Annotated in this window: 105 protein-coding genes, 1 tRNA gene and 1 pseudogene (2 of these 107 running past the window's edge); 52 read left to right on the top strand and 55 right to left on the bottom strand. The window is 64.1% G+C overall.

Features of this window, described 5'->3' with window-relative positions; translation table 11 throughout:
• Nucleotides 1–676, bottom strand: partial view of an alpha/beta hydrolase gene (locus ABMA59_RS20655; RefSeq protein WP_349007268.1) — the 5' portion only. It extends 98 nt beyond the left edge of the window; the window shows 676 of its 774 coding nt (coding positions 1–676); it begins with the start codon at nt 674–676; its stop codon lies off the left edge, out of view.
• Nucleotides 677–1,078: 402 nt separating this feature from the next.
• Between ABMA59_RS20655 and ABMA59_RS20650 the strand changes: the two genes are divergently transcribed.
• The 3 genes from ABMA59_RS20650 to ABMA59_RS20640 all read left to right on the top strand — a co-directional run bounded on the left by ABMA59_RS20650 (nt 1,079) and on the right by ABMA59_RS20640 (nt 5,686).
• Complete coding sequence (locus tag ABMA59_RS20650; RefSeq protein ID WP_349007267.1) at nt 1,079–3,499, top strand: glucan 1,4-alpha-glucosidase; 2,421 nt, start codon at nt 1,079–1,081, stop codon at nt 3,497–3,499.
• 86 nt (nt 3,500–3,585) lie between these two features.
• Nucleotides 3,586–4,962: a glucose-6-phosphate dehydrogenase gene (gene zwf / locus ABMA59_RS20645; protein WP_349007266.1), complete on the top strand. Its 1,377-nt coding sequence runs from the start codon at nt 3,586–3,588 to the stop codon at nt 4,960–4,962.
• A gap of 19 nt (nt 4,963–4,981) precedes the next feature.
• Nucleotides 4,982–5,686 (top strand): ROK family protein, encoded by a 705-nt coding sequence (locus ABMA59_RS20640; protein WP_349007265.1) that lies wholly within the window; start codon nt 4,982–4,984, stop codon nt 5,684–5,686.
• Nucleotides 5,687–5,893: 207 nt separating this feature from the next.
• Here ABMA59_RS20640 and ABMA59_RS20635 read toward each other — a convergent pair whose 3' ends face one another.
• From ABMA59_RS20635 to ABMA59_RS20615, 5 genes are all read right to left on the bottom strand, one after another.
• Nucleotides 5,894–6,322, bottom strand: coding sequence for a DoxX family protein (locus ABMA59_RS20635; protein WP_349007264.1), 429 nt, complete (start codon nt 6,320–6,322; stop codon nt 5,894–5,896).
• Nucleotides 6,323–6,377: 55 nt separating this feature from the next.
• Nucleotides 6,378–6,836, bottom strand: a complete 459-nt coding sequence (locus ABMA59_RS20630; RefSeq protein ID WP_349007263.1) for a tetratricopeptide repeat protein — start codon at nt 6,834–6,836, stop codon at nt 6,378–6,380.
• 32 nt (nt 6,837–6,868) lie between these two features.
• A complete protein-coding gene (locus tag ABMA59_RS20625; RefSeq protein WP_349007262.1) occupies nt 6,869–7,843 on the bottom strand; it encodes an MBL fold metallo-hydrolase in 975 nt (324 codons plus the stop codon).
• Between the two features lie 279 nt (nt 7,844–8,122).
• Nucleotides 8,123–8,986, bottom strand: coding sequence for an anti-sigma factor family protein (locus ABMA59_RS20620; RefSeq protein ID WP_349007261.1), 864 nt, complete (start codon nt 8,984–8,986; stop codon nt 8,123–8,125).
• Nucleotides 8,983–9,525: a sigma-70 family RNA polymerase sigma factor gene (locus ABMA59_RS20615; RefSeq protein ID WP_349007260.1), complete on the bottom strand. Its 543-nt coding sequence runs from the start codon at nt 9,523–9,525 to the stop codon at nt 8,983–8,985. The genes ABMA59_RS20620 and ABMA59_RS20615 overlap by 4 nt, the downstream gene beginning before the upstream one ends.
• 687 nt (nt 9,526–10,212) lie before the next feature.
• Between ABMA59_RS20615 and ABMA59_RS20610 the strand changes: the two genes are divergently transcribed.
• The 6 genes from ABMA59_RS20610 to ABMA59_RS20585 all read left to right on the top strand — a co-directional run bounded on the left by ABMA59_RS20610 (nt 10,213) and on the right by ABMA59_RS20585 (nt 16,024).
• Complete coding sequence (locus ABMA59_RS20610) at nt 10,213–11,352, top strand: FAD-dependent oxidoreductase (RefSeq protein WP_349007259.1); 1,140 nt, start codon at nt 10,213–10,215, stop codon at nt 11,350–11,352.
• A gap of 82 nt (nt 11,353–11,434) precedes the next feature.
• Nucleotides 11,435–12,319 (top strand): ABC transporter permease, encoded by an 885-nt coding sequence (locus ABMA59_RS20605; RefSeq protein WP_349007258.1) that lies wholly within the window; start codon nt 11,435–11,437, stop codon nt 12,317–12,319.
• Complete coding sequence (locus tag ABMA59_RS20600; RefSeq protein WP_349007257.1) at nt 12,316–13,149, top strand: ABC transporter permease; 834 nt, start codon at nt 12,316–12,318, stop codon at nt 13,147–13,149. The genes ABMA59_RS20605 and ABMA59_RS20600 overlap by 4 nt, the downstream gene beginning before the upstream one ends.
• 1 nt (nt 13,150) lies before the next feature.
• Complete coding sequence (locus ABMA59_RS20595; protein WP_349007256.1) at nt 13,151–14,293, top strand: extracellular solute-binding protein; 1,143 nt, start codon at nt 13,151–13,153, stop codon at nt 14,291–14,293.
• 77 nt (nt 14,294–14,370) lie between these two features.
• Nucleotides 14,371–15,465: an ABC transporter ATP-binding protein gene (locus tag ABMA59_RS20590; protein ID WP_349007255.1), complete on the top strand. Its 1,095-nt coding sequence runs from the start codon at nt 14,371–14,373 to the stop codon at nt 15,463–15,465.
• Nucleotides 15,466–15,880: 415 nt separating this feature from the next.
• Nucleotides 15,881–16,024 (top strand): hypothetical protein, encoded by a 144-nt coding sequence (locus tag ABMA59_RS20585; protein ID WP_349007254.1) that lies wholly within the window; start codon nt 15,881–15,883, stop codon nt 16,022–16,024.
• Nucleotides 16,025–16,485: 461 nt separating this feature from the next.
• Here ABMA59_RS20585 and msrA (ABMA59_RS20580) read toward each other — a convergent pair whose 3' ends face one another.
• The 5 genes from msrA (ABMA59_RS20580) to ABMA59_RS20560 form a co-directional block, all read right to left on the bottom strand.
• On the bottom strand, nt 16,486–17,004 hold the full coding sequence (gene msrA, locus ABMA59_RS20580; protein WP_349007253.1) for a peptide-methionine (S)-S-oxide reductase MsrA: 519 nt from the start codon (nt 17,002–17,004) through the stop codon (nt 16,486–16,488).
• 199 nt (nt 17,005–17,203) lie between these two features.
• Nucleotides 17,204–19,294: a 3-hydroxyacyl-CoA dehydrogenase NAD-binding domain-containing protein gene (locus ABMA59_RS20575; RefSeq protein ID WP_349007252.1), complete on the bottom strand. Its 2,091-nt coding sequence runs from the start codon at nt 19,292–19,294 to the stop codon at nt 17,204–17,206.
• A gap of 171 nt (nt 19,295–19,465) precedes the next feature.
• Nucleotides 19,466–20,272 (bottom strand): ABC transporter permease, encoded by an 807-nt coding sequence (locus ABMA59_RS20570; RefSeq protein WP_349007251.1) that lies wholly within the window; start codon nt 20,270–20,272, stop codon nt 19,466–19,468.
• The gene (locus ABMA59_RS20565; RefSeq protein WP_349007250.1) at nt 20,269–21,489 is read right to left on the bottom strand and encodes an ABC transporter permease; all 1,221 of its coding nucleotides are present in this window, start codon (nt 21,487–21,489) and stop codon (nt 20,269–20,271) included. The genes ABMA59_RS20570 and ABMA59_RS20565 overlap by 4 nt, the downstream gene beginning before the upstream one ends.
• Before the next feature lie 20 nt (nt 21,490–21,509).
• A complete protein-coding gene (locus ABMA59_RS20560) occupies nt 21,510–22,565 on the bottom strand; it encodes an ABC transporter substrate-binding protein (RefSeq protein WP_349007249.1) in 1,056 nt (351 codons plus the stop codon).
• A gap of 122 nt (nt 22,566–22,687) precedes the next feature.
• On the opposite strand from ABMA59_RS20560, the gene ABMA59_RS20555 reads away from it, so the two are divergent.
• The 11 genes from ABMA59_RS20555 (at nt 22,688) to ABMA59_RS20505 (ending at nt 35,604) form a co-directional block, all read left to right on the top strand.
• Nucleotides 22,688–24,022, top strand: coding sequence for an aspartate aminotransferase family protein (locus ABMA59_RS20555; protein WP_349007248.1), 1,335 nt, complete (start codon nt 22,688–22,690; stop codon nt 24,020–24,022).
• The gene (locus ABMA59_RS20550) at nt 24,022–24,756 is read left to right on the top strand and encodes a GntR family transcriptional regulator (RefSeq protein ID WP_349007247.1); all 735 of its coding nucleotides are present in this window, start codon (nt 24,022–24,024) and stop codon (nt 24,754–24,756) included. The genes ABMA59_RS20555 and ABMA59_RS20550 overlap by 1 nt, the downstream gene beginning before the upstream one ends.
• Nucleotides 24,753–25,862, top strand: a complete 1,110-nt coding sequence (locus ABMA59_RS20545) for an ABC transporter ATP-binding protein (RefSeq protein ID WP_349007246.1) — start codon at nt 24,753–24,755, stop codon at nt 25,860–25,862. Before ABMA59_RS20550 ends, ABMA59_RS20545 begins: the two co-directional genes overlap by 4 nt.
• A 28-nt stretch (nt 25,863–25,890) precedes the next feature.
• Nucleotides 25,891–26,826 (top strand): 3,5-dioxohexanoate:acetyl-CoA acetone transferase, encoded by a 936-nt coding sequence (gene kce, locus ABMA59_RS20540; protein WP_349007245.1) that lies wholly within the window; start codon nt 25,891–25,893, stop codon nt 26,824–26,826.
• Nucleotides 26,823–27,236, top strand: a complete 414-nt coding sequence (locus ABMA59_RS20535) for an acyl-CoA thioesterase (protein WP_349007244.1) — start codon at nt 26,823–26,825, stop codon at nt 27,234–27,236. The genes kce and ABMA59_RS20535 overlap by 4 nt, the downstream gene beginning before the upstream one ends.
• A 114-nt stretch (nt 27,237–27,350) precedes the next feature.
• A complete protein-coding gene (locus ABMA59_RS20530; protein ID WP_349007243.1) occupies nt 27,351–28,292 on the top strand; it encodes an alpha/beta hydrolase in 942 nt (313 codons plus the stop codon).
• 103 nt (nt 28,293–28,395) lie between these two features.
• Nucleotides 28,396–30,399 (top strand): CocE/NonD family hydrolase, encoded by a 2,004-nt coding sequence (locus ABMA59_RS20525; protein WP_349007242.1) that lies wholly within the window; start codon nt 28,396–28,398, stop codon nt 30,397–30,399.
• Between the two features lie 149 nt (nt 30,400–30,548).
• On the top strand, nt 30,549–32,132 hold the full coding sequence (locus ABMA59_RS20520) for an ABC transporter substrate-binding protein (protein ID WP_349007241.1): 1,584 nt from the start codon (nt 30,549–30,551) through the stop codon (nt 32,130–32,132).
• Nucleotides 32,133–32,148: 16 nt separating this feature from the next.
• Nucleotides 32,149–33,108, top strand: coding sequence for an ABC transporter permease (locus ABMA59_RS20515; protein ID WP_349007240.1), 960 nt, complete (start codon nt 32,149–32,151; stop codon nt 33,106–33,108).
• A gap of 7 nt (nt 33,109–33,115) precedes the next feature.
• Nucleotides 33,116–33,934 (top strand): ABC transporter permease, encoded by an 819-nt coding sequence (locus tag ABMA59_RS20510; protein WP_349007239.1) that lies wholly within the window; start codon nt 33,116–33,118, stop codon nt 33,932–33,934.
• On the top strand, nt 33,934–35,604 hold the full coding sequence (locus ABMA59_RS20505; RefSeq protein WP_349007238.1) for an ABC transporter ATP-binding protein: 1,671 nt from the start codon (nt 33,934–33,936) through the stop codon (nt 35,602–35,604). The genes ABMA59_RS20510 and ABMA59_RS20505 overlap by 1 nt, the downstream gene beginning before the upstream one ends.
• Before the next feature lie 16 nt (nt 35,605–35,620).
• On the opposite strand, the gene ABMA59_RS20500 is transcribed toward ABMA59_RS20505, so the two are convergent.
• Together ABMA59_RS20500 and ABMA59_RS20495 are read right to left on the bottom strand one after the other, a co-directional pair.
• Nucleotides 35,621–38,344: a DEAD/DEAH box helicase gene (locus ABMA59_RS20500; protein ID WP_349007237.1), complete on the bottom strand. Its 2,724-nt coding sequence runs from the start codon at nt 38,342–38,344 to the stop codon at nt 35,621–35,623.
• 135 nt (nt 38,345–38,479) lie between these two features.
• Nucleotides 38,480–40,078, bottom strand: coding sequence for a site-specific DNA-methyltransferase (locus ABMA59_RS20495; protein ID WP_349007236.1), 1,599 nt, complete (start codon nt 40,076–40,078; stop codon nt 38,480–38,482).
• A 171-nt stretch (nt 40,079–40,249) separates the two neighbouring features.
• Here ABMA59_RS20495 and ABMA59_RS20490 point away from each other — a divergent pair, with 171 nt between their 5' ends.
• Entirely contained in the window at nt 40,250–40,852 is a 603-nt protein-coding gene (locus ABMA59_RS20490) for a HupE/UreJ family protein (RefSeq protein WP_349007235.1), read from the top strand.
• Nucleotides 40,853–40,920: 68 nt separating this feature from the next.
• On the opposite strand, the gene larB is transcribed toward ABMA59_RS20490, so the two are convergent.
• From larB to denD, 6 genes are all read right to left on the bottom strand, one after another.
• Nucleotides 40,921–41,592 carry a nickel pincer cofactor biosynthesis protein LarB gene (larB, locus tag ABMA59_RS20485; RefSeq protein WP_349007234.1) on the bottom strand — a complete coding sequence of 224 codons (672 nt, stop codon included), beginning with the start codon at nt 41,590–41,592 and terminating at the stop codon, nt 40,921–40,923.
• On the bottom strand, nt 41,589–42,371 hold the full coding sequence (gene larE, locus ABMA59_RS20480; RefSeq protein WP_349007233.1) for an ATP-dependent sacrificial sulfur transferase LarE: 783 nt from the start codon (nt 42,369–42,371) through the stop codon (nt 41,589–41,591). The genes larB and larE overlap by 4 nt, the downstream gene beginning before the upstream one ends.
• Nucleotides 42,364–43,779, bottom strand: a complete 1,416-nt coding sequence (gene larC, locus ABMA59_RS20475; protein ID WP_349007232.1) for a nickel pincer cofactor biosynthesis protein LarC — start codon at nt 43,777–43,779, stop codon at nt 42,364–42,366. The genes larE and larC overlap by 8 nt, the downstream gene beginning before the upstream one ends.
• A complete protein-coding gene (locus ABMA59_RS20470) occupies nt 43,776–45,077 on the bottom strand; it encodes a nickel-dependent lactate racemase family protein (protein ID WP_349007231.1) in 1,302 nt (433 codons plus the stop codon). Before ABMA59_RS20470 ends, larC begins: the two co-directional genes overlap by 4 nt.
• Before the next feature lie 22 nt (nt 45,078–45,099).
• Nucleotides 45,100–45,942, bottom strand: coding sequence for a fumarylacetoacetate hydrolase family protein (locus tag ABMA59_RS20465; protein ID WP_349007230.1), 843 nt, complete (start codon nt 45,940–45,942; stop codon nt 45,100–45,102).
• A 306-nt stretch (nt 45,943–46,248) separates the two neighbouring features.
• Nucleotides 46,249–47,229 (bottom strand): D-erythronate dehydrogenase, encoded by a 981-nt coding sequence (gene denD, locus ABMA59_RS20460; RefSeq protein ID WP_349007229.1) that lies wholly within the window; start codon nt 47,227–47,229, stop codon nt 46,249–46,251.
• 238 nt (nt 47,230–47,467) lie between these two features.
• Here denD and ABMA59_RS20455 point away from each other — a divergent pair, with 238 nt between their 5' ends.
• From ABMA59_RS20455 to ABMA59_RS20440, 4 genes are all read left to right on the top strand, one after another.
• Nucleotides 47,468–48,811, top strand: a complete 1,344-nt coding sequence (locus ABMA59_RS20455) for a nucleotide sugar dehydrogenase (protein WP_425475957.1) — start codon at nt 47,468–47,470, stop codon at nt 48,809–48,811.
• Between the two features lie 180 nt (nt 48,812–48,991).
• Nucleotides 48,992–50,128 (top strand): DegT/DnrJ/EryC1/StrS family aminotransferase, encoded by a 1,137-nt coding sequence (locus ABMA59_RS20450; protein ID WP_349007228.1) that lies wholly within the window; start codon nt 48,992–48,994, stop codon nt 50,126–50,128.
• Nucleotides 50,129–50,242: 114 nt separating this feature from the next.
• Complete coding sequence (locus ABMA59_RS20445) at nt 50,243–50,455, top strand: type II toxin-antitoxin system ParD family antitoxin (protein WP_349007227.1); 213 nt, start codon at nt 50,243–50,245, stop codon at nt 50,453–50,455.
• Nucleotides 50,452–50,805 (top strand): type II toxin-antitoxin system RelE/ParE family toxin, encoded by a 354-nt coding sequence (locus ABMA59_RS20440; RefSeq protein WP_349007226.1) that lies wholly within the window; start codon nt 50,452–50,454, stop codon nt 50,803–50,805. Before ABMA59_RS20445 ends, ABMA59_RS20440 begins: the two co-directional genes overlap by 4 nt.
• Here the strand turns inward: ABMA59_RS20440 and typA are convergent.
• From typA to ABMA59_RS20395, 9 genes are all read right to left on the bottom strand, one after another.
• Nucleotides 50,789–52,615 (bottom strand): translational GTPase TypA, encoded by a 1,827-nt coding sequence (gene typA / locus ABMA59_RS20435; protein ID WP_349007225.1) that lies wholly within the window; start codon nt 52,613–52,615, stop codon nt 50,789–50,791. The genes ABMA59_RS20440 and typA overlap by 17 nt on opposite strands.
• 300 nt (nt 52,616–52,915) lie before the next feature.
• The gene (locus ABMA59_RS20430) at nt 52,916–53,893 is read right to left on the bottom strand and encodes a hypothetical protein (protein WP_349007289.1); all 978 of its coding nucleotides are present in this window, start codon (nt 53,891–53,893) and stop codon (nt 52,916–52,918) included.
• A gap of 579 nt (nt 53,894–54,472) precedes the next feature.
• A complete protein-coding gene (locus tag ABMA59_RS20425) occupies nt 54,473–55,252 on the bottom strand; it encodes an ABC transporter ATP-binding protein (RefSeq protein ID WP_425475956.1) in 780 nt (259 codons plus the stop codon).
• Complete coding sequence (locus ABMA59_RS20420) at nt 55,240–56,070, bottom strand: ABC transporter ATP-binding protein (protein ID WP_349007224.1); 831 nt, start codon at nt 56,068–56,070, stop codon at nt 55,240–55,242. Before ABMA59_RS20420 ends, ABMA59_RS20425 begins: the two co-directional genes overlap by 13 nt.
• Nucleotides 56,067–56,981, bottom strand: coding sequence for a nickel transporter permease (gene nikC, locus ABMA59_RS20415; RefSeq protein WP_349007223.1), 915 nt, complete (start codon nt 56,979–56,981; stop codon nt 56,067–56,069). Before nikC ends, ABMA59_RS20420 begins: the two co-directional genes overlap by 4 nt.
• Nucleotides 56,978–57,985, bottom strand: coding sequence for an ABC transporter permease (locus tag ABMA59_RS20410; RefSeq protein ID WP_425475955.1), 1,008 nt, complete (start codon nt 57,983–57,985; stop codon nt 56,978–56,980). The genes nikC and ABMA59_RS20410 overlap by 4 nt, the downstream gene beginning before the upstream one ends.
• A 78-nt stretch (nt 57,986–58,063) precedes the next feature.
• Entirely contained in the window at nt 58,064–59,707 is a 1,644-nt protein-coding gene (locus ABMA59_RS20405; protein WP_349007222.1) for an ABC transporter substrate-binding protein, read from the bottom strand.
• A gap of 37 nt (nt 59,708–59,744) precedes the next feature.
• On the bottom strand, nt 59,745–60,800 hold the full coding sequence (locus ABMA59_RS20400) for a dipeptidase (RefSeq protein ID WP_349007221.1): 1,056 nt from the start codon (nt 60,798–60,800) through the stop codon (nt 59,745–59,747).
• A gap of 127 nt (nt 60,801–60,927) precedes the next feature.
• Nucleotides 60,928–61,176: a hypothetical protein gene (locus tag ABMA59_RS20395; protein WP_349007220.1), complete on the bottom strand. Its 249-nt coding sequence runs from the start codon at nt 61,174–61,176 to the stop codon at nt 60,928–60,930.
• 208 nt (nt 61,177–61,384) lie between these two features.
• Here ABMA59_RS20395 and ABMA59_RS20390 point away from each other — a divergent pair, with 208 nt between their 5' ends.
• From ABMA59_RS20390 to msrA (ABMA59_RS20370), 5 genes are all read left to right on the top strand, one after another.
• Entirely contained in the window at nt 61,385–65,947 is a 4,563-nt protein-coding gene (locus ABMA59_RS20390; RefSeq protein WP_425475954.1) for a PAS domain-containing protein, read from the top strand.
• Between the two features lie 447 nt (nt 65,948–66,394).
• Nucleotides 66,395–68,497, top strand: coding sequence for a mechanosensitive ion channel domain-containing protein (locus tag ABMA59_RS20385; RefSeq protein ID WP_349007218.1), 2,103 nt, complete (start codon nt 66,395–66,397; stop codon nt 68,495–68,497).
• A 263-nt stretch (nt 68,498–68,760) separates the two neighbouring features.
• Nucleotides 68,761–69,243 (top strand): peptide-methionine (R)-S-oxide reductase MsrB, encoded by a 483-nt coding sequence (gene msrB, locus ABMA59_RS20380; protein ID WP_349007217.1) that lies wholly within the window; start codon nt 68,761–68,763, stop codon nt 69,241–69,243.
• Nucleotides 69,244–69,259: 16 nt separating this feature from the next.
• Entirely contained in the window at nt 69,260–71,293 is a 2,034-nt protein-coding gene (locus tag ABMA59_RS20375) for a cytochrome c biogenesis protein DipZ (RefSeq protein ID WP_349007216.1), read from the top strand.
• A 23-nt stretch (nt 71,294–71,316) separates the two neighbouring features.
• Complete coding sequence (msrA, locus tag ABMA59_RS20370; protein WP_349007215.1) at nt 71,317–72,048, top strand: peptide-methionine (S)-S-oxide reductase MsrA; 732 nt, start codon at nt 71,317–71,319, stop codon at nt 72,046–72,048.
• A gap of 43 nt (nt 72,049–72,091) precedes the next feature.
• On the opposite strand, the gene ABMA59_RS20365 is transcribed toward msrA (ABMA59_RS20370), so the two are convergent.
• The 8 genes from ABMA59_RS20365 to ABMA59_RS20330 form a co-directional block, all read right to left on the bottom strand.
• Nucleotides 72,092–72,331, bottom strand: coding sequence for a sulfurtransferase TusA family protein (locus ABMA59_RS20365; protein ID WP_349007214.1), 240 nt, complete (start codon nt 72,329–72,331; stop codon nt 72,092–72,094).
• Nucleotides 72,332–72,356: 25 nt separating this feature from the next.
• Nucleotides 72,357–73,676: a L,D-transpeptidase family protein gene (locus ABMA59_RS20360; RefSeq protein WP_349007213.1), complete on the bottom strand. Its 1,320-nt coding sequence runs from the start codon at nt 73,674–73,676 to the stop codon at nt 72,357–72,359.
• Between the two features lie 193 nt (nt 73,677–73,869).
• Nucleotides 73,870–74,820 carry an acetyl-CoA carboxylase carboxyltransferase subunit alpha gene (locus tag ABMA59_RS20355; RefSeq protein ID WP_349007212.1) on the bottom strand — a complete coding sequence of 317 codons (951 nt, stop codon included), beginning with the start codon at nt 74,818–74,820 and terminating at the stop codon, nt 73,870–73,872.
• An 87-nt stretch (nt 74,821–74,907) separates the two neighbouring features.
• Nucleotides 74,908–75,819, bottom strand: a complete 912-nt coding sequence (locus ABMA59_RS20350) for a site-specific tyrosine recombinase XerD (RefSeq protein WP_349007211.1) — start codon at nt 75,817–75,819, stop codon at nt 74,908–74,910.
• Nucleotides 75,816–75,965 (bottom strand): histidine kinase, encoded by a 150-nt coding sequence (locus ABMA59_RS20345; RefSeq protein ID WP_349007210.1) that lies wholly within the window; start codon nt 75,963–75,965, stop codon nt 75,816–75,818. The genes ABMA59_RS20350 and ABMA59_RS20345 overlap by 4 nt, the downstream gene beginning before the upstream one ends.
• Nucleotides 75,966–76,064: 99 nt before the next feature.
• Nucleotides 76,065–76,475 carry a GFA family protein gene (locus ABMA59_RS20340; protein WP_349007209.1) on the bottom strand — a complete coding sequence of 137 codons (411 nt, stop codon included), beginning with the start codon at nt 76,473–76,475 and terminating at the stop codon, nt 76,065–76,067.
• Between the two features lie 74 nt (nt 76,476–76,549).
• On the bottom strand, nt 76,550–77,707 hold the full coding sequence (locus ABMA59_RS20335) for a CobW family GTP-binding protein (RefSeq protein ID WP_349007208.1): 1,158 nt from the start codon (nt 77,705–77,707) through the stop codon (nt 76,550–76,552).
• A 51-nt stretch (nt 77,708–77,758) separates the two neighbouring features.
• A complete protein-coding gene (locus ABMA59_RS20330; protein WP_349007207.1) occupies nt 77,759–78,913 on the bottom strand; it encodes a D-alanyl-D-alanine carboxypeptidase family protein in 1,155 nt (384 codons plus the stop codon).
• 178 nt (nt 78,914–79,091) lie between these two features.
• Here ABMA59_RS20330 and ABMA59_RS20325 point away from each other — a divergent pair, with 178 nt between their 5' ends.
• A complete protein-coding gene (locus ABMA59_RS20325) occupies nt 79,092–80,255 on the top strand; it encodes a M20 aminoacylase family protein (RefSeq protein ID WP_349007206.1) in 1,164 nt (387 codons plus the stop codon).
• Nucleotides 80,256–80,271: 16 nt separating this feature from the next.
• On the opposite strand, the gene ligD is transcribed toward ABMA59_RS20325, so the two are convergent.
• Genes ligD through ABMA59_RS20310 form a run of 3 tightly spaced genes read right to left on the bottom strand, consistent with a single transcriptional unit; the run spans nt 80,272 to nt 83,937 of the window.
• A complete protein-coding gene (gene ligD / locus ABMA59_RS20320; RefSeq protein WP_349007205.1) occupies nt 80,272–82,806 on the bottom strand; it encodes a DNA ligase D in 2,535 nt (844 codons plus the stop codon).
• Between the two features lie 2 nt (nt 82,807–82,808).
• Nucleotides 82,809–83,699 carry a non-homologous end joining protein Ku gene (gene ku, locus ABMA59_RS20315; RefSeq protein WP_349007204.1) on the bottom strand — a complete coding sequence of 297 codons (891 nt, stop codon included), beginning with the start codon at nt 83,697–83,699 and terminating at the stop codon, nt 82,809–82,811.
• Nucleotide 83,700: 1 nt separating this feature from the next.
• Nucleotides 83,701–83,937 carry a hypothetical protein gene (locus tag ABMA59_RS20310; RefSeq protein ID WP_349007203.1) on the bottom strand — a complete coding sequence of 79 codons (237 nt, stop codon included), beginning with the start codon at nt 83,935–83,937 and terminating at the stop codon, nt 83,701–83,703.
• Between the two features lie 178 nt (nt 83,938–84,115).
• Here ABMA59_RS20310 and ABMA59_RS20305 point away from each other — a divergent pair, with 178 nt between their 5' ends.
• Both ABMA59_RS20305 and ABMA59_RS20300 read left to right on the top strand, forming a co-directional pair.
• Nucleotides 84,116–84,592 (top strand): GNAT family N-acetyltransferase, encoded by a 477-nt coding sequence (locus ABMA59_RS20305; RefSeq protein WP_349007202.1) that lies wholly within the window; start codon nt 84,116–84,118, stop codon nt 84,590–84,592.
• Between the two features lie 105 nt (nt 84,593–84,697).
• A complete protein-coding gene (locus ABMA59_RS20300; protein ID WP_349007201.1) occupies nt 84,698–85,027 on the top strand; it encodes a hypothetical protein in 330 nt (109 codons plus the stop codon).
• Nucleotides 85,028–85,030: 3 nt separating this feature from the next.
• Here the strand turns inward: ABMA59_RS20300 and ABMA59_RS20295 are convergent, their stop codons facing one another.
• Nucleotides 85,031–87,085: a M3 family metallopeptidase gene (locus ABMA59_RS20295; RefSeq protein WP_349007200.1), complete on the bottom strand. Its 2,055-nt coding sequence runs from the start codon at nt 87,083–87,085 to the stop codon at nt 85,031–85,033.
• 123 nt (nt 87,086–87,208) lie between these two features.
• Here ABMA59_RS20295 and ABMA59_RS20290 point away from each other — a divergent pair, with 123 nt between their 5' ends.
• Entirely contained in the window at nt 87,209–87,682 is a 474-nt protein-coding gene (locus ABMA59_RS20290; protein ID WP_349007199.1) for a MarR family winged helix-turn-helix transcriptional regulator, read from the top strand.
• Nucleotides 87,679–88,932 (top strand): multidrug effflux MFS transporter, encoded by a 1,254-nt coding sequence (locus ABMA59_RS20285; RefSeq protein WP_349007198.1) that lies wholly within the window; start codon nt 87,679–87,681, stop codon nt 88,930–88,932. The genes ABMA59_RS20290 and ABMA59_RS20285 overlap by 4 nt, the downstream gene beginning before the upstream one ends.
• Here the strand turns inward: ABMA59_RS20285 and ABMA59_RS20280 are convergent.
• The 5 genes from ABMA59_RS20280 to ABMA59_RS20260 form a co-directional block, all read right to left on the bottom strand.
• Nucleotides 88,926–89,357 (bottom strand): nuclear transport factor 2 family protein, encoded by a 432-nt coding sequence (locus ABMA59_RS20280; RefSeq protein ID WP_349007197.1) that lies wholly within the window; start codon nt 89,355–89,357, stop codon nt 88,926–88,928. The two genes, ABMA59_RS20285 and ABMA59_RS20280, sit on opposite strands and share 7 nt — an antisense overlap.
• Nucleotides 89,357–90,001, bottom strand: coding sequence for a carbonic anhydrase (locus tag ABMA59_RS20275; RefSeq protein WP_349007196.1), 645 nt, complete (start codon nt 89,999–90,001; stop codon nt 89,357–89,359). Before ABMA59_RS20275 ends, ABMA59_RS20280 begins: the two co-directional genes overlap by 1 nt.
• A gap of 73 nt (nt 90,002–90,074) precedes the next feature.
• Entirely contained in the window at nt 90,075–90,851 is a 777-nt protein-coding gene (locus ABMA59_RS20270; RefSeq protein WP_349007195.1) for a DUF429 domain-containing protein, read from the bottom strand.
• 24 nt (nt 90,852–90,875) lie between these two features.
• Nucleotides 90,876–91,760: a pyridoxal kinase PdxY gene (pdxY, locus tag ABMA59_RS20265; protein ID WP_349007194.1), complete on the bottom strand. Its 885-nt coding sequence runs from the start codon at nt 91,758–91,760 to the stop codon at nt 90,876–90,878.
• Between the two features lie 6 nt (nt 91,761–91,766).
• Nucleotides 91,767–91,988, bottom strand: a complete 222-nt coding sequence (locus tag ABMA59_RS20260) for a hypothetical protein (RefSeq protein ID WP_349007193.1) — start codon at nt 91,986–91,988, stop codon at nt 91,767–91,769.
• A gap of 139 nt (nt 91,989–92,127) precedes the next feature.
• Between ABMA59_RS20260 and ABMA59_RS20255 the strand changes: the two genes are divergently transcribed.
• From ABMA59_RS20255 to ABMA59_RS20240, 4 genes are all read left to right on the top strand, one after another.
• The gene (locus ABMA59_RS20255; RefSeq protein WP_349007192.1) at nt 92,128–92,760 is read left to right on the top strand and encodes a LemA family protein; all 633 of its coding nucleotides are present in this window, start codon (nt 92,128–92,130) and stop codon (nt 92,758–92,760) included.
• Between the two features lie 218 nt (nt 92,761–92,978).
• A complete protein-coding gene (locus ABMA59_RS20250; protein WP_349007191.1) occupies nt 92,979–93,767 on the top strand; it encodes a TPM domain-containing protein in 789 nt (262 codons plus the stop codon).
• 1 nt (nt 93,768) lies between these two features.
• Entirely contained in the window at nt 93,769–94,404 is a 636-nt protein-coding gene (locus tag ABMA59_RS20245; RefSeq protein ID WP_349007190.1) for a TPM domain-containing protein, read from the top strand.
• A gap of 78 nt (nt 94,405–94,482) precedes the next feature.
• Nucleotides 94,483–94,989, top strand: coding sequence for a GNAT family N-acetyltransferase (locus ABMA59_RS20240; RefSeq protein ID WP_349007189.1), 507 nt, complete (start codon nt 94,483–94,485; stop codon nt 94,987–94,989).
• A gap of 58 nt (nt 94,990–95,047) precedes the next feature.
• Here the strand turns inward: ABMA59_RS20240 and ABMA59_RS20235 are convergent, their stop codons facing one another.
• Together ABMA59_RS20235 and ABMA59_RS20230 are read right to left on the bottom strand one after the other, a co-directional pair.
• The gene (locus tag ABMA59_RS20235) at nt 95,048–95,764 is read right to left on the bottom strand and encodes a nitroreductase (protein ID WP_349007188.1); all 717 of its coding nucleotides are present in this window, start codon (nt 95,762–95,764) and stop codon (nt 95,048–95,050) included.
• A gap of 146 nt (nt 95,765–95,910) precedes the next feature.
• Entirely contained in the window at nt 95,911–97,002 is a 1,092-nt protein-coding gene (locus ABMA59_RS20230) for a helix-turn-helix domain-containing protein (protein ID WP_349007187.1), read from the bottom strand.
• Nucleotides 97,003–97,186: 184 nt separating this feature from the next.
• Between ABMA59_RS20230 and ABMA59_RS20225 the strand changes: the two genes are divergently transcribed.
• Both ABMA59_RS20225 and ppa read left to right on the top strand, forming a co-directional pair.
• The gene (locus tag ABMA59_RS20225) at nt 97,187–98,215 is read left to right on the top strand and encodes an alpha/beta hydrolase family protein (RefSeq protein ID WP_349007286.1); all 1,029 of its coding nucleotides are present in this window, start codon (nt 97,187–97,189) and stop codon (nt 98,213–98,215) included.
• A 137-nt stretch (nt 98,216–98,352) separates the two neighbouring features.
• Nucleotides 98,353–98,883 carry an inorganic diphosphatase gene (gene ppa / locus ABMA59_RS20220; RefSeq protein ID WP_349007186.1) on the top strand — a complete coding sequence of 177 codons (531 nt, stop codon included), beginning with the start codon at nt 98,353–98,355 and terminating at the stop codon, nt 98,881–98,883.
• Between the two features lie 12 nt (nt 98,884–98,895).
• On the opposite strand, the gene ABMA59_RS20215 is transcribed toward ppa, so the two are convergent.
• From ABMA59_RS20215 to ABMA59_RS20205, 3 genes are all read right to left on the bottom strand, one after another.
• Complete coding sequence (locus ABMA59_RS20215) at nt 98,896–99,495, bottom strand: hypothetical protein (RefSeq protein ID WP_349007185.1); 600 nt, start codon at nt 99,493–99,495, stop codon at nt 98,896–98,898.
• Between the two features lie 313 nt (nt 99,496–99,808).
• On the bottom strand, nt 99,809–100,129 hold the full coding sequence (locus ABMA59_RS20210) for a DUF167 family protein (RefSeq protein WP_349007184.1): 321 nt from the start codon (nt 100,127–100,129) through the stop codon (nt 99,809–99,811).
• Nucleotides 100,130–100,138: 9 nt separating this feature from the next.
• The gene (locus tag ABMA59_RS20205) at nt 100,139–100,429 is read right to left on the bottom strand and encodes a YggT family protein (protein ID WP_349007183.1); all 291 of its coding nucleotides are present in this window, start codon (nt 100,427–100,429) and stop codon (nt 100,139–100,141) included.
• 174 nt (nt 100,430–100,603) lie between these two features.
• Here ABMA59_RS20205 and ABMA59_RS20200 point away from each other — a divergent pair.
• From ABMA59_RS20200 to ABMA59_RS20185, 4 genes are all read left to right on the top strand, one after another.
• Nucleotides 100,604–100,679, top strand: a tRNA-Ala gene (locus ABMA59_RS20200).
• 210 nt (nt 100,680–100,889) lie between these two features.
• Complete coding sequence (locus ABMA59_RS20195; RefSeq protein WP_349007182.1) at nt 100,890–101,486, top strand: shikimate kinase; 597 nt, start codon at nt 100,890–100,892, stop codon at nt 101,484–101,486.
• On the top strand, nt 101,476–102,597 hold the full coding sequence (gene aroB, locus ABMA59_RS20190; RefSeq protein WP_349007181.1) for a 3-dehydroquinate synthase: 1,122 nt from the start codon (nt 101,476–101,478) through the stop codon (nt 102,595–102,597). Before ABMA59_RS20195 ends, aroB begins: the two co-directional genes overlap by 11 nt.
• On the top strand, nt 102,594–103,505 hold the full coding sequence (locus tag ABMA59_RS20185; protein WP_349007180.1) for a transporter associated domain-containing protein: 912 nt from the start codon (nt 102,594–102,596) through the stop codon (nt 103,503–103,505). The genes aroB and ABMA59_RS20185 overlap by 4 nt, the downstream gene beginning before the upstream one ends.
• A 24-nt stretch (nt 103,506–103,529) precedes the next feature.
• Here ABMA59_RS20185 and ABMA59_RS20180 read toward each other — a convergent pair whose 3' ends face one another.
• On the bottom strand, nt 103,530–104,627 hold the full coding sequence (locus ABMA59_RS20180; protein WP_349007179.1) for a calcium-binding protein: 1,098 nt from the start codon (nt 104,625–104,627) through the stop codon (nt 103,530–103,532).
• Nucleotides 104,628–104,891: 264 nt separating this feature from the next.
• Between ABMA59_RS20180 and ABMA59_RS20175 the strand changes: the two genes are divergently transcribed.
• On the top strand, nt 104,892–105,914 hold the full coding sequence (locus ABMA59_RS20175) for a calcium-binding protein (RefSeq protein WP_349007178.1): 1,023 nt from the start codon (nt 104,892–104,894) through the stop codon (nt 105,912–105,914).
• A gap of 149 nt (nt 105,915–106,063) precedes the next feature.
• Entirely contained in the window at nt 106,064–106,792 is a 729-nt protein-coding gene (locus tag ABMA59_RS20170) for a class I SAM-dependent methyltransferase (protein ID WP_349007177.1), read from the top strand.
• Between the two features lie 50 nt (nt 106,793–106,842).
• On the opposite strand, the gene ABMA59_RS20165 is transcribed toward ABMA59_RS20170, so the two are convergent.
• Nucleotides 106,843–107,235, bottom strand: coding sequence for a hypothetical protein (locus tag ABMA59_RS20165; RefSeq protein WP_349007176.1), 393 nt, complete (start codon nt 107,233–107,235; stop codon nt 106,843–106,845).
• A gap of 221 nt (nt 107,236–107,456) precedes the next feature.
• Here ABMA59_RS20165 and aroE point away from each other — a divergent pair, with 221 nt between their 5' ends.
• A complete protein-coding gene (gene aroE, locus ABMA59_RS20160; RefSeq protein WP_349007175.1) occupies nt 107,457–108,302 on the top strand; it encodes a shikimate dehydrogenase in 846 nt (281 codons plus the stop codon).
• 13 nt (nt 108,303–108,315) lie between these two features.
• Here the strand turns inward: aroE and ABMA59_RS20155 are convergent, their stop codons facing one another.
• Nucleotides 108,316–109,203, bottom strand: a complete 888-nt coding sequence (locus ABMA59_RS20155; protein WP_349007174.1) for a DMT family transporter — start codon at nt 109,201–109,203, stop codon at nt 108,316–108,318.
• Nucleotides 109,204–109,360: 157 nt separating this feature from the next.
• On the opposite strand from ABMA59_RS20155, the gene ABMA59_RS20150 reads away from it, so the two are divergent.
• Entirely contained in the window at nt 109,361–109,795 is a 435-nt protein-coding gene (locus tag ABMA59_RS20150; protein WP_349007173.1) for a sugar dehydrogenase complex small subunit, read from the top strand.
• A gap of 13 nt (nt 109,796–109,808) precedes the next feature.
• Entirely contained in the window at nt 109,809–111,425 is a 1,617-nt protein-coding gene (locus ABMA59_RS20145) for a GMC family oxidoreductase (RefSeq protein ID WP_349007172.1), read from the top strand.
• Nucleotides 111,426–111,428: 3 nt separating this feature from the next.
• On the opposite strand, the pseudogene ABMA59_RS20140 reads toward ABMA59_RS20145, so the two are convergent.
• Both ABMA59_RS20140 and ABMA59_RS20135 read right to left on the bottom strand, forming a co-directional pair.
• Nucleotides 111,429–112,192: pseudogene (locus ABMA59_RS20140) on the bottom strand (bestrophin-like domain).
• Nucleotides 112,193–112,272: 80 nt separating this feature from the next.
• Nucleotides 112,273–112,575 (bottom strand): BolA family protein, encoded by a 303-nt coding sequence (locus tag ABMA59_RS20135; RefSeq protein ID WP_349007171.1) that lies wholly within the window; start codon nt 112,573–112,575, stop codon nt 112,273–112,275.
• Between the two features lie 138 nt (nt 112,576–112,713).
• Here ABMA59_RS20135 and ABMA59_RS20130 point away from each other — a divergent pair, with 138 nt between their 5' ends.
• Both ABMA59_RS20130 and cobS read left to right on the top strand, forming a co-directional pair.
• Complete coding sequence (locus ABMA59_RS20130) at nt 112,714–113,331, top strand: J domain-containing protein (protein WP_349007170.1); 618 nt, start codon at nt 112,714–112,716, stop codon at nt 113,329–113,331.
• A 295-nt stretch (nt 113,332–113,626) separates the two neighbouring features.
• Nucleotides 113,627–113,790 carry the 5' portion of a cobaltochelatase subunit CobS gene (gene cobS / locus ABMA59_RS20125; RefSeq protein WP_349007169.1) on the top strand. 823 nt of this gene lie beyond the right edge of the window, so the window shows 164 of its 987 coding nt (coding positions 1–164); its start codon is at nt 113,627–113,629; its stop codon lies beyond the right edge, outside the window.

Raw genomic sequence — 113,790 nt, 5'->3', positions numbered from 1 at the left:
TGTGGCTCTTCGCCCGGGCGTAGTACCAGCGTTCGAGATCGGGATTGATGATCTGGTCGTTCCCGGCGACGATTCCCCAGCTCGGCTTCGTCTTCCACGCCGCCGCGGTCAGCGGTGTGGTGAAGACGCTCGCCGCCGCCAGAACCTGGGAGCGCGCCACGAACTCCGCCCGGTCTCGCGGCAGATCAGGCGCGAAGAGTTTCGGAAATTCCGCAGGGTCGAGATAGGTGTATCCGTCCGGCGTTTTCTCGATGGCCCCTTCTGTTTTTGTGAGCACGCTCGGCGTCTTCTTGCCCAGCGCACCCTCGTCTTCGCCGACATCGGGGGCGTGCGCGGCCACATAGACGAGGCCGGCGACGTTCGGATGAACCCCGGCCTCGGTGATGATCGAGCCGCCATAGCTATGGCCGACGAGAAGCGTGGGGCCGTCCTGCATGTCGAGGACGCGCTTGGCGGCCGCAACGTCATCCTGAAACGAAGTTTCGGGCTCCTGCACTATGCTAACATGAAAGCCCTCTCTGACGAGAATCTCATAGACCGGCTTCCAGCCCGAGGCGTCGACCCAGGCGCCATGGACCAGCACGATGTTCTTGAGCGGCTCGGCACGTGCCGGGATGGTTGTCGAGGCGAGGGAGAGCGCGGCCGCGATGGCCAGGCCGGCTTTGAAAAACGTCATGGCGAGTGCTCCTTGGTTGCTGGTCGAACCTTATATGCTGTAGCCAATCGAAGTATTCTTTCGAACTAAACTGTTTTCGACTTCGCACGCTTCCGAACCGGGATAGCCGCGAGCAGATGCTTCTCTTGACCTCCGGTCATGCCGCTTCGATCGCTTGGGCCGGCAAGGTGTGGGACACCTTTCTCCGGCAGCGGCGCGCCCGGTCCACAGGGGGCCGCCATGCGAGGTCAAAACCGGATCATAGGCACGCAACGGATCGGCGGGCGGGCACCCGGCCATACACGCCAATCGGAACGTACTGATAGCTGTTCATCAAGGCGCTGGATTTTGGGCAGCGGCGCTGTGGAATTCACAATTGAAGATATAGTGGTGTGCGATTCGGAGCGGCATGGTGACGTTCGGATGAAAACAACGCAGTCCGTCGCGCGGGGCGCGCCCGGCATCGCCGCGCGCTGGACTTCGAGCGCCAAGAGCGGCGTCGGTACTGCGCTTTCACCAGCCTGCCGGGTATGGTTCACGCTCAGCCACGGCATTCTCAACGAAGTTTATTACCCACATGTCGATCATGCCTGCACTCGTGACCTGGGGCTGATCGTCTGTGGTGCGGCAGGCTATTTCTCGGAAGAGAAGCGGCACGCCGAGCATGCCGTTGATATGTTCGAGGATGGCGTACCGGCTTATCTCCTCACCAACACGGCGATCGACGGCGCCTATAGGATCGAGAAACGAATTCTCGTCGATCCGGCGCGGCCGACCGTGCTGCAGGAAATCAGCTTCAACGTCCTGAAGGGACAGGTCAGCGACTACCGGGTCTATGCCTTGCTGGCGCCCCACCTGGTTAATTCAGGCGCCGGCAACACGGCCTGGATCGGAGACTACAAGGGGCAACAGATGTTGTTTGCAACGGGGACGGGGGGCGTGTCGCTGGCGCTCGCCTCATCCGTGCCGTGGGTATCCAGTTCCGTGGGCTATGTCGGGTTTTCCGACGGCTGGCAGCAACTCAAATCGGCGGGGCGTCTCGACCCAGACTGTCAGCGTGCCGAAGACGGCAATGTCGCTCTCACCGGCGAGATCGGTTTTTCGGCGGACGAAACGCGTGCCGTTCTGGCGCTCGCCTTCGGTCCGAGCCCGCAGGAGGCCGCCTATAATGCGCGAGCCAGCCTGATGGCTGGCTTCGACCCGGCCGCCAAATGGTACGTCGCCGGGTGGCGCGACTGGCAGCAGACCTTGCTCGGGCTCGACCGCAAGGGAGCGTCCGGGCTGAACGGCTACCGCATCAGCACGGCGGTCCTGGCGACGCACCGTCCGCTTGGATTTCCGGGTCCAGCCGTGGCGAGCCTTTCGATCCCCTGGGGTTTCAGCAAGGGCGACGAGGATCTTGGCGGCTATCATCTGGTGTGGCCGCGGGATCTCGTCGAAACGGCTGGTGGTTTTCTAGCCTCCGGCGCCGGCGCCGATGCGCTGCAAATACTCGCTTATCTCCGCACGATCCAGGAGGCGGATGGTCACTGGCCGCAAAACGCGTGGCTGGATGGCACGGCCTATTGGGACGGCATCCAGATGGACGAATGCGCCTTTCCCATCCTGCTGGCGGATGCGCTTATTCGCGAGCGCCAACTGCCGCTTGAGAGGATGCAAACTTTCACGCCGATGATCGAGCGTGCAGCGTCGTTCCTGGTACGCAAGGGCCCGGTTACCGGGGAGGACAGGTGGGAGGAGGACGCAGGCTACAGCCCGTTCACGCTTGCCGTCGAGATTGCCGCGCTGCTTGCTTCGGCGGATATACTCGACACATGCGGCATGACCGACGCTGCGTGCTACCTGCGTGAGACCGCCGATTCCTGGAACGAGCAGATCGAGCGCTGGACCTATGTGAGCGGCACCGACGCATGCGGACGGCATGGCGTGAACGGCTATTATGTCCGCATAGCACCGCCGGATGTTGCCGATGCGGCTTCACCCAAGGACGGATTTGTGCCGATCAAGAACCGGTCGCCCGATGAGACCGATCAGCCGGCGCGGGCGATCATCAGCCCAGATGCATTGGCCCTTGTCCGGTTCGGTCTGAGAGCCGCCGATGATCCGCGCATTGTGGATACAGTCACGGTCATCGACGCCGAACTGCGCTGCGACCTGCCGCAAGGTCCGGTCTGGTATCGGTATACTGGGGACGGCTATGGCGAGCACGCCGATGGCGCACCTTTCGACGGTGTAGGCCAAGGCAGGCCGTGGCCGCTGCTCGTCGGCGAGCGCGCGCATTACGAACTGGCCGCTGGGCGGATCGACAAGGCGCGGGCCTTACTGGCGACATTGGAGGGCAGCGCAGGCGCCGGCGGCCTGCTTCCCGAACAGGTTTGGGACGGCGAGGACATGGCCGATCGTGAGCTGTTTCGCGGCGGCCCGACTGGCAGCGCCATGCCGCTGGTTTGGGCTCATTCAGAGCACATCAAGCTGTTGCGCTCGCTCCGCGACGGCAAGGTTTTCGACATGCCGCTTCAAGGCGTCGAACGCTACATCAAGGGCAAGACCGGCTCGTCCATCAGGTCATGGCGGTTCAACAACAAGATCCGCTCTATTCCATCCGGCAAGACCTTGCGGGTGGAAGTGCTGGCCGCCGCGCTCGTGCACTGGAGCATAGATGACGGGAAAACCTATCAGGACCGCGAGACCAGCCAGAACGCGTTCGGCGTTCATGTCGCCGATCTTCCCGTCGACGGCATGAAGCCGGGCGGAAGCATTGTCTTCACATTCTTCTGGCATGAGGCAGAACGCTGGGAGAATGCCGAATTCACCATTGAAATCGTGGCGAGAGACATTGGCTAAGCCGGCCTGCCTTCGGCTATGCTTGCCGCTATCTCAGCAAGCCAACGGTGGGCAAGGGCGGGAATATACCAAGGGATATGTCGATCATGATGGACGGGCGATGCGATGCGCTGGTGCTGTTCGGGGCGACGGGCGACCTTGCGCACAAAAAGATATTCCCGGCGCTGTATTCAATGGTCGCCCGGGGCACGTTGAGCGAACCGGTCGTCGGCGTGGCGCTGGACGCCTGGGACGTCGCGCAGCTCCAGGCGCGCGCCAAGGATGGCATCGCCAAGGCAATCGGTAACGTCGACGAAGCCGTGTTCGCCAAACTTGCGGCGCTGTTGCGCTATGTCAGCGGCGACTATCGCAACCAAGCCACTTTTGACCGGCTTAAAGACACCCTCGGCTCGTGCCGGCATCCGCTTTACTATCTCGCCATTCCGCCGAGCATGTTCGAGCCGGTCGTCCAAGGACTGGAACAATCCGGCGGCTCAGACGGCGGCCGGCTGATGGTCGAAAAACCGTTCGGGCGCGATCTTCAGTCGGCGCGGTGGCTGAACCGGGTGCTGCAGATCGCCTTCGAGGAGAAATCGATCTTCCGCATTGATCACTATCTCGGCAAGGAAGCCATCCAGAACCTGCTCTATTTCCGCTTCGCAAACTCGTTCCTCGAGCCGATCTGGAACCGGAACTATGTGGAGAGCGTCCAGATCACCATGGCCGAGGATTTCGGCGTCCAGGGGCGCGGGCGCTTCTATGACGAAGTCGGCTGCATCCGTGACGTGATCGAAAACCATCTCCTCAACATTCTGCTTCTGTTGGCGATGGAGCCTCCGGCCGGCCGCTCCGCCGACGATCTGATCGACGAGAAGGTGCAGGTGCTGAAGGCGATCCGGACGCTGACGCCCGCGGACGTGGTGCGCGGCCAGTTTGCCGGCTACCTGCAGGAGCCCGGCGTCGCGCCAGCGTCCACCGTCGAGACATTCGCCGCTGTGCGCTTTTTCGTGGACACGTGGCGTTGGCGCGACGTGCCGTTCTTCATCAGGGCAGGGAAGTGCCTGCCCGTCCACGTCACCGAGGTGGTGGTTCGGCTGAAGCGGCCGCCGATCAACGTGTTCGATGAGATCAAGGACGGCCATTCGAACTATGTCCGCTTCCGCATCGCCCCCGAAATGCTGATCGGCATCGGCGCGCGACGCAAAGCGGCGGGCGACGAGATGCTGGGCGAGCAGGTGGAACTCGCGGCGGTCGACGACGATGTCGGGGACATGGAGCCATATGAGCGGCTGATCGGCGACGCCATGAACGGCAACGCCCAGCTCTTCACGCGGCGGGACGCCAGCGAGATCGCGTGGCGCATCGTCGGTCCCGTGCTCGACAACAAGTCGCCGCCAGCCATCTATGAACCCGGGACCTGGGGGCCGGCTGGCGCCTCGGACGCGCTGACGCCGCCGAACGGTTGGATCGATCCCGAACAATAAGGTGAGTGGAGACAAGCAGGTGAGCACGCCTTCGAAGGCTGAAGATAGCCATGCTGAACAGGTTATTCTGGCCGTCGACATCGGCGGCTCACACGTAAAGACCTTACTGAGTTCGGGTGGAGAGGAACGGAAGTCGAAGTCCGGGCCGGACATGAGCGCGCAACGGATGACCGAGAAGGTCAGGGCGCTGGCGGACGGTCTTCACTTCGATGTCGTTTCGATCGGTTATCCGGGCCCCGTCCACCACAACAAGCCTCTCATAGAGCCGGCCAATCTCGGGAGGGGCTGGGTCGGTTTCGATTTCGCCGCGAGCTTTGGCAAGCCGTCAAAGGTCGTCAACGATGCGCTGATGCAGGCTATCGGCAGCTACCAAGGCGGACGCATGCTGTTCCTGGGGCTCGGTACGGGTCTCGGCGCGGCAATGATCGTCGATGATGTCGCCCAGCCAATGGAGCTTGCGCACCTTCCCTACAAAAAGGGCCGTAGTTTCGAGGACTATGTGGGCGAGCGCGGTCTGGAAAAACACGGTCCGGACAAATGGAAGAAATATGTCTTCGACGTCGTAAGCAAGCTGCGCGCCGCGATGGAGCCGGACTACGTTGTCATCGGCGGCGGCAATGTCGAGAAACTTGATCAGTTGCCTGCCGAATGCCGGCGCGGCGACAATCGAAATGCGTTCGAGGGCGGTTTTCGGCTCTGGAAGAACAAATCGCTCAGGTTCTGAACGTTTCATGACGGCAAAGAATATCGTTTTGCATGATTTGCTTAAGCCCGTCAGCCTGTCCAGCAGGCCGAATTCCCAACAGTGCGTGGAAGAGGCTTGCGCCGGCTCCTGATTAACGGGTGGCGTCCGAGGCGTTTGCGCCGGCTTCGCCCTGCGGCCATGCAGTTGGTAGTCGGCCGCAGGCTTGTTGTTGGACGGGTTGCCACTTCAGCGACGGTTGAAATGGGCATCGAACGAAAGGGCACCGGCACCGGCAATGGCCAGCACAAACATGCCCCCGGCTATGGCGAGATCCTTTTCGAAGTGCAGCAACTCGTTCTGGTTGGCGAAGTTCGTGTGGAACATCGTTGCCGTTGCCAGGCAAAACAGCCCCAGCGCGATCGCGCCGAAGCGCGTCAGGAGTCCCAAGCCGATCGAAAGCCCCGCCCCGATCTGCAGGGCGATAACGGCAATGACAAGCGGAAGGCTGATGCCCAACTGGGCCATCGTCTGCACGACACGGCCAAAGTGGAGGGTGAGCGCGAAACCTTCATGGACGAAGATCAGCGCAAGCAGAAATCGGCCTGCCAGCAAGCCGATATCGGCGAGGCGCACTCTCGAAATCCTGAGGGTGCTCGAAAAATTTTGAACTGTCATGATCTACCCCAGATCTGTGGAGGATGGGCAGGCGCCAAAGCGCCTGCCCATGGTCTCACTTGGTCGCGTTGGCGTTGATCGCTTTTTGCAGGTCTTCGAGTTCGTCGCAGCCGCCGGGACAAAGCTGTTGCAGTGACGCCAACTGCATCTGGGCATTTTTCATGTCGCCGGTTTCGACATAAAGTTCACCCAGATACTCGTGCGCCGCCTTGAAGTCCGGCCTGAGTTCGAGGGCCTTCTGATAGTAGGTGAGCGACGTCTGGTAGTCGCCGGTCTGTCGCAACGTGAAGCCCAGCAGATTGTAGACGTCGGGCTGCTGGACATCCTGCGCTAGGTCGCGAAGCTCGGTCAGGGCCCCTTGATAGTCCTTGGCGTCGATCTTCGCCCTGACCGAGGTCAGGTCGGGCGCATCGGACGATTCCAGGTCGTCCACCGCGTAGGCGGGCAGGGGAGCCACCGCCGAGGCGGCCGCTAGAAGCGCTACGGCGCTGAGAAGTCCGAAAAGCTTTGTCATGATCTTTCTCACTGTCGATTTTGAGAAGGAGCTTAGCTCTGGACGACCGGCGTAAAGCCGTAGGCGTTGCCGTCCTTCACGAAGGTCCCCGTTCCCGGGAACGGGAAGTGCGATCCGCAGATCCTGATGTTGTCGGCTATCACCCTATCGATCAGCTTGTGGCGGGTCTCGACGGCGGTGGGGCCGTCCTGGTCGTAGCTGCCCTGCCATTCGGGATGCGGCGCGAGCAGCGCCGGCACGTACATCGTGTCGGCGGACACCATGATCTGCTCGCTGCCCGATGTAGCGAGAAAAACGGAATGTCCGGGTGTATGGCCGGGCGCGGCGATGATCCGGATACCCGGGCCGACTTCATCGCCGTCTTGGACCAGCTTCCAGTTTTTCCATTTAGGGAAGTTCTCGGCGATGCGTTTTCCCGCCGGCTTGCGTCCCGCGGGAAGCTGATCGACGCGGCTGGGGTCGGTCCACCATTTGTATTCCATGGAATTGACGACCAGCTCCGCATTCGGGAACACAGGATCGTTGGTCCCTTTCTCCATCAGGCCCCAGACGTGGTCGGGATGGAAATGCGAGATCATGATTGTGTCGATGGCCTTATAGTCGATGCCTGCCGCGGCCATGTTTGCCGGCAAATGCGTGGCATTGGCTTGCCATTGGCCGACGCCCGATCCGGCATCCATCATGATCAGCCGGTCGTTGACCTTCAGGACCACGACGGTCAGCGGTATCGGCATGAAGTCGGTCGGAAGGTCGGCTTTGGCCAGCGCGGCCTTTGTGTTGTCGACCGAGGCGTTGGAAATGAAGGTCGGATCGTGCGGCTTCCGCCAGATGCCGTCATAGATGGCGGTGATGTCGATCGATCCCACCTTGTAGCGATAGAAGCCCACGGCGGGCTCGACGGGTGCGGCCGCGAAAGCCGACGGAACGAACTCGAGCCTGCCGACAAGACCAAAGACAGCAGCAGCGGCCGCGCTCCCGAGCAGGGAGCGGCGTGTCATATTGAACATGGCGATCTCTTTTCTGTGAACTATTGCCTTGCGAGCAGCGGCGAAGGTTACGTCATTGCCGACACTCGCCGACTAGACCGGAGGCTGTGTCGTTTTATTCCCCGCAGGCAGATTTTATTTTTCTTTTTCTTGAAGCGGCATTTTTCATCGAGAGATCGGCCGCACGACCGATGGTTCCGCATGTGACGGGTTCGATGCGATACCAGGCAAAGCCCTCGCTCCACATCGAACCTTCCGTCAATTCTATCCACACGGCGTGCGAGACCACTCCGAGCCAAATCAGGGTGCGGCGGTTGCAGCCCGGAAGCGGCTGACGAAGTTGTCGAGCATCGGCCGCTCGACATCGGAAATCGCCCAATAGGAGAACGCCCCGTCGCTCCACTCAACCATGGAAAAACCGCCGGTCGAAGAGTTTCGGAGTTCCGCCGTTTTTCCGTCGTTCCGGGGTTGCGCGACGACGGTGATCAGATGTTCGTTGTAGCGGTAGACCAACGCCGGCACGGCACGGTCGGCGATCACCTCCACCCTGCCGCCAATCAGCGAGAAGCCGTCCTTTGCAAGGTCGGGTGTGGGCGGTGACAGGCCGAGCCGCGCATCCAGCCAGGGCTTGACGGTATGGCGATCCGAAGAGACGACATCCACCGGGCTCGCGGCCAACAGGCTGCGGCGATGGCCACTGGCGACCGCCATGGCGAACTCATCGGATGCGCCATTCACCATCACCCATTGCGTCGCGCCGCTGGCGAGCACGGCGGTGACGACGATCGACGCGGCTATGGCGCGCCAATCGAAAGAGTTAAGGTTTCGAAACGACCAGGCGCGAGGCGCGTGCCGGGCCTGTGACCGGGAGATCGGTGAGATGCGGGAGTAGCTCGCCGTAGGCGAGGTCTGCGCAGCGTCGGTCGTGGCAATAGCCGCGATCTTAGCCATGAAGGCGTCGTCGACCGGCGGCCTCGGCAGCTTCGAAACGGCCTTGCGGACCGCGGAGACACGGCTGTGCTCGGCGGCCAGTGCGGGATCGGCCGCGATCCGCCGCTCGACGGCCAGTGCCGTGGCGGCGTCGAGTTCACCATCGACCAAGGCGTGGATCATCAGGGTCATGCCTGCGTCATCCTGCGGCAATCCATCGTCGCGGGTGCTCATCGCGCACTCCCAAGCTCGGTTACAAGCTGGCCACGAGCGCGCGCCAGGCGCGACATCACCGTGCCGAGCGGAACATCGAGCATGTCGGCGATCTCTCGATAGCTGAGGCCATTGATATCGCGCAGCACGAGGGTCTCGCGGAAGGGTTCCGGCAAAGCCGCGATCGCTGCTTCGAGCGCGGCCGCGTCAGCCTTGGCGATCAGGTCGGTCTCCTGGTTCTCGGCGAGGAGACTGCTTACTCCTTGGGCCGTGCCCATGTCGTCGAGGTCGTTCAGGTCGCCGACGGAGACGATGCCGCGCGGACGGTTACGCGCCAGCCAAGTGTAGCAGGCGTTGCGCACGATGGTCAGAAGCCACGCGCGGGCATTACCGCCCGCGTAGCCGGCAATGCCAGCATAAGCCTTGATGCAGGCATCCTGGACGACGTCCTCCGCATCCGTAGCATTGCCTGTGAGCCAGCGCGCCAATGCGAGGGCATCGCCGAGATGCGGCAGGACCACCTGGTTGAAGCGCTCGACATCGGCTTTTCCGTTAGGCATCGCAATGTCCTGCACCTTGCCCGGAGGCTGGATATGATTTTGCGGCGGCAGGGCGTGCGCGTCGAGACAGACAAATTCCGTTGAGGATGGGATGGCCGTCTGCTTCAGCGAGCGTGGGGGCATAAGGCTCCCCGTGTCAAGCGGGCCGGTGACGGTGTGATGGATGCCATCGCAGAACAAAATGGACTGACTTTCCACGGCGCAAGCTCGGATATTGATGCTTGTGGCACAAGAATGTTCGAGACCTCGACTTTGAAAACTCTGCAAAGGCAACTGTGCGCGATTGCACGACATTCCACGAAGGATGAACGAGCGGTTCGATTGACGTACTCTTGACCGGATGAGTCGGTCATTTATTCCCGACGTATGAAAAGATATGACCTGTGGCGACGTAACCCGAACAAGGGCGCTCCTCGGAGCCGTCGCTTCGGTGGCACTGCCGGGCCACAAGGCGTTCCCGGGGCATTCGGGCCAAAGTTGCCGAGGGCGGGCCAGTCTTTGTTAGAAGCCAACGGGCTACGAGGCTCATGCGTTGCCGCTCGTCAGCCGGATTGGGCAACCGGGATTGGAAGCTCATGAGATACACAGCAGGGTAGGTCCGGACAATGCCACCGTCTTTCAACACCAGCGGCTTGCAGGAGAGCCTCGAAACAAGCTACCCGCTAGAAATCGGAAAATGGTGCAATCGTGCGCAATAGTTTTGACGTCGTCGTCATTGGCGCCGGTGTGTTCGGCCTTGCGGCCGCCCTGGAGCTTCGCAGGCGCGGGCGCAGCGTGGCGGTCGTCGACCGCTTCGGCAGCGGCCATCCGCTGACTTCGTCCACTGGCCGGTCTCGGGGCATCCGCATCGCCTATGACCATCCATTCTACGTGGACCTCGCCAGCGACGCGATCCGCCGCTGGCGCGGACTGGAAGCCGCCACCGGACGAAAAATCCTGCATCTGACGGGGCAGATCGATTTTGGCCTGCCGGAAAAACTCGCCGGCATCGTCTCGGCGGTCCGCGGCGCAGGCGGCGCGATCGAGGAACTCGGCGCGGCGGGATTGTACGCGCGGCTGCCCTATCTGCGGCTGGACGAGCCGAAGGTCGGATTGTTCCACCCCGACGCCGGCACGGTGCTGTCGGACGAGGCGATGGCGGCCATGAAGGCCGGGGCGCTCGCATCCGGCGTATTGCTCTACGAACCGGAACGCGTCGTCGCGGTGGAAACGGGCGGCGCAACGCGCGTGGTCACGGAGAAGCGGACGCTCGAGGCCGAGACGGTGGTCGTGGCGGCAGGCCCTTGGTCAGGTCCGCTCCTGCGCGACCTCGGCATCGAGGTTCCGCTCGCGCCCGCCGTGGCACAGGTGACGTTCATCGCCGCGCCAGCGCTGGTCGATCTTCCTGGCATCGGCGAATGGGGCGGCGACGAGGACGGTCTGGGCGGCGTCTATGGGCATCCGGTACCGGGCATCGGCTATAAGCTGGCCTTCAGTTCGGGCCAGCAGGGGTGGGAGCCGGAAGCCGCGGAATGGAAGCCCGATCTGCAGGAGCAGACGCGGCTGCTTGGCTGGGTCGACCGGCGCATGCCGGATTTTCCGCGCACCGTGCAGCTGACGCAGAGACATCCCTGGACCATGACGCCGGACGGCGATTTCGTCGTCGACCGCGTCGGCTCCATCGTGCTCGCCTGCGGCTGTTCGGGGCATGCCTTCAAGTTCGGGCCCGCGCTTGGGCCGCTGGTGGCCGATGTGGTCGAGGGCCAGCCGGCCAACGCCCTGTTCCGACTTGACCGGCCGTCGGTCCGGAACCGCACCGTGACGGCGAGTGACCCAATCCTCCGCTGAGGCTGGCATAGTCGCCGAATCCACGCCACGCATTGCCTTAGCAGACCGCATACCCCAAGATGGCAGCGGAACGGGGGAGTGCATGGCCGCAGCGAAAGGCTGGAGCATCAACGACCGGCGCCTGGCATGGGCGCTCGCCGCTCCCACCGTCATCCTGATCGTCGTGCTGATGATCCTGCCGATCGCGGTGATGGCGGTCTATACGTTCTTCACCTTCGTCACCGCGGGCATCGAAGAGGCGACGCTGACGTTCGCGAACTGGCAGGAATTCCTGTCCGACAGCTATTATCACGGCTTCCTGTTCAAGACGGTGCGCGTCGGCATCGTCACGGCCATCATCTGCGCGCTGCTCGGCTATTTTCCAGCCTATTTCATATGGGCCACGGCCTTCCGCCACAAGTGGCTGCTGCTCCTGCTGCTCATCGTGCCGTTCTGGATCAGCTTCACCATCCGCACCTTCTCCTGGATCCATATCCTCGGCGGACAGGGGCTGATCAACGCGACGCTGCTGCATCTCGGCCTGATCAGCGAGCCCCTGCGCCTGCTCTACACCGAAGGCGCCGTCATCATGGGGCTGGTGCATTTCCTGCTGCCCTACATGATCCTCAACGTTTATGTCAGCCTTGAGGGCATCGACCGCAGCTTGATCCTGGCCGCGCGCTCGATGGGCTGCACCAGCGCGCAGGCGTTTCGCGAGGTGACCTTGCCGCTGTCGCTGCCCGGCCTCGCGGCGGGGCTCCTGCTCTGCTTCGTGCTGGCGGCGGGCAGCTATGTCACGCCGCAACTGCTCGGGGGGCCGCGCGACGCGCTGTTCGGCAATCTGATCTACGACACGATCATGGGGCAGTTGAACTGGCCGCTCGGCGCGACGCTGTCGATCGTGCTGTTCGTGTTGCTCGGCCTCGTGGCGGTCGCCTACAGCCGCTACATGGGCCTGTCGCAGATCATGAAGGGCATGAGCGCATGAACGCGCCGAGCGACGGGTCGGGGCGCTGGGGCTGGTGGCTCACCTGCGCGATGACGCTTCTCGTCTACATCTTCATGTTCGCGCCGATCGTCGCCACGGTGGTGCTGTCCTTCAACGCCTCGATGTTCGGCGGCTTTCCGATCACCGGCTTCAGCCTGCACTGGTACGAGGTGCTGATGCAGAACGAGAACGTGCTGACGGCGTTCCGGACGTCGATGTGGATCGCCCTCGTCACCGCCGCGGTCACCACACTCATCGGCATCGGCGCGTCGCTGGCGCTGGTCCGCTTCGAGTTCCCGGGAAAGTCAGCTGTCAATACGCTGGCGATCCTCCCCGCTCTGGTGCCCGAAACCATCCTCGGCGTCGGCCTCTTGGTGATGATCAAGGCGATCGACCAGCCGCGCAGCTATCTCATCCTGCTTCTCGGCCACATCCTGCTCGCCCTGCCTTTCGTCGTGCTGGTCATCCAGGCGCGGCTGATCGGCATAAGGCGGGTTTATGAGGAGGCATCGCTGTCGCTCGGCGCGCCGCGCGGCTCGACTTTTCGAGAGATCACGCTGCCGCTGCTGATGCCGGCAGTGTTCGCCAGCGTGCTGCTGGCCTTCACCATCTCTTTCGACAACACCACCGCCAGCCTGTTCTGGCGGCCCGCCGGCGTCGAGACGATGCCGACGCAGATATTGTCGATGCTGAAAGTCTCGATCAGCCCGGAGGTCAACGCGCTGGGCACGTTGATGATCGTGATCACCGTCGGCATACCGCTGCTGGGCGGCCTGGCCGCCAAGCTGCTTTCCGGGTTGAAATCACAAAAGCAACAAATGGGAGACTGACATGAAGCTTACACAGACCAGAAGACTCGAGAGGCTGACCGAGCGATACGGGAATGGCGACCTGTCGCGCCGTCATTTCCTCGGCCTGACCGCCGCCGCGGCCGCTGCTGCCGGCGTTCAGATGCCATGGATCACGCGGGCCATCGCCGCCGCCACCGAAGTGCGTTTCGACGGCTGGGGCGGCGTCGTCCAAGAGGCGATCGACAAGTTTGCCTTCCAGCCCTACACGGCGAAATCCGGCGTCAAGGTGGTGCAGGGGACGTTCGGCGACGAGAACGAGATCATCACCAAGATGAAGACCTCGAAGGAGGGCGACTACCAGATCATCCACTCCTCGGGCGTCAACTACTACATCAAATACGTCCAGGCGGGTTGGAACTCGGAGATCAACGAGGCCAACATCCCGAACATGGCCAACGTGCTGACGGCCATGATCGAGCCGTTCCGCAAGATCACGCCGAAACTCTCGGCCGTACCCTACGATTACGGAACCACCGGCCTTGCCTACAACACGACGGTGATCTCGCCGGAGGAGGCGAAGGAGAAGGGCGCAAAACTGCTCACCGATCCCAAATATGCCGGCAAGGTCGGCGGCTATGCCGACATGACGACGCGCGTCTGGTACGCCGCGCTGGCGACCGGCCAGGACCCCAACAAGATCACCGACATGGACGCGATCTGGGCCAAGGTGCGGGAGACGCGCGACCTCGCCAAGAAGTTCTGGAGTTCCGGCGCCGAGCTGATGGACCTGCTCACCAAGGGCGAGATCGTGGTGACTGACGCCTGGTCGGGCCGCGTCGCCGCCCTGCAGCAGCAAAACCAGCCGATCGGCTATCTCGATCCTGCGGGCTCCTATGCCTGGATGGAGGACATGCTGGTGCTGAAAGGCTCGCCGATGGCCGAATGCGAGGAACTGATCAACTTCATGCTCGATCCGGCGACTTCCATCGCGGTGGCGGAAGGCCAGAACTATCCGCCGTCGCTCGACCCGACCAAGGTGAAGCTCACCGAAAAGATCGCAGCGCTTCCGGCCTTCGACCCGACCGGCCAGATGAAGGCGCTGACCTTCGCCGATCCGGTCTACTGGGCCGAGAACGAGGATGCCTGGACCAAGCAGTGGGACAGGATTTCCAAGGGCGCGTAATTACGCAACCACATGGATCGGCGGGAACCGGGTCGTGAAGGCCCGGTTCCCTTCCTCGCGGACTTTGAGGGGATTGGATGGACAGTCCGGCAGTCGAATTCCAGGGCGTCGACATCGACTACGGCAAATTCAGCGCGGTGAAGAACTTCTCGCTTTCGATCGGCAAGGGGCGCTTCGTCACGCTGCTCGGCCCGTCGGGCTGCGGCAAGACGACGGTGCTGCGTGCCATCGCCGGCCTGGTCGCGATTTCCGGAGGAAGGATTTCGATCGGCGGCAAGCGTGTCGACCAGGTGCCGATCTACAAACGCAACACCGGCCTGGTGTTCCAGAACTACGCGCTCTTCCCGCACAAGACGGTGTTCGACAATGTCGCGTTCGGGCTCAAATACCGCGACGTGCCAAAGGCCGATATTGTCCGAAAAGTCGCAGCCGCGCTGGAGATGATCCGGCTTCCCGGCAGCGAGAAGAAACTTCCGCACCAGCTTTCCGGCGGGCAGCAGCAGCGCATCGCGCTCGCCCGCGCCATCGTCTTCGAGCCCGAAGTGCTGCTAATGGACGAGCCGCTTTCGGCGCTCGACGCCAACATGCGCGAGGAGATGCGCGGCGAGATCAAGAAGATCCAGCGCGAGACCGGCATCACGGCCATCTTCGTCACACACGATCAGGAGGAGGCGCTGGCGATGTCGGACCAGATCGTGGTGATGAACGCCGGGCGGATCGAGCAGATCGGCACGCCGAGCCAGGTCTACGAGCAGCCGGACACCAAGTTCGTCGCCAGTTTCCTCGGCAAAGCCAACATCGTCGCCGGCACGGTCAGTTCTGTCTATGGAGAGAGCGCCGAAATCTCGATCGCGGGAGATCACGTGGTCACCGTCGCGGCGCCCGGCGGGCTAAAGACGGGAAACGCCGTCGACCTCGTCATCCGCCCGCAGCGGCTGCGGATCGCCGACGGCAGGGACGGCGGCGTCAACACATTTCCCGGGCGCGTGATCTCGGCCGCCTATCTCGGCGGCAACGTGGCCTACGAGATCGACGCAGGCGGGCCGTCGGTTCTCCGCGCCGTCAACCCTATCGCGGGACACCTCTGGTCGGAAGGCGCACAGGTGTCGGTAACCTTTAACCCGCAGGGTTGCGTCCTGCTCGATCCGGCGCGTGGACGCAGATTGTCATAGACGCGGCATTACGATTTTCCCCGCTTGGTTCACGGATCCGCCATTTGGGTCGCGGCTGAGAAATTCGTGAACTCAGCCGCCATGGAAGAACGAAGCAGAAGCGCCTCAATGTATCGACATTATCCCTGACCTTCCACCTAGGAAGGCTGGTGGACAAGGAACTCGCTGCCGGGATAGCTCCAATTCATGAGCCTGGTAGTTCTAGGCGCGATCAATAATTCGTGACACGTTGTGTTGCGGCATCCCACCCACCCAACACCTTTGCCGCCTTGGCCGGCGCTTCGATGCGCGCCGGCCAAGTAATCGCGGTTCACGCGGCGGTCTTCAACTATTCCCGCCCTGAATATTGGGACTCGATGGCCCGCATCTTGCCTGTTGCCGTCTTGTCCACGCCGGCCACGGGGGAAAAGGGAACTTGGGTACCGAAATCGATCATCGCGCGCAGGATAAGTCTCGTTTTGAAACATCTCCGTTTGTTGCCGACTGCCATGAAGCAGGCAAAGCAAGAATTGAGGGGGTGCTTGATTTACGAATGAGATTTATTGGCTTGGCCCGATGAAACATACTTTCGAGACGGTCATCAGGGAGAGCGATAGCAAAGTGCTCTATCGCGTCCAATGGACTGTACCGAGTGGTAACGGCTCGATTTCTTTCTACAGAGGTATCGAGACGATTCGTACCGAAGACGGAAAGAGGCTCAGGACCATCGAGTTCGGAAGTTTCGAGAAGGCGCTGAAGTGGTTTTCAGACAAGATATAATATATTACATGATGATCTAGATCGAATTCGCGACATGATTTTCTGAAGTAGTACTGATATTTCTATAATGTAGCCTTCCCGGGAAGACAGTCAACGTGCAGGTTCGCCGCCCTAAGTCGAGCACGAGGTAGGGGCTCGACTTGGCAAGCACCATTGATGATGAGACATCAGTTGTCGGCGCGGGCAGCTATGCCCGTGCCGATTTTTGTGGGAATGCACTGCCGTCGGAGCGGAAGGCCGGCTAGGGTTGGCAGTTACCGCTTATCCGGCGCGGCGAATTTCCGTGCGTTTCGGAAGCCTCCAGTTCGGCCGCGGGAAATGGCAGGTATAGCCGTTGGGGTAGCGCTCAAGATAATCCTGGTGTTCCGGTTCGGCCTGCCAGAAATCGCCGGCCGGCGTCACCTCGGTGACGACTTTCCCTGGCCAGATACCCGAGGCGTCGACGTCGGCTATGGTGTCTTCGGCAACGCGCTTCTGCTCATCGTCGGCATAGAAGATCGCCGAGCGATAGCTTGCGCCGACATCGTTGCCCTGGCGATTGCGCGTCGTCGGATCATGAATCTGGAAGAAGAATTCCAGCAGGTCGCGGAAGCTGATCTTCGCCGGATCGAAGAGGATCTCGATCGCTTCTGCATGGCTACCGTGGTTGCGGTAGGTAGCATTTGGCACGTCACCGCCCGAATAGCCGACTCGCGTGGAAATCACGCCGGGATAGCGTCGGATCAGATCCTGCATGCCCCAGAAGCACCCGCCGGCAAGCACTGCGCGTTCGGTTGTCATGGTCCCTGGACCTCCTTGGGTTTGGATTTGTCTCAATATAGGCATTGCCTGTTTGAATTGTCAGGGCGCAAATCCAGTGCGTCTTGGCTTCCCGATAGTCCGGTATCTGCGCGCAGTCACACCGCAGCGGCGGCTTGCGGCGGCGCGGTGATAAAGGAACCGGTCGAGGTGGCGGCGTATCGAGATCGGCCGCCGCGGCTCAGTTGGGGACGCCTGCCATCAGCGACCCCACATCGCCTCGCTTGAACCCGAATCCGGTCGCCTGCCCCGCGGCTTCCACCATTGCCTCGATTTCAGCCGGTGCCTTGCGCGAGGCTTGGAAGACCGGGCCGCCGCGAAATTTCGAGAAACCGAAACCGTTGACCAGCACGAGGTCGATCTCGGCCGCCGAACGCGCGATGCCTTCGCCGAGCAGAAGTGCTGCCTCGTTGACGATCGCGCCGAGCACGCGGCCCTGCATCTCCGCCCTGGCGAGGATTTTCTGCGGCCGCCCCTGTTTCAGGGCTTCGGCGCGGACGAGTTCGGTGACGACCGGGTCGACCGCGCCCCGGCCGGAGCCGACCGAATAATCGTACCAGCCGGCGCCGGTCTTGCGGCCGAGCCGGCCCATCTCGCAAATGCGGTCGGCTATGCCGACATAACGCTCGCGCGGATCGCGGCCGGCGGCTTTCCGCTTGCGCGTCGCCCAGGCGATGTCAAGGCCGGACAGATCGGACACCCCGAATGGACCCATGGCGAAGCCGAGGTCTTCCATTGCCGCGTCGAGTTCCTGTGGGAGCGCGCCTTCTTCCAGCATGTATTCGCATTGCGCGCGGTATCTCGTGTAGATGCGGTTTCCGATGAAGCCTTCGCAGACGCCGGCGATAATCGGCAGCTTGCCGATCGTCTTCGCCAGCCAGACGCCGCTCGCCAGCGCCGTCGGATCGCTTTTTGCGCCGCGCACCACTTCGAGCAGGCGCATGCGGTGCACCGGTGCGAAGAAATGCAGGCCGATGACGTCGGCCGGCCGGTGCGTCGCTTCGGCCAGTTGGTCGAGGTCGAGATAGGAGGTGTTGGTGGCGATGACGGCGTCGGCGCGAACTGTCGCCGCAAGACGCTGCAACACGTCGGTCTTGACTTGCAGATCCTCGAACACGGCCTCGATGACCAGATCGACGCCGGCAAGCGCTGCGATATTGTCGGCGTAAGTGACGTGAGCGGCAGCCGCTTCGGCCGATGCGGCTTTCAGCTTTCCGACGCGATGCAGGTCGATCAGGGCCGTCGACACGCGGCCCTTCCCGGCTTCTAGCGCGCCTGTATTGGCGTCGACCAGGATGACGCCGAGGCCGGCGGCTGCACAGACGGAGGCGATTCCCGCACCCATCGTGCCGGCGCCGACGACGCCGACGGAGTTGATAGGCCGCGCCCTGGCGTGGCCGTCGAGTTTTCCTGCCTGCCGCTCGGCGAAGAAGTTGTAGCGCAGCGCCGCCGCTTCCTCGCTGTCGCGCAGGCGCAGAAAGGCGGCGCGTTCCTGCGCCAGCGCTTCGCGCACTGGCAGCACGGCGGCATTCTTCACGGCCTTAACCGCTTCAGCGACAGCTTCGCGTCCGCGCCCCGATTTCAGCGCTCTCTGCTCGGCCTGCGCTATGGCCTCATCGGTCTCCGGCGGAACGCCGAGGTCGGCGACGATCCGCTTGCCGGGGAGCGCGCGGACAAACGCCGCCGCGCCGTCGCGCAGCGATTTTCCTTCGACCACACGGTCGATGATGCCGAGTTTTGCGGCTTCGCGGACGCCGATGCGACGGCCAGAGGTGACGAGGTCCAGCGCCGTGGCGATGCCGGTCAGGCGGGGCAGCCGTTGCGTGCCGCCGGCGCCGGGGATGATGCCGAGCGTCACTTCCGGCAGACCGACGATGGCGTCGGCAAGCGCGACGCGGGCGTCGCAGGCGAGCGCGAGTTCCAGGCCGCCGCCTAGGGCTGCCCCGTGGATGGCGGCGGCAATCGGCTTGGGGCAAGCTTCGATCGCGGCAAGAACCGTGGGCAGTTCCGGCGGCGAGGGCGGCCGGCCGAATTCCTTGATGTCGGCGCCGGCGACAAAAGTGCTGCCCGCCCCGATGATGATGCCCGCCTTGATGCCGGCATCGCCCGAAAGGCGTTCGATCGCATCCAGCAGGCCGGACCGGACGGCGACAGAACTCGCATTGACCGGCGGGTTGTCGATGACGATGAAGGCAATATCGCCGTCGGGTTCGAGGTGGACCGCGGGGGCTTCGCCGTTCGGTTCCTGATGCTGGGAAAGGCTGTCGGTCATGGTCAAGCTTGCGGTCGGGTTGATGGGGAGAACCACGGGGGGTTGGCCGGACGATCCGGATGCTATCGGCTGCTGGTGTAATCGACCTTGAGCATCCCGACAAATGCCGGCTGCTGTTTTCGCTGGTTTTCGGCTGCAACCGCAGCTTGGACCGGGCCGAGGATGCGACTCCTATGTCGCTCGCATCCGCAGGCGCTGGGCACGGATTTGCAGCCAGGCGATGAATGCGAGCAGGATCGCCGAGAAAATGATCAGCAGCACCGCGACCGCCGCGATGGCCGGGCTGATCGATTCACGCACGCCCGAAAAGATCATGCGCGGCAGCGTGCGCTCGGCGCCGGTCGACAAAAAGCTCGCCACCACCACCTCGTCGAAAGAGATGATGAAGGCGATGATCGCGCCGGTGACAACGCCGGGCGCCACCAGTGGCAGGATGATTTTGAAGAAGGTGCGCAGCGTGCCGGCGCCGAGCGACTGGGCGGCGCGCACCAGTGTGCGGTCGAAGGTGGACAGGCTCGCCGTCACCGTGGTCAGCATGACCGGCACAGCCATGGCGGTGTGCGTGAGCACGATGGGCAGCTTGCCGCCGACCAGGCCAAGGGCGGCGAAGAACGAGAACGCGGCGACGCCGACGATGACCACCGGCACCACCAGCGGGGCGGCGATGATGGCGTAGATCAGCTTCCTGCCGGGGAAGTTACCCCAGGCCAGCCCGATCGCCGCCGGAATGCCGAGAATGGAGGACAGCAGCGTCGTCGACAGGCCGATGACCAACGAATTCCACAGCGCGTTCGGCCAGCGCCGGTCGATCCACAGTTCCTGATACCATCGCAGCGAATAGCCGGGTGTCGGGAAGGCCAGCGCGTTGGAACTGGTCAGCGACATCGGCACGACGATCAGCAGCGGCAGGATGATGAAGGCAAGCAGCAGCGCCGCGTAGCCGTACATCAGCCATTTTCGCGCGGCTTCGGCGCTCATGCCGCGGCCCTCCGGCGTAGCAGTGCGCTCGCGGTCCAGTAGAGGAAGGCAAACAGCGCCAGGATGAGCAGCAGTTGCAGCGACAAGGCCGCGCCAAGGCCCCAGTTCAGAGTGTTGTTGGTATAGAAGGCGATGTAGCTCGACACCATCTGGTCGGTCGGGCCGCCGATCAGCGTCGGCGTGATGTAGTAGCCGAGCGCAAAGACGAAGACGATCGCCGCGCCTGAAAGGATTCCTGGCATGATCAGCGGCAATTGCACGCGCCGCCAGGCAGTGAACCAGGGAGCGCCCAGCGAAAGTGCGGCCCGCATATAGGTCGCCGGCACGCGACGCATGATGGAAACGACCGACAGCACCATCATCGGCAGCAGCACCTGCACCATGGCGACGTAGAGCGAAAAGCGCGTGTAGACGAGGTTCAAAGGCTCGCCGACGAGGCCGAGGCCGAGCAGGGCGGAATTCACCGGGCCGTTCTTCTGCAGCACGATGATCCAGATGACGGTGCGCACCAGCAGCGATGTCCACAGCGGGAACAGGATCAGCGCGAACATCAGCCGCGACCACGCCGGCGGCGCGCTGACGATCGCCTGCGCCAGCGGCAAAGCGAGCAGCGCACAGATCACCGTCACGACCGCTGATATCCAGATGGTGCGCAATAGCACATCGAGGAAGACAGCGCGTTCCGCCGGAACGCGGACGATGCCGCCGTCGGCGCCGCGCATCAGGTCGACGCTGTTCAGCAGGTAATAGTCGGTGAAGGCGCTCTTCTGGCGCGAAATCTCCCGCCACAGCGCGGGACTGTCCCAGCCGGGATATTTTTGCAGCAGGCTTTCGCTGATCGGGCGCATGTCGAGCTTGCCCTCGGCCGCGTCCTTGGCGGTCTTGATGACGAGGAAGCGGGTGCCGACGATGCGCTGGTTGACGAGTTGCGCGAGCACGCCGTCGCGCCCGGCCCGCTTCGCCTCGGCAAGGTCCTCCACCAGCGCCGCGAATACAGGCTCGTCCGGCAAACCGCTTTCCGGTGTCCAACCCGACAGCGCGGCGATGGTGCGGGGCAGGTTGCCGGAGATGTCCGAATTGTCGACCGACAGGGCCAGGAAACGCGCGGCCGGCCACAGGAACACGACGACGACAAAAAGGACGAGCGGCAGCACCAGCAGCGCGAGGATCCCGCTCTGCCGATGCTGCCGCCCGGTGGGTCCGGCCGTTGCCGCCATACGCCTGTTTCGCCAGCCGGCTATTTCGCCTGCCAGGCCTTGAAGCGCTCCTCCAGCGCTTCCTTGTTCTCCGTCCAGAAATCATTGTCGTAGGCCGCGCCAAACTGGATATGGTCAGGCGAGGTCGGGAGGTTCTGCAACCAGTCGGCAGGGATCAGCGCCGCTGCTTCCTTGCGGCCGGTGCCGTAGGCGTAGAGTTTCGAGAAACCGGCCTGGTTTTCGGGGATCGAGAACCACTTCAGCAATTCTACGGCCTCCTTCTCATGCGGCGCGCCCTTCACGACCGCCCAATAGTCGGTGCCGTAGAAGAAACCGGCGTCCCAGACGATGGCGTAGGGTTTCTTCTCGTTCACAACTTCGTTGGTGATGCGGGCGTTGAACTGGTCGCTGATCACCACTTCGCCGCTGTCCAGGTTCTGGATGCCCTGTGTGGTCGTCGACCACCAGACCACATGCGGCTTGATCTTGTCGAGCATGGCGAAAGCCCGGTCGACGCCTTCCGGCGTGCGCAGCACCTTGTACATGTCCTCGCGCTTCACGCCGTCGGCCATCAGCGCGTTTTCCAGCGTGAACTGCGCTTGCGCATAGACGCCGCGCTTGCCGGGGAATTTTTCGACGTCCCAGAAATCGGCCCAGCTTTTCGGACCGCTGTCGCCTTTGAACACGTCGGTGTTGTAGGTGAGGATCGTCGCCCATGTGTCGGAGGCGACGCCGCATTCATGCAGCGTGCCGGGCAGGTAGTTGGCTGGATCGCCGGTGATCTCGGGCGTCAGTGGCACGAAAAGGCCTTCGGCGCAGCCGATCTCCATGCCCGGCGCCTCGGTGGAGACGACGTCGTAGGTGACGTTGCCGGCCTGCACCTGCGCGCGCACCTTGGCGACCTCGCCGCCCCATTCCTCCTGGACGATCGGCGTGCCGGTCTGTTCAGTGTATTTGTCCCAGACGCCGTCCTTGTAGGCCTTGTCCCACGTCCCGCCCCAGCCGACGACCGTGATGGGGTCGGCGGCAGATGCGGTGAGCGTCGTCGCTGCCAGGCACAGCGCGACGGCGGAAACAGTTCGCAGATATGTCATCATTGCAGTTCCCCTTGTTTTGACGCGACATATTTGATCAAATTTTTTGCGCGAAACGGATTGATACGCAAGACTTATTTGAGATAACCTGAAAAAAAGTGGCCAAGCCGTGGAGATTTGATCGAATGCTGCAAGGCAGTGCGGAAGTGCGCCGGAACATCAGCCTGGATTCCGTCCTGGCCGAAGCGCGGCAGCGTTTTACCGACGAAAATCCCCTCAGCCTGGAGCGCCACAGGCGGGCCTCGGCCTCGCTGCCCGGCGGCAACACCCGAGCCGTGCTCTGGTATCGGCCGTTCCCGGTCTCCTTCGTTTCCGGCGAGGGATGCCGGGTCACCGATCTCGACGGCCACACCTATGTCGACCTCGTTTCGGAATATTCAGCCGGCTTCTACGGCCATTCCGACAAGACGATCGCAGCCGCGCTGGTCGAGGTCATCCAGGGCGGCATCATGCTGGGCGCGCCGAACCGCTACGAGGCGCGGCTTGCCGAAGCGGTGGTCGACCGTTTCCCGGCCATCGAGCGCGTTCGCTTCTGCAATTCCGGCACCGAAGCCAACATCATGGCGATATCGGCGGCTCGCGCCATCACTGGCCGTTCGAATGTGCTGGCCTTCCGGGAGGGCTACCACGGCGGTGTGCTGACCTTCGCGCATGGTGGCTCGCCGCTCAACCTGCCGTTTCCTTTCATATTCGGCGACTACAACGACATCGATGGCACGGTGGCGCTGATCCGCGAGCATGCGGACGACCTCGCGGCGGTGATCATTGAGCCGATGATGGGCGGTGGCGGATGCATTCCGGCCGACCGCGATTTTCTGCAGGCGCTGCGTGACGCGACGCGCGAGGTCGGCGCGCTGCTGATCTTCGACGAGGTGATGACCTCGCGTCTCGATTATCGCGGACTGCATGGCGCGCACGGCATCCATCCTGACTTCGTGACGCTTGGCAAATATATCGGCGGCGGCGCGAGCTTCGGCGGCTTCGGCGGACGCGCCGACCTGATCGACCGTTTTGACCCTGCCTCGCCCGGCGCCTTCTCGCATGGAGGCACGTTCAACAACAACATTTTGAGCATGGCGGCGGGTTTTACCGGCCTGACCAAGGTGCTGACGGAGGAGGCCAGCCGCGCCGTCAACCGGCGCGGCGACAGGCTGCGCGAGGCGATGAACGCGGCGCTCGAGAAACACGGCGTGGAAGGCATCGTGCTCGGCCGCGGCTCGCTGATGAACCTGCATTTCGTCAAGGGACCGGTCGACACGCCGGCGCCATTGGACGCGGCCGACCCGTCGCTGATCGCGCTCTGGCATGTCGAGATGATGCTGCGCGGCTACTATGTGACGCCGCGCGGCATGCTGGCGCTGTCGCTGCCCTTCGGCGACGCGGAACTTGTCGGTTTCGTCGAAGCCTTCGACGACTTCCTGGCGAGCAACCGGCAGGTGTTGCCGTCGCGGGCCGCTTGATGCTGGATCACAGGGAAGGGGCGTCGGGCGGAGGCTCCCAGGAGACCGCGCATGCGCGCGTCCATGCGGGGCTGAAGGAGGCGCTGATGAATGGCGATTTCCTGCCAGGCCAGCGGCTGGTCGTACGGCAGATCGCCGAACGATTTCGCACCAGCGCCATGCCCGTGCGCGAGGCGTTCCGGCAACTGGTCAGCGACGAGGCGCTGTTCGACCATCCCAATCGCGGGGTCATCGTGCCTGAGGCGACGGTGGCGCGGATTTCCGAACTCGTGCGCGTACGCTGCAGCGTCGAGGGCACGGCGGCCGAATGGGCTACCTCGACCATCTCGCCGGAGGAGATCGAAGAACTGGCCGACATCAACGAACGCCTGCACCGATGCGTCAACGGCCATGCCCTGGCCGATTACCTCACGCTCAACCGGCGCTTCCATTTCATGCTCTACGGCGCGGCGCGCTCGCCGATGCTCCAGCAGATCATCGAAAAGCTGTGGCTGCGCGCCGGCCCCTTGCTGAACATCGTGCGCACAGACGCGGCCTATGTCTTTGGTCTCATCCATCATGACGAGATGATCGACGGCCTTCGCCGCGGCGACAGCCAGGCGGTACGCCGCGCACTGGTCGCCGATCTCAGCGAGGCGGCCGACATTATCCTGCGCGCTGCAGCCGCACCGGTTCCGCTTCAGCCGCGCCCTGCTTCGCCGCGCCGCCGCGCGCCGAGAGGGGCGGGGAAATGAGCGCTCCCGTCTCGCCGACCGCCCATGTGGAATTCCGGGGCGTCAGCAAATCCTATGGCGAGACGGTGCAGGCGGTTCGCGACCTCGATCTGGAAATCCGCCGCGGCGAGTTCCTGACGCTGCTCGGCCCCTCCGGCTCCGGCAAGACCACGGCGCTGATGATGCTCGCCGGCTTCGAGGACCCGACGAGGGGCGAGATTTTGGTCGACGGCCTGCGTATCGACCGTGTGCCGGCTAACAGGCGCGGCATCGGCATGGTTTTCCAGAACTACGCGCTGTTCCCGCATATGACGGTCGCGGAAAACCTCGCCTTTCCGCTGGAGGTGCGCAGGCTGGGCAAGGACGAGATAGAACGGCGCGTGAAAAGCGTGCTCGACATGGTGCAACTGCCGGGCCTCGGCGGGCGCCGGCCCGACCAGCTTTCTGGCGGCCAGCAGCAGCGCATCGCCGTGGCACGCGCCCTGATCTTCGAGCCGAAGCTGGTGCTGATGGACGAGCCTCTTGGCGCGCTCGACAAGCAGTTGCGCGAGCAGATGCAGTTCGAGATCAAGGACATCCACGCAAGGCTCGGCGTCACCTTCGTCTATGTCACGCATGACCAGACGGAAGCGCTGACCATGTCGGACCGCATCGCGGTCTTCAATGCCGGCCGCGTCCAGCAGCTTTCGACACCGAACGAACTCTACGAGCGGCCCCAGACGAGTTTCGTCGCGAGTTTCATCGGCGAGAACAACCGCATGCCGGGCGTGGTGGTGGCAGTGACCGGGAATGGCGAACTCTCGGTGGCGCTCGCCGATGGCGGTGGCACGCTACAGGCGGTCGCGCCGCAGGACCGGTTCCCGGTGGGTGCCGCGGTGATGCTGTCGGTTCGCCCGGAACGCATCGCGCTGGTCCCGGATGGCGCGGCCGCGCCCGCAAACGAACTGCCGGCGACGATCGTTCAGTCCGTCTATGTCGGCGATCACATCAGGCTGGTCGCCCGCGCGGCCCGCGGCCGGCCGTTCATCGTCAAGCTCGCCAACACGCCGTCGCTGCCCGCGCTGCCGCCGGGAACGGCGATCCGGCTCGGCTGGCGCAGTCAGGATTGCCTCGCGCTCGATCCCTGATGCGCGGATGGGGCCAATGGGAGGAAACATGGAAGCGTCTCGGAAAGTCATCATCACCTGCGCCGTCACCGGCTCGGTGCATACGCCGACGATGAGCCCCTATCTGCCGATCACGCCGAGCGAGATCGTCGACGGGGCGGTGGGGGCGGCGGAAGCCGGCGCGTCGGTCATCCACCTGCACGCGCGCGATCGGGAGACCGGAAAACCGTCGCCCGATCCCAAGCTGTTCATGGACTTCCTGCCGCGCATCAAGCAGCAGACCGACGCGGTCATGAACATCACAACCGGTGGCGGCCTTGGCATGACGCTGGAGGAACGGCTGGCAGCCGCCCATGTGGCAAAACCCGAACTCTGCTCGCTCAATATGGGATCGATGAATTTCGTGCTCTCCCAGGCTGCGTCCAAGTTTCCGACCTGGAAATACGACTGGGAAAAGCCGTATCTGGAGAACACGACCAAGAGCATCGTGTCCAACACTTTTGACCAGATCGAGCGCATCATCGTCGAGGTGGGACAGGCCTATGGCACAAAATTCGAGTTCGAGTGCTACGACGTCAGCCATCTCTACGCGCTGGCGCATTTCCTCGACCGGAAACTGTTGACCCCGCCGCTGTTCGTACAGACTATCTTCGGAATCCTTGGCGGCATCGGAGCCGATCCGGAGGACATGATGCATATGCGGCGCACCGCCGACCGGCTGTTCGGCAAGGACTACCTCTGGTCGATCCTCGCCGCCGGCAGGCACCAGATGGGGCTTTGCACCATGGGCGCTATCATGGGCGGCAATGTGCGGGTCGGGCTGGAAGACAGCCTCTATGCCGGCAAGGGCGCGCTGGCGAAAAGCAATGCCGAGCAGGTGGCGAAGATCAGGCGCATCCTGGCCGAACTGTCGCTCGACGTTGCAACGCCGGCGGAAGCGCGCGACCTGCTGAAACTGAAGGGCGGAAACGAGGTCGGGTTTTGAGCGAGCAGGGCGTCGTCACCTATGCCGGCGTCGTGCATCCCTGGATGTGCGATGCGATGGGCCATCTGAACGTCCGCCACTATGTGGCGATGTTCGACGACGCCAGTTTTCAATTGCTCGGCCGCGTCACCGGCAAGGAGGATCCGGAGGCCGGGCTCGGCTGGGCGGATGTGCGCATGGAGATCGACTACAAGCACGAGACGCCCGTCGGCACGCTGGTCACCATCCGCAGCCGGGTGGAGAAGGTCGGCACCTCGTCGCTGACCTACGCGCATGAGATGTCCGGGACGCTCGACGGCGCGGTGCACGCGCTGATGCGCACGGTGACGGTGCGCTTCGACCTACGCCGGCGCGGCAAGGTGGTACTCGATGCGGCGACAAGGGAAAGGGCGTTGGCGCTCGTGGTCTGAACGGGTGCACGACCCGGGCGCGGATGCGGGGCGGGCCGATGCGCACATCCGAAAGCGGGTTGCGCAGCGGCGGGCGCTGTTCCTATGATGCGGCTTGCGCATTCCAAGGCTTGCATGACCGACTATTCCAAGATCATCGACGCCGAGACGTGGGCGTTCATCGAACGCACCAATTCCTTCTATCCGCCGGATACGATCGATTTCACGATCCAGCAGCAACGTGCGATTTACGACCGCATGTGCCGGGAGTTCTTCGCCGGTTATCCGGAGGGCGTGACGGCCGAGACCACCAGCATTGCCCTGATCGACCGGGAGATTCCCATCCGCATCTACCGCACCGCCGCCCCCGAGGCGGCGGCAATGGTACTTTATTTCCACGGCGGCGGCTTTGTCGTTGGCGGGCTGGACAGCCATGACGATGTCTGCGCCGAACTTTGCGCGCGGACGGGATATGAGGTCGTCTCGGTGGATTACCGGCTGGCGCCCGAGCATCGTCACCCGGCTGCCTTCGACGACGCGCTGGCCGCGTTCGAATGGGGGGCGGCGGCTTATGTCAAGCCGATCGTGCTTTGCGGCGATTCGGCGGGCGGCAATCTGGTCGCCGCTGTCAGTCACGCCACGCGCGGCCATGCGCGCGCAACGGTCGGGCAGGTGCTGATCTATCCCGGCCTCGACGGCGAGGGCAGGGGCCGTTCGCATGTGGAGCATGCCGATGCGCCGATGCTGACGGCGCGAGATCTCGCATTCTATCGCGACATCCGCACCGGAGGTGTGACGCCGGCCGACGTGACGACGCTCTATCCTCTTGCCGACAATGACTTTTCCGGTCTTCCGCCAACGGTCGTCATCACCGCGCAATGCGATCCGCTGTCGTCGGATGGAGACCTCTACAGCCGGCAGATTGTCGAGGCCGGCGGTAAGGCCTGGTGGCTGGAGGAACCCGGCCTTGTCCACGGCTATCTTCGCGCCAGGCACACGGTTGGCCGCGCCCGCGAGAGTTTTGGCCGTATCGTCGATGCCGTTTCCGCGCTCGGCAAAGGGGAATGGCCTTACTGAGTTGGCCGAGTCTTGCCGGCACGACATCGCAAAGCGCGATCTGGCCTTTCGCGGCCCGCCATTTTGGTTAGGCTGGGGCATCGAGCATACCGGAGCGGAAGCCATGAAGACCGTCACCCAGTTTCCGCGAAAGATCGTCGAGAACCCGGATGTCGGCATCGAGATGCCGGACGGCTGCGTGCTATCGGCGCGTATCTGGCTGCCGGCCGATGCGGAAAACGATCCGGTGCCGGCCATCCTCGAACACCTGCCCTATCGCAAGCGCGACGGCACGACGGCGCGCGATTCGCTCACCCATCCGTATTTCGCCGGCCACGGTTACGCCTCCATCCGTGTCGACATGCGCGGCAACGGCGATTCCGAAGGGCTGATGGAGGACGAATATAGCGAGCAGGAACTGGAGGACGCCGTCGCCGTCATCGAATGGGCCGCAAAGCAGCCCTGGTGCAACGGCAAGGTCGGCATGATGGGCATTTCCTGGGGCGGGTTCAATTCGCTGCAGGTGGCGGCAAAACAGCCGGAGGCGCTGAGGGCGATCATCACGCTGTGTTCCACCGACGACCGCTATGCCGACGATATCCACTACAAGGGCGGGCTGCTGCTCAACGAGAATCTCGGCTGGGGCTCGACCATGCTCTCCTACTCGTCGCGCTCGCCCGATCCGGCGATCGTCGGCGATAGCTGGAAGGAGATGTGGCTGGAGCGGCTGGAGAACGAACCGTTCCTGCCGGCGGTCTGGCTGCGGCACCAGCGGCGTGACGATTACTGGAAGCGCGGTTCGGTCTGCGAGGATTTTTCGAAAATCAAGGCGGCGACGCTGGCCGTCGGCGGCTGGGGCGACGGCTACAAGAACGCGGTGGCGCGCCTCGTCGAGGGCATAGGCGGGCCTACCAAGGGCATTATCGGGCCGTGGATCCACAAATATCCGCATTTCGCCGTGCCGAAGCCGGCGATCGGCTTTCTGCAGGAGGCTCTGCGCTGGTGGGATTGCTGGCTGAAGGGAAAAGAAACCGGCGTCGAGAACGATCCGGCAATGCGGCTCTATCTCATGGACTCCGTGCCGCCGCGCGACTGGTACGAGGAGCGGCCGGGCCGCTGGATCGCCGAGCACCAATGGCCGTCGCCGGGCATCGTGACCCGGACGTTCAGCCTCGCCGCCGGCGGAAAACTCTCGGAGGGGCCGGCGAAGGTGGTCAACGCGAAAATCAAATCGCCGCAGGATTGCGGCATGGAGGGCGGCGAATATTGTGCGATCTGGCTTGGCCCGGAAATGCCCGGCGACCAGCGCGCGGACGATGCCAAGTCGGCCTGTTTCGACCTGGCGCTGAGCTCGTCCATCGACATCGTCGGTGCGCCGGTCGTGAAGCTCACGCTTTTTGCGGACAGGCCGGCCGCGATGGTCGCGGTGCGCCTGTGCGACGTTCATCCGGACGGGTCGTCGACCAGGATCACCTACGGGGTTTTCAATCTCTGTCATCGCGAGGGACACGAGACGCCGAAGGCGATCAAGCCAACTTTGCCGATGAACATCACCTTCAAGCTCGATGACATCGCCTACCAGGTTCCGGCGGGGCACATCTTGCGGGTCGCGGTCTCGTCGGCCTACTGGCCGCTGGTCTGGCCTTCGCCGGAGCCGGTGACGCTGAACATTCTTACCGGCAGCATCGATCTGCCGGAACGTGCGGGCGGCCAGGGGGACGAGGTGTCGTTCGAGGAGCCGGAAGCCGCGCGGCCGTGGAACACGCAGACGATCCGGCCGGCGAGCAACAGCCGCAAGGTCGAGCGCGACGACAGAACCGGCGTGGTGACGCTCGCCATCGTCGACGATTTCGGCGAGACCCGCGATGCCGACCACGGGCTGATCAATGGCGGCGTCGCCCGCGAGCGCTGGACGATTCATCCGAATGATCCGTTGTCGGCGCGCGGCGTGACGCACTGGACCGCCATTCACAAGCGCGACGGCTGGTCGCTGCGCACCGAAACTTTTTCCGCCATGCGCTCCGATGCCACGACCTTCCATCTGACCGGCCGCATTGAAGCGTATGAGGATGACGTGCTGGTGTATGAGAAGGATTTTCGCGAGGAGGTGCCGCGTGATCACATCTGAACCGATTTGCGCGTTGGGCCAGCGGCGCATGGCAATTTACGCCACGTCATGTCGCAAATCGCCTTGTCCCTTTCCGTCGCATGCGGTCATATCCTGACAACGAAAAATATAAAAACCACGGTCGAACCAACCGAGTGAGGAACCCTAAAATGTCGAACGAACTGGACTTCCTGAGCCGCACAGTCATTGTCGGCAAGCTTAGCCGCCGCGACTTCCTAGGGCGCGCCGCGGCGCTCGGCGTCACCGCCACCTTCGCCAATTCGCTGCTTTCTTCCGCCGCCAAGGCGCAGGCGCCGGTCAAGGGCGGCGTGTTGAAGGCCGGCATGCAGGGTGGCGCCGCCACCGACAGCCTCGATCCGGCGACCTGGTCGAGCCAGGTGCCGTATTTCTTCGGCCGCCAGTGGGGCGAGCAGCTCGTGCAGATCGACGCCACCGGCGTGCTGCAGCCGGCGCTCGCCGAGGAATGGGGCGCTTCCGACGACGCGAAAGTGTGGACCTTCAAGATCCGCAAGGGCGTGCAGTTCCACAACGGCAAGGAAATGACGCCGGCCGATGTGGTGGCCACCATGGAGCGGCACTCGGACGCCAACTCCAAGTCGGGCGCGCTGGGTATCATGGGCGGCATCGCGGGCGTCAAGGCCGATGGCGACACGGTGGTGTTCACGCTGAAGGAGGCGAATGCCGATCTGCCGTTCCTGATGGACGACTATCACCTGATGATCCAGCCCAATGGCGGCAAGGACAATCCGACCGAAGGCATCGGCACCGGCCCGTATAAGGTTTCGACCAACGAGCCCGGCGTGCGGCTCGGCGGCGAGAAGTTCGCCGGCTACTGGCGCGACGACCGTGGCTTCGCCGACCAGATCGAGATCATCGTCATCAACGATCCGACGGCCCGCACTGCCGCGTTGCAGGGCGGCCAGGTCAACATGATCAACCGCGTCGAACCGAAGATCGTCGAACTGATCAAGCGCGTGCCCGGCGTCACCATCCAGAACGTGGCGGGCAAGGGCCATTACGTCTTCATCGCCCATTGTAACACCGCGCCGTTCGACAACAACGACCTCAGGCTGGCGCTGAAATTCGCGCTCGACCGCGAGGAACTGGTGCAGAAAATCCTGTTCGGCTACGGCTCGGTCGGCAACGACACGCCGATCAACAAGGCCTATCCGCTCTACACCGAGATGGAACAGCGCAAGTTCGACCCGGAAAAGGCGGCCGAGCACTACAAGAAGTCGGGCCACAGCGGCTCGGTGCTGCTGCGCACTTCGGACGTGGCCTTCCCCGGCGCGGTGGACGCCGCGCAGCTCTACCAGCAGAGCGCCGCCAAATGCGGCATCACGCTGGAGATCAAGCGCGAGCCAGGCGACGGCTACTGGTCGGAGGTGTGGAACAAGCAGCCGTTCTCCGCTTCCTACTGGGGCGGGCGGCCGACGCAGGACCAGATGTATTCCACCGCCTATTATTCGAAGGCCGATTGGAACGATACGCGGTTCATGCGCGAGGACTTCGACAAGATGCTGTTTGCAGCGCGCGCCGAACTGGACACCGAGAAGCGCAAGAAAATCTATGCCGACATGGGCACGATGGTGAACATGGAAGGCGGCGTGATCACGCCGATGTTCAACGACTTCATCGACGCCACCGGCCCGAATGTCGGCGGCTGGATGCCCGATGGAAACCAGGAGATGATGGGCGGCTACGCGCTGTCCAAGTGCTGGCTGAACGCTTGAGTCCGGCCTTGCGGAGATGTCCTCACCCATCGTGAAGCTTATTGCCCAGCGCGTCGCGCTGGGCATCCTTCTGCTTTTGGCCGTTTCGGTCCTGATCTTCGTCGGTACGCAGATCCTGCCCGGCGATGTCGCGCAATCCATCCTTGGCCAGTCGGCAACGCCGCAGGCGCTGGAGAACTTGCGGCAATCGCTCGGTCTCAACGACCCGGCCTATATCAGATATTTCCGCTGGCTGGGCGGTGTGCTGACCGGCGACCTGGGTACGGCGCTGTCCTCCGGGCAGGACATCGGCAGCTCGATCTGGCCCAGGTTGAAGAACACACTGTTTCTCGCCTTGTGCGCGGCTGTTGTCTCGGTGCCGCTTGCCATCATCCTTGGCCTGACGGCCGTGCGCTACCGCAACGGTTTCGTCGACAAGCTGATCTCCGGCATCGCGCTGGCGTCCACCTCCTTCCCGGAGTTCTTCATCGGCTACGTGCTGGTGTTCGTCTTCGCGGTGAAGCTGCAATGGTTTCCCGGCATCTCCACCGTCTATGACGGGATGCCGTTCTCAGACCGGCTGCAGGCCGTGGTGCTGCCAGCAGCCTCGCTGACCCTCGTGGTGCTGGCGCATATGATGCGCATGACCCGGGCGGCGATCCTCAACGTCATGCAATCGCCCTATATCGAGACGGCCGAGCTCAAGGGGCTGGGTGCGTTTGAGATCATCCGCAAACACGCGTTCCCCAATGCCATCGCGCCGGTGATCAACGTGGTCATGCTGAACCTCGCCTATCTGGTGGTCGGCGTGGTCGTCATCGAGATCATCTTCGTCTATCCCGGCATGGGCCAGTATCTGGTCGACCACGTGACCAAACGCGACGTTCCGGTCGTGCAGGCGGTCGGCCTGATCTTCGCCGCGGTCTATATCAGCCTGAACATCATTGCCGACATCGCCGGCATCCTTGCCAATCCCCGTCTGCGGCATCCGAAGTGAGGCGGCCATGTTGAGAAACATTCCCTTCACGGCGCTGCTTGGACTGGTGCTCACCGGAGCTTTCCTATTCGCGGCGGCTTTCGCGCCGTGGATTTCCCCTTATTCCAACACCGAGATCGTCGGGCAGGTGTGGGAGCCGTTCTCGGCAGCACATTGGCTCGGCACCGACAATATCGGCCGCGACTTGCTGACTCGTGTCATCTTCGGTGCGCGCACCACGATCATCATCGCCATTCTGGCCACCGCGCTGTCGTTCACGCTGGGCTCCGTGCTGGGCTTCATGGCGGCGGTGCTGGGGGGCTGGTTCGACACGATCGTCTCGCGCTTCGTCGATCTGCTGATGGCGATCCCGACCCTGATCTTCGCGCTGGTGGTGCTCTCCGTGCTGCCGCGCACGGTTGCCGTGCTCATCCTCGTCATGGGCATACTGGATGCCACCCGCGTCTATCGCCTGGCGCGTGCGGTCGCCGTCGACATCAACATCATGGACTATGTCGAGGCGGCGAGGCTGCGCGGTGAAGGAACACGGTGGATCGTGCTCAGGGAAATCTTGCCCAATGCGCTGTCGCCGCTGGTCTCCGAGCTCGGGCTGCGTTTCATCTACGCGGTGCTGTTCCTTTCGGCGCTATCGTTCCTCGGGTTGGGCGTGCAGCCGCCGGAGTCGGATTGGGGCGGCATGGTCAAGGACAACAAGGACGGAATCGTCTTCGGTATCGGCGCGGCGCTCATTCCCGCAGCCGCGATCGCCATCCTGGCCATCTCGGTCAATCTGGTTGCCGACTGGGTGCTAAACCGCACATCGAGTCTCAAGGGAGGGCGAAGCTGATGGCCTTCGCTGCAAGAAGTGTCACGGCATCGCAATCGGACACGCTGCTCGACATCCGCAATCTGCGGATCGAGGCGAAGGTGTTTCCGCCCGGCGAGCCGCCGAAGGCGATCACCCTCGTCCATGACGTCTCGCTCACCCTGCAGCGCGGAAAAGTGCTCGGGCTGATCGGCGAATCCGGCGCCGGCAAGTCGACCATCGGCCTGTCCTCGATGGGCTATGGGCGCGGCGGCGTGAAGATTACCGGCGGCGAGGTGGTGATCAACGGCCGCGACATATTGAAGGGCGGGGTAGGCGGCCTGCGTAAGCTGCGCGGCAAGGAGGTCTGCTACGTCGCGCAGTCGGCGGCGGCCTCGTTCAACCCGGCGCACCGGTTGATGGACCAGGTGGTGGAAGCCTCGCTGCTGCACGGCGTCGCGACCCGGACCGAGGCCGAGAAGCGCGCGGTGGCACTGTTCAAGAAGCTCAGCCTGCCCAATCCCGAGACTATCGGCGAGCGCTATCCGCACCAGGTGTCGGGCGGACAGTTGCAGCGCGTCATGACGGCGATGGCGCTGTGCTCGGAGCCGGACCTGATCGTCTTCGACGAGCCGACGACCGCGCTGGACGTTACCACGCAGATCGACGTACTGGCCGCGATCAAGGACGCCATCCACGACACCGGCGTGGCGGCGCTCTACATCACCCACGATCTCGCTGTCGTGGCGCAGGTATCAGACGAGATCATGGTGTTGCGCCACGGTCGGCTGGTCGAGTGGGGCGGTACGCGGCAGATCATCAAGGAGCCGCGGCAGGAATACACCAACGCGCTGGTCTCCGTGCACGAGATCGCGCATGAGGAACAGAGGCCGGGCGCGACGCCTTTCCTGTCGGTGAAGAACGTCACCGCCTCCTATGGCGGCGGCAAGGTCAAGGTTCTCAAGGACGTTTCGGTCGACATCTTTCCCGGCCAGACGCTGGCCGTCGTCGGCGAATCCGGCTCGGGAAAGTCGACGCTGGCGCGTGCCATCACCGGACTGCTCCCACCGGAACAGGGATCGGTCACCTTCGCGGGGCGCGCACTCGCCAACCGGCTGGCCGACCGGCCGAAAGAAGACCTGCGGCAATTGCAGATGATCTACCAGATGGCTGATGTGGCAATGAACCCGCGCCAGACGGTCGGCACCATCATCGGCCGGCCGCTGGAGTTCTATTTCGGCCTGCGCGGGAAGGAACGCGACGCCCGCGTCGCAGAACTGCTCGACAAGATCGAGATGGGAAAGGGTTTTGTCGACCGCTATCCCGCAGAACTGTCCGGCGGCCAGAAGCAGCGCGTCTGCATCGCCCGGTCGCTGGCGGCGAAGCCGAAGCTGATCATCTGCGACGAGGTCACTTCGGCGCTCGACCCGCTGGTGGCCAACGGCATCCTCAAGCTGCTGCTGGAACTGCAGAAGAAAGAGGAGGTCGCCTACCTCTTCATCACCCACGACCTTGCGACGGTGAAGTCCATCGCCGATTCGATCGCGGTGATGTATCGCGGCGAGGTCGTGCGCTACGGCCCGAAGAGCCAGGTGCTGACACCGCCTTTCGATGCCTATACCGACCTGCTGTTGTCCTCGGTTCCGGAGATGGAGATCGGCTGGCTGGAACAAGCCATCAAAGGCCGCCGCATGGCGAGCGCGGGAAACTAGCCACGCTCTCGTGGGCTCAGCCTCTCGGTAGTGCCGTGAAGGGTAGAGGTCTGCCCTTGACCGAGAACCGCCGCACCAGCCCCTCGATCGTCATGTTCTCCGCAATGGCGTCGTGGGGGATTAGCAGGTAGGCCCATGGCTTGCCGCCATAGCTTAACGCGTAGTCGGTCGCGTTGCGGCACCATTCGACGGCGACGTCGCGTTTGGCAAGCACATACGGATCGGTCATCCGGTCCGAGGCCTTTGGTTCCAGCATCAGGAGATGCGTGTCGGTCTCGGCGACGAAGTCAGGCTGGTATTCGAGGTCGTCGGCGCCGCTGCGATAGAAGAGCTGGAACTGGCCGCGCGCCGGCCTGAACCATTTCTGCGCTTCGCGATCGAGGATCACCGCCAGCTTGCGTTCGGCGTCGGAGTGGAATTTCTGCCGCCTGAACAGGCAGCGCGAGAAGCCGCCGAAAACGTAGCGCGCCATGTTGCTCTTATCGGCGGGCGGGGTGCGGAAATCCCGCCCGGCCTCACCCTCGTCGCGGCTATAGGCGCTGGGCAACAACTCGGAGAAGCCGCGTTTGACGACTACGGTATATCCCGTTCCGCGGTCCTGCCAGAAGTTTTGTTGCATCTGCGCATGAACCAGACGAGCTATCCCCGCTTGATGCAGGCACAGTATTTTCCGGGTATCCGCCTCGGAATGCTCCAGGCGAAAATGTCGGACGACCTGCCCGGCGAGGTCGTAGAGCAACTCGGCATTGTCTTCATAGGCCACGTCATCGAAGTCGATCAGCGCGCCGACGACATAGTCCTCAAGCCGGTGCGCGCCGCCATTGCCGGTGCCGACACCGATGCGCTCGACCTGTCCGGTGCGCAGATGTGCTGCCCACAGATTGTCGTTCGGCGCGTCGTGGCGCAGGTCCGCTAGATCGAGAACGAACGGACGGAAGCCGGATCTTACCCCGCCCCGCGGTACGACCATAATGCACGGAATGTCGATAGTCTGCCCCACCACGAGGTCGACGGTGCGCGCCACGATCGCCGTCAGGTCGGGTTGTTCGGAGATGCCATACAGTTGCAATTGCGCTGGCTTGCATCGGCTCTTTACAGCGTCGATCAGCGCCGCCTGGATTTCGGGCCGCTTGAGATGCGCAACCCCTGGCGCGAGGGAAGGCTGGCTTTCCAACTCGCGTATCGCCTCATAGGCGAATTGCGCCAGGGTCTGTTCCTGGTGAGTGAACGGCGTTTGAGTGTCGTCGGTCTCATAGTGCGGCGTGGCCGGCCCGTCGTCCGATTGCAGACCGAGCATCGAGGAGAGACGTGGGCGGGAAATTTCGGTGATCGTCCTTGGCCCACCGCCCGCCTCCGGCAGGAACACCGTGCTGAGATGGATCGGCGAGCGCGGATCGCGCGCTTCCTCGACGATTTCCTGAAAACGGTCATGCGCGACGATGTTGAGCCGGTCGACGGCGGCGACACCGGTACGCCGGCCGTAGGGCAGCCGCAGCCCGCGGCCGATCAATTGATCGATCAGCGTGCGTGCATTGGCGGCGCGCAGCGGTACGATCGTGTAGAGGTTGGTGACGTCCCAGCCTTCCTTCAGCATGTTGACGTGGATAACGATCTCGGTCGGTTCCTCGGCCTGCTCGACCCTGAGCAGGCGCTGGACCGTCTCTTCCTCCTTCACGCTGGAATCGACCTGTATGACCTTTCCCGCGTAGCGGCCGCCGAAGAAAAGGTCCGATCGAACGAACGCCATCAGTTCCGCCGCGTGCGTGGTGTCGCGGGCGACGATCAGCATGAACGGCTTTACGATGTTCGCGCCGGCCTGCCGCGCATAGGTCTCCAGTTCGGCCTTGACGCTCTCATGCAGGCGCACGCCGTCTTCCAGCTTGATTCTCTGGACGGCATCCGGCGACAGGCCGAGTGCAGTGAAATTCTCGCGGGTGACGACGGCCGGTTCCTTGACGAAGCCGTCCCGCAAGGCGCTTGCCAGCGGATAGTCGTAGACGACATTTTTGAACCGGACGGGTCCGCGCGCCGTTTCGATGAAGGGCGTCGCGGTGACTTCCAGGCCGAGTACCGGCCTCAATCCGTTGATGGCCCGGATGCCCGCCGACGCCCGATAGCGATGCGATTCATCCATGATCAGCACGAGATCGCTCAACCCCGCCAACCAGTCGAAATAGCTCTCGCCGATCTCCTCGCGAAACGAGCGGATGCGCGGGCTGCGACCGCCGCGCACTTCCGCGTTGATCTTTGAGATGTTGAAGATGTTGATCGTCGTCTCGAACAGGCTGCCGCCGCCCAAAATGTGCCGCTTGTAGTTTTCACCGGTCGCGATGACCGGCGGCGCGATCGCGAATTCGGAAATCCCTCTCAATACGTATTTCGGCGTATTGGGGGTGAAGTCGGTGATCAGCTTGTCATAGATGGTCAGGTTGGGCGCCAGCACGAAAAAGTTGTTCAGCCCATGCGCCAGATGCAGATAGGCGATGAAGGCGCCCATCAGCCGCGTCTTGCCGACGCCGGTCGCCAGCGCGAAGCAGATCGAGGGGAAGTCGCGCTCGAAATCGGTGACCGATGGAAAATCGGCGCGGATCGCCGTCAACGCGGCCTGCCCGTCGACGGATTTGTCCAGCGGGATCAGTCGGGCGATCCGGTCGAGAATTTCAAGCGAGCGCCGTTGCGGCGCCCGCAAGCTCAACCGGCTGGCTACCGCGTTGACATGACGGCTGCCCCCATCAACCATCCAACCCCCTCTCGATCTTCGAACAGGCCGGCCGCGGCCCGCCCTCCGCGCCGTCCTGTTCGCCCCCCACCCCGCTCTCCGGCGCCTCCTTCCGGATGGTTCGCCGCAGGCCCGCTCAGCCCGCGCCCGCCATGGTCACGATGCCCCGATGCCATCGCCCGATCCGTCCGTGACATTCAGCCGGTAGTCTTCTTGTCCCCAGTCGAAGTGGTCGAGAAAATGGTTCGGGATCTTGCGCACCGTCAGGTTCGGAAACGCCGCCAGGTTGCCGCGAAAAGCCCGGCACATCACCAGCAGGCTGCGGCCCGCCCCGACCTCCTCGCTCAGCCGCGCTAGTTCCTCACCGGTCATGAAATGCGGTGCGACGTAGATGAAATCGCGCTCGGTCGAATGGCCATGCTGCCAGAAAACGGTTTCGCTGGGCCCATGGGCGAAGCCTTGGAGATTGCAGATCGCGGCCACCAGCCAGTCATGGTCATACGCCTTGCTGATCACGCCGCGCCCATGCGCGTCGGTCTCGATCAGTGAAGGCGCGAGCTCGAAATAACGATAGCCGCCGCCACCGCGCCAACCGGCCGCCTCGGTGACCCCGCCGCCGTCAGCGCCGTCGATTACCTTTTTCAGGCGCGGGATGATGTGGGTATGGGCATGGCCGCCGATCTCGACCATGATCCAGCGACGGCCCATTTTGTGCGCGACCGCCCCGGTGGTACCGGAGCCCGCGAAACTGTCCAGCACCAGGTCGCCCGGCCTGGTCGCGATGTCGAGCACGCGCTTGATCAGCCGTTCGGGTTTCGGCGTGGCGAAGGCGTTGTCGGCGCCGAAGAGTGCTATGCTCTCCTTCTTGGCCTCTTGATTGTGGCCGGCCTCGCCATTGTCCCACCAGCTCCAGGCCGAAACGCCCCCGCGTTCCGACAGGAAATTCTTGATGCGCGGGCGAGCCGTCCCGTCGGTCCCGAACCAGATGCGTTCCTCAGCGAGCAGCAGGCGGAACGCGCTTTCGACATTTGCCCAGCAGCGGCCCGGCGGGGGATCGAATGCCACGCCCGCGGGCGAGACGATCCGGTACATCTGGTTCGGACGCCAGCCCTGGGCGGTAAAGTCCGTCGACGTCCAGGGGCCGCGCGCGTCGCTATCCGGATTGCGGTAGGATTTCGCCTGTATCCCCGACAAGGGGAGTGTGTTCAGGGCAAGACGATCCGCATTCCTGGCAAAGACCAGGATATGGTCGTGCGCGCCGCCGAGCCGCAAACGTGCATCGGGCGAGGTGCGTTTCTGCCAGACGACATTCGCCACGAAGTTGCGCCGTCCGAAAATCTCGTCACAGAGCACCTTGAGATAATGCGCCTCGTTGTCGTCGATGGAGATCCACAGCGAGCCGTCCTCGGACAGCAGCCGGCGGATGATCTCCAGCCGGTCGCGCATCAGGCCAAGCCAGATGGAGTGCTCCAGCCCGTCATCGTAATGCGCGAAGGCGCTGCCGGTATTGTAGGGCGGGTCGATGAAGACGCATTTCACCTTGCCGGTGAACTCCGCTTCCAGCGCCTTTAGCGCCAGCAAATTGTCGCCGTGGATGAGACGGTTTTCCGTGACATAGGAGTCGATGGCAAGCGCAGGGTTTTCGATCAGGATTCGCGGTTCCGGCCGCCGCCGCTTCTCCTTGCCGACCCATACAAGCTCCAGACGGCGTGACTGCGGCCTCGGATCGTTCTGGATTGCTCTCGCTGCTTGCATCCTAGGATTATGCAACTAAGAATTTTATCCTGTAAAGAGCCATTCGCGCAATGCGTGCATTTTGTCTTCGATGCTCCCGTTCCACGATGCGGCATCCGCCGATTTTCTGTTTCCTCCCGTGCCTGAAAATGCCACCAATGATCCGGGGGGATTTGAAATGGGGACTGCTGCATGAAACTCGGCATCACGGTAATGCGCGGCCTCGCCGCGACGCTCATTTTCCTCCCGTCGGCTGCGTTGGCGCATACCGGCGTCGGTGACACGAGCGGCTTCCTGCACGGCTTCAGCCATCCGCTTTCCGGCCCGGACCATATTCTGGCGATGACCATGGTCGGCCTGTTCGCCTGGCAACTCGGAAGGCGGGCGCTATGGCTGGTGCCGGCGAGCTTCGTTGCCGTCATGGCGCTAGGCGGCCTGCTCGGCGGGACCGGCGTCGAGGTGCCCTATGTCGAGACCGGCATTGCGCTTTCGGTGGTCGTGCTCGGCGCCGTCGTGGCGCTCGGTGTCAAAGCTCCGGTCGCGGCGGCTATGGGGCTCGTCGGCCTGTTCGCGATGTTCCATGGCCACGCGCATGGCGCGGAAATGCCGGAGGACGCCGCTGGTGTTGCTTATGCCGCCGGCTTCATGATCGCCACGGTGCTGCTGCATGTCATTGGCATCGGTATCGGGCTGCTGATCGGGAAAGGCAGCGAACGTTATGGCCAAGTCGTCGTCCGCTCGGCCGGCGGCCTTGCGGCGGTAACCGGCGTCGGCCTGCTGGCCGGAGTGTTGTAATCAACTTACCGCTTTTCGGCCGGAAGCAGGGAACACCAGGCTGGGCAAGGCGCCCGGCCTGTAGCGGCTTACAGCGAAGCTGGTGCTCTTTCGCGCATTCCCAGCATCTTGATCGCTGCTGCTGCTGCGCCGAACCCATTGTCGATGTTGACGGTGACGATGCCCGGCGAGCAACTGGCGAGTGCCGCATCCAGCGCGACGCGGCCGCCGGCGGCGACGCCGTAGCCGACCGAGGCCGGCACGGCGATGACCGGGGCCGCGGCCAGTCCAGCCAGCACGCTGAACAATGCCCCCTCCATGCCCGCTACCGCGATGACGACGCGGAAGCGGCGGATTTCCTCCAGCCGCGAGGTTAGCCGCCACAGGCCGGCCACGCCGACATCGGCGATGATCGGCGACTCGTGACCGCAAAAGGCAAGCGCGCGTGCGGCCTCGCGCGCCACAGGCAGGTCGGAGGTGCCGGCGGCGACGATGCCGACGCCGGTGGCGGCCAGCGGCACGCCTCCGCCCAGGACCGCCGTGCGCGACAGAGGATCGTAGTCGAGCAGTTTGCCGGTCTCCCCGCCGAGGGCAGCGAAGCCCGCCTCGTCGAGACGTGTGAGCAGCAGGCGCTTTCCGCCGGCATGCGCCATGGCAACGATCGCTTCGATCTGCGCCATGCTCTTGTGGCCGCATAGAACCGCTTCCGGCACGCCGGTCCGCGCGTCGCGCTGCCAGTCCATCTCGAAATCGTCGCTCATGGCCGGACGAACATCGAACCGCGGCTGTAAGCGCGCGTGCCGGCAAAACGTCGTCCGCTTTCCGCGCACAGCGCCGTGACGATTTTCTCCAGTTCCGCCCGCCTCGGTAGCGCGTCGTCCCCGAGTTCGAGCGCCACACCGTCATGGGTAATGCGGCAACGCAGCGTCGCACCTCTGTCAGCCGACGCCGCGAGCCTGCGTTCGGTGCTTTCGACGAACGCCAAGTCGGCGGCATCGATGGCGATGCCGGTCTCGACGCGGCTGGCGAGGCAGGGTTGCGCGGCAAGCTCGGCGATGTCGGCCAGACCGAGCCGCCGCGCCAGCGAGCGCACGTCCGCCTTGGTCATTTCCGCTTCGACGAACGGATGCACGACGTCCCGCTCCGCCGCCGCCAGCAAGCCAGGCCGGTAGTCGCCGAGATCGTCGAGGTTGGCGCCGGAGGCGATGACATGCGGGGTGAGGTCGCGGATGCGGTCATAAAGATTGGTCTTGCAGAAATAGCAGCGGTTGGCCGGATTGTCGCGATAGCGCGGGTCGTCGAATTCGCCGGCCCCGGTGACGACGGACTGCCAGCCTTCGGCAGTCGCAAGCGCGCGCACGCGCTCGGTCGCCTCTTGCGGCACCGCCGGGGAGACGGCGTGAATGACCATGACCGAAGGCCGGCCAAGCCGGTGGGCGAAAGTCGCCAGCGTCATGGAATCGACGCCGCCGCTGACCGCGACGGCGAGCGCATCGAAGCGGCCCAGCCTTTCCGCCAAGCGGTCGGGAGCCTCAACCATCGCCGGCCTCCGCCTGACGCTTCTGCGCGCGCCGCTCAGCAAGGCTGTCGCCCATCAAAGCATCGCTTTCGGCCTTGGCTGTTCGGCCGCCGGGGCGTGCGACGGTTTTGATCGACACGCCGGCGACCATCATGCTCTCGCGCGGCAACACGAGGCGCGGCTCTTCACGCAGGCGCAAGCCAATGGTCGAGGTCTCGGCGAAACAGCGCTCGGCCACTGAGTCCGAAACGTCCGGCCGTGCCAGCAGATGAAACGCGCTCATCGGCCGGCCTTTCTTGCCGTAACGCTGGCTGATCGATACGTCGAGCACGCCGGCGATACCGCGCAGGCGGTCGGTGGCGACGCCGATCTCCTCGCCGGTCATGTCGTCGACTTCGAATTCGATCACCGCGACTCTGTCGGAACAGAGGCGTTCCGCGTGCTCGAAGACGAGCGCGCGCAAAACGTTCGGCATGCCCGGCAGTTTTTTCGTGCCCGCTCCTGTGCCTAAAGCAGCCAGCCGGCCGGCGGCCTGCGGTTTCCCGGGATCAACCAGATGTTTGAGGATCGCCGCGCCGGTCGGCGTGACACGCTCGCCGGCGATGCCGTCGTCGCGCCAGTCGAAACCTTTCAGAATCGCCGCGGTCGCCGGAGCCGGCACCGGAAGCAGGCCGTGTGCCGTCCGCACCAGCCCGCCGCCGCGAGGCAGGTCGGAAACGCTCCAGGTCGAGCCTTCGAGGGCCGCGGCGATGCTGCCGGCGCAGGTCACATCGAGCAGAGAATCCCAATCGGCGAGCTCGTGGAAATGCACGTTCGCGAGCGGCACCTTGTGGATGGCCGCTTCGGCCTCGGCGATGATGGTCAGGATGGCGATTGCATGCGTGGCGGTACCTGGGTGCAGCGGTGCCGCCTCGATGCGCGCCACCATGTCGCGAAAACCGCCGTCTCCCACGTGGTGGTCGTGCGCATGCGGGTGATGGTCGTGCGAATGATCGTGGTCGGTGTGCGCATGATCATGGTGGGCATGTTTGTGGGCATGCGCGGCACCCCCACCCCTAGCCCCTTCCCACAAGGGGGAGGGGGACCCTGCGGCCGCGATGTCGAGCAAAGCCGTGGACGATTGGCTGTCAGCGGAAGCATCGCCGGATTCCCCTCCCCCTTGTGGGGAGGGGTTAGGGGTGGGGGTAACTCCGTGCGCGATTGTCTCATGCGCTTGAGCAGTCGGACTCTCCGCAGTCAGGCCAAACCGCAGCACTGCGATACCGCCGCTCTCGCCTTCAGCAAGCCGGATATTTCCCGCCTCAGGCGGCAGCACCGCCGCCCCGTCGGCCAGAACGCGCTCTTTCAACTCCGGAAAGGCATCGAGCATTGCCGCCACGAACATGTCGCCGGCGATCCCGCCGACGGCATCGAGGTGGATGGTTTTCACGCCGCCTGTCCGTGCACCGGGATGACGTAGGGGCCTTCCGGAATGACCGCCACCGCGCCGTCGCCATGGCGGGCGACACTCTCGGCGATGGCCGCGTCGAGCGACGGCACCAGTTCGACGCCGGTGATGCGACGTTCCTCTTTGTCGAGGCCGGTGGTGTAGAGCTGGATCTTGCCGACGCGCATCGTCTTCAACTGCATTTCCGTCTGCCACTCGTCGATGTCGGCCAGGGTCTTGGCCGACAGCGTTGCCAGGAAACGCTCGGGGCCGAGCTCGACCAACCGTTCCTGCGCCCGCCGGAATTCGTGGCTGCCAAAACCTTCGGAGCACTCAGAGGCGATGATCAGCGTGCCGCCAGGCTCAAGGATGTCGATCGGCGTCACCATCCCCTTGATCGTCTGGTAATAAGTCTTGTCCAGCGGATAGCCGGCCGAGGAGGTGACCACGGTCTTGAAGCGGCGCGGCACTTTTACGCAGGTTGCGTCCGAGACGAAATCGACGGCCGCGAGGTGGCTGGCGATGATCTCGCCGAAGGTGACGCAGACGAGGTCGCGTTCCTCGTCCAACACGGTGTTCAGCGCATAGATCTCGCCGACCATGCGGACGATCTGAAGCTGCTCCTCGTGCAGCGGGTTGCCGACCAGGTTGCACTGCACGGCAAGCGGGTCTTCCATGAAGCGGGCCGAATGAAACGTGCGGATCGTCTCTTGGCCGGCGACGCCGGGCGCCACGACCTTTCGGCCGCCGGACCAGCCGGCCATGAAATGCGGCTCGACCAGCCCGGTGGCGATGCGCAGATCCGCGTCGACGAACAGCCGGTTGATGCGAACCGGCGTACCGCGCGTCGCCGTCTTGCCGAGGTCGACATGGTCATGCTCGTCGCGGGCGAAATGGTTGGTGACCCGCACGGTCTCCAGCACCCAGGGATCGCCGACCAGTTCCGCCAGTTCCGCGCCCTCGTTGGGGCGGTGCAGACCGGTGGCAACCAGCACGTCGATGCGCTCGGCGGGAATGCCGCCGGCAATCATCGTCTCGATCATCGGCCGCAGGAACAGCCGGTTGGGTACCGGCCGGGTGATGTCGCAGATCAGGATGCAGGCGCTCTTGCGGCCCTTGACGAGTTCGGAAAGCGGCGGCGAACCGACCGGATTGTCGAAAGCACCGCGGATGGCGGCGCCATTGTCGGCGAGTTTCGGCAAGGCGGCCTTGCGCAGAACGGTCGGTTCCGCGCCGGCCGGCAGCGACAGCGCCAGGGTTCCGCGCCCGAAGGCGAGTTCGATCGAGCCGCTGTCGTGCAAGCTGTACCTCCTTGGGCTTTGGTTAGCCCTGGTAGAACTCCTGGCGCTGTTCGCCCAGGCCCTCGATGCCCAGCGTAACGACGTCGCCGGCCTTGAGGAAGATGTTCGGCTTCTGGCCGAGGCCGACGCCGGGTGGGGTGCCGGTGGAGATGATGTCGCCGGGCTGCAGGCTCATGAACTGCGACAGGTAGGAGACGAGGTAGCGCACGCCGTAGACCATGGTCTTGGTCGAGCCGTCCTGGAATTTCCTGCCGTTGACCTCGAGATGCATCTTCAAATTCTGCGGGTCGGCGACTTCGTCGGCGGTCACCAGCCACGGGCCGGTCGGGCCGAACGTGTCGCAGGACTTGCCCTTGGTCCACTGGCCCTGGCGTTCGGCCTGGAAGGCGCGCTCGGAAACGTCGTTGATGACGCAGTAGCCGGCGACATGGTCCATCGCCTCGGCCTCGGAAACGTATTTCGCCTTCTTGCCGATGACGAAGCCGAGTTCGACTTCCCAGTCGGTCTTCAGCGAGCCGCGCGGAATCTCGACCGGATCGTTCGGGCCGACGATGGCCGAGGTGGCCTTCATGAAGATGATCGGCTCCGGCGGAACGGTCGCGCCGGTCTCGGCGGCGTGGTCGGAATAGTTCAGGCCGATGCAGATGAATTTTCCCGTGCCGGCGACGCAGGCGCCGAGACGCGGATTGCCCTCGACCAGCGGCAGGCTGGAGACGTCGATGGCGCGGATGGCGTCGAGGCCTTCCGGAAGCAGCGTCGAGCCTGCGATGTCGGACACCTTGCCCGACAGGTCGCGGATGCGGCCGTCCTTGTCTAGAATTCCAGGCTTCTCCTGGCCCGCCGGGCCGTAACGCAACAACTTCATCTCAGGCTCTCTCCTCGGGAAATCGTATCGGTCTAAAGCTCCGCCATGGATAAAGCGGACACGTGCGGTCGTATAAGCCGAAAGGCCGCTGTCAGGATAGACGGCAAGTTCAGCAATTTGCCCTCAGCCGCGATGCCAACCTGAAGTCGGCCACGCCGCCATGTCGCCTATCATGATATCGGTATCAGCGGCCAGACCGGTCGCAGCCCGTCCGGTAAATTTCCAGAAGCGGCGCGGCGGGACGATCAAGCGCGAACGGTCCTGCCCTGCTCGGCCGCTTGGCGCATCAATCCGGTTCCGCGGGTGTCAAACCTGACCGCCGAGTTCGTCCTCGACATGGGCGCGGACAATCTCGTCGAAGGAGGTTTCGGCGCGGAATCCGAGCGCTTCGGCCCGTCTCGTTTCCAGCCTCTCGGCCCAGCCGGAGACGATTTTGATAATGGTTTCATCGGGTTCTCGGCGGATGAGCTTAACCGCCTTGTCACCGCCGAATCGGCGCAGCGCCTCGATCTCCTCGCCGACCGTCGCCGAAAGTCCAGGCATCGACAGGTTCCGCCTTTGGGCGAGCGGCGCGAGATCGATCGTCGCCGCATGTTCCAGAAAATTCACGGCCGCCCGTGGGCTGGCGAACCAGTGGCGCACACTTTCCGAGACCGGCAGAACGGCCTCCTGGCCGGACAGGGGTTCGCGCAAGATATTGGAAAAGAAGCCGGAAGCGGCCTTGTTCGGCTTGCCAGGCCGGATGCAGATGGTTGGCAGGCGGATGCCGATGCCGTCGAAGAAGCCGCGCCGGCTGTAGTCGGAAAGCAGAAGTTCACCGATCGCCTTTTGCGTGCCGTAGCTCGTTGCCGGCGTCGAGAAGTATTCATCGCCAATGGCTTGCGGGAAGGGTGCGCCGAACACCGCGATGGAGGACGAGAACACGACGCGCGGCTTGTAGGGCTGGCGCAGGCCTTCCTGCCGGATCGCCTCGAACAGAAAGCGCGTGCCGTCGAGGTTGATCCGGTATCCCTTGTCGAAATCGGCCTCCGCCTCGCCGGAAACGATGGCCGCGAGATGGAAGATCAGGTCCGGCCGCATGGCGACCAGCTTCTCGCTCTCGCCCGGCGTCGAGAGATCCGTCACGATCGTCCTGACTTCGGCGGCGGTCTTCGGCGCGGTGGGTTCGACCACGTCGACCAGCGTCATCCGGTCGATCGCCGATTTGCCGATGACGCCGGTCCGGGCAAGACGCTCAGCGAACTTGCGGCCGACCATGCCGGCGCCGCCAATGATCATGACATGCATTTGGTTCTCTCTCCCGCTGCGATTTGCGTCCGCCGCGACACATAGCCCGGAATGTTCTTGAATGCATGGGGGAACACAGTTCTGCAGCGGGCTGGCTCAACGTTTCTTCGGTCAAAATTCACGGCTGGACCGGCTCGTCGCCTGCGCCAGCCCGCGGTTCGCCACCGCTCGCGGACTTGCCTTGGCCCGACAAGTCGATCATTGAAGGCGCCTACCCATCGGTCGTCAGGGGCTTCGATTGACAGTGCATCCGGCAAACGCCGCCGACCTTCTCTCTGCGTTCAAGAGCCGGCAGGCAACAGTCGCCGTCATCGGGCTAGGCTATGTCGGCCTGCCCTTGGTCAAGGCTATCGTCGAGGCCGGCTTCACAGGGCTCGGCATCGACATCGATCCCGAAAAGATCAGGATGCTTCACGCGGGGATCGCATACATCAAGCAGTTCGACGCGGGCTTTTTCGTCGACAGGATCGCTGATGGGCGCTTCATGTGCACGAGCGATTTTTCGGCGCTGAGCAAGGCCGATGCCATTATCATCTGCGTGCCGACGCCGCTCACCAAGCACCGCGAGCCGGACCTCTCCTACGTCGCCGGCACTGTCCGCTCGATCGCGCCGAACCTAAGGCCAAACCAACTCGTCGTGCTGGAATCGACCACCTACCCAGGAACGACCACCGAACTCCTGGTGCCCGAACTCGAGAAGAGCGGCCTGACCTGCGGAACGAATTTCTTCGTCGCCTTCAGCCCGGAACGCGAGGATCCAGGCAATCCCGACTACGGCACGCAGTCGATCCCCAAGGTGGTGGGCGGCGTCGACAACACGTCTCTGGAGCTAGCGGTCGCGCTCTACGACCAGATCGTCGTCAAGACCGTGCCGGTTTCCTCGACGGCTACCGCCGAGGCGGTGAAGATAACGGAAAACATTTTTCGCGCCGTCAACATCGCGTTGGTCAACGAACTTAAGCTGATCTACGGCGCGATGGGCATCGACGTCTGGGAGGTGATCGAAGCTGCCAAGACAAAGCCTTTCGGCTTCATGCCGTTCTATCCCGGGCCGGGTCTCGGCGGCCACTGCATCCCGATCGATCCGTTCTATTTGACCTGGAAGGCGCGCGAGTTCGACATGCCGACCCGGCTTGTCGAACTCGCGGGAGAGATCAACACGGCGATGCCGGGTCATGTCGTTTCGGTCTGCATCGAGGAGCTCAATGCCCGCTTCGCCAAGGGGCTGAACGGCGCGAAGGTGCTGCTGGTCGGCCTCGCCTACAAGAAGAATGTCGGCGACATCCGCGAAAGCCCCGGGCTGACGCTGATCCGGCTGCTGGAGGAACGCGGCGCGGAGGTCGACTATCTCGACCCGCATGTGCCGGTGGTCACCATGACCCGCGAGCATCCGGAAGTTGCCGGCCGCAACTCGGTCGTCGGCGATGCCGAGACATTCGCACGCTACGATCTGGCGCTGATCGCCACCGACCACGATGCGATCGATTACGCAACGCTGGTCGGGAGCAGCCGGCTCGTCGTCGACGCGCGCAATGTCTGCGCACGCAAGGGCATCCGGTCGGCCAAGGTCGTGAAGGCCTAGGCAACCCATGTGCGTCTTTTCGGCGCCCTATCGCGAGCTCGCCAGCGCCGGATTTTTCTACACGCTCCGTATCGGCCTGAAAATGCGTGTGTTTTGACTTCGCCGGAGAAATAACGATACGGGATGCGCCGCGCGCCCGGCAAAGGCGTGACGGCCGATTATCTTGACACCGGGCTTCGCATGACCAGAAAACCGATCCGCTTCATCGATCTTCCCGCGCAGCAGGCGCGGATCAAGGACAAGGTCGACGCGGCGATCCAGCGGGTGCTCTCCCATGGCGCCTACATTCTCGGCCCGGAAGTGGCGGAGTTCGAAAAGGCGCTCAGCGCCTTCTGCGGCGTGAAACATTCGATCGGCTGTTCCAACGGTACCGACGCGCTGACGCTTTGCCTCATGGCCAAGGGATTGAACGCCGGCCAGGCGGTATTCTGCCCAAGCTTTACCTTCGCAGCGACGGCGGAAGTCGTCGCCATGCTTGGCGCGGTGCCCTATTTCATCGATATTCTTGAAGACACGTTCAACCTCGATCCGGCCAGCCTGAAACTTGCCATCAAGCAGGCGAGACGCGACGGGCTGCCGCTGGCGGGCGTCATCGCCGTCGACCTGTTCGGCCAGCCGGCAGACTATGAAGCCATCGAGCCGATCGTGGCGGAAGCCGGCATGTGGCTGCTCTGCGACGCCGCGCAGGGTTTTGGCGGCACCTATCGCGGGCGCAAGGTCGGTACCATCGGTGAAATGACCGCGACCAGCTTCTTCCCGGCAAAACCGCTCGGTGCCTATGGCGACGGCGGCGCCATCTTCGTCGACGACGACGAGACCAACGCCGTGATCCGCTCGCTGCTGGTGCATGGCCAGGGCACCGATAAATACGACAACGTCCGCATCGGCATGAACGGCCGTCTCGACACGCTGCAGGCGGCGATCCTGATCGAGAAGCTGGCGATCTTTGCGGATGAGATCGAGGCGCGCAACCGGATTGCAGGCACGTACAATGACGGGCTTTCGGACGTCGCCATCGTGCCGAAGGTGCTGGAGGGCTGCGTGTCGACCTGGGCGCAGTATACGGTTCGCGCGCCGGGCAGGGACCGCGACACGGTGCTCGGGCGGCTGAAGGACAAGGGCATACCGACGGCGGTCTATTATCCGAAGCCGCTGCACCGGCAGACGGCCTACAAACATTTCCCGGTGGCCGGCAACGGACTGCCGGTCAGCGACCGCGTCGCGCAGGACGTGTTCAGCCTGCCCATGCACGCCTACCTCGAAGCCGAGGACCAAGCCTACATCATCGAGAATTTGCGCGAGGCGCTGGCGGCGTAACAGCGCCTCTTGAATGCCGCAGCCGATGCACCAATAATAGTTATGGAAGTGGTGACTGTCGGGACGTGTGCGATGGCAATCAGTGCGGAACTCGGTGAAACCTTGTAAAAGGCGGTGACGGAGCTGGTTTCTTCCGGGCGCTATCATTCCAAAAGCGAAGTGCTTCGGGAAGGCGTGCGGCTCGTTCAGGAACGCGAAGCGCGGCTCCGTTCCGTGCATGAAGCCATCGAACGTGGCATTGCCTCCGCCGATGCCGGAGACATCCAGGACGCGGAAGTCTTTCTCGACCGTCTCGAGCAGAAATATCGCCTCATGGCTGGCGAATGAGACTGGTCGTCTCTGGCACCGCCAGGGAAGAAATCGCCCGGATCCCTGACTACATTGCGCAGGACAGCCCACGCGCGGCGCTGGGAATGACCGCACAATTGCGCGAACGCTTTCGCGAGATCAAAGAGCGGCCCCATGCGAACGCTCTGCTGGCCGGTTTCGAGCACCGGCAGATCCGCCGAAAGGTGCACCGGAACCATCTGATCATCTACCGGATGACAGACGATCGCATCGGGATAGTCCATGTAGTGCACGGCGCCATGGACTATCAAACGATATTGCACGAAGACGGATGGCTATCTGTGTCCCGACACCTCGGACGGGGCAGAGACCTTAAGCCGCGCCGCTGATCTTCTGCTTCTCGAAGCGCTTGCGCTCGTTGGGATCGAGATAGAGCTTGCGCAGCCGGATGGTCTTGGGCGTGACCTCAACAAGCTCGTCGTCCTCGATCCAGGCCAGCGCGCGCTCCAGCGTCATGCGCACCGGCGGGGTGAGGCGCACGGCCTCGTCCTTGCCGGCGGCGCGGATGTTGGTGAGCTTCTTGCCCTTGAGGACGTTGACCTCGAGGTCATTGTCGCGGCTGTGGATGCCGATGATCATGCCTTGATAAACCTTGACGCCAGGATCGATGACCATCGGGCCGCGATCCTCAAGATTCCAGAGCGCATAAGCGACCGACTCGCCCTGTTCGTTGGAGATCAGCACGCCGTTGGTTCGGCCCGGCAGTTCGCCCTTGTAGGGCTCATAGGCGTGGAACAGGCGGTTCATGACGGCGGTGCCGCGCGTGTCGGTGAGCAGCTCCGACTGGTAGCCGATCAGGCCGCGCGTCGGCGCGTGGAACACGAGGCGCTGGCGGTTGCCGCCGGACGGGCGAAGCTCGACCATGTCGCCCTTGCGCTCGCTCATCTTCTGCACGACGACGCCGGAATGCTCTTCGTCGACGTCGATGACGACTTCCTCGATGGGTTCGAGCAACTGGCCGCTGTCGTCCTTCTTCATGACGACGCGCGGCCGCGACACGGCGAGCTCAAAACCCTCGCGGCGCATCGTCTCGATCAGGACGGCAAGCTGAAGCTCGCCACGGCCGGAGACGTAGAAGGAATCCTTGTCGGCCGACTCCTCGATCTTCAACGCGACATTGCCTTCGGCCTCGCGCAGCAGGCGGTCGCGGATGACGCGGCTGGTGACCTTGTCGCCCTCGGTGCCGGCCAGCGGCGAATCGTTGACGAGGAAGGACATGGTGACGGTCGGCGGGTCGATCGGCTGGGCCGGAAGAGGCTCGATGACGGCCGGATCGCAGAACGTGTCGGCGACGGTGCCCTTCGACAGGCCGGCGATGGCGACGATGTCCCCGGCGCTGGCATCCTCGATCGGCTGGCGCTCGAGGCCGCGGAAGGCGAGGATTTTCGAGATGCGGCCGTTCTCCAGCAGCGCGCCGTCGTGGTGCAGCACCTTCACGGCCTGGTTCGGCTTGATCGAGCCGCTTTCGATGCGGCCGGTGATGATGCGGCCGAGAAACGGGTTGGCTTCCAAAATGGTGCCGATCATGCGGAACGGGCCGGCCCCGACCTTCGGCTCGGGAACATGCTTCAGCACAAGATCGAAGAGCGGCGCGAGACCGTCTTCCTTCGGGCCTTCGGGAGCCTCGGCCAGCCAGCCGTCGCGGCCGGAGCCGTAGAGGATCGGGAAATCGAGCTGCTCGTCGGTGGCGTCGAGCGCGGCGAACAGGTCGAACACCTCGTTGACCACCTCGACATGACGGGCGTCGGGCCGGTCGATCTTGTTGATGGCGACAATCGGACGCAGGCCGACCTTCAGCGCCTTGCCGACCACGAATTTTGTCTGCGGCATAGGGCCTTCGGCCGCGTCGACCAGCACGATGGCGCCGTCGACCATGTTCAATATGCGCTCCACCTCGCCGCCGAAATCGGCGTGGCCGGGGGTGTCGACGATGTTGATGCGGGTATCCTTCCACTCGACCGAGGTGGCCTTGGCGAGGATGGTGATGCCGCGCTCCTTTTCCAGATCGTTGGAATCGAGCGCCCTTTCGGCGACACGCTGGTTGTCGCGGACGGAACCGGACTGCTTCAGCAGGGCATCGACCAGGGTCGTCTTGCCGTGGTCAACGTGCGCGATGATCGCGATATTGCGAAGTTTCATTTAATCCTGACTCGGGAGAGCTGCGGCGCATGCACACGGCGCCACGTTTCGTTTGGCGGCCTCTTAACGGATTTTTCGCATTTGCGAAAGAGCCCCGATGCCGGCCGGCCATGCGGTGGTTAAGCAGTAGCTATGCAACGTCGCGCGAGGCGGAAGGGCAATCGACGGGTGTCAGGCAGGTTTGGCCGCCTTCGCCGAGGTTGGGCAATGGCATTTTCCGACAGCAGGGATCGTCGCCGCGCCGCGAAAAATTCGCGCCGGCCGTCGATGCCTGCGTTTGCGGCGCCGGGCAGTATGGCGTCATGACGTGTCGGCAGGCTCCAGCGCCCACATGGCAAGCCCATGGACCACGTCCAACACCTCGTGGACGTCATGGGTGGGTTTTCGGCTCCAACCGGGCGGCCGGCCGGGTTTCAACGGACTGAGGCGGATCCAATTCGCGCGGCGACCTTTGCTGTGCGAACTGGCCGCGCCACGGCTTGCGGTTTGTGTACCTGCTTTGCCTGCGTCCTTGTCTCGCGCGAGTGCCGCGTCGCGCCGTGCCTTCCAGCGGGCAAAACGTCTTGCCTGGCCCGGCAGGTCGTCCAGCGCGGCAGCCAGCGCTTCAAGTCGGAGGGCCAGACGCGCCGCGTTTATAGGATCGCGAGGCGATGGCGGTCGCGGGAAGGAAGATGGATCGGCCACGCCGGGAAACAGGATGCGCGGCACGCTGTGCGCGGGCTGATAGCGGCGCTGGACGCGGAACGGGTCTCGCAGCGGATCGAGCAGCGGCAGGCTGAGCCGTTTCGGGCGGGCGGCGCGGATTTCCGCGGCCCGCCTGGCGGCCGCGGCACGCCTGAGATCGTCGCGCGACAGGGTGACGGCGATGCCGAAGCCGCGCAGCAGCGGTTCAGGGTTTTTCGGTTTCGGTTTTCGGGGTCGCAGCGGCGGCAGGGTCACCACCAGCCCGCGCGCCGCCACGATGATCAGGCGGCGCGCCGCTGCCTCTGCCGGACGCAGCAGTCTGAGGATGGCGCGGTGGAGACGGCGGGGCAGGGTCAGTGCCGGGGACAGTTTATTTTTTTCCGCCCGCGCCCGCCTTGAAGCGGCAGCGCCCTTCTGCGGAAACAAAAAAAACTGTCCCCCAGCGCCAGGCTCGCCAGCGCCAGGCTGCCCGGCGTCATATCCGGCACCGGCGTCCACCCTGGCTCCGGCAGCCAGCCCGGCCATGGCGACGAGCATGGCGAGGATGCGCTTCAATGCCTCCCGGTTCTTCTCGATCGCCGCATTCCAGTCCATCGCCAGCACAGCCGTTTCCTTTCCCGACACAGGCTGATGGGATTATCGCGCAGGGCGGGAGGGGCGGGGAGAAATCGAGGAAAAATAATGCTGGGCGATAGGGACGGAGGTCGTCATGCGTGGCCGGTGGGATGAGATTTTCGCTGCAATTCCATTGTGCTGAGCGGGCCGCCCAACCTTGACGGCTGGCACCGCCCGTCATCTGCCCGCTGGCAACTTCTCCCCGTAAAGAGACCTATCGGATTCACAGATTTCACAGTCGGGTCGAAACCCGACTGTGAAATCTGTGAATCCGATAGCATGAAGAATGGGAGAGAGATGTCCGGCAGGGGAGTGAGGGAGGGCGGACGCTCAGCCAAAATGCGGAGGTTCGCGTCTTGGTCCACGGATCATACGGGGCCGCCGTCTGTTGGCGAAGCCGGAACCTGTTCAGGAGCCTTACAAATCCGCTCCCGGAAAAAGCCGCCTGGGGGGAAGGCGGCTTTCCGATGGTGAGCGGTTCGGGAGGGGCCGAAAAATCTCACCTGCGCCGACAATGCGCGGCGGGGAACTTGGTTGCATCGCAAAAAAGAAAATTCTTCAGGCCTCGCCGGCGGCCGCGCTAGCGTCGCGCACGAAGCCTTCGCTGGCGGTCAGCAGCCGCTGCGTATAGGGCTCGTGGGCATTGCGGGAGGCAAGGTCGCCCGCCGCGAGCGCCTCGACCGTCTTGCCGCCGCGCATCACCATCAGCCGGTCGCACATATGGGCGATGACGGCCAGGTCGTGGCTCACCATCAGGTAGGTCAGCTTGCGGTCGCGCCTGATCTGCTCGAGGAGGTTGAGCACCTCCGCCTGGACCGAGGCGTCGAGGGCGGAAGTCGGCTCGTCGAGCAGCAGGATGGACGGCTCAAGGATGAGCGCGCGGGCGATGGCGACGCGCTGCCGCTGGCCGCCGGAAAGCTGGTGCGAATAGCGGAAGCGGAAACCCGAACCCAGGCCGACCTCGTCCAGCGCACGCAGGATGCGGCGTTCGGCATCGGCAAAACCGTGGATCGCCAGGGGCTCGGCCAGCAGCCGGTCGACGGTCTGGCGCGGGTGCAGCGAGCCATAAGGGTCCTGGAAGACCATCTGGACGCGGCGATAGAATGCCTTGTCGCGGCGCCTGCCGACGGGGACGCCTTCGACGGCGATGCTTCCGCTTTCGACGGGAGCCAGTCCGGCGATGGCACGGAGCACCGTCGATTTGCCCGAGCCGGACTCGCCGACGAGGCCGAAGGATTCGCCCGGCCGAACCGTCAGGCCGACGCCGTCCAGCGCGCGGAACCCGTCATAGGTGACGACGAGGTCCGATATGTCGAGCGCGGCGGTCAAAGCAGCCATTCCGGCCGACGGTCGAGCGTCGGCAGCGGGTGCCGGTCGTGGTCGATGCGCGGCATGCAGTTCAGCAGTCCCTGCGTGTAGGGATGTTTTGCGCGGGACAGGTCGGCCGCGGCGATCTCCTCGACGATGCGGCCGGCATACATGACGATGACGCGGTCGCAGAAGGACGAGACCAGCCGAAGATCGTGCGAGATGAAGATCAGGCCCATGCCGCGATCGGCGACCAGCCGGTCGAGGATGGCGAGGATGTCGAGCTGCACCGTCACGTCGAGCGCCGATGTCGGCTCGTCGGCGATGAGCAGTTCGGGACCGGCGATCAGCATCATGGCGATCATGGCGCGCTGGCCCATGCCGCCGGAAACCTCGTGCGGATAAAGATCGAAGACGCGCGCGGGGTCGCGAATCTGCACGGCGGCCAGCATGTCCAGCGTGCGCTCGCGCGCCTCGCGCGTGCCGACGTTTTCGTGGGCGCGGAGCGCCTCGACGATCTGGCGGCCTATGCGCATCACCGGGTTCAGCGAATATTTCGGATCCTGCAGGATCATGGCGATGCGTTTTCCGCGCAGGTCGCGGCGCGTGCGCGCGGGGACGGTCAGCAGGTCGATGCCGTCGAATTCCAGGCGCTTGGCCGTGACTTCGGCATGCGGCGGGGTGAGGCCAAGGATGGCGCGGCCGGTCTGCGACTTGCCCGACCCGGATTCGCCAACGATCGCCAGCCGTTCGCGGCCCACCGAGAAGGAGATGCCGCGCACGGCCTCGATGACGCCTGTCCGGGTGGGAAAGCGGACGGAAAGGTCCTCGACGGCGAGCAGCGTCATTGGCGGCTGCCTCGCGGGTCGAGCGCGTCGCGCAGGCCGTCGCCGAGCAGGTTGAAGCCGAGGCTGACGATGAGGATCGCGGCGCCCGGCATGGCGGCCACCCACCACTGGTCGAGGATGAAGCGCCGGCCGGACGCGATCATGGCGCCCCATTCCGGCAGCGGCGGCTGCGCGCCGAGGCCGAGGAAGCCGAGGCCGGCGGCGGTGATGATGATGCCGGCCATGTCGAGCGTCACCCTGACGATCAGCGAGGAGATGCAGAGCGGCATGATGTGGCGGAGCACGATCCGCCAGGGCGAGGCGCCCATCAGGCGGACGGCGGATATGTAGTCGGAGTTGCGCACCGTCAGCGTCTCGGCGCGGGCGATGCGGGCGTAGGGCGGCCATGAGGTGATTGCGATGGCGATGACGGCATTCTCGATGCCGGGGCCAAGGGCGGCGACGAAGGCCAGCGCCAGGATCAGTTTCGGAAAGGCGAGAAAAATGTCGGTGATGCGGGTGAGAACCACATCCGTCCAGCCGCCGGCGTAACCGGCGACCGTGCCGACGATCAGGCCGACGGGCGCGGCGATGATGGCCACCAGCACGATGACGTACAGCGTCAGGCGCGAGCCGTAGACGACGCGCGAGAAGATGTCGCGGCCCTGGTCGTCGGTGCCGAACCAATGCTGGGCACTCGGCGGCAGCAGGCCCTGGCGCAAATCGCCGACGGTCGGTGGGTAGGGCGCGATCAGCTCGGCGAAAGCGGCGAGCAACAGCAGAATGACGATGATTGCCAGGCCGATCAGCGCGAGCCGATTGGCGGAAAAACGCCGCCAGGTCATGTAGGCGCGGCCGAGACGCGCCTGGAGCCGCGACTGCGGGCGCTCGCTCAGCAGCCAGTCGCGGCGGCTTATCGTATTGCCGCTCACGACAGCGTCCTCGGATCGAGCAGACGGTAGAGCAGGTCGGCGAACAGGTTCAGCCCGATGAACACGGCGCCGATGACGATGGTGCCGCCGAGCACGGCGTTCATGTCGGCGTTCTGCAGCGAGTTGGTGAGGTACATGCCGATGCCCGGCCAGGCGAAGATCGTCTCGGTCAGCACCGAGCCTTCGAGCAGCGTCGCGTAGGAGAGCGCAATCACGGTGACCAGCGGCACGGCGGCGTTGCGGAGCGCGTGGCCCCAGATGATGCGGGTTTCGCTCAAGCCCTTGGCGCGGGCGGCGGTGATGTATTCCTGCGCCAGCTCGTTCAGCATGAAGGAGCGCGTCATGCGGCTGATATAGGCCATCGAGAAATAGCCGAGCAGCGAGGCGGGCAGGACGATGTGGCTGAAGATGTCGGCGAAGGCGCCCCATTCGCCCTGGATCGCCGCGTCGAACAGGAAGAGGCCGGTGATCGGGGTAAAGGTGTATTCGTAGGCGATGTCGATGCGGCCGGGGCCGGACACCCAGTCGAGTTTTGCGTAGAAGATCAAAAGGCCCATGAGGCCGAGCCAGAAGATCGGAATGGAGTAGCCGATCAGGCCGATCACGCGCACCACCTGGTCGATCAGGCTGTCGCGCTTGACCGCCGCCAGAACGCCGAGCGGGATGCCGAAAACGAGGCCGATCAGCGTGCCCGCGGTGGCGAGTTCCAGCGTCGCCGGAAACACCCGAAGGATGTCCTGCATGACGGGGTTGCTGGACAGAACCGAGGTGCCGAAGTCGCCGGTCAGCGCCTTCTTCAGATAGAGCCCGTATTGCTGCCAGAGCGGCAGGTCGAGCCCGTATTGCTGGCGCGCGGCGGCCACCGCGCTTGCGGATGCCCGGTCGCCGACGATTGCCAGGACGGGATCGATCGGCACGACGCGGCCGATGAAGAAGGTGACCGTCAGCAGGCCGAAGAAGGTGACGATGCCGACGACAATGAAGCGGACAATGGCGGACAGCACGGCGGAGGCGCCTTTACGCCTCCGCCGCGTTTCGATCGTTGTCGCGACGTTCGCCAATAAACCGGGCTTTCCGGTTCGCTACTTGGTCACGGGCCCGACGAAATTGGTGTCGAAGGTCGGGCCGAGCTTGAAGTTCTGGATATTCTTGCGCAGGCCTGCGACTTCGGTCTCCTGCCAGAGGAACACGAACGGGCCGGTCTCGCGCACCTTCCGCTGAAGGTCGGCGTACATTTCCGCGCGCTTGGTCGCATCGCGTTCCAGCAGCGCCGCCTTGGCCTCGTCCTGGATGTCGGCCGGCACGTCCCATGCGTTGCGCCAGGCGAGCGTCTTGTTCATCGAATCGTCGGCGTTGTTCGGGTTGATGCCGAAGGTTTCCGCATTGGAGTTCGGGTCCCAGTAATCGACACCCCACTGGCCGATATAGGCTTCGTGCGTGCGGGCGCGGAATTTTGTCAGCACCTGCTTGAAGTCGCCGGGGATGATCTCGATCTTGATGCCGACCTGCGCGGCGTTCTGCTGGAGCGATTCGGCGACGCCGGTGACGGGCTGCGTGCTGCGCACGTCCATGGTGATCGAAAAACCGTCCGGCAGGCCTGCCTTGGCGAGCAGTTCCTTGGCCTTGGCGATGTCGAGCTTGTAGGGCTTGTCGTCGAGCGCCCCGAGAATGCCCTTCGGCAGGAAGTTCTGGTGCATGGAGCCGATATTGCGCAGCAACGTATCGCCGAGCGCGTCGTAGTCGACCAGGTACTTGAACGCCTCGCGCACTTCCGGCTTGGCGAGGTTCGGGTTCTTCTGGTTGAAGCTGAAGAAATAAACCGTGCTCTTCGGCGTCGCGGTGATCGCCAGGTCGGGGTTCTTGCTGACGGCGTCGATGTCGCCGGGCTGCAGGTTGCGGGCGACGTCCACGTCGCCCTTTTCCAGCATCAGGCGCTGGGTGGCGCTTTCCTTAGCGTGGCGATAGATCACGCGGGCGAGATTGCCCTTGGTGCCGTAATAATTGTCGTTGCGCTCCAGCACGACGACCTCGTTGGCGCGCCATTCGCGGGTCTTGTAGGGGCCGGAGCCGGCATAGCCGGTCTTCATCCAGCCATTGCCGAAATCATTGTCGAACTTGTACTCGTCGCTCGGCGTGACGGCGGCGACGTGCTCCTTGACGGTCTTGCTGTCGACGACGGCGCCGACGGTGGCGGTCAGGCAGTTCAGCACGAAGCTCGGCGCGTAGGCCTTATCGACGGTGAAGACGAAGGTCGATGGGTCGGCGGACTTGGCCTTTTCCGCGACGTTGTCGCCGGTGAGGCCGAACTGCTGGATGATGAAGGCCGGGCTCTTGTTCAGCTTGACGGCACGCTCGAACGACCAGGCGACGTCTTCCGCCGTGATCGGATTGCCGGAGGCGAACTTCAGGTCAGGCTTCAGCTTGAAGGTGTAGGTCAGGCCGTCGTCGGAGACGGTCCAGCTTTCGGCGATGCCACCGACCACCTTGGTGGTGTCGTTGGCGTCGAGGCGCACCAGCATGTCATAGGTATTGCCGGTGATCTCGCCGGTGGAAAGCTCGAACGCCTCGGCCGGATCGAGCGAGATCATGTCGTCGAACGCCCAGGCCTGGACCAGCGTGTCCGCCGGCGTGTCGGCATAGGCCGGCATGCCCGCCATCATCGCCGCCGAAAGTGCGGCGCCGCCCAGAAGCATCGCAACGCGCCTGTTGATCTTGTCCATCAGCATGTTTCTTTTCCCCTTTTTCGGTTCTTGCTGAACCGTCTCAAGCCTGTTCGCGCCATGCGGAGCGGAGGATCCTGAGCCAGTTCCCACGGCATATCTTGCCGAGTTCCAAATCAGCATAGCCGGCGCTCCGCAGTCCGGCAACGAGCTTGTTGGTGCCCGCCGCGTCGGCGATTTCGCCCGGCACCAGCGCGCCGTCGAAGTCCGATCCGATCGCCACGCCGTCGATGCCGAGCTTGTCGACGAGGTAATCGATGTGCCGGACCATGTCGGAAATCGGCGTGTCGGCGCTTTCGCGCCCGTCGGCGCGCAGCATGGTGACGGCGAAGTTCAGCCCGACGACGCCGTTGCTCTCGCGGATCGCCGCGAGCTGCTTGTCGGTCAGGTTGCGGGCGACCGGCACCAGCGCGTGCGGATTGGAATGGGTGGCGACCAGCGGCTGGTCGGAAATCGCGGCGACGTCCCAAAAACCTTTTTCGGTGATGTGCGACAGGTCGATCATGATGCCGAGCCGGTTGCAGGCCTTGACGAGTTCCTTGCCGGCATCCGTCAGGCCCGGTCCGGTGTCGGGACTTTTTGGAAAGGAGAATGGAACGCCGTGGCCGAAGATGTTGGTGCGGCTCCAGACCGGTCCGAGCGAACGCAGGCCGGCCGCATAGAAGACGTCGAGCGCCGTCAGGTCCGCGCCGATCGCCTCGCAGCCCTCCATGTGAAGCACGGCGGCGAAGGCATCGTCATCCATCGCGTCCTCGATCTCTTGCGTCGAGCAGCAGATCCGCCAGCCGCCGGCGCGTTCCAGCCTCGCGGCGATCGACATGTATTCCATTGCGATATCGAGCGAGGCGGCGCGCTCCAGCGGCTTGGGCAGCGGCGTATCGTAAGTGCCGTCCGGGCCGGGCGGCGCGAAATGCAAGTCATCGGAGGGGATGTAGATGGCGCAGAACCCACCGGCAAAGCCGCCGGCCCTCGACCGCGGCAAGTCAATGTGGCCCGTCGGCGAACCGTCGATGAATTCGGAAACCGGATCGAAACCCTCTCTGGCCCGCCGCCACAAACGGAACAGGACGTCGTTGTGGCCGTCGAACACCTTTTGCATGCGGACCCCTTGCGCTTTGTCCCGCGCAGGCTAGCCGCTCGGACGATATCCGCAAGCCCGCTTTAGGCGGCTCGACCCGGTCAGTGTGCCGCCGGCAATTGGTCCACGCAGGATTGGCCCTGGGGCGCTACTCTTCCCCATCTTCGTCCGCGCCGCTGATCCAGGCGTGAGGCGAGACCTTCTTCTGCGTCGAGCCGTCGACGAACACCCACCAGCCGGCGTCGCCCTCGTCCCAATCGCCTCCGGTGGCGCGCATGCGCTCCAGCGAGCGGTACTGGCCGATCGATTCGTTTTCCTGTCCGTCGGCGTCCGTCCAGACGATCCTCACCTTTCGTCCGTCCGCAGGAGCGGTGTCGATCGGTCTCGTGCGCGCCATGTCAGGGTCTCCTCTGCTGCAATTTCCCTGCGATCGGCTCCCCCGCCAAATCGGAGGCAATCTTCGGATGCTGTGCGACAAGGAATGCAGTGGCCCGCACTCGGTTGCATTTCCGATTTATGGTTATCCAATCCTTAATCGTTTCGACCCTAAGTAACCATGGTGCCCGATGGAACAGGTTGTCGCCTCTTCCATGGGGGCGGGCACGATGGCGCAATTTGACTGGGGAGGAACTGTGTCCCCGAGGAAGAATCCGAATTCGGCCGTGCGGCTGCGCGGAGCGGGTGGTTGCGCGCCGCTCGGGCTTTCCGCCAAAGAGGCGGGAACGCTGATCGCTGGCGGCGGCGATGGGTTCTGGGAAACCGATGCCGCTCTGTCCCTGTCATGGCTCTCGGATGGTTATCGGGAAGCCACGGGCCTCGAACCCGCGGATATCCTCGGCCTGCCTTATGGCGATTTCATCGACCGCCACGCCAAGCGCAATCCGGCTGCCGCGTCACATCTCGCCGCCTTGCAGACGCGCCAAGCTTTCAAGGATTTCGTATTTGAACTGAGAGTCTCCCATCCGGAACGCCGATGGGTGTCGCTGTCGGGCTTTCCGCGTTTCGACGCCGAGGGACGTTTTATCGGTTATCGCGGTGCCGCCCGCAACGTGACCGGCATCGCCGTATCCCTCGCCCAACTGGCGAGCCAGCCGCGGCCTATTGCCGAACCGGACGCCGGGGACGCCGCGCCGACATCCTATGCCGAGCGCATGATGTCGGCGCTCGACGCCATGCCGGATGCGTTCTGCTACTACGACCGCGACAACCGGCTGATTCTCTACAATCAGGCCCTGGCCGACATGTATGGCGATCTAGGTGACGTGCTCGCGCCGGGAACCGACGCGGAGACCATCGTCGAAGCCGGTCTGGCGCGCGGTGTCTGGAGCGCCGACGATTTGTCGGCCGACCAGTGGAAAGAGACAATCCTCGGGGCGAGAGACCACTGCCGGGCATCCGCGACGATCCTGAATTTCCAAAACGGCCGCCGCATTCTGCACCGCGAGGTTCCCACGGCGGATGGCGGCACGATGGCGATCTGCTCCGACGTCACCGATATCGAAAGCAAGCGCGCGGCCCTGAACAAGGCCGAGAGCCAGTCCGCCCAGTTGCTGTCCGACCTGAAGCGGACGATAGACTCGCTGGATCTCGGAGTCGTGCTGCTCGACGCCGACCTCAATACCGAGATCATCAACAAGGCCTTCTATCGCATCTGGAACATAGCGCCGGATGCCGTGCCCGTCGGCCGGCCGTTCCGCTCGCTCATCGATTCCAACCGCCGCACCGGCGTGCATGGCGTCACCGATGCGGGTTGGGACGACTATGCCGAGATGCGGCTGGCGGAGGTTCGGGCGGGCGATGTCGCGCCGCGCGAATTCGCCCGGGCCGACGGGAAGACGCTGATCTATTCGGTGACCGCGCTTTCCGGCGGCAAGCGGCTGGTCTCCTATTTCGACATCACCGAGATGAAGCGGCGGGAACGGGAACTGGCCGAGGTACACGAACGATCGCGGTTGGCCGAGACTGTCATCGACACGATCAAGGATCCGATCTTCATCAAGAACAGCGACTTGAATTTCGTTCTGGTCAACCAGGCCTTCGCCTCGATCTATGGCACCACGGCAGAAGCCATGATCGGAACGCGCGGCAGCGAGCATGTCGCTGAGCAAGACGGCCGCCGCTTCGAGGACAACGAGCGCGCCGTGCTGGAGACCGGGGAGCCCTACGAGGTCGAGGAGGATTTCGACTTCGCAGGGATCGGCAGGACCCGCATCGTGCGCAAGAGCCGCGTCGAGACCGACAAAGGCAGGCAGTACATAGCGGGGTTCGTCTTCGACGTTACGCCGCTCAAGGCCCGGGAAGTCGAGGCGGAAGAGGCCCGCAAGCGGCTCGAGGACGTGCTGGAATCGCTGCCGGCGGGCGTCCTGATCTACGATCGCGACGACAAGTTCGTACTCGCCAACCGTCAGTTGCAGGGTATGTTGCCAGCCGTCAAGGATTGCTGGGTTCCCGGCCGAACTCTGCGCTCCGCGCTCGAACGCGCGCATTCGGCCGGTTATTTCCGCGAGAGCGGCGATCCCGAGACCGACGCCCTGTACGATGTCGACCGCGACGCCTGGCTGGAGCGCCATACGGCGCGTTATCATCAGCCCCAGCTCATCACCGAGTGGCGCAATCCGGACGGCCGCTGGTTCCAGGTCTACGACACCCGCACCAGAGAAGGGACTTTCGTCGGTGTCCGCGTCGACATTACCGAACTCAAGGAACGCGAAAAATCGCTGCGCGACTCGATGCGCCAGATCGAGCTGTTCAGCCATGTGCTGGACGAAATGCCGGTTGCGACCAACATCAAATCCGAGGAACTGGCGCTCGAATATGTCAACAATGCCTGGTCCGACCTGACCGGCTATTCGAAGGCCGAGGCGGTCGGCAAGACCGACCTGGAGCTGTTCGGAGACGGCGAGGGCGGCGGTTTCACGGCCGACGACACCTATGTGGCTGTGACCGGCAACGGGCTGCAATCGGAAGAGACCGTTAGCCACCGCGATGGCAGCGTCACGCATCTGATGACCCGCAAGGGCCGGCTGACGACCCAGGACGGCCATCGGCATGTGTTCGGCTGCAGCACCGATATCACCGATATCAAGCGACGCGAGGCGCTGCTTCAGCAGAGCCTGCGGGAAAACGAGGTTTTTCGCAGCATCATCGACAATATGCCGACCGCCATCTACGCCAAGAAACCCAACCTCGAACTGGTCTATGTCAACAAGGGCTGGTCGGACCTTACAGGATTTCCCAGGGACGAGGCCATCGGCAAGACCGATATCCAACTGTTCGGCGCCGATGGCGAAGCCTTCGCCGAAGTCGATCTCGACGTGCTGCGGGCGCGCGAGACCCGGGTCATCGACGAGACGGTCGCGCAGCTTGATGGAACGATCCGCCACCAGCTTGCCCGCAAGAGCGCTTTCGTCGCGTCCGACGGCTCGCTCTATCTTATCGGCTCGACCGTCGACGTGACGGAGCAGAAGCGGCACGAGGCAGAATTGCAGGAAGCCCGCAGGCGCGCCGAAATCGCCGACCGCGCCAAGTCGGAATTCCTCGCCAATATGAGCCACGAAATCCGCACGCCGATGAACGGCGTGCTCGGAATGGCCGAACTGCTGGCAAGGTCGGACCTCGACCCGAAGCAGAAAACATTCACCGACATCATCGTGAAGTCTGGCAATGCGCTGCTGACGATCATCAACGACATCCTCGATTTTTCGAAGATCGACGCCGGCGAACTGGTGCTCGACGCCTCGCCCTTCACGCTTTCGGAAGCGATCGAGGACGTGGCGACGCTGCTGTCGACGCGGGCGAAGGAAAAGGACCTGGAACTCATCATCCGCGTCGCACCCGGTCTTTCCGACAATTATGTCGGCGATGTCGGCCGCGTGAGGCAGATCGTCACCAATCTGATCGGCAACGCGATCAAGTTCACCGAGGCCGGTCACGTGCTGGTCGAGGCGACGAACCACGACGGGGCCGACGGCACGAACCTGCGCATTTCGGTGACCGATACGGGAATAGGCATTCCCAAGGACAAGCTGGGCGCGGTGTTCGAGAAATTCAGCCAGGTGGACGCTTCGTCGACGCGCCGGCACGAGGGCACCGGGCTGGGGCTGGCGATCACGTCACGGCTCGTCGCCATGATGGGTGGAGCGATCGGTGTGGAAAGCGTGGAGGGGCGGGGGTCCATTTTTTCCTGCACCTTCTCACTGCCTTATGCCGATGCGCCGGCACGGCGGAAGCTCGCACCGTTCGACGTCGGCGGCGCCCGGGTGCTCATCGTCGACGATAATCCGGTGAACAGGGCGATCCTGCTCGAACAGATGGCAAGCTGGCGGTTCGACGCCTGCGCGGCCTCCAGCGGCGCCGAGGGATTGCAGGTTCTCGCGGCCGCCACGCGGCTTGGGCTGGCGGTCGACTGCGTGGTGCTCGACTACCAGATGCCGGGCATGACTGGGCTCGAGCTGACCCGCATAATTCGTGACACGCCGGTGTTTTCCAAGACCCCGATCATCATGCTGACCTCGGTCGACCTGTCGCTGAACATGGGGGCCGTTCGCGATCTGGCGATCGATGCAAATCTGACGAAACCCGTGCGGTCGTCCGGGCTGCTCGAGACGCTGACGGCGATCATCCAGAAGCGCCGAGACCGGGACGGCATCAGCCTGCCGCCGGAAACGGCCGATCCGGCGGAACGCGCCGTTCGCGTCTGCGCCGAACCCTTTTACCCGGAGCGGCGAAAGGCAGGCTTCGAGGATCGTTCTTCGACGCATCGCGTCGACATTCTGGTGGCCGAGGACAACGACGTGAACCAACTGGTGTTCACGCAGATCCTTTCGGAGACCGATTTCACCTTCGAGATCGTCGGCAATGGACGGCTGGCAGTGGAGGCAGCCCAGGAGATGCGGCCGCTGCTGATTCTGATGGACATCTCCATGCCGGAGATGAACGGCCTCGAAGCCACCGGAGCCATCCGGGCACTGGAAGCTTCCTGGGGCAGCCATACGCCGATCATCGGCGTGACCGCGCATGCGCTGAAAGGCGACCGAGAACGCTGCCTGGAAGCCGGCATGGACGATTATCTGCCGAAGCCCATCAGCCCCAGGGCGCTGCTCGACAAGCTGGACCGCTGGATGGGTTCGACGCCGGCATCGGGCAGGGCATCGCCGGCAATTGCATGAGCCCTGCTTTTTGGCGACCGGTACCGAGTCTTACGGCCGTTAAATTCCCCGCATAAAAGCCGCCGGTGCACAGGCGGTGGATTTGCAGCTTCGGCCGCAAGTGATACCGTGTTGTCGCAACAGCTATGGTGAGGGTCATGAGCTGCACTGAGAGACCGGAAGCGGCCGTGGCCGGGCCATGCGCTTCAAGCGCGATGTTGCGCTTTTCATCATGATCCCTTCAGGGTTCATAGTCCCGTCAGAGGCTTCCGCGAGGCGGTCGACGGGTTCGGTGGGCGTTTGCCGGCCGGTTCCCGATTCCGGCTCAGTTGCATTTTTCAGGGGGTCTCGACAAGGGTTGCGCCGCATATGCCGGCACTATTCCGCTGGCGACCATTTACACTGTTTTGCTCGCGGCGTTGCTTTCGCCGGGTTCTGGGGCGTAGCGTGCCAGACGGGGAGAGACCGATGAAATCCGGATCGTTCATGCGCTTTGTCATTCGAATCCTGGCTGTTCTGGCCGTGCTTGCCTTCGCGCACGGTGTTTCCTTTGCCCAGACCCAGCCCGCGGCTGCGACACCCGCGCCGCCGCCGGAAAAAGTGAAACAACTGCTTGATCTTCTCAACGATCCCGAAGTGAAGACCTGGCTGGAAACGAGGCCGGCGGCGCCCGCGGCGGGGCAGGAAGCTCCCGCGGCGACGAACGACGTCACCGATGTCGAGGCGCTTATCCGCAGCCACATCGGCCGGCTGAAGGATGCGTTCGTCCGCTTCCCGCAGGAATTCGCGAACGCTTCCGATGTCGCTTCGCGGGACCTGAACAGCGGCCGGCCAGGGGCCGTGCTCAGCATCCTGGTCGTGCTCATAGGCGTCGGTTACGGAGCGGAATGGCTGTTCCGGCGATTGCTTCGCAGGGTAAGGGGCGGTGGGGCGACGTCGGCATCCGAGCAGCCGCTGCGGCTCTTGTCGGACCTCATTCCCCTGGCAGTGTTCACGCTGGCCAGCGCCGGCCTGTTCCTGGCATTCGAGTGGCCGCCATTGTTGCGGAAGGTCGTCCTTACGCTGCTGCTTGCCTTCGTCGTCTTCCGCTTCGTCCGCACGATCGCGCGGCTGTTGCTTCGGCCTGACGGCACGGCGTCGCAGGGCCAGCCGCGCCTGGTCGAGATCGACGATGCCGGTGCGCGCTTCTGGTACCTGCGGGTGCAACTGTTCGCGGGGATATTCATGCTCGGATGGGCAATCGCCAGCCTGATGCCGCAGCTCAGTTTCTCCGGGGACGCGGCGCTGCTTGTCGCCTATCTTTTCGGACTTGGCCTGCTGGCGGTCGCCATCGAGACGGTCTGGCACAGTCCGGCCCGCAAGATCGCGCCGTCGCCTATCAAGGCATGGCTTCGGACCTTCTTCCTGGTGATCCTCTGGCTGATGTGGGTCGCCGGTTTCGTCGGCCTCCTTTGGGTCGGCATCTACGCTCTGATACTGCCGACCGCGGTTACCGGCGTCGGGCGCATAGCCGAGGGGCTCGCCGGCCGCAGCGAAGCTACGACCCTCTACGCCACGATCAGGAATGTCCTCATCGTGCGCGGCGCACGCGCGGTGCTGATCGCGCTGGCGGTCGCCTGGCTTGCCTACATCTGGAAGCTCCGAGCGGCGGCGATGGGCGAGAACCCCACCGTCGAGCACATCGTGATCGGCTTGCTCAACGGCATCATCGTCCTGTTGATCGCCGACCTGCTCTGGCAACTCTCCAAGGCCTTGATCAGCCACCATCTGGTGCATGCGGAACATACCGGCGGCACGGCGGAGGAGGTGGCCCGCCGGGGACGTCTGCGCACGCTGCTGCCGATCTTCCGCAACGCGCTCGCCGTCTTCATCGCGGTCGTCGCGGTGCTGACCATCCTGTCGGGAATGGGTGTGGCGATCGGGCCGCTGATCGCCGGCGCCGGGATTTTCGGCGTGGCGATCGGCTTCGGGTCGCAGACGCTGGTGAAGGACGTTCTCAGCGGCGTGTTCTTCATGCTCGACGATGCGTTCCGGGTCGGCGAGTACATCCAGAGCGGCAGCTACAAGGGCACGGTCGAGGGTTTCAGCCTGCGCTCGGTCAGGCTGCGCCACCAGCGCGGTCCGATTTTCACCGTGCCGTTCGGCTCGCTCGGCGCCGTGCAGAACATGAGCCGCGACTGGGTCATCGAGAAGATGACGCTGACCGTCACCTACGATTCCGACGTGGAACTCGCCCGCAAGCTGGTCAAGAAGATCGGACAGCAACTGGCGGAGGACCCGGAATTCGCCGCCAGCACACTACAGCCGCTCAAGATGCAGGGCGTCGACAGTTTCGGCGATTCCGGCATCGTGCTGCGCATGAAGCTGATGACCAAGCCCGGCGAGCAGTTCGGCATCAAGCGCAAGGCGCTGGTGATGATCAAGAAGGCATTCGACGAGAACGACATCAAGCTGGCGACGCCGATGGTGCAGGTGTCCGGCGGCGGCGACGATGCGGCCGCGGCAGCCGCGCGCGAGACGCTCCGCAAGCAGAAGCTGGCGGAGACCGAAGCAGCGGCGGCGGCCGAATAAGATTCGCTGGGAAGGCCGCCTTCATACATTGTCGGCTCGCTGATAATCGCGCCGACAATGACAGGCCGGCCGACTGCCGGGCGATGCCACCGTCACGGCAGATTGAAAGTCAGGACCGGCTCGGCATGGTATGGTCGGCGACACGTCGGTCGCGGCCGGCCGTGCCGGCGGCGGTCAAATGAATGTGATCCGAACGATCCGCGTAACAAGCCGCCGTTTGTATTCGTACCAGAGGCAACAATCCCCGGAACGAAGGTGCGAGCATGATCACACGTCGATTTCTTCTGCAGGGCGCGGCCGGTGTCGCCATCGTTGCCGCGGCCGCCCCCGAGACGGTTTTCGCCGCGCAGACCTTCGAGGTCACGCATACCGATGAGGAATGGCGCAAGCTTCTGACGCCGGACCAATTCGTGGTGCTGCGGCAGGCCGGGACCGAGCGGCCATTCACCAGCCCGTTGAACGACGAGCATCGCCGTGGCAATTTTGCCTGTGCGGGCTGCGACCTCGACCTGTTCTCGTCGACGACGAAATTCGACAGCGGCACGGGTTGGCCGAGTTTCTGGGCGCCACTGGAGAAGGCGGTGGGAACAGAGGACGACACGAGCTTCGGCATGGTCCGCACGGCGGTGCATTGCGCGCGATGCGGCGGTCATCTCGGCCATGTCTTTGATGACGGTCCCAAGCCGACCGGCCTGCGCTATTGCATGAACGGGGTCGCAATGACCTTCAAGCCGGTCGCGGCCTGACGGAAAGCCGGATATCATGCTGCTTTTCCTGCTCGCCTATCTCGGCGGCGTGCTGACGATCGTCAGCCCGTGCATTCTGCCGGTGCTGCCTTTCGTCTTCGCTCGCGCCGACCGGCCCTTCCTGCGCAGCGGCCTGCCGATGCTGATCGGCATGGCGTTGACTTTCGCGCTGGTCGCCAGCCTGGCGGCGGTGGCCGGCGGCTGGGCGGTCGAGGCCAATCGCTGGGGACGCTTCGCGGCGATCCTGCTGCTTGGCTTCTTCGGCATCACCCTGCTGTTTCCCAGCCTGTCGGCCCGGCTGACGCAGCCGCTGGTCGATCTCGGCGCGCGGCTGTCGCTCGGCGCCGACGTGGCGACCGCCAAAGGCAAGGGCGGCATCTGGCCGTCGCTGCTGCTCGGCGTGGCGACCGGCCTGCTGTGGGCCCCTTGCGCCGGTCCCGTCCTCGGACTGATCCTGACCGGCGCGGCACTGAATGGCGCCAATGCCGGGACGACGCTGCTGCTTGCCGCTTTTGCCGCTGGTGCGGCGACCTCGCTGGCGCTGGCCCTGCTGGTCGGCGGAAAAGTGTTCGCGGCGATGAAGCGCTCGCTCGGCGCCGGCGAATGGGTGCGGCGTGGGCTGGGTGTCGCCGTGCTGGCGGCGGTCGTGGCGATCTTCCTTGGTCTCGACACCGGCTTCTTGACGCGGGTGTCGCTGGCCAGCACCGCGGCGCTGGAGCAGGGATTGCTCGACAGGCTGCATCCGGAGGACCAAGCCGCGATGGCAGCACCGTCCGTGGTGATGGATGGCGGGGCGGCAATGAGCGGCGGCACGGCGATGATGTCCGGAGGTCCCGCGATGAATGGCGGTCCGGCGATGCAGAAAGACGCACCGGCCATGAACGGCGGTCCCGCAATGATGGCAGGGAACCCCGCCATGATGGCCGGCAACACGGCAATGACCGGTACGCCCGCTATGACAGGAGCTCCTGCCATGACCAGGGCTCCGGCGATGACCGGCGGGAACGCCATGATGGCGGGCAATTCGGCCATGGCCGGTGGACAGGCGATGATGGCCAACAAGCCGCAAGGCGCTTCCGATGCACTCCCGGTCGAAGGCGTGTTGCCGGCGCTGAACGGCGCGGCGGAATGGCTGAACTCGCCGCCGCTGAGCGCTGAACAGCTCAAGGGCAAAGTCGTGCTGATCGACTTCTGGACCTATTCCTGCATCAACTGCCTGCGCACCATTCCCTACGTGAAGGCGTGGGCGGAAAAGTACAAGGACCAAGGCCTCGTCGTGATCGGCGTGCACACGCCGGAATTCGCCTTCGAGAAGGACATCGGCAACGTCACCAAAGCCGCGGCCGACCTCGGCGTCGCCTATCCGGTGGCGGTCGACAATGATTATGCGATCTGGCGGGCCTTCAACAACCGCTACTGGCCGGCGCATTATTTCATCGACGCGCAAGGGCGCATCCGCCACCACCAGTTCGGCGAGGGCGGGTATGACGAGTCCGAGCGTGTGATCCAGGCATTGCTGGCGGAAGCCGGAAACACCGCCGCGGCGGCCGACCTCGTCAAGGTCAGCGCCACCGGCGCGCAGGCGGCATCCGACATGGCCGACGTGCTGTCGCCGGAGACCTATCTGGGCTACGAGCGCGCCGAAAATTTCGTGTCGCCCGGCGGCGCGGTTCAGGACGCGGCGCATGACTATGCGGATGGCGGCCCGCGTCTGAACGAATGGGGGCTTTCGGGCAAATGGACGGTCGGCCGCGAGAATGCGACGCTCGATGCCTCTGACGGCAGCATCGTTTACAAGTTCCATGCCCGTGACCTGCATCTGGTGCTGGGTTCGGGGCCGGGTGGCAAGCCGGTGCGGTTCCGCGTCACCATCGACGGTGCGGCCCCCGGCGACGCCCACGGCATGGACATCGACGCCGACGGGCAGGGCACGGTGACCGGACAGCGGCTCTACCAGCTCGTCCGCCAGAAGGGAGAGGTGAAGGACCGCACCTTCGAGATCAAATTCCTCGACCCCGGCGTGCAAGCATACGCATTCACCTTCGGCTGAATTTTCTTCCAAGGAGTACGTCAATGACGATACGAATCCTCAATCAACACGGCCTGCGCCGCCCGGCGCTTCTGCTTGCGGCGGCGCTCGCTTCCGCCAGCGCTTTCGCCATGATGCCGGCATCGGCGCAGGAAGGCATCGCGATCCCGGCGCCGGCCGTCGACGAGCCCGCCGGGCAAGGCAAGACGGAGACCGCCGTGCTGGCCGGTGGTTGCTTCTGGGGCGTACAGGGCGTGTTCCAGCGCGTCGCCGGCGTTAGCAACGCCGTGTCGGGTTATGCCGGCGGCGAACAAGACACCGCGCACTATGAGATGGTCGGCTCGGGAGCGACCGGCCATGCCGAGTCGGTAAAAATCACCTTCGACCCGTCGAAGATCAGCTACGGCAAGATCTTGCAGGTGTATTTCTCGGTGGCGCACGACCCGACCGAACTGAACCGCCAGGGGCCGGATGTCGGCACGCAATACCGAACGGCGATTTTTCCGGAGAACGAGGAGCAGGCCAAGGTCGCCAAAGCCTACATCGCGCAGCTCAACCAGGCGCGGGTGTTCAACGCGGCGATCGTCACCAAGATCGAGCCCGGCCGCACCTTCTACCCGGCCGAGGGCTATCATCAGGACTATCTGACGCTGAATCCAAGCCAGCCCTACATCGTCTACAACGACCTGCCGAAGATCGACAATCTGAAGCGCATCTTCCCCGACCTCTATCGGGACGACCCGGCGCTGGTGTCGGAAGCGAGCGTATCCAATTGACCGGTGATCGTCGGGCTGACGGATTGTCGGAAAGGCCGCTCGCTTAAGTACCGCGCTCGATCAGAAACCGGTGCCCGGTGCCATTCGGCTCGCTCTTGACCAGCCGATGCCCTGACTCGTGACAAAATGCAGGTATGTCGATGACCGCGAGCGGGTCGGTGGTCTCGAGCCAGAGCAGGCTTCCGGCCGACATGGCCTTGAGCCGTTTGCGCGCCTTGAGCACGGGGAGGGGACAGTTCAGCCCCTTCAGGTCGTAGACCTCTACCTGATCCCCGGCTTGCAACACGCCCTGGCGAATCGGCGTCGGCCTAGCTGCCGAACAGGTTAGTGATGCGCTTGCCGACACGGCCGAGGAAGCCCGGCTTCTCGGCCGGAGCCGCCGCCTCGACGACAGGCTCGGGTTGCGGGTTCTTGGCAGCTTCGGCCGCGGCGATCTCGGCTTGCTTGGCGGCTTCGGCGGCGGCGATCTCGGCAGCTTTGGCGGCGGCCTTCTGCTCTTCCGCCAGCCGCGCAGCCGCCGCCTTCTCCTCGGCGATGCGCTTCTTCTCGGCGTCGGCGGCCTCAAGCGCGGCCATCTTGCGGCCGGCGGGCGAGTCGATGCGGCCCATGCGGCTGGTCTGCACGACCGTTCCGGTCGCAGTCATCGACGGCGGCTCCACGGTGATACGTTCGCCGCGCGCCCGCCGCTTGGTCCAGTCGGACACCAGCTTGGCTTCCTGGATACCCAGGATGCTCGGCTTCGGCGCCAGCGCATCGTTCGATTTGACGGCGCTGGCGAAGGCAGCCTCGTAGCCAGTCTGGTAAGACTGATAGGCCATCTTAAGCGAATCGGGCTGAGCGACGGCAGGGCAGGCGCCGGATGGCGAGAGCGAGGCACCGGGGGCTGCCGCGTTGAACACGTAGCGCTTCTCGCAGACGTCGACCTTCGGCGGCGTCTTGGTGATCTCGAAATAGTCGTAGCCTTCCTTCAAATTCTTCCAGAAGGCGTAGTTGGGGTCGTCGCGATAGCGCGCCATATTGGCGGCCGTCATGCGGAACGGGAAGGACTGGATCTGGAACTCGGTCTGGCCGCCTTTGAAGGATTCCCGCGCGATGGCGTAGATTTCCGTCATCTGCGAATTGTTCATCGAGAAGCAACCCGACGACGAGCAGGCGCCGTGAACCATCAGGTTCGAACCGGTGCGGCCGTTGGCGCGGTCATAGGCGTTGGGATAACCGATGTTGAAGGCGAGATGGTACTTCGAGTTCGGGTTCATCTGCCCCGGACGGACGGTGTAGAACCCTTCCGGAGACTGGCGGTCGCCCTCGATGTATTTAGGCCCCAGCTTGCCCGACATCTTGCAGATTTCGTAGGACGCAAGCAGGTCGTAGCGGCCGTTGGTCTTCTGCTTCCAGATCTCGACCTTGTTTTCTTCCTTGAAGACCCGCGCGACGATCGGCGAGCCGCGCGCCATGTTCTTGGTGATCATGGCCTGCACGACTTTTTGCGGCAGCGGCGCGTTGGCATTGCCGCTGCTGCCGCCGCTCACCTCGAGCGTCGATTCGGTGCAGCCGGCCACGCCAAGCGCAAGAACCAGCAATCCGGCGCGTATCAGTCTGGTGGTCGTCGGTGTGGCGATCATCGGCATGCGTGTCGGCGTCAGTTCCGTGTGTCTCTCGGCCAGGCATTCTGCGCGCCGGCCATCGGCTTGACCATAGATTGGTTAACCTTGAGATTTGATTACCACAAGTCTTAACCGGCAGTCCCCTTGGTCGCAGCCCTCGACTAATCATTGAAGCGAACGAGGCGGCGAATTTGTGGCGAAATGCGGGCGGCACCTCCTACAGGTTGCGGCCGATCGCCAGATATTTCTCGCGCCGATGCTCGCGGAAATCCATGTTGGAGCCGGCGAAGTCCGAAAACGCCTTGCCGATCACTTCGCCGGCGGATTCGATCACCGCATCCGGCGAGCGGTGCGCGCCGCCGGTCGGTTCCGGCACGATGCCGTCGATGATCTTCATGTCGAGCAGATCCTGCGCCGTGATCTTCATCGAGGTCGCGGCATCACGGGACCGTGTTGTGTCGCGCCAGAGGATCGAGGCCGCGCCCTCCGGCGAGATAACCGAATAGATTGCGTGCTCCAGCATGTAGACGCGGTTGGCGGTGGCAATGGCGATCGCACCGCCGGAGCCGCCCTCGCCGATCACCACCGAGACCGACGGCACTTTAAGCGCCAGGCAGGCCGAGGTGGAGCGGGCGATGGCCTCCGCCTGGCCTCGCTCCTCGGCGTCGACGCCGGGATAGGCGCCGGCGGTGTCGACCAGCGTCAGCAAAGGAATGCCGAAGCGGTCGGCAAGCTCCATGACACGCACCGCCTTGCGGTAACCCTCCGGGCGCGGCGAGCCGAAATTGTGCTTGAGCCGGCTCTTGGTGTCGGAGCCCTTCTCCTGGCCGAGCAGCGCCACAGGCTCGCCCCTGAAGCGGCCGAAGCCGGCGATGATGGCGTGGTCGTCGCCGAAGGCGCGGTCGCCGGCCAGAGGGGTGAAGTCGGTGATCAGCTTTTCGACATAGCTCAGGCAGTGCGGCCGGTCGGGATGGCGGGCCACCTGCACTTTCTGCCAGGGCGTCAGCGCCTTGTAGAGATCGCGCAACGCATCCTTGGAGCGCTTCTCCAGCCGTCCGATCTCCTCGGCGACATCGACCGCCTCGCCATTCTCAGCAAGCTTTCGCAGTTCGATGATCTTGCCTTCGAGATCGGCGACCGGCTTTTCGAAATCGAGATAATTGTACATGCGCTCTCGGACGTGCGAGCCCGTCGGGTCGGGCCGTTGAACGGGGCTGGCGGCCGGAACGCCGCTGAAATCCGCCTCCACATACCGTCAGCTGGGCGTGTCGGCAAGCGGATGATGGTCGTTGACGAGACGCACCAGCCTTTCCTCCAGCACATGGGTGTAGATCTGGGTGGTCGAGATGTCGGCATGGCCGAGCAATTGCTGCACGGCGCGCAGATCCGCACCGTTCTGAAGGAGATGGCTGGCGAAGGCGTGGCGGATGACGTGCGGCGAGATTTTGGCCGCCGATATTCCGGCGCGCGCCGCCAAGGCCTTGAGATCCCTGGCGAAAACCTGGCGTGCCAGGAAGCCGCTATCGGAGGCGGCCGGGAACAGGAACGGGCTTTCGGCGAAGGCAGGGGCCTTTGCCCGGATGGCGTGCCAGGCGCGCATGGCGGTTCGCGCTTTCGGCGACAGCGGCACCAGGCGTTCCTTGTTGCCCTTGCCGGTGACGACGAAGAACCGCTCGTCTCGCATCGCCACCGACAGCGGCAGGCCGACCAGTTCGGAAACCCGCAGGCCGGTGGCGTAGAGAACCTCGACAAGCGCGTGCATGCGAACGGCCTGCGGGTCATGCGGCTTTTCGGCGGCCTCCGTTGCCGCACGGTCAAGCAGTCGCGAGGTCTCGGCCTCGCCGAGAATCTTCGGCAATGGACGCTCCTTGCGCGGGGCGTCGAGCGTACCGGTCGGGTCATCGGGCCGGACGCCCTCGCTGTAGAGGAATTTGTAGAACTGCCGCAGCACCGAGAGTTTTCGCGCCTGCGAAGTCGCTGCGAAGCCGCGCGAGGCGATGTCGCCGAGATAGGCGCGCAGGGCCGCGGTATCGGCGCTGCCGAGGTCGCCGACGACCTCCGCCGCGTCGTCGAGGTCGCGGCGGTAGCTGGCCAGCGTGTTGGCGGCCGCACCCCGCTCCGCGCTCATCATCTCTAGAAAAGCCTCGATGCGGACGGAATCTCTCATGGTTTTGCGATCCTGTCCCCGATCGGAACGTCGACGGTCATCTCACCTTGGCGAGGCGTGACGAAGGTTGCGAGCGCGAACATCGCCGCATAGACGATGAGAACCACGATGCCGATGAACATCACGAAGCGAGAAAGGGTCGGCATCAGGCGACTCGGTCCCATTGGGCCCTGCCGCTTATCGCCTGGGGCACCCCGCAGTTCAAGACACCGGGCGCAGGCAGGGGCCGGGGCGAGAGCCCAACGCTATTTGGGCGGCGGTGGCTGCCCTTCCCAGCGTGGCAGGCTTTCGTCGATGCATGCCCATTGCGGAGCCGAGGCGGTCCAGATCGTCGCCGCCGGCTGTGCGAGACCAGGGTCGTCAAGAGTGCCTGCCCGGACAAACACCAGATGCGGGCGGGATTCCGCCTCGCTGAACATGTGCGTGCCGCAGACCGGGCAGAAGCGCCGGTGCATCCTGTTGCCGCTGTCGGCGACGCTGACGAAGTCGCTGAGTTCGCCGGTGACCGACAGTCCCTCGGACGGAAAGCAGGTGCTGACGGCCGCATTCCCGGTCGCAAAATACTGGCACACGCGGCACCAGCACAGCCGCGTGATGATCGGTTCGGCATCGGTCCGATAGCGGACGGCGCCGCACAGGCATCCTCCCGAAATCATTCGCCCTCCCGCTGGTCCCATCAGATGGCCAACCGTCTCTCGCCATCATGGGCCGAAGAACCATGCGAGGCAAATCAGCGCATGAAGCCCGGTATGCCCAGCGGGTTGCCCGCCAGCGCGGCCCTGTCCGGCGTGTCGATCGCCGGTTTTGCGGTGATGATCGCAAACAGCCGGCGCACGTAATCCTCCGGCATGTCGAGCGTGATCAGCACCAGCCGTACACCCCGCGTCCCGTCCGGCCAGGACGGCATGCGGGCCGGTGGATGCAGCGTCTTTTGCACGCCGTGGATCACCAGCGGCCGCCGCGGGTCCTCGCGCAACTCGATGATGCCCTTCATGCGCAGCAGTTTTTCGCCATGCACGGACAGAAGCAGGTCGAGGAACATCTCGACCGCCGAATAGGGCACCGGCCCGTCATGGACCAGCGAGAAGGATCTTATGCGCTCGTCGTGGGCGTGATGATGGTAGCCGTGGTGTTCGTGATCGTGATGATCGTGGCCGTCATGGTGATGCCCGTAGGGGGCTTGCCCATGATGGTCGTGATCGTGATCATGGTGGTGATCGTCGGCCGCCTCGCCCAGCCAGCGGCGCACATCCGCCGTCTTGGTCGCCGGATCGTAGAGGCCGCAGGCGAGGACCGATGACGCGCCTGCGTCGCGCACATCAAGGATCGCGGCGTTGGGGTTGAGCACCCGCAGCCGGCGTTTCAGCGCCTCCAGTTCGGTCGGCTCGACGACCAGATCGGCCTTGGTGACGACCAGCCGGTCGGCCACCGCCGCCTGCTTCACGGCCTCGACATGATTGTCCAGCGTCGCCGCTCCGTTGACCGCGTCGACCAGCGTGATCACCCCGTCGAGCCGGAACGCCTGCACCAGTGCCGGATGCGCCATGATCGACTGCAGCACCGGCGCCGGATCGGCGAGCCCGGTGGTTTCGATGACGACGCGCGCCAGATTGCCGATGCGGCCGGTCTGGACGCGGTCGATCAGGTCGGCCAGCGTATCGACCAGTTCGCCGCGGACCGTGCAGCACAGGCAGCCGTCGGAAAGCTCGATGACCCCGTCGGAAGACTGGTCCACCAGCAGGTGGTCGATCGCCACGTCGCCGAACTCGTTGACGATGACGGCGGTGTCCTTCAGCGCCGGGTCCTTGAGCAGCCGGTTGAGCAGCGTCGTCTTGCCGGCGCCGAGAAAGCCGGTCAGCACCGAGACGGGAATGGGAAAATCGGTCACAAGAAACCTACGCCAGTTCGGGTCCGGATCGGAAGTGGTAAGGCGCCGAGACTATTGCAAGGCCATGCTGGCGTCGCCCTGCTCCACGGTTCGCAGACCGGGCACCGGCATATCGGGCCGCCAGCTCGGGATCGGCACGTCGGCGACTTCGTCGGCTATGGCCATCGCCTTGGCCGCCGGCCCCTGCGCGCCGCCGAGCTGGATCGGCACCAGCCTGCGCGGGCGCGGCAGGTCGGCGGAATAGATCGCCTCGGGCATGACCGCCTTGCCGGCCTTCACCGCTGCGACCAGTTCCTTGTATTTCTTGGCGCGGGCGGCGCGTGCCTTTTTCGAGCAAAGCTGGTCGGTCATGTCGACCGGCACGTTCGGCCCGGTTGCCGTCCGCTTGAGTTCTGCGATGGTGGGTCCCGTGCCCGGCGCGGAGGCAAAACCGCGCGACAGCAGGCCGGCCGCCTCTTCGTCGCGGGCAGAGATGGTTTCCCCGCCGACGACGATCGCCATCAGCGTGCGGCCGTTGCGGGTGGCCGATGCCACCAGGTTGAAGCCGGCCGGGCAGGTGTAACCGGTCTTCATGCCGTCGGCGCCGTCGTAGCGGGCGAGCAGATTGTTGTGGCTCGGCACTTCCTTGCCGTCGGAGAGCAGGCCCTCGATGGAAAAGTAGTCGGAATATTGCGGGAAATCATGGCGCAATGCCTCCGACAGGATCGCGAGGTCGTGAACCGATGTATATTGCTGCTCGTCATGCAGCCCATGCTGGTTCACCCAGTGCGAATCATTCATTCCCAGCCGCTGCGATTCGGCGTTCATGCGCGCCGCGAAGGCTGCCTGCGAGCCTGCCACGCTTTCGCCGATCGACCGCGCGACGTCGTTGGCCGACTTGACCATGATGATCTTCAGCGCATTGTCGAGCGTCAGCACGGAACCCGGCGGGTAGCCCATCTTGCTCGGCGGCAGTTGTGACGCGGCCTTGGAAATGCGCACCGGCGACGAGAACGTCACTTCCCCCGCCTGGATCGCGCGGAACACGACATAGGTGGTCATCAGCTTGCTGAGCGAAGCCGGATACCAGCGCTGGAACGGGTCGTCGCTTTCGATGACCCGGCCTGTCGCCACGTCGAACAGGATCGAGGGATTGGCCGAGGCCGGAACGGCGTGCAGGGCCGCGGTGGCGATCAGGGCGGAAAGAATCAGGGGAAGCCGGATCATCGTTTCGGAAATAGCCTCTTGCCGTGAACGATTGTAGCTCAATAAGCTCAGCGCCGCGTCGGCACGGGCGAAGCCAAAGCAGCCGGAAGGTGCTATTTAGCCTATGTGACGCCAAAATGGCAAAGCCCGCATGGCGACGCAGTCATGAGGGGAAACGAGCGAAAATGGAATTCACAAAATGCCGATACTGAATCGCGTCGCAGAATTGCAGGACGAAGTGGCGGGATGGCGACGTCACATCCATCAGAACCCGGAACTGCAGTATGACGTATTCGAAACCGCGCGTTTCGTCGAGCAGAAGCTGAAGGAGTTCGGCTGTGACGAGGTCGCGCCGGGCATCGGCCGCACCGGCGTTGTCGGTATCATCAAGGGCCGGCTCGGCGAGGGCCGCACGGTCGGCCTGCGCGCCGACATGGACGCCCTGCCGATCCGCGAGACTACCGGCAAGCCCTACGCCTCGAAGAACCACGGCAAGATGCATGCCTGCGGTCATGACGGCCACACTGCGATGCTGCTCGGCGCGGCCAAGTATCTCGCCGAGACGCGCAACTTCGCGGGTTCGGTCGCCGTCATCTTCCAGCCGGCGGAGGAGGGCGGCGCGGGTGGCCTGGCCATGGTCAAGGACGGCATGATGGAGCGTTTCGGCATCCAGAAGGTCTATGGCATGCACAATATGCCCGGCCTGCCGCTCGGCCATTTCGCCATCCGGCCCGGCCCGATCATGGCGGCGACGGCGGAGTTCACCATCACCGTCAAGGGCCGCGGCGGCCATGCCGCCCAGCCGCACCGGACCATCGACCCGATCGTGGTGGGGAGCCATCTGGTCGTGGCGCTGCAAACCGTCGCCTCGCGCTCGACCGACCCGGTCGATTCGCTGGTGGTCACGGTGACGAAATTCCATGGCGGCGACGCCTACAACGTCATTCCCGAGCATGTGGAGGTCGCCGGCACGGTGCGCACCTTGCGCAAGGAGGTCGCGGCGAGCGCGCGCGAGCGCATGCAGGCAATCTGCGACGGCGTTGCCGCAAGCTTCGGCGCGTCCATCCATTTCGACTTCGACGCCAACTATCCGGTGACCGTCAACGACGCCGAGCAAGCGGAATTCGCCGGAGATGTCGCAACCGTGATCGCCGGCGAGGCGCAGGTGCATCGCGGCATCCCGCCGTTGATGGGCGGCGAGGATTTTTCCTACATGCTGGAGGCCCGTCCCGGGGCTTTCATTTTCATCGGCAATGGCGAGAGCGCCAACCTCCACCACCCCGCCTACGACTTCAACGACGAGGTCATCCCGCACGGCGTGAGTTATTGGGTGAGGCTGGCGGAGACCTCGCTGGCGGCGTGAGGGGAGTGCAGGGCCACTATCCCTTCCAGTTCAGCACCTTCCCCGCCTCGAAAAATCCTGCCCAGGAATCTTTATCCTTCAGCACCTTCGCCATCGCCTCGTTACCGATGGCGAAGTGGTCGGGCGTCAGGCTGTCGAGCATATGCCATGGCACGGGCACGGAGACGGTCGCGCCCGGTTTGCCGCGTGCGGAGAACGGCGCGACCGTCGTCGAGCCCCGCCCGTTGCGCAGATAGTCGATGAAGATGCGGCCGGTGCGCGCCTTCTTCGACAGGGTCGCGGTGTATTTGTCCGGCTCGGTCTCGGCCATCGCGTGGGCGAAGTCGTGAGCAAAGCCTTTCACGGCGGCCCAGTCGGCCTTCGGCTTCAACGGCACGACGACGTGAAAACCCTTGCCGCCTGAGGTCTTGAGGAATGACGGCAGGCCGAGTTCGTCCAGCTTCGCCTTGACCGCCCAGGTCGCCTTGCGGACATCCTCGACGCCCAGCCCCTCGTCTGGATCGAGGTCGAATACGACCTGGTCGGGCGTCTCGATTGCCTCGGTCGTCGCCCCCCAGATGTGTACCTCGACGACGCCGAACTGCACCAGCGCCGACAGGCCCTCGAAATCGCTGATGAACAGCAGTTCCTCGCCGTCATCCGGGTCCTTCATCCTGCGGATCGCTTCGTGCATGCCTTTCGAGGCATGTTTCTGGAAGAAGCGCGGGCCTTCCACCCCGTCCGGCGCGCGCACCAGGCTCAGCGGCCGGTCGATCACGAAACGCTGCATGCGCGGCCAGACGGCCTCGTAGTGCTCGAGCAGGCCCTGCTTGGTGACGCCGGCCTTCGGCCACAGCAGCTTTTCGGGATGCGTCAGCGTCACGGCGGTCTGCCTCCCCTGTCCGGCCCGGCTTCGCGTTACGCTTTTTGGCGCGCCGGAGGTCTTCTTCTCCGGCTCGTCCGCCGCAGGCATTTCAGCGACGACCTCCTTAGCGGGCTTGTCGTCGCGAAAGCCCTGGAAGGAAGAATGCCGTATGATGCCGTCCGCCGTCCAGCTTCGGAATTCGATCTCGGCGACCAGTTGCGGCTTCAGCCAGATCGCATCCTTCTGGCCGGCGGGAGTCTTGTCGAAGGGCGAGGATTTTGTCTTCAAAGCATCCATTCGCTGCTTCAGCTCGTAGCCCATGCGGTTCGAGAAGCCGGTGCCGACGCGGCCCGCATAGTGCAGTTTGCCCTTGTCGTTATAGCCGACCAGCAGCGAGCGCACGCCGCGCCCGGCCGCGTTGGACGGCACGTAGCCGACGATCACGAACTCCTGGCGGTTGGTGCATTTCGACTTGATCCAGTCGAGGCTGCGGCCGCTCTCGTAGGGTGCGTCGGCGCGCTTGGACACCACGCCTTCCAGCCCCATGCGGCAGGCATGGCGCAGCATGGTTTTCCCGGGCTCGACGAAATGCTCGCTGTAGCGCAGTGGGCCATCGCGCTCGCCAAGAAGCGTTTCCAGCCGTTGCTTGCGCTCGACCAGCGGCTCGTCGCGAAGATCCTGGCCATCGAGATGGAGCAGGTCGAAGACGTAGAAGATCATCTTCTCCGTCTGCTTGCCGGAGAGCGCGGCCTGCAGCGCCGAAAACGATGCCACGCCATTTTCGGAGAGCACGACGATCTCGCCGTCGATGACAGCATTATCGCAGTCGAGGCCGGACAGCGCTTCGTCGATCGCCTTGCCGAATTTATCGGTCCAGTCGAGACCCTTTCGGGTCAACAGCCTTGCCTTGCCGCCATCGAGATGCGCCTGGATGCGATAGCCGTCGAATTTTACCTCGTGGAGCCATTCGCCGCCCGACGGCGGCTGCGTGCGCAGCGTCGCCAGCATCGGCTCGACGAAGTCCGGCATGTTTTCCGCCGTCGTCTTCGCCCGGCCTTTGGCGGCAGTCTCGGTCTTGCCGTTGCCTTTTGCTACCGGCTTGCGGTCAGCCCGCGCCGGCCGGCCTTCGGCGACGTCCTCGATGGTCCGGCCAGTGGTGACCGACTGCGGCGCGTCAACCAAAATATCCTCGCCGGGCCGGGCGAAAGCATCGTCGGACTTGATCAGCAGCCAGTTGTCCTTCTTCTCGCCGGGCCGAGGCCGCAGGCGCACCAGATGCCAGTCGCCGTTCAGCTTGTTGCCCTTGAGCGTGAAATCGATATGGCCCTTCTTCATTGCCTTGGCAGGGTGGTGCTTCGGCGTCCACTCGCCTTCGTCCCAGACGATGACTGCGCCGGCGCCATATTGGCCCTCGGGGATCACCCCTTCGAAGCTGCCGTAGTCCAGCGGATGGTCCTCGACATGCACGGCCAGCCGCTTCTCATGCGGATCGAGGCTGGGGCCGCGCGTCACGGCCCAGCTCCAGAGAACCCCATCGTGCTCCAGCCTGAGATCGTAGTGGAGGCGGGTTGCGTCGTGCTTGTGGATCACGAATTTCCCGCCCCCAGCCGTTTCGGCCTTGCGATGTCCTTCGCCCGACGGCTCGCTGGTGATGCGAAAGTCGCGCTTGGCGCGATAGGTGGAGAGAGGGTCGTGCGTGGCCGGCATGGTCAGGCCTGCTTGCGGCCTGACGGCGAAGACTTGGCCTTGCGCTTGGGCGGCGCTTTGCGCCGGCCGGACGATTTGGCCTCCGTGTCATCCGCTTCGTCGCCGGCCGTGTCGGCGTCACCGGCAAGGCTCTTTTTCAGCGCGTCGAACAGGTTGACGACGTTGGAGGGTTTCGGGGCGGGCTTGGCCTTGGCCGGCTTGCGCCCGGCCTTTTTCGACCTGATCAGGTCGAGCAGGGCGTTTTCATACCCGTCTTCGAACGTCTCCGGATCGAACTTGCCCTTGTTGCGGTCAATGAACCGCTCCGCGAGTGCGACCATTTCCTTGTCGAGGTCGGGCTGCTTGCCCTTTTCGATCATATCGCCGGCCTCCCGCACGGTGCTGTCGTAGCGCAGCGTCGTCAGCAGCATGCCGTTTTCGAACGGTTCGATCACCACCGGCCTCTCGCGCCGGTAGAGCACGATCTTCGCCAGCCCGGCCATCTTTTTCCGCGCCAAGGCATCGCGGATCACCGCGAAGGCTTCTTCCGAAACCTTGTCTGCCGGGGCGAGATAGTAGGGCGTTTCGAGGTAGATCTGGTCTATGTCGGCCTTCGAGACGAATCCTTCGAGATTGAGGGTATGCGAGGCCTCTATCTGCACCGCCTCGATGTCCTCCTCCTCGATCAGCAGGTATTCGTCCTTACCGGTCTCGTAGCCTTTCACCTCGTCCTTCTCCGACAGCCGCTTGCCGCTCTCGGCGTCGATATATTGGCGCTTCACGGTATTGCCGGTGGCGCGGTTGACGATACGGAATGAGACTTTCTCGCTCTGTGTCGTCGCGTTGGACAATTCGACCGCGCAGGTGACCAGGGAAAGTTTCAGATAGCCTTTCCAGGCGGGGCGCGGCGCCATGTCAGGTGTCCAGCCGGATCGTCGAGCGCACCGGCAGCACGAAGGCGCGCGCCGCATCCATGTCGTCGTCGCTCAGGGTGCGCGCACTGCGGTCGGCCAAGCCCATGCGCATCTCCGGCGAGAACACACCCGCGGCAACCGCGTCCTGAAGCGCCTCGCGCGCCTCCCTTTCCGCGTTGACCAAAGCCGAGAGGGCGAGGATGAGGCGGTCGCGATGATCCATGGTGATTTCCTGCATGAGCGTCCACCGGGAACCGGGATTACCCGATTCCCCGGCGAACGCTGGGGACAGTCCTGGCCGGACTGCCGGATAACGCAGGGCGCTTGCCCTGGTTCCCCGGAAATGGCACTTCGCGCGTGGATCGTAGGCCGATCGGCCGAAGGATCGAAACAGGCTCGCGGATACGGTGGCTGAAATGGAGTTCTCACGTCTGGCGGATCAGCCTGAGGAAGAGGTTCTGGCGCTGAACAACGCGCATGCGGCCGAACTGTCTTGGCTGGAACCCGACGATCTCCGCCATCTGATCGCCCAAGCCTTTTACGCCGAGGCCGTTGGCGAATGCGACGCCTTCCTGATCGCCTTCGACCAGGACGCCGACTATGCCAGCCCGAATTTCCAGTGGTTCCGTGCCCGCTATCGGCGCTTCGTCTATGTCGACCGCGTCGTCGTCTCGCCGGCCGCGCGCGGCCGCGGCCTTGCGCGCACGCTATACCATGACCTGTTCGACAGGGCGGCCGTGGCGGGCCATACGACGGTCACCTGCGAGGTCAATGCCGAGCCGCCCAATCCTGCGTCGGACGCCTTTCACGCGGCGCTTGGCTTCACCGTGGTCGGCAGCGCCCCCATCCATGACGGCAGGAAGACCGTGCGTTATTTTGCGCGGGACTTGTGATGGGCGGGCCGCCACACGATCGGAAAGAGATTCTTAACGATAGTTTGTTCTAATGCCCGCAATTGACGGCTTCGGAACCATTTCCGGCCGCGACGGTTTTTCCGCATGGCTTTCTTCATCTCCAACGGCACGAAACTCGGATGGGCGGCAGCCTTAGCCGCGCTGGCCGTTTCGGCGGTGGCAATAACCGCCGGGAGCGCCTCGCCAAGCGGCTTCGACCGTCCGGCGGCGTCGGTTCCGCTGGAGGAGGATTTTGGCAACATCGATGCCTCGCCGAATTCCGCGGATGTCGGCCAGCGCTTCGCGGACGCGCCCTACGGGGTCGACCCGGTCGTAACTGGGCCCGTCAGCACCGCCTTCAAGCAGCAACGCGAAACGGCGAGATGCGACGACGCGGTCTGGCCGAACGTTCCGGCAGCCTGCTACCCGGACTGACGCTTACGCCAGTCCGCGCTTGGCCATCATCGCCTCGGCCGTCGGCATCTTTCCACGGAACGCCCTGTAGAGGTCCTCGGGATCCTTCGACCCGCCTGCGGCATAGATGTTCTTGCGCAGCTTCTCAGCCAGTGCCGGATTGAAGACGTCGCCCGTCTCCTCGAAGGCGGCGAAGGCGTCGGCGTCCAAAACCTCGGACCACATGTAGGAATAGTAGCCGGACGAATATCCGTCGCCGGCGAAGACGTGTTGGAAATGCGGCGTGCGGTGCCGCATGGCGATGGCGTCCGGCATTTCCAGTTGCCGCAGCGTCTCCGCCTCGAAGGCGAGCGGATCGGCGGGCGCGTCAGGCCGAGCGTGATAGGCCATGTCGACCAGCGCGGAAGACGTGAATTCCACCGTGGCGAAACCGGCGCCGAAGGTCTTGGCCGCAAGCATCTTGTCGAGCAGTTCCTTCGGCATCGGTTTGCCGGTCCTGTAGTTGAGTGCGTGTTTCTCCAGAACCTCGGGCACCGTCAGCCAGTGTTCATAGAGCTGCGACGGCAGTTCGACGAAGTCGCGGCTGACAGAGGTTCCCGCCACCGAAGGCCATGTCACCTCGGTCAGTATACCATGCAGCGCATGGCCGAACTCGTGGAACAGGGTCTTGGCTTCGTCGAGCGACAGCAGTGCGGCTTCGCCAGCCGGCGCCTTGGCGAAATTCATGATGTTGTAGATGATCGGGCTTGAACCGTTGCCGAGCTTGTATCCCGACTGCAGCGCGCTCATCCATGCGCCCGAGCGTTTCGAGGGCCTGGCGAAATAGTCTGCCAGGAACAGGCCCAGTTCGCTGCCGTCCTTGCGCTTGATCCTGAAGGCGCGAACGTCGTCGTGCCACGCCTTGATGCCCTTTTCCTCGACGAAGGAAAGGCCGAACAGTTTTCCCGCCACGTCGAAACAGGCGTCGATGATGCGCTCCAGTTGCAGATAGGGTTTCAGCTCCGCCTCGTCGAAGGCGAATTTTTCGGCGCGCAGCTTCTCTTGATAGTAGCGCCAATCCCAGCCGGCGATGACCTCGTTGCTGCCGGTCGCGGCTGCGATGCGCTGCAATTCAGCCTGGTCGCCTGCAGCCTTCTCGCGGGCTTTTTGCCATACCGGATCGAGCAGGCCGTGGACGTTTGCCGGCGTCTTCGCCATGGTGTCGTCGAGTTTCAGAGCGGCAAAACTGTCGTAGCCGAGCAGCTTCGCCTTCTCCGCCCGCAGCGCCAAGGTTTTGGCGACAACGGCGCAATTGTCGGTCTCGCCGCCATTTTCGCCCCGGCGGATGAACGCCTTCCAGGCCTGCTCGCGCAGGTCGCGCCGCGCCGAATAGCTGGTGAAGGGCTCGTAGATCGAACGCGACAGGGTCACGGCATAAAGGCCCTTGCGGCCGCGCGCTTCCGCCGCCTGCCCCATTGCGTCGCGCAGGAAGGCGGGGAGCCCGTCGAGGTCGCCCTCTTCGAGGAACAGCACCCACTCCTTCTCGTCATGAAGCACATTCTGGCCGAATTTTGCGCCGAGCGAGGCAAGTTCCTCGTTGATATCAGCCAACCGCTTCTTGCCTTCGGGGTCGAGCCTTGCGCCGGCGCGGACAAAATTCTTCCAGCTCTTTTCGAGAACACGCAGCGTTTCGGCATCGAGGCCGAGCTTTTCGCGCTGCGCGTAGAGCGCGTCGATGCGCGCAAACAGCTTTGCGTTCATCGAGATCGCCGAAAAATGCCGCGCCATTTTCGGCGCGATGTCGCGCTCCAGAGCCTGGATCGTATCGTTGGTGTGGGCGCCGGCCCGACACCAGAAGATGGATGAGACGCGGTTAAGCGCGTCGCCACAAAGTTCCAGCGCGGCAAGAGTATTATCGATCGTCGCCGGCTTGGCATTGCCGGCGATGGCGTCGATCTCGGCCTCATGTGCCTTCAGGGCCGCCTTGAATACCCCAGCGAAATCGCCGTCGCCGATCCGCGAGAAATCCGGCAGGCCAAGCGGACCTTCCCATTTCGTCAGCGGATGGTTGTCCATATCCACGGCGGTTTCGGTCGTCATGCGAAAATTCTCCTCGGAGCGAAGCGCATCCGATGTAGGGCCGCGCCGAGGGCGGTGCAACCGTATTGACGGCGCCAGTCCTTATCTCTAAGCAAGCCTGATAATAAGCAGGACTTACTATTGATGCGGAAACGAACCGACGCCGACAATGTGGGCTTCCTTGTCGCTGATATAACACGGCTGATCCGTTCCGAGATGGACAGGCGCATCACCGAGGAAGGCATCGAGGTCAGCCCCGCCGACGTGAGGACGCTCAGCCATGCGGCGCGCTGCGGCGCGCTGCGCCAGAACCTGCTCGCCGAACGCATCGGCGTGGAAGCCATGACGGTCAGCGCCTCGTTGGATCGGCTCGAGGCGATGGGGCTGGTCGAGCGGCAGACCGACAGCGCCGACCGCCGCGCCAAGCTGGTGCATGTCACGGCCGCCGGCGAGGTGATGCTCGACCGCATCCAGCCGATCGGTGCCGCTCTGCGTGCCGACGTGGCCCGTGGGATCCCGCCCGACGATTGGCGGATTTTTCTGGATTTGCTGAAGCGTGTGCTGGCCAATCTGACGGCGGCGCGCGAACAGGCCCGCAAGGAAGGCGCCGCGGCATGAACATGCAGGCAAACGTGCGTTCCGCGCCGGTGATGAGCGAACGGCGCGTCAGTCTGATCGGCGCGGTGCTGGTCGCCATCGGTCCGATGTCGATGGCGCTCTACACACCGGCCATGCCGGAGATCGTGCATGCCTTTGGGACCACCGAGGCGGCGGTCAAACTGACCCTGTCGTTATATTTTGCCGGCTTCGCTGTGGCCCAATTGATCTGCGGCCCGCTGTCGGACGGTTTGGGGCGCAAGCCCGTTACCTATGCCTTCATGAGCATCTTCCTCGCCGCTTCGCTTATGGCGATGCTGGCGCCGACGGTCGAACTGCTGATCGCGGCGCGTTTCCTGCAAGGCGTCGGCGCGGCCGTGGGCTGGGCTATCGCGCGTGCCGTGGTGCGCGACCTGTTCACCAACGAACGTTCCGCCCGCATCATGAACCTGATGGGCCTGATCCTTGCCGCTGGTCCGGCTTTTTCGCCGACGCTGGGCGGGATCACCATGGAACTCGCCGGCTGGCATGCGATCTTTGTGCTGATGTTCGTCGTGGCGGTGGTCATCGTGCTGATCGTGCGTTTCGCCATGGTCGAAACGGTCGAGCGCGACTTGTCGCGCATCCGCCCGAAGGCGTTGCTCGGTTCGTACCTCAAGGTGCTCTCCAGCCCCTATTTCGTGCTGTCCAGCGTTGTACTGGCCGGCAGCGTCGGCACTATCTACACGCAGGCGACGATCCTGCCGTTCATCCTGATGGACCGGGTCGGCTTGACGCCCAGCCAGTTCGGCATCGGCATGCTGATGCAATCCGGTTTTTATTTTGCCGGCTCATTGGTGGTGCGTCCATTGCTCGGCCGTTACGGTGCGTTCCGCATCGTGCCCGTGGGCCTTGCTTTCATCGGCCTCGGCAGCGCCGCGACCGCGATCGGACTGCATCTGTTCGAGCCTACCTTCCTGCTGGTGATGGGGCCGGTGGCCTTCTTCTCGTTCGGGCTGGCCTTCGTGCTGCCCGCCATGTTCACCCCGACGCTCGCGCCGTTTCCCAACATTGCCGGCGCCGCATCGTCGATGAGCGGCTTCGTGCAGATGGGCGGCGGCCTCGTCGGCGGGCTGGTGTGCGCTTCCATCGGCGAGCCGGTGGTGGCGATGGCCACCGTGATCCCGGCCATGGGGCTGATCGGCATACTCGCTTGGTTTGCCTGGCACAGGCTCCCGAAACCCGCGGCCGCCAACAAGGTGCATGCCCCGCCTGAGCAGCCCCTTCAGTAGGATTCGCAACTCTCGGCGATCGCGTCCTGACTGTTTTCCAGGATCAGGCCCGCCTCGATGCGAAAATTCTCGCGCAGCAGCACGTCATTGGCCGGAAAGTCGTAGCAGGCAATCACCGTCGTCACGGCGCCGTCGCCGCTTTCGATCCGATGGCGGATCGTCGCGCCCTTGACGGCTGCCTCCCATTCGTCGAGTGAATCCACGAATTCCGCCTTCGTCTGCTCGATGCCGAGGTCGCCGAGCCTGATCCTTGCATTTGGGGCAAGCAGGCTTTCGAGTTTGCTTCGGTCGGCGACAGCAAGTGCCGCGTACCATTCCTCGACCACCGGCCGCTGTGCCAGGACCGGGGTGAATCCTCCGTAGAGAAGGAGCGCCATGCCGGCCAGGGCACTGAAAGGCCTTCCAAGCGCCGCGCGGCCTTGCATCAGTCGATGTCGGGGCGCTGGAAGTCGCCGGTCTTGCGGTTCATCACCCAAAGCTCGCCGCTCGATATGTCGAACCAGGCGCCGGAGAGCGTGATCCGCCCCTTGCCTTCGAGGATGCTGATGCACGGGAAGGTCCGCAGATTGGCGATCGAATAGCGGATGGAGATGCGCTCCAGCGAGGTCTGGCGCTCGCTCGCTGTTGAAAGCGCGTTGCTGGTGACGGATTCGGCCGCCGGCCCGAGCAGGCTCATCCATTTTCCGATGAAATCACCCGGCGACAGCGGCTCGGCAGCGGGCGACAACGCCGCGCGGATGCCGCCGCAGCGGCCGTGGCCGATGACCACGATATTTTTGACCTTCAGCACCTGAACGGCGAATTCGAGCGCCGCCGAGGTCGAGTGGAACTCTCCGTCCGGCGCGTAGGGCGGCACCAGATTGGCGACGTTGCGCACCACGAAAAGTTCGCCCGGCCCGGAATCGAAGATGACTTCGGGTGCCGCGCGCGAATCGCAGCAGGCGATCACCATCGTCTCCGGCGATTGCCCCTCGCGCGCCAGCGTCCGCCACCTGCCCGTCTCCGCGGCATAGCGCCCCTTCATGAAGCTGCGATAGCCGGCGACGAGGTGGTCTGGAAGATCGGTCATGGATTTTACCTAGCGCCGATCACGGGCACTGATCAATGTGCAATTCGCTGCACCGCAGCAAATTGCCGCTCGCTCAAGCCCAAATGGCGATGGGAATGCCATATTCGTCGGTTCCCGGCGGGTTCGGGAACGGCTGCGCCTCGCCCCGCGCGTGCCGGGCTGCGATCAACAGCATGGCGGCGGCGTCGAGAAAATCGTCTTCGCCAGCCCCGCGCGGCGGAGCGTCGAGGAATCCGCGCTCCAGCCCGTGCTCTGCCAGCAGCGCCTTGCGCTCCTCCATCCCTGGCGGGTTGATGCGGCCCTTTACCTTCTTCGGGAGCGTCATCGCCTGCTTGCCGTTGAGCCGCCAGAACGCCAGCTCCGGATGCGATTCGATCACCCGTGCGCGCAGGTCCGGCCTGTCGCGCAGCAGCCCGTCCAGTTCGCGGATTTTCGAGAAGATCCCGAACGCCTGGATCGACACGCCGCGCGGCGGTTCCGACGTCTCGCGTGCCACGGCACTGGCGACGCGGTGCGCGTCGTACCAGCGCTCGATCGTCGTGAACGGTTCGTCGGCCGCATAGACCGCCGCTCTCGACGGGATGGAGAACACGCTGGACTGCCGCTGTCCGAGGAAGCGCCTCACCAGCGCTTCCGGTCCGCGTCCGCCATGATGCGTGAAATCGGGCAGGCCGATCGGCATGTCGACAGCCACCACGGCATCGCCGGCCAACCCGGCCAGCAGCCGCCCGAATGTCGGACAAACTTTGACGGTCGGGCCCTCGCCCAGCCGAAGGATGACCGCGACCCAGCCCGCCTTGCAGCCGTCGACGCCGGCTATGTCGACGGAAGCGGCGAGCGGGGGATGCATGGTCCATTGCACCCCGAACAGGATCTACGCCCGCCTGTCGCGGCCGGGATGTGTCAGATGCCGCAGATGCACCATCGCCATCGGGTGCGACAGGCTCTGCGCGTCGGTCTCGATCTGCAATTCGTCGGCGCCACGTTTTGTCGTGCGGGCAAGGATCTCGAAGACCGAGGCGGTCGTCGATTGCAGCGCCTTGCCGGCCGGCTGGCCGGCGAGCAGGCGCGCCAGGAGCACCGCCGCCGTCAGGTCGCCCAACCCGTTCGGCGGCTTGTCGATCGCCCGGTGTTCGGCCAGCAGCGCCTCCGAGCGCGTCAGCATCAGATTGCCGATGCCGCCCGCCATGAGCGCCGGCGCCGACGTGACCAGCATGGTCGGCGGCCCGGCCTCCATCGCCGCCGCCATCACCGAGCGCAGATCGTCGAGTTTTTCTCCCGTCATCCATTCCAGTTCGTAGCGGTTCGGCGTGGCGATGTCGGCCATCGGCACCAGCACGTCGCGTAATGCCTCGGCAAGCCCCTGCGGCACATAGAGGCCGCCCATGTCGCCCATCACCGGATCGCAGACGTAAAGTGCGCGCGGGTTTTTGGCCCGCACCGCCGTCACCAGCGACGCCACCGCGTCGGCCTGCCTGATATCACCGAGATAGCCGGAGAGCACGCCCGCCACTTCGCCCAGCCAGGGCGAGGATTCCAGGTCCTTCATCAGCGCCGCGAATTTTTCCGGCTCCGGCACGATGCGCGTCGCGCGTCCATGTCCGGGATGCCAGGGCAGGATGACGGTGGGCACCGCCCAGACCGGAAAACCCAGGGTCTCCAAGGCAAACACCGACGCGCGGTTGCCGACGGAACCCCGCGCCACATGGCTCGAAATGACGATGACGGCGCGCGGCGTCTCCGGCTGTTCGGTATTCATGATGCCTCAGAAGTTCCACATGATGTAGACGACGACCCAGACCATCACCGCCACGGTGATCGCCACGCTGAGCAGACGGCCGATACGAATCCCCAGCCTCTCGACCGGGTCCGGGCGATCGTCGGCTCCACGACCGGTGGTTGCGCCATCCGGCTCGGCCTCGCCGGCGACACGGGCCAGAATCCGCCTGGATTCGTCCGTCCGCTGGCTGTCTCCGTCGCTGGGCACGCGATCCCCTCGGGCATGGCTTCGAGCAGTCCGCCTATCACACGGCACGGCGCGCGTCCAAGGGCGAAGCCGGCTGCCGGTTCCTTTGCACCGCGAATATGTTAAATCTCCGCCGTCAATCCGTTGTCGAGGGGCTAAAATGACTTCCCTGACCATCGCGCCGACTGCCCGCGGGGCTTTCCCCTTCTTCCTTCTCGCCGTGCTTTTGCCGCTGCTGTCGGCTTGCGGCTACAACACCATCCCGACCGCCGAGGAAAAGGCCAAGGCCGCGTGGAGCGAGGTGCTCAACCAGTACCAGCGCCGCGCCGATCTGATCCCCAATCTCGTCGAGACCGTGAAGGGTTACGCCGCGCATGAAAAGGACACGCTGGAGGCGGTGGTCGAAGCCCGCGCCAAGGCGACGCAGGTCACGGTGACGCCCGAGACGCTCTCCGATCCCAACGCCTTCAAGGCGTTCCAGGACAACCAGGCGGGTCTCACCAGCGCACTGTCGCGGCTGCTCGCCGTGGTTGAAAACTATCCGGATCTCAAGGCCAACCAGAATTTCCTCGGCCTGCAGGCGCAGCTCGAAGGCACCGAGAATCGCATCGCCGTGGCGCGGCGCGACTACATCGAGACAGTGCGCGAGTACAACACCACGCTGCGCACCTTCCCCTCGGTGATCTGGGCGACGCTGTGGTTCACCGACAGCAAGCCGTTCCAGAATTTCACGGTGGCAGAAGACAAGATGGAGCCGCCGAAGGTGGATTTCGGGACGAAGCAGGGCGGATAATCCAGGCCGTGGCGAAGGGCGCGGTGTTCCCCCTCCCCCTTGAGGGGAGGATGGCCGCGAAGCGGCCGGGAGGGGTCGCTGCTGCAGTGCTCTACCTTATTTTCTTCAAAGCGAATAAGGCCCCTCGCACTGCCGCGCTGACCCCTCCCACCTCGCTTCGCTCGGCACCTTCCCCTCAAGGGGGAGGGATAGCTGCGCTCGTCCTCGTCCTCGTCTTATTGTGCCTTCCCGCCCTCGCCGCCGACCTCCCCAAACTTACCGGCCGCGTCGCCGACACCGCCGGCATGATCGACCCGGCGACGGAAACGGCGCTGTCGCAAAAACTCGAAGCCTTCGAGAAAAAATCCTCCGACCAGATCGTCGTCGCCACCGTCGACAGCCTCGACGGCGAGGCCATCGAACCCTATGCCAACCGCCTGTTCCGCGCCTGGGGCCTCGGCCAGGGCGGCGAGAACAACGGCATCCTGCTGCTGGTCGCCAAGGCCGACCGCAAGATGCGAATCGAGGTCGGCTATGGGCTGGAAGGCACGCTCACCGACCTGCATTCCAAACTTATCATCGAGAACACCATGGTGCCGGCCTTCCGCGCCGGCGATTTTTCCGGCGGCATCTCGCGCGCCGTGGACGACATCATCATGGTGCTGGAAGGCAACGCGGCGGAACTCGAGGCGCGGGCAAAACGCAATCCCTCCGCCGACAACGCCTTAGAGGACGTCGACTGGATATTTGTCCTTTTCATCGCGCTGTGGGCGACGATCTTCCTCGGCGGCATGGCGATGGCGATCCTGCCGCCGATCTTCGGCACGAAAATCGGCCCCAACCGCTACCGCTGGCTGGGCATGGACATCACCGTGGGCGGGCGGTCGTCGCGCGGCGGCTGGTCTTCCGGCAGTTCCTCCGGCGGCTGGTCCTCCGGCGGGGGAGGGTGGTCGTCGGGCAGCAGCGGCGGCGGCTTTTCCGGCGGGGGAGGCTCCTCCGGCGGCGGCGGCGCCTCGGGGAGCTGGTGAGATGACCAGAACCCTCGGCGCCCCCGACCACCACCGCATCGCCGATGCCATCCGCGCGGCGGAAGCAAAAACATCGGGCGAGATCTACTGCGTCGTGGCGCGATCCAGCGACAGCTATTTTTATCCCTCGGCCTTCTTCGCCGCGCTCGCGGTGATGGCCGTCAGCCTCGCCGCCGCCTTCGCGCTCGAATATTGGTGGGTGTCGATCCGCCTGCCCGTCTTCTGGGCCGCCGTGACGCTCGCACTCGCCTCCTGCTGGCTCGTCCTGGCACTTGCGCCGGGCATCCGCATGCATTTCGTGCCGCGCGGCCTGCGCTACCGCCGCGCCCATGACAACGCCCTGAAACAGTTTTTGGCACGCAATGTCCATATCACGGCGGAACGTACCGGCGTGCTGATCTTCGTGTCGCTGGCCGAGCGCTACGCCGAGGTCGTCGCCGATGCCGGCATCAACGCCAAGGTGCCGCAGCAGACCTGGAACGGCATCGTCGCCGAGCTCGTCGGCCATGCACGCTCCGACCGGCTGGCGGACGGTTTCGTCGCCGCGGTGGCCACCGCCGGCGCGCTGCTGGAAATCCATTTTCCGCGCCGCGCCGACGATGCAAACGAGCTGCGCGATCATCTTGTGGAAATCTGAACGGCTTTTTCCCTGCTTCCGCAGCGGCATGGTTTCTGTCGCTTGCAATGGCGGGCCGGCGTTCTAAACTCGACCCCCATGACTACGCTCACCATAGACATCCGCAGGGCCGAACCGCGCGACGCCGAGGCGATCGCCGAGGTTCACCACGCCGCGTGGATGGGCGCCTATGCCGGCATCATCCCGCACAAGGCGCTGACCAAGATGGTCAACCGGCGTGGCCGCGACTGGTGGGCCAACGCCATCCGCCGCGCCGCGACCGTCATCGTCGTCGAGATCGGCGGCGAGGTCGCGGGCTACACGACGATCGGCCGCAACCGCGCCCGCGAGCTGCCGCAGCAGGGCGAGATCTACGAACTCTACCTCAAGCCGGAATATCAGGGCGTCGGCCTCGGCAGCCGGCTGTTTTCGGTCGCCCGAAAGAAGCTGGCCGACCACGGTCTCAAGGGGCTGGTCGTCTGGGCGCTGGAGGAGAACCAGAATGCCGTGGCGTTCTACCAGGGCGCGGGCGGGCGCGACGTCGCCGAGGGCGTGGAAGTGTTCGACCAGAAGGCGCTGAAGAAGATCGCCTTCGTCTGGGAGTGACGGCGGGCCAAACGCCGTAGGATCGACATAAGCGGCGAAGGTGTCGCCGGCGAGGATTTCATACGCCCAGCAATGAATCGGCGAGCGCGGTTCGCGGCAGTCGTTGCGGAACCGTGTCGACGAACGTCACGGTCTCATCGAGCGGCGCCCGGCCCGTGCGGATGTAAGGCTCCGCGACATCCTCGTAACCGATCGACATGCCGCAGAAAAGCATCAGCCCTTCGGGCGGCAACAGTATCTCCGCGACGGTCTTGCGATACACCGACCATGCCATCTGGGTGCAACTGTGCAGCCCCTCGGCGCGCAGCAGCAGCATGATGGTCTGCAGATACATGCCGACGTCGGACCATTGGGGCCTGCCAAGGTCACGATCGATGAAGCAGAACAGGGCAGCGGGCGCGCCGAAACAGTCCCAATTGGCGGAAGCGGCCCTCTGGCTTGCCTCCCAGTCGCCATCCGCGATGCCGAGAGCGCTGTAGCGCTCATGGCCGAAGCGGGACCGGCGCTCGCGGTAGGGGGACTCCAATTCGGCGGGGTACATCTCGTATTCACGTTCGTCCCAGGGGTCGCGCGCGGCCACTCGCTTGCCCGCGCGTTTCTTCAGTTCTGCCAGCGGCGCGCCAGTCACCACATAGATGTTCCACGGCTGGATATTCGATCCGGAGGGCGCCCAGGACGCGGCGGACAGCACGCGCTCCAGCAGGTCCTTCGGAATGGGCCGGTCAGTGAACTTGCGCACGGCCCGCCGGGTCATGACCGCCTCATATACGTCCATGATCGCTCACCTTCCGGTTGCCAAGCTCCAGCAACCGAAAAGTATCAAAATCGGGATGAGCCGGTCCATTCTGCGCATCGTCAGCCCCGGCACACCATTTGGTCAGACGAAGTCATCCCAACGTCCAGCCGACCCGAATGAGCAGTTTATTTGGTCAGTTCTTGATGATTGGAGTTGGATGTACGTGTCTGGACGACTGGCCGCCGGGCAACTGCTGCTATCGGCTGCTGGTGTTTTTCCCGCCAGGCGGCCGGGCTGAGCGCCGTAACCCTTTTGAACTCGCGGTTGAAGTTGGATTTCGTCTGAAACCCCGCCTCGAACATCGCCGAGGTGACCGAAATATCGGTCTCCCGCAGCAGCCGGCAGGCTTCGGCGATCCGGTGGTCGTTGATGTATTGCGATACGTTCTTGCGTGCCAGCCGGTTGACCGCGCCGGAAACTGTTCTCGCCGGAACGCCAAGGCGCCGCGCCAGCCGGGCCAGCGTCAGATTGTCGTCGCGGAACAGTTTTTGCTCAATGATCAGGCCGTCGAGGCGATCGAGGATCTCGCGGTCTTGCGCGGTCAGCGCTGCATGGTCGGCTGCCTCCGGCGCGGCCGGCGGAACTGCCCGGGCGCGGGCCGCGACGCGGGCCGTGAGGCCGATCAGAAGCAGTTCCAGCAGATTGGCGTTGGTGACGATCAGCGCGGCGTTCGCCCCTTTGCTCCATTCGAAATCGGTCACGACGGCGAGGTCGACCAGCGCCGACAGCAGCAGCGACGCGGCAGCGACAAAAAGAGCGCGATGCGCCGCCACCGCCCCGTCGAAACGCGCCTCGTCCAGCCCGTCGGGGCCGCCGCGCCCTAGGCCAAGTACGGCTAGCGCATAACCGACGAACAGCGCGATCAGTGCGAAATCGATCAGGCCGGGAGCAAGGAGCAGCAGCGCGAGGATGCTAAGCGGCGGCGTCAGGTGGAGCCAGCGCGTCCATTTCGTCTCGGCCTGGTCGCGGTGCACGAGGCTCCGGAAACTTTCGAGCACCAGCGGCGGCAGGCAGGCCGCCAGCACCGGCAGCACATAGCGCAGTTCCGTCACGCCATATCCCCAGCGCAAGCCCAGGATGGTCGATTGCACCGCGCACAGGGCGACGAGCGCCAGGAACGGCTGATTGCCCCGCCAGTGGTCCAGATTGCGCAGCATGACCGCGAGCAGGATCGAGAGCAGCAGCGCGACCACGAAGGGCAGGGGGACGAAGATCAAGATGGATTTCCCGTGGCGGAATCGATCGGCAGATCATGGTCCGGATCGCGATCAGGGGCGACCTGAATCGCGATTGAGGACGCGGCCCACGGGAGGCGGTGCGATTTGAGCCCATCCCTTCAACCGTGAGAGTCCCATGAACGCTATCCAAAAACTCTCCGTCCTGCCGGCCCTCCTCGGCGCCATGGCCTCGCCCGGTCCCTCGCTCGCGGCCGAGGTCGGCGTGCGTGAGATCGCCGTCGCCGGGCCGGAGCGCGGACGCGATCTTTCAGTGACCGTGTGGTATCCGGCCCAGGCAGGAGGCAATGCCGTCCTGGTCGGCGACAATCGGGTATTTATAGGCTCGCCCGCGTTCGCCGAGGCGCCGGTCGCCAGCGGGCGTCGTCCGCTGGTCGTGCTGTCGCATGGCTCGGGCAGCCGGGTCCAGGGAATGGCCTGGCTTGCCACGGCCCTGGTGAAGGCCGGTTTCGTCGTCGCCGGGCCGAACCATCCCGGCACCACCAGCGGAGACTCGACCCCAGCCAACACTCCGAAAATCTGGGAGCGCGCCGGAGATCTTTCCGCCGTCATCGACCGGCTGGCCGCCGACGCGCAATGGAGCGGCAGCATCGATGCCCAAAACACCGGCGTCGTCGGTTTTTCGCTTGGCGCCGCCGCCGCCATGGAGATTGCCGGCACGCGCGCCGATCTCGAAGCCTATGCGCGCTATTGCGACGCCTACACACTATGGGATTGCAAATGGTTCGCCGGCGGCATCGGTTATGTGAACGACGAGCAGGTCAAGGTCGACAAGCTCGACTTGCGCACCGTCAACAAGGCGCGCTTCGAGCAGTCAAACGTCGACCCCCGCATCAAATCCGCCGTGCTGGTCGATCCCGGCCTTGCGCAGGCCTATGACGAGGAAAGCCTGAAGCGGATCGCCATCCCGATGACCTTCATCAATCTCGGCGATGCCGGAACCGTTCCGCCGGGTGTCATCGCCGACAGGCTTTCGGCGCTGACGCCGCATGGATCCTATGCCACGGTCAAGGGCAGCAACCACTACAGCTTCCTGCCGGAATGCAAGGAGGGTGCGGCCGAGATGCTCAAGTCGGCGGGCGAGGTCGATCCGATCTGCGAGGAAAGCGGGCGGCCCCGCGCCGACATCCACGCCGAGCTGGAGACGCTGATCGCCAGCGCCCTCCGGCGCACGCTGGGAGGCCAAGGCGAATGACGTCGCACCGAGGCTCTTGCCCGTAGCCGCGTGCGGCGCTCCGCCGGCGGCCGCGGGTCGTATGCAAAGCGCAACATCCCATTGCCTCGCGAGGACGAGCCGGCTATCGGTCACGCGACAGCAAGGGGAACCAAGCCATGCGCATAGAAGCCATTCCGACCGGCAAGAATCCGCCAGAGGATGTCAACGTCATCATCGAGGTGCCGGTCGGCGGCGAGCCGATCAAATACGAAATGGACAAGGAGGCCGGCACGCTGTTCGTCGACCGGTTCCTCTACACGCCGATGCGTTATCCCGGAAACTACGGTTTCGTGCCGCACACGCTGTCGGGCGACGGCGACCCGATCGACGTGCTGATCTGCAATACGCGCGAGCTCATTCCCGGCTGCGTCATCAATGTCCGCCCGATCGGCGTACTCCTGATGGAGGACAATGCCGGCGTCGACGAGAAGGTCATCGCGGTGCCGTCCGCGCATCTCACCAAGCGTTACGAGAAGGTCAGGAACTATACCGACCTGCCGCAGATCACGCTCGACCAGGTCGCGCATTTCTTCGAGCACTACAAGGATCTCGAGCCCGGCAAATGGGTCAAGATCGGCGGCTGGCACGATGCCGAGCGCGCCCGCGAGATGATCGTCGAGGCCATAGAGCGGGCCAAGGTCGCCTAGCGGCGTCGCCGGTCAATTCTCCTGCCGGTCGAATTCCGGCAGGGCCACCTCGCCGCTGACCACGACGCGCTCATCGGCGCCGCAGGCAAAGTCGTGCGCCTGCTCGTCGGCGATCTTTCGGGCCGTCTCGTTCGCCTTCGGATTGCCGCTGGCGACGACCAGCCCGATCGTGCAGCCTTCGCCAACGCCGATCTGGCCGACCTTCTCTATGACCAGCACTTCGGTCTTCTTGTCGCTGTCTTCCGGGTCGTTGCTGACGAACCAGCGATGGATCACCGCCACCGGCACCTCGCGCGCGCCATCCACCTCGATGCGCCATTCGATCTTCGGCCCGGCGGAATTGAACGCGGAGAAACTTTCCCAGACAGGCTCGGCGCCCGAAGGCGGAAAACCGTAGAAGATGGATTCGCGCAGGTCGCCGACGTAGAAGATCACCGGATAGCCGCGCCAGCCCGCGCAGACGAGATTGGCGAAGTCGCCGCCTTCCTGGGTGACCGAAAAGGTCGAGCAGGTTTTTTCGAAATCGATGGCGGTGTATTCGCTTTTCATGTCAGTCGCAGCCGCCGGTTCACCGAGGGCGGCAAGCGCCAGGAGGACGAGAAGGTTTCGCATGGCCGTCATCCCGCGTCCGGTCGAATAAGCGCGAGCCTAAAGCAAGCTGGCCGGGAAGGAAACCGGACGGACGGACCGCTGGCGTCGGCGCGGCATGCCGGCGGCGGGGAGGCGGGCGGCGTTGTCAGCCCGGAAACGCCGAAAAAGCCTGTCACGGCAAGTCCGCGAGGGGTCCGCGTCAGGTCAACACGCCTTTCCGCGCCGCAGTTCTAAGCTATCCCTTTGAAATGGCTTTATCTTCCGCACTTGACGCACTGCCGGCGTCTGTCGTCCGCAGTACCCCGACCGCGCCGGCGTCCCGGTTAAAACTCAATCAGGACAAGGGTTTGGACAGCGCGGCCAGGCTAGCGGCAAGCGAGGACTGTCCCGCGTCGATCCGCACCGTCTTCAGACGCGACGTATGGCCGGCCCGCACCGAAACCTTCGATCGGGCAATGCCGAAATGCCCGGCAATCAACTGCTCCAGGGCGGCATTGGCGGCGCCATTTTCTGGCACCGCGCGGACTTTTGCCGCCAGATAGGATCGGCCGTCCGCAGCCGTCTCGACCCCGCCGATCCGGTCTGCGGACGCTTTCGGCGTAAGCCTCACGAACAGCTCCAGACCGCCGTCGCGCTCACGATAAAACGCAGTCATTCCAATACGTTAATAAAAATACGGAGCAATGTTGTTGGCTAGGAAGAGACGCAGGAAATAAATGATCAGGAGCACGATGATCGGCGAGATGTCGATGCCGCCGAGGTCGGGCAGCATGCGCCGGATCGGCGCTAGAACCGGCTCGGTGACTTTGAACAGGAATGTGCCGATGGTGTTGACGAACTGGTTGCGCGAATTGACGACATTGAACGCATAGAGCCAGGAGAAAATCGCCGAGGCGATCAGAAACCACCAATAAATTCCGAGGGCTAGGTCCACCGTCTGGATGAGGGCGAGCATAAAGATCTCCTTTGATCCGTCGACATGTAGCCATTGGCCGGATTGGCGACAAGCCGTTTCCGCCGGCTTGCGCGGTAGCAAGTAGCCCAACTGCCCGCAACGCCGCACAAAACGCCCGTCATCCTGCTTGACAGGCGATGCCCTGCCTGCACATAACACCGCCATTCGCCGAACGGGGCTGTAGCTCAGCTGGGAGAGCGCGTCGTTCGCAATGACGAGGTCAGGGGTTCGATCCCCCTCAGCTCCACCATTCGGCGGCCAAGCTATTGATAATTCACAGTTTTTTGGTCGCAGCCGACCCGGCGTTTTCTTCCCCTTCGCGGACTTGCCGCGCTGCCGATCTATGCCTGTTCCGGCCCGACGCGGCGGGCCCGCGCCGCGCCACCGCGTGAGCGCGAAGCACTGTGCTTGACGCCACCGAACATTCATGTCGTAACCCGGCGAAACGGACCGGGGACGGATGGAGACGGAACCAGCGATTTCGCCAGACGAACGCAGGCACGGCGTGCTCGAAAAGCTCGCCGGCCGGTCGGTCGTGTTCGTCGGGCTGATGGGCGCCGGCAAGACGGCGATCGGCCGCAAGATCGCGGCGCTGCTCGACCTGCCGTTCATCGACAGCGACCAGGAGATCGAGCAGGTGTCGCGGATGACCATTCCCGAACTGTTCGAGCGATATGGCGAGCCGGAGTTCCGGGCGCTGGAGCAGAGGGTCATCCAGCGCGTGCTGGAGACCGGGCCGCAGGTGCTGTCGACCGGCGGCGGGGCCTTCATGAACGCGCAGACGCGGGGACTGATCGCAGCACAGGCGGTGTCGATCTGGCTGAAGGCAGACCTGGACGTGCTGTTCGCCCGCGTGGCCAAGAAGCAGAACCGGCCGCTGCTGAAGACCGACGACCCGAAGGCCACGCTTCGCCGGCTGATGGACGAGCGCTATCCGATCTATGCCGAGGCGAACGTGACGGTCTACACACGCGACGAACGCAAGGACGTGATCGTCGGCGAAGTGCTGGACGCTCTGGCCGGCCATCTGGGGCAGGGAACATCGAATGACGGCTGAAGGCATCGAAACGGTAAAGGTCGCGCTCGGCGAGCGCGGCTACGACATATTGATCGGTTCGGGCATCCTGGATCGCGCCGGCGCGGAGATCGCCGCCCGCCTGCCGGGGGTACGCGCGGCAATCGTCACCGACGAAAATCTTGCTGGCCACCACCTCACGCGCCTGACGGCCAGTCTGGACAAGGCGGGCATCAAGGGAACCCCGATCGTGCTGCCGCCCGGTGAGAAGACAAAGAGCTTTTCGGCCTTGCAGGAGGTTGTCGACAAGGTGCTGGAGGCGCGGCTGGAGCGCGGCGACGTCGTCGTTGCGCTCGGCGGTGGGGTGATCGGCGACCTTTCCGGCTTCGCGGCAGGGATCGTCAGGCGCGGCATGAATTTTGTACAGGCGCCGACCTCGCTGCTGGCGCAGGTGGATTCATCCGTCGGCGGCAAGACCGGCATCAACACGGCGCGCGGAAAGAATCTTGTCGGCGTGTTCATGCAGCCGAAGCTGGTGCTGGCCGACACCGACGTGCTCGACACCCTGCCGGAGCGTGAGTTCAGGGCGGGTTATGCGGAAGTCGCCAAATATGGGCTGATCGACCGGCCGGAATTTTTTGCCTATCTGGAAAACAACTGGCGCCAGGTTTTTGCGGGCGGGCCGGCGCGCACCTATGCGATCGCCGAATCCTGCCGCGCCAAGGCCGACGTGGTGGCGCGCGACGAGTTCGAGACCGGCGACAGGGCGCTGCTCAATCTCGGCCACACGTTCGGCCACGCGCTGGAGGCAGCGACACACTATGACGGCGCACGGCTGGTCCACGGCGAGGGCGTGGCGATCGGTATGGCGCTGGCGCACCGTTTTTCCGCCCGCATGAACCTTTCAAGCCCGGACGATGCTGCGCGTGTCGAGGCGCATCTGAAGGCGGTTGGGTTGCCCTGGCGCATATCCGGCATTCCGGGCGACCTGCCGGACGCCGACGGGCTGCTCGGTTATATCGCGCAGGACAAGAAGGTGACGCGCGGCGCGCTGACCTTTATCCTGACGCATGGCGTCGGAAAATCCTTCATCGCCAAGGATGTTCCAGCGTCTGAGGTGCTGTCGTTCCTCAAGGAGCAACTGGGGGGATGAACGAGCCGGAACTGCTGGCCGGAATCGTGATCGGGGCAGGTGGGGCGCTGCTCATTGTGCTGGCCGGGTGGCTGCTGCGAAAAGTCTTCACCGTCGCGCTCAGCCGCAGAAGGCCCGAGCCGCAGCCGCCCGAGGAACCCGCAATTTCCGAGGAAGAGGCACGCAAGGAGGCGGAAGCGGCCAAGCAGGACCGCGCCCGGATGGATGCCGTGCGCGACCTGCACGAGCTCGAAGTGTCTGATGTGATGGTGCATCGCACCGACATGCACTCGATCAATGCCGACAATCCGACCGAGGCGATCGTGCGCGAGATCATCCGGAGCCCGCATACGCGCATGCCGTTGTGGCGCGGCTCGCTCGACAACATTGTCGGCGTCGTCCATGCGAAAGACCTCGCGCGGGCGCTGAGCGAGGCCGGCAACGATTTTTCGCAGATCGACATCATGAAGATCGCGGCGAAACCCTGGTTCGTGCCTGACACCACCTCGCTGAAGGACCAACTCGACGCCTTCCAGCGGCGCAAGGCGCATTTCGCCATCGTGGTCGACGAATATGGCGAGGTGGAAGGGCTGATCACCCTGGAGGACATCATCGAGGTGATCGTCGGCGACATCGCCGACGAACACGATATCGATGTGCAGGGCGTCAAGCAGGAGGCCGATGGCTCGGTCGTGGTCGACGGATCGGTGGCAATCCGCGAACTGAACCGCGCGCTGGGCTGGGAACTGCCCGACGACGAGGCCGTGACGATCGCCGGGCTGGTCATTCACGAGACGCAGTCGATCCCAGAGGAAAAGCAGTCCTTCACCTTCCATGGGAAACGCTTCTTCGTGATGAAGCGCGAGAAGAACCGGATCACGCGGATCAGGATCAGGGCCGCCGCCGCGCAGCTCAATCAGGCGACGTGACCGTCGCCTGAGGGGCGGACGTCCTCAGATCACCTCGAAATCTCCGGCCGTCATGATGAAGCCGTTGTCGATATGGGCGAACAGCACACGCCCGCCCGAGCCTGAACCATTGCTGTCGTAGAAGAGGTTGCCGGTGTCCTGGTCGTAGAGGATGCGGTCGTCGGCGTCGACGGCGGCGACGTTGAGGTTCTTGAACAGTTCGGTCGCCAGAGGGCCCGTGGCGGTGAGCGCGGTGAAATAGGCGTTCTCGAGCTGGATCGTGTCGGGGCCGCCGAAGTCCTTGATCGTGTCGACGTTGGTGGTGCCGTTGAGATCGGAATTAAAGACGAATGTATCGGCCCCGTTGTTGCCGTAGAGCGTGTCGTTGCCGCGATAGCCCTTGAGAATGTCGGCGCCTGCTCCGCCGGAAATGACATCGTTGGTGGCGTGGGAGCCGTTGAGCGAATCGTTGTAGTTCGAACCCACCAGGCGCTCGACGGACTCATACGTGTCGCCGGCCGCGTCGCCCTTGTTGATCGAAGGGTTTGCCAGGCTGGCGACGACACCCTGCGTGGCGGTCGCATAGGAGGCGGTGTCGGTGCCGGTGCCGCCGGCGAGAAAGTCCGCGCCGGCGCCGCCGATCAGCGTGTCGTTGCCGGCATCGCCGAACAGATCGTCGGCTCCGGCAAGGCCGAACAGGGTGTCGTTGCCGGAGTTGCCGTTGAGCGTATCGGCCGACAGTCCGCCCGTGAGGGTGTCGACCGCCGCGCTGCCGTTGAAGGTCCAGGCCTGGCCCTCGATGAAGGTGCGCAGCGTCGCGGCGTTGCCGTAGACGAAGAGGCTGTAGAAGTCGTTGACCGACTGGCTGAGCCCGCTGATCTCGACCACCGGATAGCCTTCCCCGGTGACGATCCGATAGCCGGTGACGGTGCCGGCATTGTAGGGATACCATTCCTCGTCGTCATAGTATCCTTGAAGACCGACGCCGATCACTTCGAGATGAACGCCTGATAACGAGAAGATGCCGGGGCCGTAGTTGAAATAGGTCGAATCGCCGGCGAAAGTAGTCTGGTTGGAGCGTGTGGTGATGTCTGTAAACAGCGTCTCCGGATTGCCGGGCGAGAACTGCGTCATGGTGGGCATAAATCATCTCCATTGCGACTGCGGGTGCTTTGCATCCAAGTATTTTCCCTCGCGGCCACGATGGACCGGGCGGTGGCATGACGCAAGGCCGTCGCGGTGATGGGGCTTCGAAAGTCCTGTGCCTGCCGCGTCCTCTACGAGCGGCAGTTTCATCGCCTGGCTGGGCAGGGCTGAAACCGTTCCCGCGCTTTGCAAGTATGACGTTTATCGGTTGACAAATTCCGTATAAATGGTTGTAGTTCCGAGAAATCCGCGGAGGTGTACATGGCAATTGAAATTGTCGAAAGTAATCTCATCGGCAAGGAAATACAGATTTATCTTGGCGGCGTAGATTTCGACGCCGACGCTACTCCCTATCATGTGATAGGTGCCCTCCTTGTGGAGGATATCCGCGGTGGGCCGGATGACGACACACTGAACGGCGGTGGATATGACGACACCATCTACGGAGAAGATGGCAACGACACGATCAACGGGTTGCTCGGCAACGACACAATCTACGGCGACGACGTAACAGAAGGTCCCGGAGACGGCAGGGACTATCTGCGCGGCTACCATGGCAACGATGTTCTCCATGGCGGCGGCGACAACGACCGGCTCTATGGCGAAAAGCACAACGACCAGCTTTTTGGCGGCAGCGGCAACGACATGCTCAACGGGGGCGAAGGCAAGGACGCCCTGGACGGCGGCAGCGGCGTCGATACGGCATCCTACAGCACTCCCGGCGAAGGTCCCGTTGTCGCGAGCCTGGCCAACGCATCGATCAACACGGGGCCGGCCGCGGGCGACACCTATGTTTCAATCGAGAACCTGATCGGGTCGTGGTACGGCGATCATCTCAACGGAAACCACGCCGCCAATTCCATCAACGGCGGCCGCGGCAACGATTACCTGAAAGGATACGGCGGAAACGATCTCCTGACCGGAGGCAGCGCGCAGGACGTCTTCATCTTCAACTCGACGCTGGACGGCGCCAACAACGTCGATACGATCACCGACTTCGGCGATGACGACCACGGCGCCGATCCCGGTAACTATACGTGGGACGACGCCATCTGGCTCGACGACGCCGTCTTCACCGCGCTGTCGCCCGGTGCCCTCGCGGCGACGGCGTTCAAGGACCTGGCGGATGGCGCCAAAGACGCCGACGACCGCATCGTCTACAATTCGGCCACCGGCAATCTCTATTACGATGCCGACGGATCCGGAGCCGCGTTCGGCAACATCAAGTTTGCCACTATGGCCAATCTGGCAGAGCTGACGGCGGTGGATTTTTTGGTGATCTGACTGAGGTCTGTCGATATTCGGTTCAGCTTGGCCGGAAGCGCGCAGGTCCTTGCAGGCCATCTGCGGGACCGGTGCTCTGATAGCGCCGCGAAGGCCCTTGCGCTCGCGCCGCAAGGCCTTAGAGGACATTCAGCGGCGGCAGGGCTGATATGAGCGAAGACATCTACGATGCGCAATTCGTCAAGGGCGTCTTCGACCGCTGTTCCGGCAAATACATCTGGTTCAGCTTGGTTTGTTCGTTCGGTTTTACCGAACGTTGGCGCCAGCAATGCGTGGGCATGTTGCCGGACACGATTGCCGCCGGTGCGACCGGCTACGACCTGATGGCTGGAACCGGCGAGGTCTGGCCGCATCTGTTGAAACGCTTTCCCGACATCGACGCCATCATTGCCGTCGACATTTCGTCTGGAATGCACCAACGCGCCATGCAGCGCTTGCACGCGCATCGCGCCCACCGCATCGCCTTCATCGAGGACGATGTGCTGAAAAGCGATCTTCGGGAAGCGAGCGCCGACTTCGTGATCTCCACCTTTGGATTGAAGACGTTCAATCCGGAGCAGCACCGCCGGTTGGCGAAACTGATTGCGCGCTGCCTCAAGCCGGGCGGCGTGTTCTCCATGGTCGAGGCCTCCGATCCCAAAGGCTGGTGGCTGCGGTCGCTCTACCTGTTCCACCTGAAAGTGGTGTTGCCGACGATCGAGCGGATTTTCCTGCGCGGCGCACAGGATTTCGCGATGATCGGCACCTACAGCACCAATTTCGGGGACGCCTCGGCGTTCGCCGGGATGCTGCGCGAGGAAGGGCTGGAGGTCGAATACAGACGGCTGTTTTTCGGCTGTGCCACAGCCGTGGCAGGGCGGAAGCCGAAACACGCCTAGGGAAGCGGCGCTGCGGCTATGCTTGATTGAGTAGCGGCTCGCGCGGCCGGTCAGCCGGGCACGGCAGTGGGTGCGGCCGGGATTGGGCCGAACGGCATGGTGAAGACCGTGCCGCCGATGCCGTCGGCGATTGCCGGCGCGAAGTCGAGCGGCGTGCAGTTCTCGACGGCGGAGATGGCCGCGTCGATGAATTGCTGGCGCGCCGCCTCGTCCCCCTCGACCTTGATTTCGGTGGGCTGCGGCGGCCCGATCAGCGTGCCGTCGCGCTTGAAGCTGAAGCTCAGCGTCACCGTCGAATTGCCGCTGCCGGGCGGCTGGGTCCAGCAGGCCGTGAGCGCCGCACCGACCTCGTCCATCGTCTCCAGCGGCTCGGCATTCGCCTGCATGGCCGTGCCGATCGCCAAGGCCGCGGCCAAGGTCAGGCTTGTCGCGAGATTTTTCATGACAGGTCCCTCATGCTCCCCGACGGGCAACCGGCGGGCGGTTGCCGATCATATCAAACCGTGCCGCCGTCCGGAACGCCAGCAGCGATTTTCCGGCGCGTCTTTTTCACGCTGGTTACCGGTGCCGCCTTCCGCATCGGCTTGCGAACGCAGGGTTCTCGGATAGCATGGCGCGGAAGCGGCGAGCAGGCATTTTGCCATGGCCGCATCGGGGAGGATCCATGAATTTTCTCAGCCTGATCACCGGGTCGTTCGCCATGCCGGCGGCGGAGAACCCGACGGTGGCGATGATGGACGCGGCCTATGCGCATCATGGCCTCGACGCCCGCTACATCAATTGCGAGGTGGCGCCGGAAAGGCTCGGCGACGCGGTGCGCGGCGCGCGGGCCATGGGCTGGGCCGGCTTCAACTGCTCGCTGCCGCACAAGGTGGCTGTGATCGACCATCTGGACGGGCTGGGCGAGTCGGCCGAGATCATGCAGGCGGTCAATTGCGCGGTGCTTCGACAGGGAAAGCTGATCGGCGAGAACACCGACGGAAAGGGCTTTCTGAAGTCGCTGCTGGAGGTGGCCGATCCCAGCGGCAAGGCGATCGTCGTGTTCGGGGCGGGCGGCGCGGCGCGCGCCATCTGCGTGGAATTGGCGTTGGCCGGCGCGCGCTCGATCAAGGTGGTCAACCGGGGACGCGAACGCGGCGAGGAACTGGCGCGACTGGTCGGCGAGCGCACGGGCGCGGTGGCCAAGTTCCTGCCGTGGGAGGGGAATTTCGCTGTTCCGGCCGGCACCGACATCATCGTCAACGCCACCTCGATCGGCCTTTATCCGGACATCGATGCGCGGCTCGACATCGATCTCGACACACTGCAGCGCGGCATGGTGGTGGCCGACCTCATCCCCAACCCGCCGCGCACCCGTCTCGTGCGCGACGCCGAAGCGCGGGGCTGCACGGTGCTGGACGGGCTGGGCATGCTGGTCAACCAGGGGGTGATCAATATCAAATACTGGACCGGCGTCGATGCCGACGCCGGCGTGATGCGGAGACGGATCGAACAGATTTTCGGCGCGTAGACGAGGACACGCCTTACGCCGCCGGCGCCAGCCGCCTCCTGCGCCGGTCGTGGAGCACAATGGCGAGGCCGCTGCCCACCACCAGCACGATGCCACAGAGCGCCAGCATGTTCGGCAGGTGGCCGAAGACGACGAGGCCGGAAATCACCGCCCAGACGGTGAAGCAGTAGTAGAGCGGCGCGACCGCGCCGGTCGGGCCGACGCGGTAGGCCATGAAGATGAAGAAATGGCCGAAGATCAGGAAGAAGCCGGCGCCGGCAAGAAGCAGGATATGCAGCGGGTCCGGCATCAGCCATTCCTCCAGCGCGACATGCGCGATCGCGGCGGCGATCAGCACGACGACAACCGCCGACATAGCGACGATCATGCCGGGGATGTGTCCGGCGATGCGGCGGCCGGCGAGGTCGCGCACGGCGCAGAGCACGGCGTTGGCAATCGCCAGGACCGCGTAGATCGATATGCCCTGTCCCGAGGGCTGGGCGATCATGAGGGCGCCGGCGAAGCCGAGCCAGATCGGCGCCATGGCCAGTCCCGAGATCCTTTCGCCGAATACGAGAGACGCGCCGAGCAGCACCACCAGCGGCGTGATCTGGCCGAGCGCGGTAGCGTCGGCGATGGGCATGTTGGCGAGCGCGACGACGAAGCAGAGGATGGCGACCGTCTCGCAGAGGTTGCGCATCAGCACCCGGCCCTCGAACATCAGTGGCAGGCTGCCGCGATAGCCAAGCACGAGCAGCAGCGGCATCCCCCACAGGAAGGCGGCGATGCCGCGCATCATCAGCACCTGGTAGGGCGGCAGCGCCTCGGTCGCCACCTTCATCATCGTGTCGTTGACGACATAGGAGCAGGTCGCCAGCACCATGAATAGCGGGCCGCGGAAAGGATGGGATTGCAGCGACATGGCGTGAAATCGGCCCGGAAAGGTTGCGCGCCGATTTCAACCGGTTCCCGCTGACAATCAAGGCATAGGCCCGGCGAGAAGATGATCCAGTTGCGATGCTCATCTTTTCTAAACCCAGCCGGTGCATCATGCCCGCAGCCACGGCGGGGAGTACCGCATGAAGCCAAATATCACGCGCCGCGAGGCCTTCCTCGGCGGCGCCAGCCTTGCGGCGCTCGCTGCCGGCCTGCCGCGTTGGGCGTTCGCGGAGGACGTCGTCACTGCCGAGCAGTTTCTGGCGTTGTCGGCGCGATTGACCGGCACGGACGCAGGCGATCTCGACACCACCATGGCCGCAAAACTACTGCAGGCGATGCTGGCGACAGGACGCGGTCCCGGCCTGACGCTGCTCGCCACCGACACGCAGGTCGATACGGGCAGCGTGGCGAACGACGTGGTCTCGGCCTGGTATTCCGGTGTCGTCGATACCGGGAAAGGCTTGGCAGTGGCCGGCTTCACCGATGCGCTGATGTGGAACGCGCTCGATTTTACCAAACCCTTTGCCTTTTGCGGCGGTGAAACCGGCTATTGGGCCGATCCGCCGCAAAGCTGACGAGATTTTTCCCATGGCCGATATCGAAGCGGATGTGATCGTCGTTGGCTCGGGCGTGTCGGGCGCGCTGCTGGCGGCGAAGCTGTCGGCGGCAGGCGTCAAGGTGGCGGTGCTGGAGGCGGGCTCACCGGTTGACCGGACCGACGCGGTGCAGCGCTACTGGGATGCGCTGATCAAGGTGCCGGAGTGCCCGTATCCGGTCAGCCCCGAGGCCGACCATCCGGTCAGCGACAATCTCGACCACTGGTACCGGCAGGTCGGGCCGGACAAGTTCAAAAGCACCTATGTGAAGGTTTTGGGCGGGACGACCTGGCACTGGCTAGGCACATGCCTGCGTTTCGTACCCAACGATTTCCGGCTCGCCAGCGCCTATGGACGGGGCGTCGACTGGCCGATCGGCTATAGCGAACTGGAAAAGTTCTACGGCGAAGCGGAGACAGAGATCGGTGTGTCCGGCGATTCCGGCGAGTCGCTGGGCGGGCCGCGCTCGTCAACCTACCCGATGCCGGCTATCCCTCAGACCTTTCTCGACAAGGCCTATGCCAAGGCGCTGGCCGGCACGAAATACGAGGTGCGGTCGACGCCGCAGGGGCGCAACTCGGCGGAGCGGGACGAGAGGCCGGCCTGCTGCGGCAATTCGAGCTGCATTCCGATTTGCCCGGTGCAGGCGAAATACGACGCGACCGTGCATGTGGCGCGTGCTGAAAAGAGCGGTGCGGCGATCCACGCGGAGACCACGGCGACATCCATCGAGGTTGGATCTGACGGCCGTATTGCCGCTATTCGCTTCAAGCGGCGCGATCAAAGCGAGGGCACGGCGGTCGGAAAAGTGTTCGTGCTGGCGGCGCACGCGATCGAGACGCCGCGCCTGCTGCTCAATTCGGCGAGCGAACAGCGGCCGGGCGGGGTCGCCAACAGTTCCGACCAGGTCGGGCGCAACCTGATGGACCATCCGACGCAATTGAGCTGGGCGCTGGCGCCCGAGCCGCTGTGGCCGTATCGCGGACCGCTGTCCACCTCCGGGATCGAGAATTTGCGCGACGGCGATTTCCGCAGGGAACGCCCAGCCTTCCGCATCGAGATCGGCAATGACGGCTGGTCGTGGCCGACCGGCGCGCCGACAAGCACGGCAATCGAACTGGCCGGGCAGGGGCTGCGCGGCAAGGCGCTTGACACGGCCCTGCGCGACGAGGCGTCGCGGCATATCAGAATGGCTTCGCTGATCGAGCAATTGCCGGAGCCGCAGAACCGGGTGACGCTGGATCCCAATGAAAAGGATGTTTACGGCGTGCCGCTGCCGCGTCTCTACTACAGCCTCGACGCCTATGTGAAGGACGGGCTGGCGGCGGCGCGCGAGGCTCATGCCGACATTTTCGGCAGGCTTGGCGCCACGCAGATCCAGCACCGCGATGGCGCGGAGGGCGCCGGCCACATCATCGGCACGGCGCGCATGGGCGCCGATCCCAAAAACTCGGTCGTCGACCGGGACCTGCGCAGCCACGATCACGCCAATCTTTTCGTTCTCGGCTCGTCGGTGTTCCCGACCTCGGCGACCGCCAATCCGACGCTGACGATAGCCGCGCTCAGCCTGCGCGCCGCCGACGCGGTGAAGGCGGCGCTGGCGGGATAGCCTTCAAATTTTTCCGAGCAGCGACAGAGCCTCGCGCAGCGGCGTGTCGGGAATTAGATCAGGCCGAGATAGGGCTGGTCCATGTCGACGATGACGAACACCGCGCCGGCGACCGACAGGGCGCACAGGAACAGCGTGGTCATCACAGTCGAATTGCCCGGCGCCATCAGGCCGAAGGATACGAACAACAGCGCTAGCCAGAAGACCAGCACGATGACGAAGGCGATCGGAAGGCCCTCCGTCTCCGATTCAATCAAGAGCCAGTGGGCTTCGGCAATCTCGCCGCTGATCGTCAGCGCACGATTCTGCAGCCAGCGCTGGCCGTCATTGGCGGGAACGAGCGCGCGCAACTCATCCTGCACGCCTTCCACGCCCCTGTCGTCGCCAACGACGTCGATCGGGTCGCTGCCGACATCGCGGATTGTCCAGCTCTGGCGAAGGCGGGCCTCGAGCAGATTGCGTATCTGCTGGCGGGCCGCCGTGGTTTCGGGACCGTATTGGGCCAGCACCCGGTCGAGCAGCACGATGCGCCCCGCTGAGGTCCTGAGTTCGCTCCCTGCATCGTCATAGGCGCCCTTGGCCGAAGCGATCAGAAGGCCCAGCGCCAGCGCTGCCAGCGTGCCGATGATGGCGGTGGAAAGCCGGATCGCATCCTTGGAATCGGAACTCAGATGATGCGTCGGCAGCCGCCCGCGCAGCCAAATGCCGACCAGCGCGGCCACAAACAGGCAGAAGAACACGATCCCGCCCAACACAAGTGAAGTCAAAGCGCGGCCCTCACAGTAAGCGGCGGCAAGCTATCCCATCGGCCCTCGCAAGGCGATGACCGCAACCCTCCCCGCAAGGGTTACCAGCGCGTCTTTTCGCCCGGCGCCGCCGGCTCGATGGCCAGCGCATGCACGCCGCGCTTCAACTCGCCGGAAAGCAGGTCGTTGACGGCGCGGTGGCGCTCGACGCGGCTCTTGCCGGCGAACGCGGCCGATACGATGCGCACGCGGAAATGCGTCTCGCCTGTGCCGTCGAAAGTCGCGTGATGTCCCGATTCGACATGATGGTGGCCGGCGTGCTGATGACTCTCGTTGATGACGTCCAGGCGCTCCGGCGCGAAAGTCTTGATCAGCTTGGCCTCGATATCGCTCTGCAGGGACATTATATCAGCTCCAGGCGCCGTGCCGGCGCCGAGAGGGGTGCCGGGGGCCAAAATTAATCCGCGATTCAGCGGTTAGGGCCATCCTTCCCGAAATGTCAATTCTTGTTTCGCATCTGCGAACGCCCCATAACGGACCGAATGAGCACGTTTTCGAAATATTTCGAGAAGATCCGCGTGCGCCCCGACCCGATGGCCGAGGCGAAGGCGGAAGCGCCACTATGCCAGTGGGACGGCTGCAAGGAGCCGGGCACGCACCGCGCGCCGGTGGGCCGCATGCGCGAGGGCGAGTATTTCCGCTTCTGCTTCGACCACGTGCGCGAATACAACAAGGGCTTCAACTATTTCGCTGGTGCGCCGGCGGCCGAGATCGCGCGCTTCCAGAAGGAGGCGCTGACCGGCCACCGTCCGACCTGGACCGTCGCGTCCAACGGCAATGCGCGCTTCGCCCCGGATTTCTCGCAGAAGCGTTCCGGCAGGGCCGGCTACTACAAGAACGTCCGCGACCCGTTCAACCTGTTCTCGCAGCAGCGCGCCGAGAAGCCGGCCGGCGAAAGCCGGGCAAGGCCGCTCGAGGCCAAGGCGCTGGAAACGCTCGGTCTCGACGCCAGCGCGAAGAGCGACGCGATCAAGTCGCGCTACAAGCAGTTGGTGAAGCGTCACCATCCCGACGCCAATGGCGGCGACCGTGGCTCGGAGGACCGGTTCCGCGAAGTGATCCAGGCGTACAAGATGCTGAAACAGGCGGGCCGCTGCTGATGAAACGTTCGTGAGGACGGGCCGCAATCGGCGGCCTTCGCACCTCGGGTTCACGTATCAGACAGGCGCCCCGTACCGGTTTTCAAAGGTCATCATTTTGGCCGCTTGCGCGCCGATCCTCTGTTTTGGTTCGTTGTAACGGTTTTTGCCGGCGGGACAGAAGTTGGGCCAGAAGCGGCAAGGTCGCTTGCCGTGACCTTTTTCCAACTTTCTTCCGGCCGGAAAAGGCTCTAAGACCGCGCGCGGAAAAATGAATAGTGTGCCGGCGAAGCGGGGCTTCGCCCGTGGAGAAGTTATGAACAAGGTCGACCGCGACATAGCAAACCTGCCGGACACAACCGTTTCGGTGAAAGACAAGTTCGGTTTCGACTCCAAGATGGTCGTGCCGGCCTACTCGACGGCAAGCGAGCACGTGCCGGATCTCGATCCGGATTACCTTTTCGACAAGCAGACGACGCT

Origin of the sequence: Mesorhizobium yinganensis (genome assembly GCF_040081985.1) — a bacterium.
GTDB lineage: Bacteria > Pseudomonadota > Alphaproteobacteria > Rhizobiales > Rhizobiaceae > Kumtagia > Kumtagia yinganensis.
This window is presented reverse-complemented; position numbering and strand designations above follow the sequence as displayed.

Coding starts and splice junctions, on each gene's coding strand:
- ABMA59_RS20650 (WP_349007267.1), top strand. CDS start 1,079: ATGAAAACAACGCAGTCCGTCGCGCGGGGCGCGCCCGGCATCGCCGCG.
- zwf (WP_349007266.1), top strand. CDS start 3,586: ATGATGGACGGGCGATGCGATGCGCTGGTGCTGTTCGGGGCGACGGGC.
- ABMA59_RS20635 (WP_349007264.1), bottom strand. CDS start 6,322: ATGACAGTTCAAAATTTTTCGAGCACCCTCAGGATTTCGAGAGTGCGC.
- ABMA59_RS20630 (WP_349007263.1), bottom strand. CDS start 6,836: ATGACAAAGCTTTTCGGACTTCTCAGCGCCGTAGCGCTTCTAGCGGCC.
- ABMA59_RS20625 (WP_349007262.1), bottom strand. CDS start 7,843: ATGTTCAATATGACACGCCGCTCCCTGCTCGGGAGCGCGGCCGCTGCT.
- ABMA59_RS20620 (WP_349007261.1), bottom strand. CDS start 8,986: ATGAGCACCCGCGACGATGGATTGCCGCAGGATGACGCAGGCATGACC.
- ABMA59_RS20615 (WP_349007260.1), bottom strand. CDS start 9,525: ATGCCTAACGGAAAAGCCGATGTCGAGCGCTTCAACCAGGTGGTCCTG.
- ABMA59_RS20605 (WP_349007258.1), top strand. CDS start 11,435: ATGGCCGCAGCGAAAGGCTGGAGCATCAACGACCGGCGCCTGGCATGG.
- ABMA59_RS20600 (WP_349007257.1), top strand. CDS start 12,316: ATGAACGCGCCGAGCGACGGGTCGGGGCGCTGGGGCTGGTGGCTCACC.
- ABMA59_RS20595 (WP_349007256.1), top strand. CDS start 13,151: ATGAAGCTTACACAGACCAGAAGACTCGAGAGGCTGACCGAGCGATAC.
- ABMA59_RS20590 (WP_349007255.1), top strand. CDS start 14,371: ATGGACAGTCCGGCAGTCGAATTCCAGGGCGTCGACATCGACTACGGC.
- msrA (WP_349007253.1), bottom strand. CDS start 17,004: ATGACAACCGAACGCGCAGTGCTTGCCGGCGGGTGCTTCTGGGGCATG.
- ABMA59_RS20575 (WP_349007252.1), bottom strand. CDS start 19,294: ATGACCGACAGCCTTTCCCAGCATCAGGAACCGAACGGCGAAGCCCCC.
- ABMA59_RS20570 (WP_349007251.1), bottom strand. CDS start 20,272: ATGAGCGCCGAAGCCGCGCGAAAATGGCTGATGTACGGCTACGCGGCG.
- ABMA59_RS20565 (WP_349007250.1), bottom strand. CDS start 21,489: ATGGCGGCAACGGCCGGACCCACCGGGCGGCAGCATCGGCAGAGCGGG.
- ABMA59_RS20560 (WP_349007249.1), bottom strand. CDS start 22,565: ATGATGACATATCTGCGAACTGTTTCCGCCGTCGCGCTGTGCCTGGCA.
- ABMA59_RS20555 (WP_349007248.1), top strand. CDS start 22,688: ATGCTGCAAGGCAGTGCGGAAGTGCGCCGGAACATCAGCCTGGATTCC.
- ABMA59_RS20550 (WP_349007247.1), top strand. CDS start 24,022: ATGCTGGATCACAGGGAAGGGGCGTCGGGCGGAGGCTCCCAGGAGACC.
- ABMA59_RS20545 (WP_349007246.1), top strand. CDS start 24,753: ATGAGCGCTCCCGTCTCGCCGACCGCCCATGTGGAATTCCGGGGCGTC.
- kce (WP_349007245.1), top strand. CDS start 25,891: ATGGAAGCGTCTCGGAAAGTCATCATCACCTGCGCCGTCACCGGCTCG.
- ABMA59_RS20530 (WP_349007243.1), top strand. CDS start 27,351: ATGACCGACTATTCCAAGATCATCGACGCCGAGACGTGGGCGTTCATC.
- ABMA59_RS20525 (WP_349007242.1), top strand. CDS start 28,396: ATGAAGACCGTCACCCAGTTTCCGCGAAAGATCGTCGAGAACCCGGAT.
- ABMA59_RS20520 (WP_349007241.1), top strand. CDS start 30,549: ATGTCGAACGAACTGGACTTCCTGAGCCGCACAGTCATTGTCGGCAAG.
- ABMA59_RS20515 (WP_349007240.1), top strand. CDS start 32,149: ATGTCCTCACCCATCGTGAAGCTTATTGCCCAGCGCGTCGCGCTGGGC.
- ABMA59_RS20510 (WP_349007239.1), top strand. CDS start 33,116: ATGTTGAGAAACATTCCCTTCACGGCGCTGCTTGGACTGGTGCTCACC.
- ABMA59_RS20505 (WP_349007238.1), top strand. CDS start 33,934: ATGGCCTTCGCTGCAAGAAGTGTCACGGCATCGCAATCGGACACGCTG.
- ABMA59_RS20500 (WP_349007237.1), bottom strand. CDS start 38,344: ATGGTTGATGGGGGCAGCCGTCATGTCAACGCGGTAGCCAGCCGGTTG.
- ABMA59_RS20495 (WP_349007236.1), bottom strand. CDS start 40,078: ATGCAAGCAGCGAGAGCAATCCAGAACGATCCGAGGCCGCAGTCACGC.
- ABMA59_RS20490 (WP_349007235.1), top strand. CDS start 40,250: ATGAAACTCGGCATCACGGTAATGCGCGGCCTCGCCGCGACGCTCATT.
- larB (WP_349007234.1), bottom strand. CDS start 41,592: ATGAGCGACGATTTCGAGATGGACTGGCAGCGCGACGCGCGGACCGGC.
- larE (WP_349007233.1), bottom strand. CDS start 42,371: ATGGTTGAGGCTCCCGACCGCTTGGCGGAAAGGCTGGGCCGCTTCGAT.
- ABMA59_RS20465 (WP_349007230.1), bottom strand. CDS start 45,942: ATGAAGTTGTTGCGTTACGGCCCGGCGGGCCAGGAGAAGCCTGGAATT.
- denD (WP_349007229.1), bottom strand. CDS start 47,229: ATGCATGTCATGATCATTGGCGGCGCCGGCATGGTCGGCCGCAAGTTC.
- ABMA59_RS20450 (WP_349007228.1), top strand. CDS start 48,992: ATGACCAGAAAACCGATCCGCTTCATCGATCTTCCCGCGCAGCAGGCG.
- ABMA59_RS20440 (WP_349007226.1), top strand. CDS start 50,452: ATGAGACTGGTCGTCTCTGGCACCGCCAGGGAAGAAATCGCCCGGATC.
- typA (WP_349007225.1), bottom strand. CDS start 52,615: ATGAAACTTCGCAATATCGCGATCATCGCGCACGTTGACCACGGCAAG.
- ABMA59_RS20430 (WP_349007289.1), bottom strand. CDS start 53,893: ATGGACTGGAATGCGGCGATCGAGAAGAACCGGGAGGCATTGAAGCGC.
- ABMA59_RS20425 (WP_425475956.1), bottom strand. CDS start 55,252: ATGGCTGCTTTGACCGCCGCGCTCGACATATCGGACCTCGTCGTCACC.
- ABMA59_RS20420 (WP_349007224.1), bottom strand. CDS start 56,070: ATGACGCTGCTCGCCGTCGAGGACCTTTCCGTCCGCTTTCCCACCCGG.
- ABMA59_RS20405 (WP_349007222.1), bottom strand. CDS start 59,707: ATGCTGATGGACAAGATCAACAGGCGCGTTGCGATGCTTCTGGGCGGC.
- ABMA59_RS20400 (WP_349007221.1), bottom strand. CDS start 60,800: ATGCAAAAGGTGTTCGACGGCCACAACGACGTCCTGTTCCGTTTGTGG.
- ABMA59_RS20395 (WP_349007220.1), bottom strand. CDS start 61,176: ATGGCGCGCACGAGACCGATCGACACCGCTCCTGCGGACGGACGAAAG.
- ABMA59_RS20390 (WP_425475954.1), top strand. CDS start 61,385: ATGGCGCAATTTGACTGGGGAGGAACTGTGTCCCCGAGGAAGAATCCG.
- ABMA59_RS20385 (WP_349007218.1), top strand. CDS start 66,395: ATGAAATCCGGATCGTTCATGCGCTTTGTCATTCGAATCCTGGCTGTT.
- msrB (WP_349007217.1), top strand. CDS start 68,761: ATGATCACACGTCGATTTCTTCTGCAGGGCGCGGCCGGTGTCGCCATC.
- ABMA59_RS20375 (WP_349007216.1), top strand. CDS start 69,260: ATGCTGCTTTTCCTGCTCGCCTATCTCGGCGGCGTGCTGACGATCGTC.
- msrA (WP_349007215.1), top strand. CDS start 71,317: ATGACGATACGAATCCTCAATCAACACGGCCTGCGCCGCCCGGCGCTT.
- ABMA59_RS20360 (WP_349007213.1), bottom strand. CDS start 73,676: ATGCCGATGATCGCCACACCGACGACCACCAGACTGATACGCGCCGGA.
- ABMA59_RS20355 (WP_349007212.1), bottom strand. CDS start 74,820: ATGTACAATTATCTCGATTTCGAAAAGCCGGTCGCCGATCTCGAAGGC.
- ABMA59_RS20350 (WP_349007211.1), bottom strand. CDS start 75,819: ATGAGAGATTCCGTCCGCATCGAGGCTTTTCTAGAGATGATGAGCGCG.
- ABMA59_RS20345 (WP_349007210.1), bottom strand. CDS start 75,965: ATGCCGACCCTTTCTCGCTTCGTGATGTTCATCGGCATCGTGGTTCTC.
- ABMA59_RS20340 (WP_349007209.1), bottom strand. CDS start 76,475: ATGATTTCGGGAGGATGCCTGTGCGGCGCCGTCCGCTATCGGACCGAT.
- ABMA59_RS20330 (WP_349007207.1), bottom strand. CDS start 78,913: ATGATCCGGCTTCCCCTGATTCTTTCCGCCCTGATCGCCACCGCGGCC.
- ABMA59_RS20325 (WP_349007206.1), top strand. CDS start 79,092: ATGCCGATACTGAATCGCGTCGCAGAATTGCAGGACGAAGTGGCGGGA.
- ligD (WP_349007205.1), bottom strand. CDS start 82,806: ATGCCGGCCACGCACGACCCTCTCTCCACCTATCGCGCCAAGCGCGAC.
- ku (WP_349007204.1), bottom strand. CDS start 83,699: ATGGCGCCGCGCCCCGCCTGGAAAGGCTATCTGAAACTTTCCCTGGTC.
- ABMA59_RS20310 (WP_349007203.1), bottom strand. CDS start 83,937: ATGCAGGAAATCACCATGGATCATCGCGACCGCCTCATCCTCGCCCTC.
- ABMA59_RS20305 (WP_349007202.1), top strand. CDS start 84,116: ATGGAGTTCTCACGTCTGGCGGATCAGCCTGAGGAAGAGGTTCTGGCG.
- ABMA59_RS20300 (WP_349007201.1), top strand. CDS start 84,698: ATGGCTTTCTTCATCTCCAACGGCACGAAACTCGGATGGGCGGCAGCC.
- ABMA59_RS20295 (WP_349007200.1), bottom strand. CDS start 87,085: ATGACGACCGAAACCGCCGTGGATATGGACAACCATCCGCTGACGAAA.
- ABMA59_RS20290 (WP_349007199.1), top strand. CDS start 87,209: ATGCGGAAACGAACCGACGCCGACAATGTGGGCTTCCTTGTCGCTGAT.
- ABMA59_RS20285 (WP_349007198.1), top strand. CDS start 87,679: ATGAACATGCAGGCAAACGTGCGTTCCGCGCCGGTGATGAGCGAACGG.
- ABMA59_RS20280 (WP_349007197.1), bottom strand. CDS start 89,357: ATGCAAGGCCGCGCGGCGCTTGGAAGGCCTTTCAGTGCCCTGGCCGGC.
- ABMA59_RS20275 (WP_349007196.1), bottom strand. CDS start 90,001: ATGACCGATCTTCCAGACCACCTCGTCGCCGGCTATCGCAGCTTCATG.
- ABMA59_RS20270 (WP_349007195.1), bottom strand. CDS start 90,851: ATGCATCCCCCGCTCGCCGCTTCCGTCGACATAGCCGGCGTCGACGGC.
- pdxY (WP_349007194.1), bottom strand. CDS start 91,760: ATGAATACCGAACAGCCGGAGACGCCGCGCGCCGTCATCGTCATTTCG.
- ABMA59_RS20255 (WP_349007192.1), top strand. CDS start 92,128: ATGACTTCCCTGACCATCGCGCCGACTGCCCGCGGGGCTTTCCCCTTC.
- ABMA59_RS20245 (WP_349007190.1), top strand. CDS start 93,769: ATGACCAGAACCCTCGGCGCCCCCGACCACCACCGCATCGCCGATGCC.
- ABMA59_RS20240 (WP_349007189.1), top strand. CDS start 94,483: ATGACTACGCTCACCATAGACATCCGCAGGGCCGAACCGCGCGACGCC.
- ABMA59_RS20235 (WP_349007188.1), bottom strand. CDS start 95,764: ATGGACGTATATGAGGCGGTCATGACCCGGCGGGCCGTGCGCAAGTTC.
- ABMA59_RS20225 (WP_349007286.1), top strand. CDS start 97,187: ATGGCCTCGCCCGGTCCCTCGCTCGCGGCCGAGGTCGGCGTGCGTGAG.
- ppa (WP_349007186.1), top strand. CDS start 98,353: ATGCGCATAGAAGCCATTCCGACCGGCAAGAATCCGCCAGAGGATGTC.
- ABMA59_RS20215 (WP_349007185.1), bottom strand. CDS start 99,495: ATGCGAAACCTTCTCGTCCTCCTGGCGCTTGCCGCCCTCGGTGAACCG.
- ABMA59_RS20210 (WP_349007184.1), bottom strand. CDS start 100,129: ATGACTGCGTTTTATCGTGAGCGCGACGGCGGTCTGGAGCTGTTCGTG.
- ABMA59_RS20205 (WP_349007183.1), bottom strand. CDS start 100,429: ATGCTCGCCCTCATCCAGACGGTGGACCTAGCCCTCGGAATTTATTGG.
- ABMA59_RS20195 (WP_349007182.1), top strand. CDS start 100,890: ATGGAGACGGAACCAGCGATTTCGCCAGACGAACGCAGGCACGGCGTG.
- aroB (WP_349007181.1), top strand. CDS start 101,476: ATGACGGCTGAAGGCATCGAAACGGTAAAGGTCGCGCTCGGCGAGCGC.
- ABMA59_RS20185 (WP_349007180.1), top strand. CDS start 102,594: ATGAACGAGCCGGAACTGCTGGCCGGAATCGTGATCGGGGCAGGTGGG.
- ABMA59_RS20180 (WP_349007179.1), bottom strand. CDS start 104,627: ATGCCCACCATGACGCAGTTCTCGCCCGGCAATCCGGAGACGCTGTTT.
- ABMA59_RS20175 (WP_349007178.1), top strand. CDS start 104,892: ATGGCAATTGAAATTGTCGAAAGTAATCTCATCGGCAAGGAAATACAG.
- ABMA59_RS20170 (WP_349007177.1), top strand. CDS start 106,064: ATGAGCGAAGACATCTACGATGCGCAATTCGTCAAGGGCGTCTTCGAC.
- ABMA59_RS20165 (WP_349007176.1), bottom strand. CDS start 107,235: ATGAAAAATCTCGCGACAAGCCTGACCTTGGCCGCGGCCTTGGCGATC.
- aroE (WP_349007175.1), top strand. CDS start 107,457: ATGAATTTTCTCAGCCTGATCACCGGGTCGTTCGCCATGCCGGCGGCG.
- ABMA59_RS20155 (WP_349007174.1), bottom strand. CDS start 109,203: ATGTCGCTGCAATCCCATCCTTTCCGCGGCCCGCTATTCATGGTGCTG.
- ABMA59_RS20150 (WP_349007173.1), top strand. CDS start 109,361: ATGAAGCCAAATATCACGCGCCGCGAGGCCTTCCTCGGCGGCGCCAGC.
- ABMA59_RS20145 (WP_349007172.1), top strand. CDS start 109,809: ATGGCCGATATCGAAGCGGATGTGATCGTCGTTGGCTCGGGCGTGTCG.
- ABMA59_RS20135 (WP_349007171.1), bottom strand. CDS start 112,575: ATGTCCCTGCAGAGCGATATCGAGGCCAAGCTGATCAAGACTTTCGCG.
- ABMA59_RS20130 (WP_349007170.1), top strand. CDS start 112,714: ATGAGCACGTTTTCGAAATATTTCGAGAAGATCCGCGTGCGCCCCGAC.